The 109,604-nt window shown below is 59.1% G+C and carries 97 protein-coding genes and 1 pseudogene; 54 read left to right on the top strand and 44 right to left on the bottom strand.

Going from position 1 to position 109,604, the window contains the following annotated elements:
- Positions 1 to 103: 103 nt before the first annotated feature.
- A pseudogene (locus ACVWXF_RS02210) lies at positions 104 to 559 on the bottom strand (SAM-dependent methyltransferase); the annotation flags it as partial.
- 132 nt (positions 560 to 691) lie between these two features.
- Entirely contained in the window at positions 692 to 1,360 is a 669-nt protein-coding gene (locus ACVWXF_RS02205; protein ID WP_457473512.1) for a DUF3386 domain-containing protein, read from the bottom strand.
- 421 nt (positions 1,361 to 1,781) lie between these two features.
- On the opposite strand from ACVWXF_RS02205, the gene ACVWXF_RS02200 reads away from it, so the two are divergent.
- The 3 genes from ACVWXF_RS02200 (at position 1,782) to ACVWXF_RS02190 (ending at position 7,443) form a co-directional block, all read left to right on the top strand.
- Entirely contained in the window at positions 1,782 to 2,762 is a 981-nt protein-coding gene (locus ACVWXF_RS02200) for an integron integrase (RefSeq protein WP_414343089.1), read from the top strand.
- 241 nt (positions 2,763 to 3,003) lie between these two features.
- Entirely contained in the window at positions 3,004 to 6,966 is a 3,963-nt protein-coding gene (locus tag ACVWXF_RS02195) for a magnesium chelatase subunit H (RefSeq protein ID WP_457473511.1), read from the top strand.
- Positions 6,967 to 7,068: 102 nt separating this feature from the next.
- Entirely contained in the window at positions 7,069 to 7,443 is a 375-nt protein-coding gene (locus ACVWXF_RS02190; RefSeq protein WP_414330567.1) for a DUF6883 domain-containing protein, read from the top strand.
- Positions 7,444 to 7,712: 269 nt separating this feature from the next.
- Here the strand turns inward: ACVWXF_RS02190 and ACVWXF_RS02185 are convergent, their stop codons facing one another.
- The 3 genes from ACVWXF_RS02185 to cphA all read right to left on the bottom strand — a co-directional run bounded on the left by ACVWXF_RS02185 (position 7,713) and on the right by cphA (position 11,923).
- Positions 7,713 to 8,579: a prepilin peptidase gene (locus ACVWXF_RS02185; protein WP_457473515.1), complete on the bottom strand. Its 867-nt coding sequence runs from the start codon at positions 8,577 to 8,579 to the stop codon at positions 7,713 to 7,715.
- 124 nt (positions 8,580 to 8,703) lie between these two features.
- Complete coding sequence (locus ACVWXF_RS02180) at positions 8,704 to 8,904, bottom strand: hypothetical protein (RefSeq protein WP_011432545.1); 201 nt, start codon at positions 8,902 to 8,904, stop codon at positions 8,704 to 8,706.
- A 322-nt stretch (positions 8,905 to 9,226) separates the two neighbouring features.
- Positions 9,227 to 11,923 (bottom strand): cyanophycin synthetase, encoded by a 2,697-nt coding sequence (gene cphA / locus ACVWXF_RS02175; protein WP_011432546.1) that lies wholly within the window; start codon positions 11,921 to 11,923, stop codon positions 9,227 to 9,229.
- A 271-nt stretch (positions 11,924 to 12,194) separates the two neighbouring features.
- Between cphA and ACVWXF_RS02170 the strand changes: the two genes are divergently transcribed.
- Both ACVWXF_RS02170 and ACVWXF_RS02165 read left to right on the top strand, forming a co-directional pair.
- On the top strand, positions 12,195 to 14,471 hold the full coding sequence (locus ACVWXF_RS02170) for a ComEC/Rec2 family competence protein (protein WP_457473510.1): 2,277 nt from the start codon (positions 12,195 to 12,197) through the stop codon (positions 14,469 to 14,471).
- A 203-nt stretch (positions 14,472 to 14,674) separates the two neighbouring features.
- On the top strand, positions 14,675 to 15,868 hold the full coding sequence (locus ACVWXF_RS02165) for an RNA-guided endonuclease InsQ/TnpB family protein (protein ID WP_457473509.1): 1,194 nt from the start codon (positions 14,675 to 14,677) through the stop codon (positions 15,866 to 15,868).
- Between the two features lie 81 nt (positions 15,869 to 15,949).
- On the opposite strand, the gene ACVWXF_RS02160 is transcribed toward ACVWXF_RS02165, so the two are convergent.
- Positions 15,950 to 16,225, bottom strand: coding sequence for a hypothetical protein (locus tag ACVWXF_RS02160; RefSeq protein ID WP_238376900.1), 276 nt, complete (start codon positions 16,223 to 16,225; stop codon positions 15,950 to 15,952).
- A 236-nt stretch (positions 16,226 to 16,461) separates the two neighbouring features.
- On the opposite strand from ACVWXF_RS02160, the gene ACVWXF_RS02155 reads away from it, so the two are divergent.
- From ACVWXF_RS02155 to ACVWXF_RS02145, 3 genes are all read left to right on the top strand, one after another.
- Entirely contained in the window at positions 16,462 to 17,265 is an 804-nt protein-coding gene (locus ACVWXF_RS02155; RefSeq protein ID WP_457473508.1) for a prohibitin family protein, read from the top strand.
- Between the two features lie 113 nt (positions 17,266 to 17,378).
- Complete coding sequence (locus tag ACVWXF_RS02150; protein ID WP_457473507.1) at positions 17,379 to 18,284, top strand: prohibitin family protein; 906 nt, start codon at positions 17,379 to 17,381, stop codon at positions 18,282 to 18,284.
- Positions 18,285 to 18,478: 194 nt separating this feature from the next.
- Positions 18,479 to 19,504 (top strand): HD-GYP domain-containing protein, encoded by a 1,026-nt coding sequence (locus tag ACVWXF_RS02145; RefSeq protein WP_457473506.1) that lies wholly within the window; start codon positions 18,479 to 18,481, stop codon positions 19,502 to 19,504.
- Here ACVWXF_RS02145 and ACVWXF_RS02140 read toward each other — a convergent pair.
- Entirely contained in the window at positions 19,482 to 20,186 is a 705-nt protein-coding gene (locus ACVWXF_RS02140; RefSeq protein ID WP_457473505.1) for a ComF family protein, read from the bottom strand. The genes ACVWXF_RS02145 and ACVWXF_RS02140 overlap by 23 nt on opposite strands.
- Before the next feature lie 203 nt (positions 20,187 to 20,389).
- On the opposite strand from ACVWXF_RS02140, the gene rpsL reads away from it, so the two are divergent.
- The 6 genes from rpsL (at position 20,390) to dapB (ending at position 26,315) form a co-directional block, all read left to right on the top strand.
- The gene (rpsL, locus tag ACVWXF_RS02135; RefSeq protein WP_011432553.1) at positions 20,390 to 20,797 is read left to right on the top strand and encodes a 30S ribosomal protein S12; all 408 of its coding nucleotides are present in this window, start codon (positions 20,390 to 20,392) and stop codon (positions 20,795 to 20,797) included.
- Positions 20,798 to 20,880: 83 nt separating this feature from the next.
- On the top strand, positions 20,881 to 21,351 hold the full coding sequence (gene rpsG / locus ACVWXF_RS02130; RefSeq protein ID WP_011432554.1) for a 30S ribosomal protein S7: 471 nt from the start codon (positions 20,881 to 20,883) through the stop codon (positions 21,349 to 21,351).
- Positions 21,352 to 21,504: 153 nt separating this feature from the next.
- Entirely contained in the window at positions 21,505 to 23,628 is a 2,124-nt protein-coding gene (gene fusA, locus ACVWXF_RS02125; protein WP_011432555.1) for an elongation factor G, read from the top strand.
- 31 nt (positions 23,629 to 23,659) lie between these two features.
- Complete coding sequence (tuf, locus tag ACVWXF_RS02120; RefSeq protein WP_414343112.1) at positions 23,660 to 24,889, top strand: elongation factor Tu; 1,230 nt, start codon at positions 23,660 to 23,662, stop codon at positions 24,887 to 24,889.
- Positions 24,890 to 25,015: 126 nt separating this feature from the next.
- Positions 25,016 to 25,333, top strand: a complete 318-nt coding sequence (rpsJ, locus tag ACVWXF_RS02115) for a 30S ribosomal protein S10 (RefSeq protein ID WP_011432557.1) — start codon at positions 25,016 to 25,018, stop codon at positions 25,331 to 25,333.
- Positions 25,334 to 25,454: 121 nt separating this feature from the next.
- A complete protein-coding gene (dapB, locus tag ACVWXF_RS02110; RefSeq protein WP_457473514.1) occupies positions 25,455 to 26,315 on the top strand; it encodes a 4-hydroxy-tetrahydrodipicolinate reductase in 861 nt (286 codons plus the stop codon).
- Here dapB and ACVWXF_RS02105 read toward each other — a convergent pair.
- The 9 genes from ACVWXF_RS02105 to ACVWXF_RS02065 all read right to left on the bottom strand — a co-directional run bounded on the left by ACVWXF_RS02105 (position 26,312) and on the right by ACVWXF_RS02065 (position 36,591).
- Positions 26,312 to 27,229, bottom strand: a complete 918-nt coding sequence (locus tag ACVWXF_RS02105; protein ID WP_457473504.1) for a methylenetetrahydrofolate reductase — start codon at positions 27,227 to 27,229, stop codon at positions 26,312 to 26,314. The genes dapB and ACVWXF_RS02105 overlap by 4 nt on opposite strands.
- A gap of 77 nt (positions 27,230 to 27,306) precedes the next feature.
- Complete coding sequence (locus tag ACVWXF_RS02100) at positions 27,307 to 28,896, bottom strand: hypothetical protein (RefSeq protein ID WP_457473503.1); 1,590 nt, start codon at positions 28,894 to 28,896, stop codon at positions 27,307 to 27,309.
- A 224-nt stretch (positions 28,897 to 29,120) separates the two neighbouring features.
- Positions 29,121 to 30,011: an LmeA family phospholipid-binding protein gene (locus ACVWXF_RS02095; protein WP_457473502.1), complete on the bottom strand. Its 891-nt coding sequence runs from the start codon at positions 30,009 to 30,011 to the stop codon at positions 29,121 to 29,123.
- 83 nt (positions 30,012 to 30,094) lie between these two features.
- Positions 30,095 to 31,543 (bottom strand): NAD(P)/FAD-dependent oxidoreductase, encoded by a 1,449-nt coding sequence (locus ACVWXF_RS02090; protein ID WP_457473501.1) that lies wholly within the window; start codon positions 31,541 to 31,543, stop codon positions 30,095 to 30,097.
- Positions 31,530 to 32,111, bottom strand: a complete 582-nt coding sequence (locus ACVWXF_RS02085) for a nucleotidyltransferase family protein (RefSeq protein ID WP_414421994.1) — start codon at positions 32,109 to 32,111, stop codon at positions 31,530 to 31,532. Before ACVWXF_RS02085 ends, ACVWXF_RS02090 begins: the two co-directional genes overlap by 14 nt.
- Positions 32,112 to 32,133: 22 nt before the next feature.
- The gene (gene tatC / locus ACVWXF_RS02080; protein ID WP_457405699.1) at positions 32,134 to 32,916 is read right to left on the bottom strand and encodes a twin-arginine translocase subunit TatC; all 783 of its coding nucleotides are present in this window, start codon (positions 32,914 to 32,916) and stop codon (positions 32,134 to 32,136) included.
- Between the two features lie 157 nt (positions 32,917 to 33,073).
- The gene (locus ACVWXF_RS02075; RefSeq protein WP_414521744.1) at positions 33,074 to 34,279 is read right to left on the bottom strand and encodes an amino acid ABC transporter permease; all 1,206 of its coding nucleotides are present in this window, start codon (positions 34,277 to 34,279) and stop codon (positions 33,074 to 33,076) included.
- Positions 34,280 to 34,282: 3 nt separating this feature from the next.
- A complete protein-coding gene (locus tag ACVWXF_RS02070) occupies positions 34,283 to 35,455 on the bottom strand; it encodes an amino acid ABC transporter permease (RefSeq protein WP_457473500.1) in 1,173 nt (390 codons plus the stop codon).
- Between the two features lie 98 nt (positions 35,456 to 35,553).
- Positions 35,554 to 36,591 carry an amino acid ABC transporter substrate-binding protein gene (locus ACVWXF_RS02065; protein ID WP_011430144.1) on the bottom strand — a complete coding sequence of 346 codons (1,038 nt, stop codon included), beginning with the start codon at positions 36,589 to 36,591 and terminating at the stop codon, positions 35,554 to 35,556.
- A 263-nt stretch (positions 36,592 to 36,854) separates the two neighbouring features.
- On the opposite strand from ACVWXF_RS02065, the gene ACVWXF_RS02060 reads away from it, so the two are divergent.
- Positions 36,855 to 37,643: an amino acid ABC transporter ATP-binding protein gene (locus ACVWXF_RS02060; protein ID WP_011432567.1), complete on the top strand. Its 789-nt coding sequence runs from the start codon at positions 36,855 to 36,857 to the stop codon at positions 37,641 to 37,643.
- Positions 37,644 to 37,651: 8 nt separating this feature from the next.
- On the opposite strand, the gene ACVWXF_RS02055 is transcribed toward ACVWXF_RS02060, so the two are convergent.
- Positions 37,652 to 38,494 carry a class I SAM-dependent methyltransferase gene (locus ACVWXF_RS02055; protein WP_457473499.1) on the bottom strand — a complete coding sequence of 281 codons (843 nt, stop codon included), beginning with the start codon at positions 38,492 to 38,494 and terminating at the stop codon, positions 37,652 to 37,654.
- A 28-nt stretch (positions 38,495 to 38,522) separates the two neighbouring features.
- Between ACVWXF_RS02055 and ACVWXF_RS02050 the strand changes: the two genes are divergently transcribed.
- The 12 genes from ACVWXF_RS02050 (at position 38,523) to ACVWXF_RS01995 (ending at position 48,519) form a co-directional block, all read left to right on the top strand.
- On the top strand, positions 38,523 to 38,738 hold the full coding sequence (locus tag ACVWXF_RS02050) for a hypothetical protein (RefSeq protein WP_414405379.1): 216 nt from the start codon (positions 38,523 to 38,525) through the stop codon (positions 38,736 to 38,738).
- Positions 38,739 to 38,850: 112 nt separating this feature from the next.
- Complete coding sequence (locus ACVWXF_RS02045) at positions 38,851 to 40,266, top strand: ABC transporter substrate-binding protein (protein WP_457473498.1); 1,416 nt, start codon at positions 38,851 to 38,853, stop codon at positions 40,264 to 40,266.
- Between the two features lie 61 nt (positions 40,267 to 40,327).
- The gene (gene trpA, locus ACVWXF_RS02040; RefSeq protein ID WP_414427560.1) at positions 40,328 to 41,143 is read left to right on the top strand and encodes a tryptophan synthase subunit alpha; all 816 of its coding nucleotides are present in this window, start codon (positions 40,328 to 40,330) and stop codon (positions 41,141 to 41,143) included.
- Positions 41,144 to 41,538: 395 nt separating this feature from the next.
- Complete coding sequence (locus ACVWXF_RS02035; RefSeq protein ID WP_011432573.1) at positions 41,539 to 42,057, top strand: phycocyanin subunit beta; 519 nt, start codon at positions 41,539 to 41,541, stop codon at positions 42,055 to 42,057.
- Between the two features lie 149 nt (positions 42,058 to 42,206).
- A complete protein-coding gene (locus tag ACVWXF_RS02030; RefSeq protein ID WP_011432574.1) occupies positions 42,207 to 42,695 on the top strand; it encodes a globin family protein in 489 nt (162 codons plus the stop codon).
- Between the two features lie 315 nt (positions 42,696 to 43,010).
- On the top strand, positions 43,011 to 43,280 hold the full coding sequence (locus tag ACVWXF_RS02025) for a phycobilisome linker polypeptide (protein ID WP_011432575.1): 270 nt from the start codon (positions 43,011 to 43,013) through the stop codon (positions 43,278 to 43,280).
- Between the two features lie 49 nt (positions 43,281 to 43,329).
- Positions 43,330 to 44,124 (top strand): HEAT repeat domain-containing protein, encoded by a 795-nt coding sequence (locus ACVWXF_RS02020; protein WP_071818148.1) that lies wholly within the window; start codon positions 43,330 to 43,332, stop codon positions 44,122 to 44,124.
- A gap of 64 nt (positions 44,125 to 44,188) precedes the next feature.
- On the top strand, positions 44,189 to 44,830 hold the full coding sequence (locus tag ACVWXF_RS02015; RefSeq protein WP_457473497.1) for a HEAT repeat domain-containing protein: 642 nt from the start codon (positions 44,189 to 44,191) through the stop codon (positions 44,828 to 44,830).
- Between the two features lie 57 nt (positions 44,831 to 44,887).
- The gene (locus ACVWXF_RS02010; RefSeq protein WP_414349917.1) at positions 44,888 to 45,613 is read left to right on the top strand and encodes a phycobilisome rod-core linker polypeptide; all 726 of its coding nucleotides are present in this window, start codon (positions 44,888 to 44,890) and stop codon (positions 45,611 to 45,613) included.
- 142 nt (positions 45,614 to 45,755) lie between these two features.
- A complete protein-coding gene (locus tag ACVWXF_RS02005; protein WP_414329408.1) occupies positions 45,756 to 46,067 on the top strand; it encodes a DUF6825 family protein in 312 nt (103 codons plus the stop codon).
- Complete coding sequence (locus ACVWXF_RS02000) at positions 46,064 to 47,800, top strand: ABC1 kinase family protein (RefSeq protein WP_457473496.1); 1,737 nt, start codon at positions 46,064 to 46,066, stop codon at positions 47,798 to 47,800. Before ACVWXF_RS02005 ends, ACVWXF_RS02000 begins: the two co-directional genes overlap by 4 nt.
- Positions 47,800 to 48,519, top strand: coding sequence for a PP2C family protein-serine/threonine phosphatase (locus ACVWXF_RS01995; protein WP_457467277.1), 720 nt, complete (start codon positions 47,800 to 47,802; stop codon positions 48,517 to 48,519). The genes ACVWXF_RS02000 and ACVWXF_RS01995 overlap by 1 nt, the downstream gene beginning before the upstream one ends.
- 11 nt (positions 48,520 to 48,530) lie before the next feature.
- Here ACVWXF_RS01995 and ACVWXF_RS01990 read toward each other — a convergent pair whose 3' ends face one another.
- Positions 48,531 to 49,448 (bottom strand): histone deacetylase family protein, encoded by a 918-nt coding sequence (locus tag ACVWXF_RS01990; protein WP_457473495.1) that lies wholly within the window; start codon positions 49,446 to 49,448, stop codon positions 48,531 to 48,533.
- A 131-nt stretch (positions 49,449 to 49,579) separates the two neighbouring features.
- Here ACVWXF_RS01990 and ACVWXF_RS01985 point away from each other — a divergent pair, with 131 nt between their 5' ends.
- Positions 49,580 to 51,466: a serine/threonine-protein kinase gene (locus ACVWXF_RS01985; protein ID WP_457473494.1), complete on the top strand. Its 1,887-nt coding sequence runs from the start codon at positions 49,580 to 49,582 to the stop codon at positions 51,464 to 51,466.
- Between the two features lie 3 nt (positions 51,467 to 51,469).
- The gene (locus tag ACVWXF_RS01980) at positions 51,470 to 53,824 is read left to right on the top strand and encodes a transglycosylase domain-containing protein (RefSeq protein ID WP_457443261.1); all 2,355 of its coding nucleotides are present in this window, start codon (positions 51,470 to 51,472) and stop codon (positions 53,822 to 53,824) included.
- 147 nt (positions 53,825 to 53,971) lie between these two features.
- Here ACVWXF_RS01980 and ACVWXF_RS01975 read toward each other — a convergent pair whose 3' ends face one another.
- The 3 genes from ACVWXF_RS01975 to ACVWXF_RS01965 form a co-directional block, all read right to left on the bottom strand.
- The gene (locus ACVWXF_RS01975; RefSeq protein WP_414343163.1) at positions 53,972 to 54,340 is read right to left on the bottom strand and encodes a YccF domain-containing protein; all 369 of its coding nucleotides are present in this window, start codon (positions 54,338 to 54,340) and stop codon (positions 53,972 to 53,974) included.
- Between the two features lie 131 nt (positions 54,341 to 54,471).
- A complete protein-coding gene (locus ACVWXF_RS01970) occupies positions 54,472 to 55,752 on the bottom strand; it encodes an MDR family MFS transporter (RefSeq protein ID WP_011432585.1) in 1,281 nt (426 codons plus the stop codon).
- A 43-nt stretch (positions 55,753 to 55,795) separates the two neighbouring features.
- The gene (locus tag ACVWXF_RS01965; RefSeq protein WP_414331694.1) at positions 55,796 to 56,014 is read right to left on the bottom strand and encodes a hypothetical protein; all 219 of its coding nucleotides are present in this window, start codon (positions 56,012 to 56,014) and stop codon (positions 55,796 to 55,798) included.
- Between the two features lie 769 nt (positions 56,015 to 56,783).
- On the opposite strand from ACVWXF_RS01965, the gene ACVWXF_RS01960 reads away from it, so the two are divergent.
- On the top strand, positions 56,784 to 57,017 hold the full coding sequence (locus tag ACVWXF_RS01960; RefSeq protein WP_457405781.1) for a zinc ribbon domain-containing protein: 234 nt from the start codon (positions 56,784 to 56,786) through the stop codon (positions 57,015 to 57,017).
- A 166-nt stretch (positions 57,018 to 57,183) separates the two neighbouring features.
- Here ACVWXF_RS01960 and ACVWXF_RS01955 read toward each other — a convergent pair whose 3' ends face one another.
- Entirely contained in the window at positions 57,184 to 57,702 is a 519-nt protein-coding gene (locus tag ACVWXF_RS01955) for an HNH endonuclease (protein ID WP_414350223.1), read from the bottom strand.
- Between the two features lie 167 nt (positions 57,703 to 57,869).
- Between ACVWXF_RS01955 and ACVWXF_RS01950 the strand changes: the two genes are divergently transcribed.
- The 5 genes from ACVWXF_RS01950 to ACVWXF_RS01930 all read left to right on the top strand — a co-directional run bounded on the left by ACVWXF_RS01950 (position 57,870) and on the right by ACVWXF_RS01930 (position 63,777).
- Positions 57,870 to 60,077: a glycoside hydrolase gene (locus ACVWXF_RS01950; RefSeq protein WP_457473493.1), complete on the top strand. Its 2,208-nt coding sequence runs from the start codon at positions 57,870 to 57,872 to the stop codon at positions 60,075 to 60,077.
- Between the two features lie 27 nt (positions 60,078 to 60,104).
- On the top strand, positions 60,105 to 61,055 hold the full coding sequence (gene pip / locus ACVWXF_RS01945; protein ID WP_414329348.1) for a prolyl aminopeptidase: 951 nt from the start codon (positions 60,105 to 60,107) through the stop codon (positions 61,053 to 61,055).
- A gap of 240 nt (positions 61,056 to 61,295) precedes the next feature.
- Positions 61,296 to 61,835 carry a PDZ domain-containing protein gene (locus tag ACVWXF_RS01940; RefSeq protein WP_238376905.1) on the top strand — a complete coding sequence of 180 codons (540 nt, stop codon included), beginning with the start codon at positions 61,296 to 61,298 and terminating at the stop codon, positions 61,833 to 61,835.
- Between the two features lie 35 nt (positions 61,836 to 61,870).
- Positions 61,871 to 62,176 (top strand): hypothetical protein, encoded by a 306-nt coding sequence (locus ACVWXF_RS01935; protein ID WP_457473492.1) that lies wholly within the window; start codon positions 61,871 to 61,873, stop codon positions 62,174 to 62,176.
- A 5-nt stretch (positions 62,177 to 62,181) separates the two neighbouring features.
- Positions 62,182 to 63,777 (top strand): hydantoinase B/oxoprolinase family protein, encoded by a 1,596-nt coding sequence (locus ACVWXF_RS01930; protein WP_457473491.1) that lies wholly within the window; start codon positions 62,182 to 62,184, stop codon positions 63,775 to 63,777.
- Here the strand turns inward: ACVWXF_RS01930 and ACVWXF_RS01925 are convergent.
- Complete coding sequence (locus tag ACVWXF_RS01925) at positions 63,714 to 64,106, bottom strand: thioredoxin family protein (protein ID WP_414350227.1); 393 nt, start codon at positions 64,104 to 64,106, stop codon at positions 63,714 to 63,716. The genes ACVWXF_RS01930 and ACVWXF_RS01925 overlap by 64 nt on opposite strands.
- Before the next feature lie 34 nt (positions 64,107 to 64,140).
- A complete protein-coding gene (locus ACVWXF_RS01920; protein ID WP_457473490.1) occupies positions 64,141 to 64,881 on the bottom strand; it encodes an NnrU family protein in 741 nt (246 codons plus the stop codon).
- A gap of 68 nt (positions 64,882 to 64,949) precedes the next feature.
- Here ACVWXF_RS01920 and psb27 point away from each other — a divergent pair, with 68 nt between their 5' ends.
- Together psb27 and ACVWXF_RS01910 are read left to right on the top strand one after the other, a co-directional pair.
- Positions 64,950 to 65,351: a photosystem II protein Psb27 gene (gene psb27, locus ACVWXF_RS01915; RefSeq protein WP_414419072.1), complete on the top strand. Its 402-nt coding sequence runs from the start codon at positions 64,950 to 64,952 to the stop codon at positions 65,349 to 65,351.
- 184 nt (positions 65,352 to 65,535) lie between these two features.
- A complete protein-coding gene (locus ACVWXF_RS01910; protein WP_457443243.1) occupies positions 65,536 to 66,039 on the top strand; it encodes a YHS domain-containing (seleno)protein in 504 nt (167 codons plus the stop codon).
- 24 nt (positions 66,040 to 66,063) lie between these two features.
- Here the strand turns inward: ACVWXF_RS01910 and ACVWXF_RS01905 are convergent, their stop codons facing one another.
- The 3 genes from ACVWXF_RS01905 to ACVWXF_RS01895 all read right to left on the bottom strand — a co-directional run bounded on the left by ACVWXF_RS01905 (position 66,064) and on the right by ACVWXF_RS01895 (position 68,745).
- A complete protein-coding gene (locus tag ACVWXF_RS01905; RefSeq protein WP_414419073.1) occupies positions 66,064 to 66,834 on the bottom strand; it encodes a sensor histidine kinase in 771 nt (256 codons plus the stop codon).
- Between the two features lie 156 nt (positions 66,835 to 66,990).
- Positions 66,991 to 67,857, bottom strand: coding sequence for a peptide chain release factor N(5)-glutamine methyltransferase (gene prmC, locus ACVWXF_RS01900; RefSeq protein ID WP_457473489.1), 867 nt, complete (start codon positions 67,855 to 67,857; stop codon positions 66,991 to 66,993).
- A 33-nt stretch (positions 67,858 to 67,890) separates the two neighbouring features.
- Complete coding sequence (locus ACVWXF_RS01895) at positions 67,891 to 68,745, bottom strand: Tic22 family protein (protein ID WP_414329355.1); 855 nt, start codon at positions 68,743 to 68,745, stop codon at positions 67,891 to 67,893.
- A gap of 735 nt (positions 68,746 to 69,480) precedes the next feature.
- Between ACVWXF_RS01895 and ACVWXF_RS01890 the strand changes: the two genes are divergently transcribed.
- The 4 genes from ACVWXF_RS01890 to ACVWXF_RS01875 all read left to right on the top strand — a co-directional run bounded on the left by ACVWXF_RS01890 (position 69,481) and on the right by ACVWXF_RS01875 (position 73,955).
- On the top strand, positions 69,481 to 69,714 hold the full coding sequence (locus tag ACVWXF_RS01890; RefSeq protein ID WP_414343466.1) for a hypothetical protein: 234 nt from the start codon (positions 69,481 to 69,483) through the stop codon (positions 69,712 to 69,714).
- A 382-nt stretch (positions 69,715 to 70,096) separates the two neighbouring features.
- Positions 70,097 to 72,610, top strand: coding sequence for a DUF3656 domain-containing U32 family peptidase (locus ACVWXF_RS01885; protein WP_457473488.1), 2,514 nt, complete (start codon positions 70,097 to 70,099; stop codon positions 72,608 to 72,610).
- Between the two features lie 164 nt (positions 72,611 to 72,774).
- Complete coding sequence (gene ilvN, locus ACVWXF_RS01880; protein ID WP_011432604.1) at positions 72,775 to 73,299, top strand: acetolactate synthase small subunit; 525 nt, start codon at positions 72,775 to 72,777, stop codon at positions 73,297 to 73,299.
- 74 nt (positions 73,300 to 73,373) lie between these two features.
- Positions 73,374 to 73,955 (top strand): hypothetical protein, encoded by a 582-nt coding sequence (locus ACVWXF_RS01875; protein ID WP_457473487.1) that lies wholly within the window; start codon positions 73,374 to 73,376, stop codon positions 73,953 to 73,955.
- A 25-nt stretch (positions 73,956 to 73,980) separates the two neighbouring features.
- On the opposite strand, the gene ACVWXF_RS01870 is transcribed toward ACVWXF_RS01875, so the two are convergent.
- Entirely contained in the window at positions 73,981 to 74,727 is a 747-nt protein-coding gene (locus tag ACVWXF_RS01870) for a DUF3120 domain-containing protein (protein ID WP_414329009.1), read from the bottom strand.
- A gap of 181 nt (positions 74,728 to 74,908) precedes the next feature.
- Between ACVWXF_RS01870 and ACVWXF_RS01865 the strand changes: the two genes are divergently transcribed.
- Entirely contained in the window at positions 74,909 to 75,952 is a 1,044-nt protein-coding gene (locus ACVWXF_RS01865) for a glucokinase (protein ID WP_414344654.1), read from the top strand.
- 13 nt (positions 75,953 to 75,965) lie between these two features.
- On the opposite strand, the gene ACVWXF_RS01860 is transcribed toward ACVWXF_RS01865, so the two are convergent.
- Entirely contained in the window at positions 75,966 to 76,121 is a 156-nt protein-coding gene (locus ACVWXF_RS01860) for a hypothetical protein (protein ID WP_457473486.1), read from the bottom strand.
- 97 nt (positions 76,122 to 76,218) lie between these two features.
- Here ACVWXF_RS01860 and ACVWXF_RS01855 point away from each other — a divergent pair, with 97 nt between their 5' ends.
- Both ACVWXF_RS01855 and ACVWXF_RS01850 read left to right on the top strand, forming a co-directional pair.
- On the top strand, positions 76,219 to 77,205 hold the full coding sequence (locus ACVWXF_RS01855) for a methyltransferase domain-containing protein (protein WP_041436329.1): 987 nt from the start codon (positions 76,219 to 76,221) through the stop codon (positions 77,203 to 77,205).
- Positions 77,206 to 77,218: 13 nt separating this feature from the next.
- Positions 77,219 to 78,463: an FAD-dependent hydroxylase gene (locus ACVWXF_RS01850; RefSeq protein ID WP_457473485.1), complete on the top strand. Its 1,245-nt coding sequence runs from the start codon at positions 77,219 to 77,221 to the stop codon at positions 78,461 to 78,463.
- On the opposite strand, the gene ACVWXF_RS01845 is transcribed toward ACVWXF_RS01850, so the two are convergent.
- The gene (locus ACVWXF_RS01845) at positions 78,433 to 80,160 is read right to left on the bottom strand and encodes a helicase HerA domain-containing protein (RefSeq protein WP_457473484.1); all 1,728 of its coding nucleotides are present in this window, start codon (positions 80,158 to 80,160) and stop codon (positions 78,433 to 78,435) included. The genes ACVWXF_RS01850 and ACVWXF_RS01845 overlap by 31 nt on opposite strands.
- Before the next feature lie 109 nt (positions 80,161 to 80,269).
- Here ACVWXF_RS01845 and ACVWXF_RS01840 point away from each other — a divergent pair, with 109 nt between their 5' ends.
- Positions 80,270 to 81,463, top strand: coding sequence for an RNA-guided endonuclease InsQ/TnpB family protein (locus ACVWXF_RS01840; RefSeq protein ID WP_457473483.1), 1,194 nt, complete (start codon positions 80,270 to 80,272; stop codon positions 81,461 to 81,463).
- 1 nt (position 81,464) lies between these two features.
- On the opposite strand, the gene ACVWXF_RS01835 is transcribed toward ACVWXF_RS01840, so the two are convergent.
- Positions 81,465 to 82,268, bottom strand: a complete 804-nt coding sequence (locus ACVWXF_RS01835; protein ID WP_457473482.1) for an Ig-like domain-containing protein — start codon at positions 82,266 to 82,268, stop codon at positions 81,465 to 81,467.
- Between the two features lie 256 nt (positions 82,269 to 82,524).
- Positions 82,525 to 82,893, bottom strand: a complete 369-nt coding sequence (locus tag ACVWXF_RS01830; RefSeq protein WP_011432615.1) for an AbrB family transcriptional regulator — start codon at positions 82,891 to 82,893, stop codon at positions 82,525 to 82,527.
- 327 nt (positions 82,894 to 83,220) lie between these two features.
- Here ACVWXF_RS01830 and coaBC point away from each other — a divergent pair, with 327 nt between their 5' ends.
- Positions 83,221 to 84,459: a bifunctional phosphopantothenoylcysteine decarboxylase/phosphopantothenate--cysteine ligase CoaBC gene (coaBC, locus tag ACVWXF_RS01825; protein ID WP_457473513.1), complete on the top strand. Its 1,239-nt coding sequence runs from the start codon at positions 83,221 to 83,223 to the stop codon at positions 84,457 to 84,459.
- A gap of 89 nt (positions 84,460 to 84,548) precedes the next feature.
- On the opposite strand, the gene sppA is transcribed toward coaBC, so the two are convergent.
- The 5 genes from sppA to ACVWXF_RS01800 form a co-directional block, all read right to left on the bottom strand.
- Positions 84,549 to 85,355 (bottom strand): signal peptide peptidase SppA, encoded by an 807-nt coding sequence (gene sppA, locus ACVWXF_RS01820; protein WP_457473481.1) that lies wholly within the window; start codon positions 85,353 to 85,355, stop codon positions 84,549 to 84,551.
- Positions 85,356 to 85,429: 74 nt separating this feature from the next.
- Positions 85,430 to 86,134, bottom strand: coding sequence for a 3-oxoacyl-ACP reductase FabG (fabG, locus tag ACVWXF_RS01815; RefSeq protein WP_457402202.1), 705 nt, complete (start codon positions 86,132 to 86,134; stop codon positions 85,430 to 85,432).
- Positions 86,135 to 86,239: 105 nt separating this feature from the next.
- Positions 86,240 to 87,088, bottom strand: a complete 849-nt coding sequence (rsmA, locus tag ACVWXF_RS01810) for a 16S rRNA (adenine(1518)-N(6)/adenine(1519)-N(6))-dimethyltransferase RsmA (RefSeq protein ID WP_457473480.1) — start codon at positions 87,086 to 87,088, stop codon at positions 86,240 to 86,242.
- Positions 87,089 to 87,163: 75 nt separating this feature from the next.
- Entirely contained in the window at positions 87,164 to 88,909 is a 1,746-nt protein-coding gene (locus ACVWXF_RS01805) for a sensor histidine kinase (RefSeq protein ID WP_457385474.1), read from the bottom strand.
- A gap of 44 nt (positions 88,910 to 88,953) precedes the next feature.
- Positions 88,954 to 90,087: a PIN domain-containing protein gene (locus tag ACVWXF_RS01800; RefSeq protein WP_457387685.1), complete on the bottom strand. Its 1,134-nt coding sequence runs from the start codon at positions 90,085 to 90,087 to the stop codon at positions 88,954 to 88,956.
- Positions 90,088 to 90,600: 513 nt separating this feature from the next.
- On the opposite strand from ACVWXF_RS01800, the gene ACVWXF_RS01795 reads away from it, so the two are divergent.
- The 5 genes from ACVWXF_RS01795 (at position 90,601) to ACVWXF_RS01775 (ending at position 95,227) form a co-directional block, all read left to right on the top strand.
- The gene (locus ACVWXF_RS01795; RefSeq protein ID WP_011432622.1) at positions 90,601 to 90,843 is read left to right on the top strand and encodes a NifU family protein; all 243 of its coding nucleotides are present in this window, start codon (positions 90,601 to 90,603) and stop codon (positions 90,841 to 90,843) included.
- Between the two features lie 132 nt (positions 90,844 to 90,975).
- The gene (gene rseP, locus ACVWXF_RS01790; protein WP_011432623.1) at positions 90,976 to 92,073 is read left to right on the top strand and encodes an RIP metalloprotease RseP; all 1,098 of its coding nucleotides are present in this window, start codon (positions 90,976 to 90,978) and stop codon (positions 92,071 to 92,073) included.
- 6 nt (positions 92,074 to 92,079) lie between these two features.
- Entirely contained in the window at positions 92,080 to 92,784 is a 705-nt protein-coding gene (gene nth, locus ACVWXF_RS01785) for an endonuclease III (RefSeq protein ID WP_457473479.1), read from the top strand.
- A gap of 102 nt (positions 92,785 to 92,886) precedes the next feature.
- On the top strand, positions 92,887 to 93,870 hold the full coding sequence (gene rapZ / locus ACVWXF_RS01780; RefSeq protein ID WP_457473478.1) for an RNase adapter RapZ: 984 nt from the start codon (positions 92,887 to 92,889) through the stop codon (positions 93,868 to 93,870).
- Positions 93,863 to 95,227, top strand: coding sequence for a gluconeogenesis factor YvcK family protein (locus ACVWXF_RS01775; protein WP_414356608.1), 1,365 nt, complete (start codon positions 93,863 to 93,865; stop codon positions 95,225 to 95,227). Before rapZ ends, ACVWXF_RS01775 begins: the two co-directional genes overlap by 8 nt.
- Positions 95,228 to 95,251: 24 nt before the next feature.
- Here ACVWXF_RS01775 and ACVWXF_RS01770 read toward each other — a convergent pair whose 3' ends face one another.
- Positions 95,252 to 96,838: an ArnT family glycosyltransferase gene (locus ACVWXF_RS01770; protein WP_457473477.1), complete on the bottom strand. Its 1,587-nt coding sequence runs from the start codon at positions 96,836 to 96,838 to the stop codon at positions 95,252 to 95,254.
- Positions 96,839 to 96,913: 75 nt separating this feature from the next.
- Entirely contained in the window at positions 96,914 to 97,768 is an 855-nt protein-coding gene (locus tag ACVWXF_RS01765; RefSeq protein WP_457473476.1) for a hypothetical protein, read from the bottom strand.
- A 300-nt stretch (positions 97,769 to 98,068) separates the two neighbouring features.
- On the opposite strand from ACVWXF_RS01765, the gene ACVWXF_RS01760 reads away from it, so the two are divergent.
- On the top strand, positions 98,069 to 99,937 hold the full coding sequence (locus tag ACVWXF_RS01760; protein WP_457473475.1) for a peptidoglycan D,D-transpeptidase FtsI family protein: 1,869 nt from the start codon (positions 98,069 to 98,071) through the stop codon (positions 99,935 to 99,937).
- 111 nt (positions 99,938 to 100,048) lie between these two features.
- Here the strand turns inward: ACVWXF_RS01760 and ACVWXF_RS01755 are convergent, their stop codons facing one another.
- From ACVWXF_RS01755 to ACVWXF_RS01740, 4 genes are all read right to left on the bottom strand, one after another.
- A complete protein-coding gene (locus tag ACVWXF_RS01755; protein WP_011432630.1) occupies positions 100,049 to 101,272 on the bottom strand; it encodes a glycosyltransferase in 1,224 nt (407 codons plus the stop codon).
- A 196-nt stretch (positions 101,273 to 101,468) separates the two neighbouring features.
- Complete coding sequence (locus tag ACVWXF_RS01750) at positions 101,469 to 103,961, bottom strand: HD family phosphohydrolase (protein WP_457473474.1); 2,493 nt, start codon at positions 103,959 to 103,961, stop codon at positions 101,469 to 101,471.
- Positions 103,962 to 104,027: 66 nt separating this feature from the next.
- Positions 104,028 to 104,423, bottom strand: coding sequence for a plastocyanin/azurin family copper-binding protein (locus ACVWXF_RS01745; RefSeq protein ID WP_457387746.1), 396 nt, complete (start codon positions 104,421 to 104,423; stop codon positions 104,028 to 104,030).
- A 235-nt stretch (positions 104,424 to 104,658) separates the two neighbouring features.
- Positions 104,659 to 105,351, bottom strand: coding sequence for a 4'-phosphopantetheinyl transferase family protein (locus ACVWXF_RS01740; protein ID WP_457473473.1), 693 nt, complete (start codon positions 105,349 to 105,351; stop codon positions 104,659 to 104,661).
- Positions 105,352 to 105,376: 25 nt separating this feature from the next.
- Here ACVWXF_RS01740 and ACVWXF_RS01735 point away from each other — a divergent pair, with 25 nt between their 5' ends.
- Together ACVWXF_RS01735 and htpG are read left to right on the top strand one after the other, a co-directional pair.
- Complete coding sequence (locus tag ACVWXF_RS01735; protein ID WP_457473472.1) at positions 105,377 to 106,846, top strand: LCP family protein; 1,470 nt, start codon at positions 105,377 to 105,379, stop codon at positions 106,844 to 106,846.
- 107 nt (positions 106,847 to 106,953) lie between these two features.
- Positions 106,954 to 108,813 carry a molecular chaperone HtpG gene (htpG, locus tag ACVWXF_RS01730; protein ID WP_414383163.1) on the top strand — a complete coding sequence of 620 codons (1,860 nt, stop codon included), beginning with the start codon at positions 106,954 to 106,956 and terminating at the stop codon, positions 108,811 to 108,813.
- On the opposite strand, the gene ribH is transcribed toward htpG, so the two are convergent.
- On the bottom strand, positions 108,807 to 109,391 hold the full coding sequence (gene ribH / locus ACVWXF_RS01725) for a 6,7-dimethyl-8-ribityllumazine synthase (RefSeq protein ID WP_414330323.1): 585 nt from the start codon (positions 109,389 to 109,391) through the stop codon (positions 108,807 to 108,809). The two genes, htpG and ribH, sit on opposite strands and share 7 nt — an antisense overlap.
- Positions 109,392 to 109,604: the final 213 nt, after the last annotated feature.

Below are 109,604 nucleotides of genomic sequence, written 5' to 3'. Positions count from 1 at the left end.
TACAACTCTTTGCCGCAAATCCAAAGAATGAGTCGGCATTCCTTTCTCTCCTTCCTCTTGAATACCTGTACCCTATTTTAAATTAAAAGGCTGTAGCACCTTCAACTCGTAGTTCGTGACTGAGAAACCGACCTCCTGGCTTGAGGCGATCGTAAACTCCTCTGAGAACTTTGGCTTTGCCTGCGTCCGCTTGCATGGTCAAAATGGCTTCCGCCAAAACATAGTCAAACTGCTCCGAGATTTGTTCTAGGTGAAAAATGTCGCCTTGAATAATTTGCACCTGTTGGATCAACCCAGCCGCAGCAACATTGGCTTGAGCACGGGAAACGCTGTCGGGATTTTTCTCTATGCCAGTAACACGCACTCCATATTGTTTTGCTAATCTAATGGCAGTATCGCCAAAACTGGCGGCAAGCTCCAAAACTGTTTCTCCTGGTTGAAAATTGACAAACCTTAAGAGCTGATCCGTAGCCCCAAAACCTCCAGGTCGCAATGCTTTTTTACCTGCGGCAGCCAGCACTTGGTGACCAGGTGCATTTTTCAAATCCAACTTAGACATGGGTACCTCCAAAAACAATCACTACAATCAGCGATTTCAAATAGGCTATAAGCATCTCATTACTTTCAGTAGCCAAAGCTCTGACAGGTTGAGACGCTCATAGCCAAAACACAAAAGGATAACATCAGTGCCCTAGGTGTCTAAAAGTTGTAGTTTGGAAAATCGGAAGAGATTAGGGGATGAACTTTTTTCGCCACCTTGCTCTTCCCAGATTCTCCGCTCTACGAGAAGCCAATAGCGGCCTACCTTTTGATAGCGATCTTCATAGGTCAGTTTCGCTCCAAGCTTTTCCCCACTCTCTAAACTGTGGTACTCGGCAGTGTAGTGCGTGGGTAGGTAGCCTTCGCCTGTGTCATCAAACTCTTGCACCAAAATTCTCACTGCGCGATTGGTAAAGTGACGATGCACCATTTGAATGTGCTTGTCTTTGACCCAGTAGCGATCAGTTGCAGATGGACCCGCAACGAGAACTTCAACAACATCAGGCGCTGGTGCTTCCCCATAGTCAAAGGTGTGCCCACCGTGTTCTTCATCGAAAGAATGGCGAACACGATGCACCATGATTTCCCAAATCTGCTCTCGTACTTTTTGCCGGATTGCTTCATCCTCAATACCCGTCACATCAATTTTCATGTGTCGGTCGATGCTCACAACGCCTGAGAAGGATACATTACCTTCATCTTCCTTGGGAAAGTAGGTAAGCTCGGCTCTATAGCCAGGAAAATCCTTGTCCCAGGTATAGCGATTCTCAAAGGCTTCCTTAAACGTATCTTGGGCTGAAGCTTGTTGTGGGGTTGTCATAGTCTCCTCCTTTAATGAGAATTATTGTCAATTACATCTTAAAGAAGTTTGATAGCTGACCCTTGAATTTTAGGGTTTTCTTAATATCTATGGGCAGATATTCGCACGTAATACCAGCCCATTGCTCTGTTGCATGGGTTCTGAACAATTACCCTTTCTGAGATAGGTAACACTCGATTGAAATTCTTTGACTTAAGTCAGAACAAATTCTCAGAAACTCTTAGCCTTGAATGCTGACAGATACTTTGAGGCTACTGTATTCACTTAGGACTTGCAACATAACATGTGTTTCTGCCGCTAGATGACTGATAATCACCTAAGAAGCAGACTTTTCCATCGCCTAGTGTAATGCTACCCTAATTTGTCTGTATAGTCAACATTTTGAGCGATAATTACCTCCAAAGGGTTTTTATCTGGCTGAATGAGCATTAACACACCCATACCTAGACCCAGAAAGCTCCTGGAGCAAGTCAGTGATGCCCTCCGGGTCAAACACTACTCCTACCAAACCGAGAAATCTTATCTTCTCTGGATCCGTCGCTTTATCTTGTTTCACAACAAGCGACACCCCAAGGAGATGGGCGGCGAAGAAATCAACGCCTTTCTCACTCACCTGGCGGTGGAGGGTAAGGTTGCCGCTTCCACCCAAAACCAGGCTCTCAGTGCGCTGTTGTTCCTTTACCGAGAAGTGCTGCATCTGGAGCTAGACCTTGACCTAGACGCCGTGCGAGCCAAACGGTCACGCTATTTGCCTACGGTCTTAACCCCTGAGGAGGTCAAAGCCATCATTGTGCATCTATCCGGGATCCATCGCTTGGTGGTGCAGGTGCTGTATGGCAGTGGCTTGCGATTGGCGGAAGCCCAGCAGCTCCGGGTCAAAGATGTGGATTTTAACCAACGGCAACTGGTGATTCGCAATAGTAAAGGGATGGAGAGCCGGTTAACGATGCTGCCAGAAACCTTAGTGGAACCTTTGCAAGAACACTTGCTCTGGGCAAAGCGACAACATCAGCAGGATTTGGAACAAGGATACGGCTCAGTCTATCTGCCATTTGCTTTGGAGCGCAAGTATCCCAATGCGGAGCGGGAGTGGAGCTGGCAATATGTCTTTCCGGCAGAAAGGTTATCTCAGGATCCTCGCACTGGCATCACCCGCCGCCATCATTTGCATGAGTCTGGATTACAACGGGCGATTAAACAAGCTGTCCAAAAAACCGGGATCCCCAAGCGGGTCAGTTGCCACACCTTCCGCCATAGTTTTGCCACTCATCTCCTGCAAAACGGCTACGACATCCGCACCGTCCAAGAATTGTTGGGCCACAAAGATGTCAAAACCACCATGATTTACACCCATGTGCTGAATAAAGGCGGGCGCGGGGTGAGAAGTCCATTGGATCCTTAGAAGGGGACGCTCTCTGGGGAAGGGATCCTCTTCCCCTTTACAGTACCTCAGCGATCATTGCGAATTATTACGACCCTGCCGCCATGCTCCCAGCAGGGATCCGTTTCTCTGGTAGAACGGGAAACAGACAATAGGGGATCCTGCCTATCGCGTCAGCGGGACGGAGTCCTTTCGCGTTAGCAGGACAGAATCCTTTCCCCGGTTTACCCAATTTTTGCATTGCACGACGGAGAGCGACCGCATGTTTACTCTGGTTAAGCCCATCACCCGCCACGTTACCCCTGCCGAGGTGGGGGATCGCCGCTTGATGAAGGTGGTGTATGTGGTGTTGGAGCCGCAATATCAGAGTGCCCTGACGGCGGCTGCGCAGCGCATCAATGCCCACAACTCCAAGCTGGCGGTGGAGCTGGCCGGCTACCTGGTGGAGGAGCTGCGGGATCCCGCGGGCTATGAGGCTTTTCGGCGGGATCTGGAAACGGCCAATGTCTTTATCGGATCCCTGATTTTTATCGAAGACATTGCCCAGAAGGTGGTGCAGGCGGTGCAGCCCCTGCGGGAGCGGCTGGATGCGGTGGTGGTCTTCCCTTCCATGCCGGAAGTGATGCGCCTGAACAAGATGGGATCCTTTTCCATGGCGCAGCTGGGACAGTCCAAGAGCGCCATTGCCCAGTTCATGCGCAAGCGCCAGCAGGGATCCAACTTCCAGGAGGGGATGTTGAAGCTGCTGCAGACCCTGCCCAAGGTGCTGAAGTATCTGCCCTTCGACAAGGCGCAGGATGCCCGCAACTTCATGCTCAGCTTCCAGTACTGGCTGGGGGGATCCCGCGAGAACCTGGAGAACTTTTTGCTGATGCTGGCGGATCGCTACCTGCCGGGGATGCGGGGGCAGCTCTCCTTTGCCGAGCCGGTCACCTACTTGGAGATGGGCATCTGGCACCCCTTGGCGCCGCAGATGTTTGCCAGTCTGGCGGAGTATTTGGATTGGTACAACGCCCGCGAGGATCTGCCGCAGGACGTGAAGGATCCCTTGGCTCCCTGCGTGGGGTTGGTGTTGCAGCGCACCCACCTGGTGACGGGGGATGATGCCCACTACGTGGCCATGGTGCAAGAGCTGGAGTCGCGCGGGGCGCGGGTGGTGCCGGTGTTTGCCGGGGGTCTAGATTTCTCCAAGCCAGTGAACGAGTTTTTCTGGAACGCGCAGAAGACAGCGCCCATTGTGGATGTGGTCGTGTCGCTAACCGGGTTTGCCCTGGTGGGAGGGCCGGCGCGGCAGGATCACCCCAAGGCGGTGGAAGCGCTGCAACGGCTGAATCGCCCCTACATGGTGGCGCTGCCCTTGGTGTTTCAATCGACGGAGGAATGGGCTGCCAGCGACCTGGGGCTGCACCCGGTGCAGGTGGCTCTGCAGATTGCCATTCCCGAGCTGGACGGGGCCATTGATCCCATCATCCTCTCAGGGCGGGACGCGGCCACCGGCAAAGCTCACGCAATGCAGGATCGGATCGAGCTGATCGCGGCGCGGGCCATTAAATGGGCCAATTTGCGGCGCAAGCCCAAGCTGGAGAAGAAGATCGCCATCACCGTCTTCAGCTTCCCACCGGACAAAGGCAATGTGGGGACAGCAGCCTACTTGGATGTATTTGCCTCTATTCACCGGGTGATGCAGGCCCTGGCCCACAACGGCTATGACCTCGGCCCCGAGCTGCCCAAAACCCCGCAGGAGCTGATGGAGTCCATCCTGCACGATCCCCAGGCCCAGTACGCCAGCCCGGAGCTGAATGTGGCCGCCAAACTGTCGGTGCGGGAGTACGAGGCGCTGACACCCTACGTGAAAGCCATCGAGCAATACTGGGGGCCAGCGCCGGGGCACCTGAATACCGATGGGCAAAATCTGTTGATCTACGGCAAGCACTTTGGCAATGTGTTCATCGGGGTGCAGCCCACCTTCGGCTATGAAGGGGATCCCATGCGGCTGCTTTTTTCCAGGTCAGCCAGCCCCCACCACGGCTTTGCCGCCTACTACACCTACCTGGAGAAAGTTTGGGGGGCGGATGCGGTGTTGCACTTTGGCACCCATGGATCCCTGGAGTTTATGCCGGGCAAGCAGATCGGCATGTCGGGCGAGTGCTATCCGGATAATCTAATTGGATCCATGCCCAACCTGTACTACTACGCCGCCAACAACCCCAGTGAGGCCACTATTGCCAAGCGGCGGGGCTACGCCTGCACCATCAGCTACCTGACGCCGCCGGCAGAAAACGCCGGCCTCTACAAGGGGCTGCAAGAGCTGCGGGAGATGATCGGCTCCTACCAAACCCTGCGGGAGGGGGCGCGGGGCATCGCCATCGTCAACGCCATCTGCGACAAGGCGCGGCTGGTGAACCTGGACAAGGATGTGGAGCTGCCCCAGGGGGACGCCGCCCAATTGAGCTTGGAAGAGCGGGACAGGGTGGTGGGCAAGCTCTACGCCCAGCTGATGGAGATCGAGTCGCGGCTGTTGCCCTGTGGTCTGCACGTCATTGGAGCGCCCCCCACGGCAGAGGAGGCGATTGCCACCTTGGTGAGCATTGCCAGCATCGACCGCCCGGAAGAAGGGATCCTGGGTCTGCCCCGCATTCTCGCCCAAAGCCTGGGCCGGGACATCGACGAGATCTACCGCAACCGGGATCGGGGACACCTGGCGGATACGGAGCTGCTGGATCGCATCAACAAGGCCTGCCAGAAGGCGGTGGCGGCGCTGGTGCAGGAGCAGACCGACGCCCAGGGCCGGGTCGCGCGGGTGGCCAAGCTCAACTTTTTCAACATGGGCCGGCAAGCCCCCTGGTTGGCAGTCCTAAAAGAAGCGGGCTACCCCCAGGTGGATCCGGATCTTTTGAAGCCCTTGTTTGAATTTCTGGAGGAGTGCCTCAAGCAAATTACGGCAGATTATGAGCTGGGATCCCTGCTGCGGGCCTTGGAAGGGGAGTACATTTTGCCGGGGCCAGGAGGGGATCCCATCCGCAACCCCAATGTGTTGCCGACAGGGCGCAACATCCACGCTTTGGATCCCCAGTCCATCCCCACGGCAGCCGCCATCCAGTCGGCGGAGATGGTGGTGGAACGGCTGCTGGCTCGCGAGATGAGCAGTAACGGTGGCCGGTACCCGGAAACCATCTCGGTGGTGCTCTGGGGCACCGACAACATCAAGACCTATGGGGAATCCCTGGCGCAGGTGCTGTGTTTGCTGGGGGTGCGACCCAAGCCCGATGCCCTGGGGCGGGTGAACAAGGTGGAGCTGATCCCCTTGGAGGAGCTGGGCCGTCCCCGAATCGATGTGGTGGTGAACTGCTCTGGGGTATTCCGGGATCTGTTTGTCAACCAGATGGATCTGATCGACCGGGCGGTAAAGCTGGCGGCCACGGCCAACGAGCCCCTGGAGCTGAACTTCGTGCGCAAGCACGCCCTGCAGCAGGCAGAAGAGCTGGGGCTGACGTTGGAGCAGGCGGCAACGCGGGTCTTTTCCAACGCTTCCGGATCCTACTCCGCCAACATCAACCTGGCGGTGGAAAACAGCTCTTGGGAAGATGAAAGCAAGCTGCGGGAGATGTACCTATCCCGCAAGTCCTTTGCCTTCGGCTCCAACCTGCCCAACCAGCAGATGCGACAGCTCTTCGAGGCCAGCCTGAAAACGGTGGATGTGACCTTCCAGAACCTGGACTCCTCGGAGATCAGCCTGACCGATGTCAGCCACTACTTCGACGCGGATCCCACCAAGCTGGTGCAGAGCCTGCGCCCGGATGGCAAAGCCCCCTCTGCCTACATGGCGGATACCACCACGCCCAACGCCCAGATCCGCACCCTGAGCGAAACCATCCGTCTGGACGCCCGCACCAAGCTCCTCAATCCCAAGTGGTATGAGGGGATGCTCAAGCACGGCTACGAAGGGGTACGGGAGATCGCCAAGCGGCTGGTCAACACCTCCGGCTGGTCAGCTACGGCAGGCGCGGTGGACAACTGGATCTACGAGGAAACCAACGAGACTTTCATCAAGGACGAGGCGATGCGGCAGCGCTTGATGAACCTCAATCCCCACTCCTTCCGGCGCATTGTCGGATCCCTGCTAGAGGTGCATGGGCGTGGCTATTGGCAGACTTCCCAGGCCAATATCGAGCGCCTGCAGGAGCTGTATCAGGAGATCGAGGACAGAATCGAAGGGGTGGAGTAATTAATATGGTTGTTTCAGGTTGGCGTGAGACGTCTGGGCTACTGTTCGCGCCAGCGGGACGGAGTCCTTAGACCTTACGTGAAGTCGGCAAAAGCTGCAACCATGGCCGGATCCTTGCCCAGGGCTTCTGAAGCAGCAGTGGATCCTGCCAAGTTCGTTGATTACTCTATGAATCCAGCTAATCCTGGAAATCAAGGCAAGTGGATTGCCTTTGCAGAGCTTGGCTATGATGTCAGTACACCAGAGGGAAGAAGGGTGGGATTTGCTCACATTCTGCAACAGGTTACTGCTGCTCTGCCTTGCGCCTTAGCCGGGGATCCGTTTCCAACACCCTATGGAAGCCGCTATCGAGTCAAGATTGAAATTTTGGGCCTCAATCAGAAAAAAGGCACTTTAGTGACCGTGTGGCAGGTTGATAAGGAAAGTTTAATCCCTCGTTTGGTCACCAATTGGCTAGAGGTACACAATGATGAGTAAAACCACTTCTAGAATCAAGCCATACAGTAGAGTCAAAACTGTGGCAGATGTCAAGGAGTATTTCAGCGAGACCACTATTCCTGCTGGAACTCAGGGATCCATTGTGGAATGTTACTCAGATCCCACTGAAGGCTATGCGGTTGATTTAGCGGTTCCGGATTTGAGCTTGGTAGGAGGTTTTCGATATTTTAATCTCATTCTTTTTCCCGAACAGTTTGAAGTCATAGATCCCGAAACATGAAGTATCCAATGTTGAATGGACGTTCCCTCTACCCCACCAATCCGGCCCAGCGTAGGTAGCCCTCCACCAGTTGGGATCCGGCCAGAGCCGCTACCCCTCCACCCAAGGCCAGGTAGGGGCCAAAGGGGATGGGCTTTCCCAGGCGGGCCCGCCCCTTGGTCATGGCCAGCAAGCTAGCCAGCAGGCCAAACCCGGAACCCAAAAGAAGGGCCACCACCACCCCCTGCCAGCCCAACCACATGCCGATCAGGGCCAACAGCTTGCCATCTCCCCCGCCCATAGCCTCCCGCCCCAAGACCCAACGGGCCAAGAGGCCAATGCCCTCCAGCAGCCAGAGGCCCAGCACAGCTCCTGCAATCCCTTCCACCAGTGACAGGCCTGTAGCGGCCAGGGATCCGGATCCCTCCAGCCACGGCAGAGCCAGGCGGGCCAAAAACCCTGCCACCAGCCCTGAACGGGTCAGCTCCTCCGGCAGCAAAAAGGTATCCAGATCGATGAGTGCCAGGGCCAACAGCCAGCTCAACAAAACGCAGGTGAGGATCCCTTGGGCAGAAAACCCCAAAGCGCCGATGCTGAGGGCAAACAGGCCCATTGTCAACGCCTCAACGGCAGGGTAGCGCCAGCTAATCTGCGCTCCACAATGGCGGCAGCGACCGCGCAGCAACAACCAGCCTAGGATGGGAATGTTCTCCGTGGGGCCCAGCGGCGTCTTGCAGCTTGGACAATGGGATCCGGGATGGAGCAGAGAAAGGCCCTGCGGCAGGCGATAGACCACCACGTTCAAGAAGCTGCCCACACAGGCCCCCAGCATCAGTACCAGCACCCAGGCCAACAGGCGCAGCTCCCAGATTCTGTTGGCGTCGGCGCTGCTCAGCCACATCATGCTCAGCCACATCATGTGAGCGTTGTGCAGTAGGGGAGAACCTCGAGCATGGCAGCCATTCCCATCGCGTCGGCAGGACGGAGTCCCTAAAGGCAGAAAAAGGAAGGATCTGCTCTGTCAGCGCCGACCTCGTGCCTCACCGCAGCGGCTCCAACTGCTGCAGCGGAATAAAAGTTTCCTGGGGCAAGAGAATGGGAAACTCGGAAAAGATCAGATCCCCTCGCAGGGTACGGCGGTGAATAACTACCCCCCGCGGAGGTTGCTCCAGCACTTCCGGTCGATACTGCAGATGAAATTGATAAATCTGGCGAGCCGCTTGAAGCAGAGCGCTGTCCATGAGCTGTTTTCCTTGCCAAATTCACAACTACCCTAACGACATTCCCATCGCGTCGGCGGGACGGAGTCTTTAGACCTTTTGGGATCCCCAAAGTTCTGTCTGCCATCCCTCAGACTTTTTTAGAACGGTTAAGGCTTCTGAAAAGCCGAGGATCCCCTGAGCCGAACACCTGCTGCTTCCCAAAAGACAAGTCACCCGCCCCCGCCAGCCTAAACTTAGGATATCGCCGCCGAGGACTTATGGGTCACCTCCGCCCACTCAATTCTCGATGTCTGTCCAGGAATGGAGGCCATAGAGCACTCTGGAGTTGTCGGCAGCCAGCCTAAGACAGTTTGACGTCAGGGCTGGGGGAGATCAAATCTGGGCCAATGCTGTAGGAGGAGCCACGGTAACTGGGTTTGGGATTGAGCTTGTCTTGAAAGCGGGTGATGATCTGGATGGTGCGCTGCACATCTGCCGGAAAGATCACCACCAGGTCTCCGGGTTCGGCTTTCTCCAGAGCGGTTTCGATGGCAGTAGCCTCATCCAAGATTTCCTGCAGACGATCCCCTGCCTTTTCCTGTTCCCAACCCTGCCGGATCAGGGCGGCCACCTCGCCTGGTTCCCGTCCTCGCCGGTCATCATCTTCTTTGACGATGGCTCGGTCGAACATGCGCGCTGCCAGGACTCCCAACTCTCGTAGGTCGCTGTTGCGCCGATCCCCAGGCCCGCCGATAACCCCAATTTTTCGTTGGCAATCCCAGCGCTCCAGGGTACTTTGAATGGCTTCGTAACCTGCTGGGTTGTGGGCATAGTCCACCAACACCTGGTAGCCCCCTACATCAAACAAGTTGAGGCGACCAGGGGTTTGGGCCACAGAACTGGTGAAGGTGCCCAGTGCCATGCGGATGTCGTCGATGGAAACCCCGTGCAGGAAGGCTGCCAAAGTAGCGGCCAGCACATTTTGGATCATGAAGCTGGCCTTGCCAGAGAGGGTGAGGGGAATTTTGGTTACATCTTCTATGCGCAGTTTCCAGCCCCGTTTCAAAATTGAGATGTGGCCCTCTTCATAGACAGCTGCTATGCCCCCGGAAGCAATGTGCTTTTGAATGAGGGGATTTTCCGGGTTCATGCTGAAATAGGCCACTGTCGCCTTGACATTGGCGGCCATGGCGGCCACCAGACCATCATCGGCATTCAAGACAGCGTAGCCCCGCTCGTGTACCGCTTCCACCAAGACGGATTTGACGCGGGCCATGTCTTCTAGGGTTTCGATATCCCCCAACCCCAGGTGATCTGAGGTTACGTTGAGCACCACGCCAATATCGCATTCCGGAAACCCCAGCCCCTCTCGCAAAATGCCGCCTCGCGCCGTTTCCAGCACCGCCACTTCTACGGTGGGATCCCTGAGCACCAGGCGGGCGCTGTGGGGGCCGGTCATGTCTCCCTTGGCAATTTGATGGTTTTGGATGTAAACGCCGTCGGTGGTGGTGAAGCCGACCCGCTTGCCGATGCCTTTGAGGATATGGGCGATCAGGCGGGTGGTGGTGGTTTTGCCGTTGGTGCCGGTGACGGCCAGGATGGGGATGCGGGTGTGGCTGCCGGGGGGAAAGAGCATGTCGATGATGGGCTCAGCCACATTGCGCGGGATCCCTTCGCTGGGGGCCAGGTGCATGCGCAAACCCGGAGAAGCGTTCACCTCGACAATGCCGCCACCGGTTTCGTTGACGGGCTGGGCAATGTCCGGGCAGATGAGGTCGATGCCCGCCACATCCAGGCCGATGATCTGGGCTGCCCGTTCGGCAATGAAGGCGTTGTAGGGATGGATGATATCGGTGCAATCGACGGCGATGCCTCCGGTGCTCAGGTTGGCGGTGGATTTGAGGGTGCAATGTTCTCCTTTGGGCAGCACCGTATCCAGGGTGTAGCCTTTGCTTTCGAGGATACGCAGGGTCATGTCATCAACGCTAATTTGGGTCAGCACGTTTTCGTGGCCAAACCCCCGCCGCGGATCCCTGTTGACTTCGTCGATCAGCTCTTGAATGGTGGAGCGGCCATCTCCCACCACATAGGCTGGGATCCGCTTGGCCACAGCCACCAGCTTGTTGTTGATCACCAGCAGTCGGTAGTCATCCCCCACCAGGTGCTTTTCCACCAACACCACATCGGAGTATTGGCTGGCGGCATCGTAGGCGATCTCGGCGGCTTCCAGGCTGGTGATGTTGACGGTGATGCCCTTGCCGTGGTTGGCGTTAAGGGGCTTGATCACCACCGGAAAGCCCCCGACATCCTCGATGGTGGCTGCCAACTCGCTGCGGCGACGCACCGTATAGCCCTTGGGCACCGGGATCCCCATGTCCTGCAGCAGTTCTTTGGTGGCCCGCTTGTCGGCGGCCAGGTCGGCGGCAATGATGCTGGTTTTTTCAGTGGTGGTGGCTTCGATGCGCTTTTGGTAGACGCCGTACCCCAGTTGCACCAGGGATCCCTTGTTGAGGCGCAGATAGGGGATCCCGCGCAGGGCGGCCTCGTCCAGCAAAGCTTGGGTGCTGGGGCCGAAGCGGACGTTCTCTCGGATCTCTCGCAACTCTTGAATGTCCAGTTCTAGGTCGCGGCGGTAGTCTTCTCCATCCACCAAAGCCTGACAGAGGTAGACTGCAGCTTTGGCCGCAAAGCGCCCGGCCTCTGCCTCTTGATACTCGAACACGACGTTGTAGGTGCCGGGGGTGGAGGTTTCGCGGGTGCGGCCAAAATCCACTTTCATGCCGGCCAGAGTCTGCAGTTCCAAGGCCACATGCTCCACCACATGGCCCATGAGGGTGCCCTCTTCCACCCGTTGCAAGAATCCCCCATAGCAGCCGCGGGAGCACTGGTGTTCCCACAGTCCCGGCAACAGGGCCTCCAACCTTTCTTTGAAACCCGGGATGGTGTTGGTGGGTCGCTCCTGCAAGTCTTCCAGATCAAGCCGCATTTGAATCAGCTTATGACGACGGATGCTCCAGTAGTTGGGGCCACTGAGAACGCGGATGGATCGGATGCGCATAGGGTCTAGGGGAAACAGCGGGGAAGGGGACAGATAACTTAGGGTCGTTTTAGGGTCGTTTTCAGGATGCCGGCGCAGGAAACTGCCAAGGACTACATCCCGCTGGCGCGACCAGCCCTAATCTACACTCCCTTTGCCAAGGTCGAGAAAGAGTATCCTTTAATACAATTCTTTCGGTACAATTCTTTCGGCAGGCGAGCAAGGTTAAGACAACGCAATGGATCCCGCTTGACCGCATCGGTACAGTGGGGGGCAGACGGGTCTGCGGCACATGGAAAGAACCTATCTGCTGGGGTTGGGCTGGATCTTGGGCCTGCTGGTGCGGGCTTGGCCCCAGGCTGCCGGGTGGGGCTGGGGGATCCTGCTGGGATTGGGGCTGGCGGGATCCCTGCTGTGTCGGCGGCGACTGCGTTTGGCCCGCACTTGGCTGGCGATGGGGCTGGTGGGGTGTCTGGCTTGGGGTTACCTGGGTTGGCGGCAGCCTTTTCCCGGCCCGACGGATATCAGTCTGTTGGCCCCCCAGCAGCAGATGAACTTGGTGGGCACCGTCCTCTCGGAACCTCGTCCCACCCGCAGCGAACGGCTGCAATTTTGGCTGAGAGCAGAGCAGGTGCTCAACGCCGACTCCACGACCCGCCAGGTCAGCGGCAAGCTCTACGTCACCACCGGCCCTGAGGCCCTCCAGAACAAGGATCTCCACCCCAACCAACGGGTGCGCCTGACGGGATCCCTGTACCTTCCCAGTCCGGCCTTGAACCCGGGCAGCTTTGATTTTCAAGCCTACCTGCAGCGCCAGGGGGCTTTTGCCGGCTTCAGCGCCCGTGAGGTGATCCTGCAGCCGGGGGGAAGAGGTTGGGGGGGCTGGGTGTTGCGGCGGCGGGTGCGGGAAGCGTTCATCGCCGGGCTAGGAGAGCGGCAGGGAAATCTGTTGGCTTCCTTGGTGCTGGGATCCCGGGCCGCCCAATTGGATTTCGACTTGCAGGATGCCTTACGGGAAATCGGCATGGCCCATGCGCTGGCCGCCTCTGGGTTTCATGTGTCGCTGTTGGTGGGGGTGGTGTTTGTCCTAACACGGCGGCTGGCGGTGCGCCTGCAGCAGGGGATCATCCTGGCGGTGCTGGGGCTTTATATCGCCCTCACGGGGTTCAGCCCTTCGGTGTTGCGGGCAGCACTGATGGGGGCAGCAGCCATGGTGGTGCTGACGGAGCCGCGCCTGGAAGGAAAGGTGAAGCTCAATCCCCTGGGGACGCTACTGGTGGCGGCAGTTTTGCTCTTAATCTACGAGCCGCTGTGGATTACAGACCTGGAGTTTCAGCTCAGCTTCGCCGCCACCCTGGGCCTGCTGGTGGGGACAGCTCCCATCGTTTCCCGCTTGGACTTTTTGCCTCCGGCTGTGGCCACCGCCTTGGCCGTTCCGCTGGCAGCCCAGATCTGGACTTTGCCGCTGCAGGTGGCCATCTTTGGCCGCATCCCCACGTATTCACTGCTGGCCAACCCCCTGCTGATGATCCTGTTGCTGCCGCTGCTGGTGGCGGGGTTCGGGGTGGCCTTTGTGGCTTTACTCTCTCCAGGGCTGGGATCCCTGCTGGCCCGGCCCTTGACGTTTTTGATCATGCCTTTAATCAACTGGGTGAACTGGATGGCCAGCTGGCCTCTGAGTTCCTACTACACAGGCCGGGTCTCCCTGCTCCAGTGCCTGCTCCTCTACGGGGCGCTGGTGGCCCTAACCTTTTGGCCACGGTGGCGACAGGCTTTCCGCTGGCAGGGCACAGCCCTGATCATGGCCGCCATCCTCCTGGGTCCAAGGATGTGGCCGGGGCCGCCGGTCCAAATTACCGCCCTGGCCAGTGGACGAATTCCCATCCTGGCCATTCAAGCGGAAGGGCGCCACCTCTTGCTCAACAGCGGGGATCCCCGTTTGGCAGAACGCACGGTGTTGCCCTTTTTGCGGCAGCGGGGCCTGCGCCGTCTGGACGGGGCGGTGGCCATGACCTCCGCCGGCTCTGCCAATGGCGGCTGGGAGATCCTGCTGTCGGCTTTCTCCAAAGGAGTACGTCCCGCCAACGCGATTGGGCAATTCTGGGATGGGGGAGGGGCCAATGCGGCTTCCGAAAGTTACCTGCGCTCCCTCAGTGCTGTGCAAGCTGCCGGGATCCCCTATCGAGTGTTGCAGCCTGCCGACCGGATCCCGGTGTCGCAGCGGTTGAGCCTACAGGCCATCCACACCAACCCCCTGGTGTTGACTTTAGAAACAGAGGGATCCCATTGGCTGCTGCTGGGCTCTGCCGGCACCCATGTGCAAGCCGAGCTAACCGGATCCCCGCTGATGCCGGCCCAGATCGACTGGCTGTGGTGGGACGGGGGATCCCTGATTTTGGATCTCCTGGAGCGCTTTCAGGTGCAGGCGGGCATCAGCTCTGGCTCTGTCGGCGAGACGGTGGTCACCTGGTTCCGGCAGAAACAACGACCCCTCTACGTAGCCGATCGGTCTGGAGCGGTAAGCTGGTCGCGGCGGGGAGTGCAAACCTTGAGGTCACAATTGGATTGAGCAGCGCTGTAGTCTGGGGTACAAACTCAGTAGAATTCGAGCAAAAAAGCTTGCAGCTTCCCAAACAAAGTGGGAGAGAGGCTAGCAGGGCAAGGCGGCGGGGGATGTCTTAGACATGTTCAGCTAGAAATCGCAGGAGCCCCGCACTGTACCCGTAGGGTCACTGCCGGAAGGAATGCGCTTTGATGAAGTACAATGAACTTATGAGCCAAGTCCTGACCATATCCTGTAAGCTCAAGGTGTTCCCGTCACAAGCCGCCAAATTGGACGCGACGATGGAGGCTTTTGGCCAAGCCTTGAACTGGGTCAACCAGAACACGCCGGAGAAGATCGTCAACGCGGTCAAGCTGCAATCCCTTTGCTACTACGAGATTCGAGCCCGGTTTGGCTTGTCCAGTAACTTGGCTCAACAGGTGTGCAGACGGGTAGCGGGTTCCCGCAAAGTGGCTAAGCAGAAAAAGCGTCCCGTCAAGGAGTTTAAGAGCGGCTTTGTTACCTACGACGCTCGCATCTTTTCGTTCCGTCAAAAAGACTGGACGGTGTCGCTGGCCACGGTGGAAGGGAGAGAACGCTTTGAACTGGCCATTGGCAACTACCAGCGTGGGATGCTGGCTGGTTCCAACCCAAAAGCTGCCACGCTGATCAAGCGCAAAGATGGCTCCTACTACATCCAGATTTGCGTAGAGGAAAAAACACCCAAACAACAAGATACCGACAAGGTGATCGGGGTGGACTTGGGAAGGACAGATATTGCCCATACGTCAGAGGGGGACAACTGGAATGGACAGCAGTTGAACAGAGTCCGAGACCACTACTCCCGGTTGAGGGCGGTACTCCAACGCAAAGCCAGTAAGGGCACACGCAGTTCGCGGCGCAGATGCAGAGAACTGTTGCAACGGCTGTCTGGCAAGGAGAGGCGCTTTCAGGCGTGGGTCAATCATCGCATCTCCAAAGCTATTGTCTCTAGGGCAAAAGCTACCAACAGCGCTATCGCTCTGGAAGACCTGACAGGGATCCGGGAAAGAGTCAATCAACAGCCGCGCAACAAGGCCGAACGGCGCAGAACCAACAGTTGGGCGTTCTACCAACTACGTCAGTTTCTGGAATACAAGGCGAGGGTTGCAGGGGTTCCTCTGATTCTTGTGCCGCCCGCCCACACGTCGCAGACCTGCCACCGGTGTTTGCACATCCATCCCGACCCTGCGCAATCCTATCGCAGTGGGAAGAAGTTTAAGTGTGGGCACTGTGGATGGGAAGGAGATGCGGACTTGAATGGTGCAAACGTAATTGCGCTCTTGGGGGCTGCCGTAAACCAGCCTGGAGGTCCGGGCTTGTTTTGTTCTCTGGTAGAGCAGAGCAGGCCCAGGGCTACTGAAAGCCCGCTCCGTACCGCTTAGCGGTCGGAGCCGGGTAGTTTACAGTAGCTACAGAGGAATAGCTACAGAAGCCGATCCCGCATTCGTCCACAGAGGGTACCCCTACACCTGCAGCGGTTCCCTGGGACAAGCGGGCAGTTGCCAGCACATCTCCAGCCAGCTTTTTAGCTCCTCAGGTTGGCCCATGAGGCTCATTTCCACCAGCAGAATGGCGGCTCGGTCGGCGGCTCCTTTGGATCCCAGACGAATCAAGGCAGACAGGCTTTCTTCCCGCCAGCAGACGGATACCCCCTGCCGGATCAAGGCCCGGGCGGCAACGGGGATGCACGAGAGTGGCACTTGGATGTCCCGCCGCTCGTAATCGGGAATGGACAGCATGAACGGCAACCCAAATCTTCATTATGTCTTAATCTTCTTCCCTTTTCGCCTGTCCGTCACGGGTCTTTGCAAAGTATGAAGTAATCTTTTGTAAACTTTGTAGAGAACTCGACATCGTTGCGAATAGTGGGAGATAAAGACAGGGATCCCTGTAGAAGGCTTAAAAGATAGCGGCGATTTCTCAGCCTCATTTCCCCACAGCTGCGAGAATAGCTGCATGCGCAGGAGATGGGGAGATGCGAGCAGAAGGTTGGGAAAGGCGAGTTGGTCGCTGGTTGCCCAAGGCCACCCTTGCCGGAGCCGTATTGATCCTAGTGGCGATGGGCAGGCCGCTGCGACTGGTGGGCAATGGAGAAAATATGGTGGTGTTCACCTGGAGAGGGGGGGTAAGGCCGGTGGCTTTGCAGCCTGGTCTCCATTGGGTGCCGCCTTTTGTCTCGCGCACGGTTACCTTCGATGTAAAAACGCAGGCCCTCACCTGGAAGGACAACGACCCGACTGCCTACGCGCCGCGGCTGGTGGCCCTTTCTCAGGATGGGCAGCAGATTGCGGCTGAGGCGACGCTGCAGTTTCGCATTGTGGACGCCCCCAAGGTCTATACGCAACTGGGGGAAAATTACCTGGATCGCATCGCCCCCATCGTCCGGTCGGTCATCCTGAACGAGACCAGCGGCTTTTCTGCCCAGGCTCTGTATTCTACCGAGCGTCCGCTGCTCCAGGGCCAAATCCGCGAACGGGTGGCTCTTCTGCTGAAGGAATACGGCATCGAGGTTTTGGATTTTCTGCTGCGGGATGTGGATTTCGATCCTGATTTCGTAGCGGCCATTGAGGCAAAAACCATTGCTGAAAATCAACTGGCGCAAAAGCAATTTGAGATCGAGCAGGCCCGCCAAGATGCCCGCGCTATCATTTCTCAAGCGGAGGCGGAAGCCGGTCAATTGCGAGCCAAAGCACAGGCCCTCACTCAAAATCCGCAGTATCTAGAGGTGGTGAAAGCTGCGGTACTGGGATCCCGCCTGGAAACTTTGATCACCAAATAACTCAACAGGAAATCAATCCTTTTAGCCTGTCCCCAATTTCCTCAGCTCTTCTCACCGACCCTAAAACGGGAGCAGCCGCCATGTATCCAACAGGAGAAGCACCCCAAAGCAGAGTGGGTTGGTTAACCGCGGGAGGGATCGCCGTCTTGGCGGCCCTGGGAGTGCTCCGCGCCTGCCTGTACGTCACTTTGCCCGGACATGCCACTGTAGTGTTCAATACCTTTTCCGGGCTGCAAAAGGGGCGGGTAGAATTGCCGGGGGTCATCTTCCGGATCCCAGGGATCGAAACGCCGATCACCTACACCGTGCTCACCCGCGTTTGGGAGTTTACCAACGACCCTGCCTCGGCCAATGCCATCAGCAACGCCATCACCGTGAACACCGCCGATGGGCAAGCCTTTGCCATCGATGTGGCCATTGCCCTCAAGCCCAACCTCGCCACTTTGGACGAGCTGCACGCCAACATCGGCGAGAACTATCTTTCCACGGTGGTGGTGCCGGTGGTGCGCTCCAAAATCCGGGATATCTCCGCCTCTTTCGATTCGGAAGACTTTTACCGGAAAAGCCAGCGGGCTGCCATCGAACAACGAGCGCTGGACTTGATTCGCCAAGAGATGCCTACTGTCAACCGCGATGGCCAAACCCTGCCTCTGGTGCAGGTGGAGGGCCTGTTTCTGGGCAACCCCGATTTCCCACAAGCCTTAAGAGACTCGATTGAACGCAAACAGGTGGCCTCGATTACAGCACAGACGGCGGCAGTACGGGCGCAGATCCAGGAAAAAGAGACGGAGCGACTGTTAATCCTGGCGGCGGCCAACCAGCGGGCCATTGAGCTGAAAGGACAAGCGGCAGCGCAGAACGCGCAACTGGCGGATCTGCTGTTCTACGAGAAGCTGCAAGAGCGCATCCAAAACCCGACGGGCTCGCTGCCCCCTTTGCGCATCATCCGCGTCGAGGGAGATGCCACCGTGTTTCTCAATGTGGATCCCCATCAGGCAGCCTTACAAAGAGCGCAGTAGGTTCAGCAAAGTTGCGGAGTACAGACTTAAAAGTCTGAGTATAAAGTGTGTCCAGATGTGAAGGCGAAGGGATGTCATTCGAGTTCGTTGACATCCTACCGCCAGGGGTCTGGGCTGGGATCCCTCGTAGAGTTGCGCCGAATCCAACTCAGGGGGAAAGCTCGTACTCGATGCAAGACTAGATTTTGGCCGCCATGAACTCCCGCCTGACTCACACCCCCTTTCCCCGTCTAAACCCGAAGCTGGCGGAGGCGGATCATGTTTTGGTGGTGGACGATCAGGCCAGCAGCCGCCTCTACATCGGTGAGCTGTTGCGGTCGGCCCACTTCCGCGTGAGCGAGGCCACCAACGGCGAAGAGGCTTTGGAGGCTGTGGAGCGGCTTCGGCCAGACTTGGTGCTGTTGGATGTGCTGATGCCGAACATGAGCGGGTTCGATGTCTGCCGGCAACTGAAGGCCAATGAGCTGACCCGCCTGATCCCCGTTGTGCTGATCACTGCCCTGACCGACCGCTCCAATCGCCTGATGGGGATGCAGGTGGGGGCCGACGACATTTTGACCAAGCCCTTCGATCACGTGGAGCTGCTGGCGCGGGTACGCTCATCCATCCACCAAAAGCGCTTGAACGAAGATCTGGATCACGCCGCCAAGGTGTTGTTTGCCATTGCCCGCGCCGTGGAAAGTCGGGATCCCATCACGGGTGACCATTGCGAACGCTTGGTGGCCATGGGGGAACAGTTTGGCCGTTACTTGGGGCTGTCTCGTCAACAGATCAAGGCCCTGCGCTGGGGCGGCTACCTGCACGACATCGGCAAAGTCGGGATCCCGGATGCGATTTTGTGCAAGCAGGGCAAGCATACCCCGGAAGAATGGGAGATCATGAAATCCCACGTCTTGATTGGCGAAGACATTTGTCGGGGCTTGCGCACCATGCAGGATGTGCTGCCGATCATCCGCCACCACCACGAGCGTTGGGATGGCAGCGGCTACCCGGATGGGCTGGCAGGCGAAGAGATTCCCCTGTTGGCCCGCGTCTTTCAGGTGATCGACATTTTCGACGCTCTGACCTCTCCTCGCCCCTACAAACCCGCCCTGACCGCCGAACAGGCCCTGGAAGTGCTGCGGGAGGAAACCCGCAAGGGCTGGCGGGATCCGAACTTGGTGCGTGAGTTTTGTGACTTTATGTTTGTTACGGCCTTTAATTTGCTGGAGGCGGGATAGGGGCTAGGGTTCCGGGCCAGGCTGGACAGGCAGCTTTTGGGGTTTGGGCGACGACAACTACTCCGGCCACCGGGATCCCGGCAGCGGCCAATACCTGCTGGGCGGCTTGCACAGTAGAGCCGGTGGTGTAGATGTCATCCACCAGCAACACCGGTGTGGCCGGAACTTGTTTCAGGGCAAAGGCCCCGGCCAAGTTGTGCTGTCGTTGCAGCGGGTTGAGCTCATATTGAGCCGCTGTGGCCCGCACCCGCACCAGAGCCTCAGGCCAATGTCTCAGACCTGTCCGCTGGCAAAAGGCTTGGCTGATCAAGGCGGCTTGGTTGTAGCCCCGTTGCCGCAGGCGCTCCGCATGAAGCGGGATGGGCACCACCGTATAGTCCAAGCCATAGGCCCTACGGGAGCCTGAAGACGGCTGTCGGCTTTCCACCCAGCGGGATCCCAGCCATTCTCCCAAAATCGAGCCAATGCGCCGTTGTCCTTCGTACTTCAGGCAATAGATGGCCCTGCGCAGCGCCCCCCGGTGGATCCCCCAGGCGTAAAGTGGCCAAGGCGAGGTGGTGACTGGCCAAGTGGCAAGGCGCTCCGCCTGCAACCGCCTTTGACAGTCTTGACAGAACACGGCCTTGGCAGGGCGCCGGCAAAGCGGACATGGAGGCACAATCCACCAATCTAACCAGCCCATCGTCTGCTAGGGATCCTTTCTGGTGTGCAGAGTCTCCTAAAAAGCTGAGGCAAGGGGGGAACGAGGCCGAAATTCAGACTCGGCCAGGCTAACAGCCCAGCAGTCCATCCCCAAGTTGACGCTGGGATCCCGCCTTGCTAGGATTCAATATCGCCGGATAATTCAACCGGATAATTTTAAGCCGTGACCTTCTCTGCCAGCCCATGCCCACCATTCAGCAACTGATCCGCGAGGAGCGCAGTGTTGCCGCTCGCAAAACCAAGTCCCCTGCTCTGAAGGCTTGTCCACAGCGGCGGGGGGTTTGCACCCGAGTGTACACGACAACGCCCAAAAAGCCCAACTCGGCCCTGAGAAAAGTGGCTCGCGTTCGCCTCACTTCCGGCTTTGAGGTCACCGCTTACATTCCCGGCATCGGCCACAACCTACAAGAGCACTCTGTGGTCATGATTCGCGGTGGGCGGGTTAAGGATTTGCCCGGCGTGCGTTACCACATTATCCGGGGCACCCTCGACGCTGCAGGGGTCAAAGACCGCAAACAAGGCCGCTCCAAATACGGGGCGAAACGGCCCAAGCCGGGCCAAGCTCCAGCCGCCGCTGGCAAGAAAAAATAGCTTTGCCCTCACCCTCAACCCTCCATATCCCACTCGTCATCTTTCTTTCTGCCATCCCCATCTGAACAAGCAACCCAGCTCCTATGTCTCGCCGCAACCGTGCCCCTCGTCGTGATGTGCCCCCGGATCCCAAGTATGGGAGCCGTCTGGTTACCATGCTGATCCGCAAGTTGATGATGAGGGGTAAGGCATCCCTGGCTGCCAGGATCCTCTATGAAGCTCTGGACATTGTGCGGGAGCGCACTGGCCAAGACCCACTGCCCTTGCTGGAAAATGCTGTTCGCAACGCCACCCCACTGGTGGAGGTGAAAGCCCGCCGGGTGGGCGGAGCCACTTATCAGGTGCCTGTGGAGGTGAGAGGAGAGCGGGGCACTTCCCTAGCGCTGCGCTGGTTGGTGACCTTTTCGCGCACTCGTCCAGGTCGCACCATGGCCGCCAAGTTGGCCAATGAGCTGATCGATGCAGCCAACGAAACCGGCAGCGCCATTCGGCGGCGAGAAGAGGTGCATCGCATGGCCGAGGCCAACAAGGCCTTTGCCCACTACCGCTACTGAACTAGCCTGGCGGAGCAGTGGAGACTTTTGGGATCCCTGTTCTGCCCAGCCCGAGTTCCAGCGAGGTGGAGAAAAATCGGCAAAAAAGATTAGAATTGTAAAGGATTTTTTAGTTTGCCCAAGTCGCAGGGCGACGAGGATTGGGAGGTTGACGTGGCACGCACAGTTCCCCTAGAACGAGTCCGAAACATCGGCATCGCGGCTCACATCGATGCTGGCAAGACCACGACCACAGAGCGGATTCTCTTCTACTCCGGTCTGGTGCACAAAATTGGCGAAGTTCACGACGGAACTGCGGTCACCGATTGGATGGCCCAGGAGCGGGAGCGGGGCATCACCATCACCGCTGCGGCCATCACCACCCGTTGGACTAAGCGGGATCCCGCAAATCCTTCCCAGCCCCTCTCCGGCGCACCGGAGTACACCATCAACATCATCGATACTCCTGGGCACGTCGATTTCACCATTGAAGTTGAGCGCTCCATGCGGGTGCTGGATGGGGTGATCGCCGTCTTTGACTCGGTGGGCGGCGTGCAGCCTCAGTCTGAGACCGTCTGGCGGCAAGCCAATCGTTACAATGTGCCCCGCATTGCCTTCGTCAACAAAATGGATCGCATGGGGGCCAATTTCCTCAAGGTTTACAACCAGATCCGGGAGCGCCTCAAGGCCAATGCTGTGCCCATCCAACTGCCCATCGGTGCCGAAGACGGGTTTTGCGGCATTGTTGACTTGGTGCGGATGCAAGCCCGCATTTATATGGATGAGATCGGCAAAGACATTCGTCCGGCCCCCATCCCTGAGGAGATGAAAGATCTCGTGGCAGAGTATCGGGCCAAGCTGGTGGAAGCAGTGGCCGAGACGGACGAAGCTCTGATGGAAAAGTACTTCGCCGAAGAAGATCTGAGCGAAGCCGACTTGATGGCGGGTCTGCGCAAAGGCACGATCAGCGGCCAAATTGTGCCCATGCTGTGTGGCTCTGCCTTCAAGAACAAGGGAGTCCAGATGCTGCTGGATGCAGTGGTGGATTACCTGCCCTCGCCTGTGGATATTCCGGCCATCAAGGGGGTGCTGCCAGATGGCTCAGAAGTGTCCCGCCGTGCCAGCGACGATGAGCCCTTCTCCGCCCTGGCCTTCAAGTTGATGAGTGATAAGTACGGGGATCTCACCTTTATTCGCGTCTACTCGGGGGTGTTGACCAAAGGTACTTATGTGCTCAACTCCACCAAGAACAAGAAGGAGCGAATTTCGCGGTTGGTGGTGCTGAAGGCCGATGAACGCTTGGACGTGGATGAGCTGCGGGCAGGAGATCTGGGAGCTGTGGTGGGCCTCAAGGACACCACTACTGGGGACACCCTCTGCGACGAAAATGCGCCGGTGATCCTGGAGTCACTGTTCATCCCAGAGCCGGTGATCTCAGTAGCGGTAGAACCCAAAACCAAAGCCGATATCGATAAGCTCTCCAAGGCCCTGCAGGCCCTGGCCAAGGAGGATCCCACCTTCCGCGTGTCTGTGGATCCCGAGACCAATCAAACCATTATCTCTGGGATGGGCGAGCTGCACCTGGAGATCTTGGTGGATCGGATGCTGCGGGAGTTCAACGTAGAAGCCAATGTTGGCAACCCACAGGTGGCCTACCGCGAAACCATTCGCAAGCCGGTCAGCCGCGTGGAAGGCAAGTTTGTTCGCCAGAGCGGTGGCCGTGGCCAGTACGGCCATGTGGTGATCGACCTAGAGCCGGCGGAGCCGGGTACAGGGTTTGAGTTTGTTTCCAAAATTGTGGGTGGCGTTGTGCCCAAAGAATACATTGGGCCAGCCGAGCAAGGGATCCGAGAAGCCTGCGAATCCGGTGTGCTGGCGGGCTATCCCCTGATTGACATCCGCGCCACCCTGGTGGATGGCTCCTACCACGAGGTGGACTCCAGCGAAATGGCCTTCAAGATCGCCGGTTCGATGGCTCTGAAGGAGGCCGCTCGCAGGGCAAGCCCTACCCTGCTGGAGCCGATGATGAAGGTCGAGGTGGAAGTCCCTGAAGCCTTTGTGGGAGATGTCATCGGGGACATCAACGCCCGCCGCGGCCAGATGGAGGGGATGAATACAGAAGGCGGCATTACCAAAGTCAATGCCAAAGTTCCCTTGGCGGAGATGTTTGGCTATGCCACCGACATTCGCTCCAAAACCCAGGGTCGAGGCACCTTCACGATGGAGTTCAGCCACTACGAGGAAGTTCCTCGCAGTATCGCCGAAGCCATCATTGCCAAAAATAAAGGAAATGAGTAGCTGACTGAAACCAAAAAGGAAGTGACGATTCATGGCACGCGCTAAGTTTGAACGCACCAAACCCCATGTCAACGTTGGCACCATCGGCCATGTTGACCACGGCAAGACCACCCTGACGGCTGCCATCACCACCACCTTGGCCGCTTTGGGCCAGGCCACAGCCAAGCGGTACGATGAAATCGACGCAGCGCCAGAGGAAAAAGCTCGCGGCATTACCATCAACACCGCCCACGTCGAGTATCAGACTGCCAACCGTCACTACGCCCACGTGGATTGTCCCGGCCACGCCGACTACGTGAAGAACATGATCACAGGCGCGGCTCAGATGGATGGGGCCATCTTGGTGGTGTCTGCAGCTGATGGTCCCATGCCCCAAACACGGGAGCACATCCTGTTGGCCCGTCAGGTAGGGGTGCCCAGCTTGGTGGTCTTTCTGAACAAGGCAGACATGGTGGACGATCCAGAGCTGCTGGAGTTGGTGGAGCTGGAAGTGCGGGAGCTTCTCTCCAAATACGACTTCCCCGGCGACGACGTTCCCATCATCAGAGGATCGGCGCTGAAAGCCCTAGAAAGAATGACCGCCAACCCCAAAACCCAGCGGGGCGAAGATCCTTGGGTGGACAAAATTTATGAGCTGATGGATGCGGTGGACTCCTACATTCCCACGCCTGAGCGGGATGTGGACAAGCCCTTCCTGATGGCTGTGGAGGATGTCTTCTCGATTACTGGTCGGGGCACGGTGGCCACGGGCCGGATCGAGCGGGGTCGCATCAAGGTGGGCGAAACGGTGGAACTGGTGGGCCTGCGAGAAACTCGCTCTACCACCGTTACCGGCCTGGAGATGTTCCAGAAAACCCTCGACGAAGGGATCGCCGGCGACAACGTTGGTGTGCTGTTGCGGGGCATTCAGAAGAACGAAGTGGAGCGCGGCATGGTGCTGGCCAAGCCCAAGACCATTACTCCTCACACCAGCTTCGAGTCTGAGGTGTATGTCCTCAAGAAAGAAGAAGGAGGTCGCCACACGCCGTTCTTCGCCGGCTATCGTCCCCAATTCTACGTGCGCACCACCGATGTAACCGGCACCATCTCTTCCTTCACGGCTGATGACGGATCCCAGCCGGAGATGGTGATGCCTGGTGACCGCGTTAAGATGACGGTGGAGCTGATCCAGCCCATCGCCATTGAGCAGGGGATGCGCTTTGCCATTCGCGAGGGTGGCCGTACCGTCGGAGCGGGTGTTGTCTCCAAGATCCTGAAGTAAGAGCTGCTTTTTCTCGGCAGGGATTGAGTGCTGGCGGCCCCAGACCAACTCAGTTGCGATAGTGGCGCGGAGCACTTTCCCTGCCAGCTTTTTTGAGTCCCCCTTTTTCTGGATTGCTCTCCGGCCATGCCTACCTTGACTCAACAGAAAATTCGTATCCGCCTGAAGGCTTACGATCATCGGCTGCTGGATACTTCCTGCGACAAAATCGTGGATACGGCTCGTCGTACCGACGCCGTGCCGGTTGGCCCGATTCCTTTGCCTACTCGGCGCCGCATCTACTGTGTGCTGCGTTCCCCCCACATCGACAAGGACTCGCGGGAACATTTTGAAACCCGCACCCACCGGCGCATTATCGACATCTATTCCCCCTCTTCCAAAACCATCGATGCTCTCATGAAGCTGGATCTGCCGGCAGGAGTAGATATTGAGGTGAAGCTGTGATGGATCTGCAGGGATCCCTCTCCTTCCCAGTTGTTGCGTAGAGCTTGGATGAGGGTGGCAGCGGGTGACGACATCGGTTGATCCAGTTGACCACGATAGCAGTGGGGAGGACTTTCAGGAGTTGACAGCTCCAGAAGCGGCTACATCCCCCATTCCGGTTTTGGTGGTGGGGGCCTTGGGCAAAATGGGGCGAGAGGTGGTGCGAGCCGTTGCCCAGACGCCCGACATGAGGTTGGTGGGGGCGGTGGCCCGCTCGCAATTGGGCTTGGACATTGGCGAGGTGCTGGGCCTGGGATCCCTGGGGGTGGAGATTACCGATGACTTGTCGGGGCAGTTGCTGAGGTTGTCGCAGCGGAGCAACCGCGGCGTGATGGTGGATTTTACCCATCCTCGGTCGGCCTTTGAACATGTTCGCTCGGCCATTGCCTTTGGCGTACGCCCGGTGGTGGGGACGACGGGCCTGACGCCGGAGCAGGTGGAGCGGCTGCGGGATCTGGCGGACAAGTCGGGTGTGGGCTGTTTAATCGCGCCCAATTTTGCCATCGGCATGATTTTGCTGCAGCAGATGGCCCTGCAGGCGGCGCAGTATTTTGACCACGTTGAGATCATCGAGCTGCACCACAACCGCAAAGCGGATGCCCCCAGCGGCACGGCTCTACAGACGGCACAACGGCTGGGACAATTGGGCAAAACCTTTAATCCGCCCGTTCGCGACAGCGGGACGGAGTCCTCAGTGGAAGAAAAAGAGCTGATCCCCGGTGCGCGGGGAGGGCTCTCTGGCCCCAACATTCCCATTCACAGCGTTCGTCTGCCGGGGTTGATCGCCCACCAGGAGGTCATTTTTGGTGGGATGGGGCAAACCCTCACGTTGAGACACGACACCACGGATCGGATAGCTTTTATGCCGGGGGTGATCCTGGGGATCCGCAAGGTGCTGCAGCTCAAAGGTTTGGTCTACGGGCTGGAGCAGGTCTTGAGCTAGTGGGTCAGGGGAGGGATCCCGGCCTCATCCAGAATGCGGGGGATGAGGTGCTCGGCTTTGACGGCCATCAGATGCACCCCATGGCAGATCTGGCGGGCCTGACGCACCTGTTCGGCGGCAATGCGGATCCCTTCTTCGAGGGGGTGGGCGGCGTTGGCCAGCCGCCGGATGATCCCGTCTGGGATCTGCACCCCTGGCAGGTTGCGGTTGATAAACTCGGCATTTTTGGCCGATTTGAGCAAAAAGATGCCGGCCAAAATGGGCTTGCCGGCGGGACGGCCCAACTTATCCATGAAGCGCTCCAGTTGCTCAAAGTCGGTAACCATCTGGCTTTGGAAAAATTGGGCCCCGTTTTCCAGCTTGCGGTGGAAGCGCCGCTCCAGGCCGGAAAAGCTGCCCGATTGGGGTTCTACCGCTGCCCCTGCCAACAGATGCGTGCCCCCATCCGGGAGAGGTTTGCCATTGCAATCTAGGCCGTTGTTCAGCCGTTGGATAAGCTGCAGCAGGCGCACCGATTCCAGATCGAACACGGCGCGGGCATCGGGGCAATCGCCGATGTGGATGGGATCCCCGGTGAGGGCCAACACATTGCGCAGGCCGAGAGCTGAGGCCCCCAACAGATCCCCTTGCAGGGCCAGACGGTTGCGATCCCGACAGGCCAACTGCAGGATCGGTTCAACACCCGCCTGATGCAACAGCACCGAGGCCGCCAACGGGCTCATGCGGGCCATGGCTCGGTTGGAGTCCGTGATGTTGATGGCATGCACCCGCCCCTTGAGCTGCTGGGCCAAAGACAGCAGGGTGCTGGTGTCGGATCCCTTGGGGGGGGTGATCTCGGCGGTGAGCAGAAATTCCCCCCGCTGGATGGCCTGGGCGAAGCGGGACAGGGGAGGTGATGAGGGGATCAGGGCCACAATTCCTGAAGGAAAGGTAAAACGGCTGGCTTATTATCGACTTTTCCAGGAGGTTTTTCCAGACAGGTCGTCCTTTCTCAGAGCTTGGGCGAGGGAAGGGGGCTGGGCGGGGGCTGCACCCGCATTTCCCCCAGCCATATCTTGGGATCCCCCTGTTGCAGATGCTGCCGCCAATCTTGTGCGGCTGCAGGAGGGATCCCGTCCGGGCTTAAAGTCCAGCTCCAGCCGATCACCTGAGGCCAGCGCTGCGCCTCCAGACCTTCCAGCAGCGGTTGAGAGGCTTCCGAGCCCAGGGCTGGCCCGCGGATCACCACAGGCACTTCCGGGTTGAGGGCCTCAAGGCGGCGGTACAGCGGTTCAAAAGCGGCGGGATCCCCTGCTAGGCTCAGCCAGTCCATCCCAGGGAAGTTAGCCCAGGCGGACACGGCCTCTGCATCTTCTCCGTCCAGCTCCACCACCCAGAGCAAATTGGCCGGGGACTCCGTCCCGCTAACGCGAACAGAGCGCAGGGTTTGCATCAGGTGTTGGTAAGCCCGTTGTTGCAGCGAGGACTCCGTCCCACCAAGGGGCTCCCCACCGCTACCGCGAGCGCGTTCGGGATCCCCGTCGCCAACGACGACGGCCAGGATGATGGGGGTGGCAAAGCGCTGGATCCCGCGGGCCCAAGAGCGCAAGGTCTCATCGTGATCCCCATTGGCCAAGGCGGAAAGTTGGGCCGGATCCAGCCGCAGGCGCAGGTAGGGGACTGAGCCGCTTTCCCGCAGGCGACTGGCCAACTGCTGCGGAAAGTCCTGGCGGGGATCCCAGAGGTGATCCACGGCTGCCCAGGCGGGGGGTTGACCAATGGCCTGGCGGTAGGACAAGAGCTGATCCCAAGTGGGAATGCCCGGCCAAGCAGCCCCGTGATATAGCCGGCCCGGAGGCGGCGGCAGCGGCCTACCCCGTTGAAAGGGGGCAGAGTCAGGTGGGATTGGCGAGGTGAGAACAACCTCCAGCCGCAGCGGCGGCAAGACCTCACCGGCAGGGGGATGCGGCAGGGAGAAAGGGAGGATCCAACTGCGCTCCTGGAACTGGCCTCGGATGATCTGCTGAGGGTGAAAGTCCTGGGGAGGTGGCAGCGGTTCCAGCGGGTCTTCCCCCCAGAAAGCCCGTTGGATTACCAAGCGCACCCCTGCGCCGGGGTGGATCAGAGGCGTGGTGGTATCCAGGTGAAAGCTACCCCTGAGGCGGGTGGACGTCTCATTGGGCTCAACCCGGAAGGAGAAGGTGAGCTGGTCAGATCGGTAGGTGCCTGGAGCGGGGGAAGCAGTGGGGGGCGGGGATCCCGGCAGGCTTTCGCAGTCGGTGCAGGGAAAAATGGCCTGCGGATGGAGAGAGACAGAAGCCTCGCGGGCGGATTGCAATTGCTGGGGGCTGATGACAAAGCTGGCCCAAAGATGCTTCAGACGGGGCTCCCGACCGGGCGAGATATCGGAGAAGGTTCGGCCCTCAGGAGTGGCCGTGCGGGTGCCGGCAGCCGTGCCGTCCAGAGGCACCGTGGAAACTGGGTCGCCAGCACAGCCCCCCAAAAAAACGACCGACAAGATCAGGGGCAGCGCCCAGCCGCAAGTGCTCCGCACCGCTACCGCGACCCAGGGGTCGAGTTTGCAGTTGGATGGCTGGATCATGATCTCACCTCAATACACCACTCCTGCCCGGCTACCGAAGGGAGTCGATGCCGCTCTCGTCTTGTGGACGGTGCGGTTCCCGACGGGGCACCAACGCAAACGGCCAGCAAGATCCCTTTCCCTCCGGTTGCTAGAGGGATCCTCGCCCAGAGGCACACCCTTTGAGATTGATCCCGATCACACCCGTTGCTGAACGGGAAAGGTCTCCGTCCTGCCCAGGCGAACTATCCCTGCGGCACAGTTGCGACTTCTGGGTAAATGGTCAGGATCCCTTCGTAGAGGATTTGGCCGGGCTGCACCTCCAAGCGGTCGATGCGCACGCCGGGATCCAACTGAATGGGGAAATCGGCCAGGCCGGGGATGGGGATCTCTTGGCCTTCGCTCACCCAGAGGGGATTGACCAGCCGCAACCGGTTGGGACCTTGGGCTTCTAGGCCGGTCAGCACCGTCACCGGCGCTTCCACCCCTTCGGGAGTGGTTAAGTTGGCCTGGATGCGCAGCCGACCCTGTTCCAGCGTGACCTGAGGCTGGCGGATAAGAAAAGGCACCACTTGGCCCCCAACAGGCAACTGCACCTGGGCCTGAGCCAGTTGGGCTTGGATGAGGGGAGCCTGGAGGGTGCGGTTCAGGTCTTCCTCGGTAAGGCGCAAGCTCACCTGCACCGGCACAGGGGCCAATAGCCGCAGTGGGCTCCGTCCTTGGATGGCTTCGCCCACATTGAGGCGAATATCCTGGCCCTGCAGCCGCAGATGACTGATCTGAAAGCCTTGATAGCTGAGGTTGTCTCCCGACACCTGGGCTTGAGGGATCTGCCCATTCAAAATCTGGGCGTCAGAGCCGACAATTTGCACTTGCAGGTTATCGACCCTCTGCACCTCAGAACGGATCCAAGCCGCCACCAAAGGGCTGAGGAGGGATCCGGCAATTTGGGCAAATCCGGGCCAAGGCCAAAACATGGTGGGTAGGCTGAGCAGCAGAGCAAACCCTAGCCGCTGCCCCGCTTGCGAGAGCCGTTGGCGGCGACAGGCTGCCGATTGGGCTTCGAGAGGAGACGGATCTGGAGCAGGCCGATGGCAAGACGTGAGCAGCACTGGATACCTCAGGAGCAACGACAAGCGATGGTTTCCACCCGAACTACGACCAGACTAGGGCAGGACTTCTCCGCCGAACAGAGGGATCCCCCGCACACTTGGAGAGGCTATCCATCCGTCAACTGCCACCAAAGATACCCCAGCCGCAGGTAGTGAAGCCGTAGCCAGGGCAAAGGGAAAGAGCGGGGCGGCTGGCGAAACAGAGCGCTCATCTGAGAAGGGATCCCGGCGATCTCCTGGGCCAGCATTTTGCCCGCCCACACCGCCGTGGCTACACCGCTGCCGTGATAGGCCAAGCCGTACCACAGGCTGGGATCCGCCGGCGAAGGGCCAATATGGGGGTGAAACTGCCGAGAAAGGCAGACCAGTCCATTCCAGGCGTACTCGATCTCCACCCCTTCCCAAGCAGGGAAAAGACGATAGAGCTGTCGAGTCATCCAAGTGCGCAACTGCCGTCGCTCCGTCGGGGTATCGCGGGTGCCGCCCCGCCCCCCAAACAGCAAACGCCCATCCGGCAGCAGACGGTAATAGAACAGCAGCCGCCGCATGTCGTAGAGCGGCGTCGGATTCCACCACCCTTGCGCTTTCTGCTCCTGAGGCGTTAGAGGTCGGGTGACCAGGATGTTGGACAGTGCCGGCAACAGGGATCCCGCCAGTTGGGGATACAGGGCCTCTGGGGTGTAGCCATTGGTGGCGATGACCAAGTGCCGAGCGCGCACCGTTCCTCCCGGCGTGTGGCAGCAGTGGTGGGATCCCACCTTTTCCCAGGCCGTGACCGGACTGCCGCTGTACAGTTTTGCCCCCCACCGGTGGGCTGCTTGGGCCAGCCCTTGGGTGAGCTTGAGGGGGTTGAGGCCAAACCCCACCCCGATGTGCAAAGCGCCGTGGTTCTCTTGGCTGTTGAAGCCGCGTTCCCGCAGCTCTTTGGGGTTGAGGAGCTGGGCCGGGTAGCCCGCCACCTGAGTACAGATCTGGTACTCGGCCTCTAACTCCGACCATGCCTGTGGACGATGGGCCACTGCATAGCAGCCCTGTCCCTGAGCCTCTAGGGAGAAGCCCTCGCTGGCCGCCAGCTCCTGAACGGTTTCCACTGCCTGCCATTGATCCCGGTAGTAGCGCTCTGTCTCTGCCAGGCCCACCCGCCGCACCATCTGGGTGTGGGTAAGGTGGCTCGACCCCACCCCGCAAAAGCCACCGTTGCGTCCCGAGGCCCCCCAACCCAGGGATCCCGCCTCCAGCAGACAAGCATGGATGCCGTGGTCGCGGGCCAGGTGCAAGGCCGTCGATAGCCCCGTCAATCCTCCCCCCACAATGACCACCTCCGCGCCCACCTGCGCTTGCAAAGGTGCCGGATGCCGCCAACCGGGATCTGCTATCGTGCTGTCCCAGTAGCTGCCGACCGGGCAGGCAGGATCGTAGGTGCTGGCAGGATAAAGGCCCTTTCTCATACGAGCAATGGGAAGAACATCTTGCTGGGCAACGCCGAAGTGCTCGGTACCGCTGAGGCGACCGGTCGCAGGACAAGTGCTGAAGGGGATCCCCTCACTCCTGGGCAACGCTGTCGCAACCGGCAGCAGCGGCCTCCATATCGGCAGGGGTATTGCAGTCCAGGAAGATCTCAGGAGTGTAGAGCTCCACCTCCTGTACCCGCCTGCCCAGATCCTGCAACAACCGGCGCAGGCCCAGGGTTTCTTCTCGGAGATCCAACAGCTTTTCCCGCAAGCGCCTGTCGATCAGGGTAGGGTGCCCCCGTCGCCCTCGATGCACCGGCACAGTAACCCAAGCGCGATGGCGCAGATGGTACTCCAGCAAGCTGTGGTAGATCCACGCCGGGCGGGGCTGATCCACCGCCGAAATGGCCAGCACCTGAAAATCGGCAGGGATCCCTTCCACCCCTACCCGAATGGAGTGGGTCTTGCCCAGCTCAGGAGCCGGATTGACCAGCACCTCTGCCCCTGCCAAGTGGGGTTGGGCTGCCGCCAAATGCTGGGATCCCAGCACCACCCAGGGTTGAAACCCCGCCTGTCGCCACTGGAAAATCTGATAAGACAACAGGGTTTGCCCATCTTTCCAGGGCAGAAAGGCTTTCGGCTCTCCCATCCTTGTGGAAAACCCAGCCGCCAAGATCAGCGCATGCAGCTTCGGCTCATTTGCCAAGGAGCTTCACCAGCAGAATGCCAAACAAATATAGAAACGTCACAGCCCCGGCCAAAAGGCTCTGGGTGAGGGGATCCGTCGAAGGGGTGAGAATGGCCCCCGCCACCACCGCGCCCAGAACCACGTAGCGCCAGCCCTTGAACATCTGCTCGGCAGTCACCAGACCCAATCCTCCCAGCAGCGCCTGCAAAATCGGCACCTGAAAGGCCAGGCCGGTGCTGAACAGCAGCAGCAGCACAAACTCAAAGTAGCGGTCGATGGACCAAGCCTGATCCACCACCCCTTCGCCGTAGCGGATGAAAAAGTTAAGCGCCGCCGGAATGAGGAGATAGTAGGCAAAGACCAAGCCGGCCACAAAGAGAAGGCTCGATCCCAGCACCACCGGCCCCAGCAGCTTGCGCTCCTTCACGCTCAGCCCCGGCAAGACGAAGCGGGCAATTTGGTAGAGCAAAAAGGGCGTGGCCAGCAATAACCCCGAGTAGGCCGCCACCTTCACAGAAACGAAAAAATACTCCCCCGGCGCCAGTTGCAAAAAGGTAACCCCCTGCGCGGGCACCTCCAGCAGGGCAACAATGCGATTCACCACGGCAAAGCAGGCGATGATGCAGATCGCCACCGCGATCACGCTGGCCAACAGGCGGCTGCGCAGCTCTTCCAAGTGCTCCATCAAGGTCATTTCGACCTCGTAGGGAAACTCCGGATCCCGCACCCGACCAGGCTCAGGGGCCGCCGCGGCTTGCTCCGGGGACTCGGTCTCAGAGGCAAGGGTCATGGGCCAAGGTGTAACGAAACGTTCCCCGCTATCTTAGCGCTGCCCCCTCTCCAGGGAAAAGCACTTGTCGAGCCGTATAGGGGGATGTAGCCCTGGCCTGTTAAGGGGATCTTGGGGCCTGAGCAGAGGGGACGGGGAAGGGGAGTGGCTGCAATTTCTAGCGCTTGCCCAAGCCCAGCGCCTTTTCCACCTGCTGGGCGGCATAGGCCATGGCAAAACAGCAGATGAAGTAGATTAGGCCGATAAAAAACAGCACTTCCCGCTGGGTGCCTAGCCAGTTGGGGTTAGTGAACACCACCCGCCCCGCCTGCAGCAGGTCGATGAGGCCGACAATGAACACCAGCGACGTGTCTTTGAAGAGAGTGAGGAACTCGTTCACCAGCGCCGGAACGGCTGCCCGCAGTGCCTGGGGCAAAATCACCAAAGCGGTCACTTGAAAGGGGTTCAAGCCGAGTGCCCGTGCCGCTTCTAGCTGGCCCAGAGGGATCGACTGCAGGCCGCCCCGCACGTCCTCGGCCACGTACACGGCTGTAAACAAGATGAAGGCCACCTCCGCCCTGATGATCAGGTTGACGCTGATCCCCCCCAGAAAGAAGGGCACCAACAGCCAGGCGGCAAACAGAATGGTGGTCAGAGGCACCCCCCGCACCAGCTCGATCACCAGCGTGCAGAAGATCCGGATTACCGGCAACGCCCGATTGGCCCGGCCCAACGCCAGCAACACCCCGATGGGAAAGCCGATGATCATGGCGGCTGCCGCCAAGATCAAGGTCAGCAGCAGTCCAGACAGTTGCTCAGCCCGCACTGCCGGCCAATTGGGGCCCAGGTTGCCCAGCAGCAGCTCCAGACAGAGGGGCAAGATCAAGGCCCAAACCCAGATGGAAGCCAGCCGCCAGGATTCCCGTCCGCGACTGAGGGCAATAGCGGCAAAAGTCGCTCCAGAGCAAACCGCCAGCCACCCCTGCGACTGGGTTCCCAAAGGCAGGAACGCGGCCAAGCCCATAGCAGCTCCCAAGAGAATGAGGTAGTGCAGCAGCACACCGCCCCAAGCCCCCCCCGCTACCCCCAAGGTGGCCAGCACAATTCCCAACACCGCCCACACCCGCCACAGTTGGCTGCTGGGGTAGGTGCCGCTGGCAAAGATTTTCAGGTTGGCCGGGATCACCTCCCAGCGGGCTTGGGTGAACGCCCAGTTCCAGAACAGGGAAATTGCCCAAGCCAATACCAAGGCGGAGACCAAGGTGAGCAAGGTGCTCAACCAGGAGTCAAACAGGTTGCGGCGCACCCAAGCCAGAGGACTTTGTTTCTCCCTGGGGGGGAGTACCTTTTCTTCTACAAGGGGGGAGGAGAGACTGCTGGGCATGGGTTAGCGCTCCACCAATTTGACGCGGGCATTGAGCCAGTTCATGCCGTAGGAAACCACCAGGTTAAAGGTCAGGTAGGTGGCCATGAGGATGGCGAACATCTCCACCGAGCGTCCCGACTGATTGATGATGGTGCTGCTGATGTTGAACAGATCGGAGAAGCCAACGGCAATGGCCAAGCTGGAGTTTTTGATCAGGGTGAGATACTGAGTGTTCAACGAGGGGATCATGATCCGCAGGGCCTGCGGCACAATCACCAAGCGAAAGGTTTGCAGCTCCGACAGGCCGATGGCCCGGGCCGCCTCCCACTGCCCCCGCGGTACGGCCAAAAAGGATCCCCGCACCACTTCGGCAATGTAGCAGCCGGTGTAGGTCACCAAGCCCAGCATCATGGCGGTAAACTCCGCCGAAAGCTGGATCCCACCCCGGAAGTTAAAGCGCTCCAGTACCGGGACATCCAGCCGCACCGGCGGCTCTGGGAAGAGCACCCAGCAGGCCACCGCCAGCAGCGCCACCCCCGCAGCCACCCACAGGTTCCGCTGCAGGGATCCCAGCTCGGGGCGACGGGCCAGGAGCAGCTTGCGGATCCCCCACCCAGCCGCGATTACAATGGCCAGCGCGGGAACCAGCCAGCCGCTGGGATCCAACCCGGGCAGCTTCACTCCCCGCTGGTTGATAAAGACAAGCCCGCCGATGGAGAGACTGTTGCGCACCCCCGGCAGGGTGAGGATCACCCCCTGGTACCAGAAGATCACGATCAGCAGCACCGGGACATTGCGAAAGATCTCGGTAACAACGGTGGCCAGCTGGCGGGCCAGCCAGTTGCTGGAGAGGCGAGCCATCCCCAAGACAAAGCCCATCGCCGTCGCCAACACAATGCTGACTGCCGACAGCCAGAGGGTGTTCACCGCTCCCACCGCCAGAGCCTTCAGGTAGCTCTCGGAGGGGTCGTAGGGGATCAGCCCCTCGGTGATCCCAAAGTTGGCGGAGTTGCCCAGAAAGCGAAAGCCCAAACTGATGCCCAGGCGGCGCAGGCTGGCGAGGAGATTTTGGGCGAGGATCCCGAACACCAGCAGCACGGCCACGACAAAGGCCACCTGCAGCAAGAGCTTCAGGATACGCTCATCCCGCCACCAGGGGGGGCGAAGGTGGGACTGGTCGGACAGAGAAGTCATGCGGGGCAAGCAAAAATTCAGAGCACAGCAGAGAATAGGGGATCCCTGGCCGGTACTGACCAACCGGGATCCCTAGGCCCGGATTCCGAATCAGCCGATCAGCGGAAAGGCGGCGCGTACTGGATCCCACCTTTGGTGTAGGGCTGGTTCAAGCCCCGCGGCACGCCCAAGGGGGTCAGGTGGCGGTTGAAGATCTCGCCGTAGTTGCCCACCGCCTTGATGACATTGACCACCCAATCCGGCTTCAGGCCCAGCAGCTCTCCCAGGTTGCCTTCCTGGCCCAAGAAGCGGCGAATGTCGGGATCCTCCGACTTGAGGAACTCGTCCACATTGGCGCTGGTGATCCCCTTTTCTTCTGCATAGAAGAGGGCGTAGACCGTCCAGTTCATAATGTCGGAAAAACTCTCATCTCCGTGGGGAACCAGCGGCCCCAAGGGCTCTTTGGAGATCACCTCCGGCAAGATCACGTGGTCGTCGGGAGAAGCCAAGCTGGCCCGGCGGGAGATGAGGGCGCTTTGGTCGCTGGTGATGGCATCGCAACGGCCCTCTTCGTAGGCGTTGAAAGAGGAATCATCGCCGTCGAAGGTTACTGGCGTAAAGGCAATGCCACGGGCGCGGAAGGTATCCGCCAAGTTCAGCTCGGTGGTGGTGCCGGCAATCACACAGATGGTGGCCCCGTTCAGGTCTTCCAGCTTTTCCACCCCCAGCGACTTCCGCACCATAAATCCTTGGCCGTCGTAGTAGGTGGTGGGGCCGAAGGTCACCGCCCACTCGCGATCCCGGGTGAGGGTCCAGGTGGTGTTGCGGCTAATCATATCGACCTCGCCCGACTGAATCGCAGACTGGCGATTGGCCGCCGTCAGGTAGACGTATCGAACCTTGTCCGGATCTCCAAAGAGAGCGGCAGCTACTGCCCGGCAGATGTCGATATCAAAACCCACATACTTGCCTTGGTCATCCAGGTTGCCGAATCCGGGCAGTTGGTTGTTTACCCCACAGATCAACTCGCCCCGAGCCTTGATGCGGTCGGTGAGCGGCCCCAGCTGCGCCCAAGCGGGAAGGGACTGCAGGCCCATAGACAACGCCAGTGCCCCGGCCAAGGGAGCCAATCCGTTCAAATGCTTTATCCAGTTCATAAAATTACCCCATGTCAATCCTCAAGATCTTCGTCGTCAACAGTCGTTCATACACGGCACTTCAACCGAGATACCGTGCCATTGGGTTACACTCCTGCCACACCCCACACCCCATAGAATGGTTTGCCATAGGCGCCTACGATTTTCTCAAAGCCTTACATGTCAGGGCGTAGGGAAATGTTGCAGAGGCTACGGTTGTGGCTCGGCCAGTTCTGCCATGGTACCCATGCCTGCTTTGGTGAAACTTAGGGAGTCACCCACCCATGCAAGGATCCCCGCACATAAGGTCTTCACTCTCTCCGCAAAGTGCAGCCAGCGCTGACATTATCCAATGCGAAGATGTTCACAAATGGTACGGCGATTTCCACGTCCTCAAGGGCATTACCACCCGCATCCGCCGCGGAGAGGTGGTGGTGGTCTGTGGGCCTTCAGGTTCGGGCAAGTCAACGTTTATTCGCACGTTGAACCGCTTAGAAGAACACCAGAGAGGGCGCATTGTGGTAGATGGCATTGAGCTAACCAGCGACCTGCGCAACATCGATGCCATTCGCCGCGAGGTGGGCATGGTTTTTCAACAGTTCAACCTGTTTCCCCATCTCACGGTTTTGCAAAATGTAACCCTTGGCCCAATCCACGTGAAAAAGATGAAAAAAAGTGAGGCGATAGAGCGGGCTATGGAACTGCTAAGCCGCGTGGGGATCGCCGAGCAAGCAGAAAAATACCCGGGGCAACTTTCGGGGGGGCAGCAGCAGCGGGTGGCGATTGCCCGCGCCTTGGCCATGAATCCGGCGGTGATGCTCTTCGATGAGCCCACCTCGGCCTTGGATCCAGAGATGATCAAGGAGGTGCTGGACGTGATGCGGGAGTTGGCCCGCTCGGGGATGACCATGGTGTGTGTAACCCACGAGATGGGCTTTGCCCGCGAGGTGGCGGATCGGATTATCTTCTTCGACCGCGGCAAGATCGTGGAGGAAAACACCCCCCAAGAGTTTTTCAGCAATCCGAAAGAAGAGCGCTCCCGCCTGTTTTTATCCCAGATCCTTTCCCACTAGCGAGTCCTTCAGAAGGGGGTGAGGCGTGCCAGAAAAGCCCCCTCCGGCTCTTGATAGACAATCTGCCCCTGCCAGCCGTTGGCGTGGGCACACTGCAGCAGGGTTTCCGGATCTACAAATAGCCAGGGAAAGGGATCCCCCCGCTGGCCGTTGTACTCGGCTACAAAGTTCACTACCTTGGCTTTTGCCTCGCTCCCTTCCTGCCAATCTTCTGAGCCACCTGCTTCGAGGTGGGCAGGCTCGGTCAGCTTGCCAGAGGGGCTTTCCCAGTTTTCTGATTCTCTTTCTGCCGGCAGATCCTCCAGATCCGCAGGGTTGCCGGCATCGCTCAAATCGGTGGAATCCAGGAGCAACTGGCCAGTGGGCTGAACCCAGTGGCGAGCCAGGCGCAAAAAACGCTCCAAGCCCGACAGGGATCCCGCCAAGCCGACGCCATTCATCAGCAACAGCAGCGTATCGAAGGGATCCTCCGGCCCCGGCCAGTGGAAAAGATCGGCGGCAATGCGGCAACGCACCCCCCGCTCTGCCATGATCTGCAACGCCACCGGGGAGCGATCCAAGGCAGCCACGGCCAATCCTTCCTCCTGCAGCAGCAGGCTGTGGCGGCCCGTACCGGCGCCGATGTCTAGCACCCGACCGCGGCATAGATCCAAAGCCATGGCCTCCACCTCCGGCAGCTCCTGGGTGAAGAACACCTCTGGGGAGACCACCTGGGGCTCTTCCGCCAACGGGATCCCCTCCAGGCCGTAGGCATGCAAGAGCAGGGATCCCTTGGCCTGTCCCCGATGCCAGTCCCACAGCGCTTGCTCCAAGGGATCCTGAAGTGGGTAATTCTCGACAGCCTTTATCATGGAAGGGGAAAGCTAAACCATTGACCCGATGGCCATCGTCGCCTTTCTTTACGGTGCCGCTATCGTCCTTTTGCTGATTGCAGCAGTGGTTTGGGCAACATCTCGGCAGTTCAATGTGGAGACCGAGACGCAGATCGGCACCTCGCCAGAAGAGCCCTCCGAGACCTCATCCGTTCCCATTTCCATTGTGGAGCAGCTAGAGCGTCAATACCGCAACAGCCCTTCCTACCGTCCCCACCCTTAAGTTATTCTTCGAGAAGCCTCTGAAAATCCTTGAAAAGACGGGTTTTTGAGGATCCCTGAGGGCGCGAGCAGTGTCTTTGCTGGCCGAAGGTCGGCGTTTTCTTCCCTGAATCATGGTTGTCAAGTCTCCGCCACCCATTGTCTACATCGTCCTGGGTCTATTGCTCCTCTGGGGCGGTCATCGTGCTTGGCGGGCGGGCTATGTTCGCTGGCCGGAAGGCATTTCTCTACCGCCAGTATCGCTGCCAGGGTTGGGGGGTGGAGCACAAGATCTGCTCCTGACCAGCGGCGAGCGCACCTTGTTTGCCGATAGCAGTCCCGCTGCCGTTGCCGCTGCAGAGCTGTTGCGCCAAGGTAACCTCAGCGCAGCCATCCCGGTGTTGGAGATGGGGCTGCAAAGCAACCGCAACGACCCGGAAGCTCGCATTTTCTTGAACAATGCCCGTGCCCAGCAGCAGGGCAGTCCCTTGAGCCTGGCGGTGGTGGTGCCCATCTCCAGCAACCCCAACCGCGCCAAAGAGACCCTGCGCGGGGTGGCGCAAGCTCAGGAGGAGCTTTTCCAACAGGGGGGAATCGGAGGACGGCTGCTGCGGGTAGTGATTGCCGACGATGGCGACAACCCTGAGCGAGCAACGGCGGTGGCCAAGGCTCTGGTGAGCCAGCCCGAGATCTTGGGCGTGATCGGCCATAACACCAGCGACGCCACCCTGGCTGCAGCCGAGGTTTATCAGCCTGCCGGCTTGGCCATGATCTCCTCCACCTCCACCAGCACTCGCATCAGCATGCTGGGGGATGCCATTTTTCGCACCGTGCCCTCGGATCAAGTGGCCGGCACACAACTGGCCCGTTATGCTCTCAACACGTTGCGGCTGCAAAGGGTGGCCATCTTCTACAACCCCAACAGCGCCTACAGCTCCAGCTTGCGCGATGCCTTTGCCTCCACCCTGACCAGCGAAGGGGGCATCGTGCTGGCGGAGTTCGACTTATCGGCGTCGGACTTCAACCCCCAGGCCAGCCTGCAAAGGGCCGTCGGCCAAGGAGCCCAGGTAGCTTTTTTAGCTCCCACGGCTTCCGTATCCGAAAAAGCGCTGGCCGTAGCCCGCGAGAACGCTGTAGCTGGTAAGCCCCTTGCTCTTCTGGGCGGCGATGTGCTCTTCAGCCTCACCACATTGCAAGAAGGGGGAGCAGCGGTAGAGGGCTTGGTGGTGGCGGTACCCTGGCATCCCCAGGTGCCGCGCAACCGCGAGTTTGCCCAGAAGGCAGCCCAGCTCTGGGGAGGGCAGGTGAGCTGGCGTACTGCTCTGGCTTATGATGCCACCCGGGTTTTCTTGCAAGCTTTCAGCCAAGGAGCCACCAGCCGCAACGCTGTGCTGGCCCGTTTGCAGGATCCCAACTTCCTCCTCCAGGACGGGGCTTCGGGAGAAGTGCGCTTCTTGCCCTCCGGCGACCGCAATGCTCCCCATGTGCTGGTGCGGGTTGAGCCCGGCAACCGCTCCGGTACCGGCTACGATTTTGTGCCTCTCCCCTAGGGATCCCGGCAGACGCTACAGTGGGGGATGCTCTCAATCTCCTCAGAATCGAATGGATCCCATGCCCACTCGGATCACAGCCTGCTTTCAAGCGCTGCGCAGCCGCGGCGAAAAAGCCCTCATCCCCTACCTCACCGCTGGGGATCCCAACTTGGAAACCACCTTTGAGGCTTTGCAGGTTCTGGATCAGAGCGGCGCCGATCTTATCGAGCTGGGGGTACCCTACTCGGATCCCTTGGCGGATGGGCCGGTGATCCAAGCGGCAGCCACCCGCGCCCTCAGCCGGGGAGTCACTTTGGGCGCCATTCTACAAGGCTTGCGCCGCCTCTCTCTGCAGGCCCCCCTGATCCTGTTCACCTACTACAACCCCATCCACCAGCTCGGCATCCCCAACTTTCTGCATCAACTGCGGCAGGCCGGCTGTGCCGGCTTGGTCGTCCCCGATCTGCCTCTGGAAGAGGCGGGATCCCTGCGACAAGCAGCCCAGGCCGAAGAGATCGACCTCATCCTGCTGGTGGCCCCCACCAGCCCCCCGGAGCGCATGCGCCGCATTGCCCAGCAGTCCAGTGGCTTTGTCTACTTGGTCAGCACCACCGGCGTTACCGGCGAACGGGCCACCCTGGAAAAGCGGATCCCGGCTTTGCTGCAGCAACTGCGCCAACAAACCCCCCTGCCGATTGGGGTGGGCTTCGGCATCTCCACTCCCGACCAGGCCCGCCAGATCGCTCTCTGGGGAGCAGATGCGGCGATTGTGGGCAGCGCATTTGTGCAACGGCTGGCCAAAGCCCCCACGCCTGAAGAAGGACTGCAACAAATAGCCCACTTTTGTCGAGCCCTCAAAGCGGCCCTGCAAGAGGTGACCACTCCAGAGTGTTAACTTCTGTTCAGGAAGGTGCCCACTCAGACTGCTTCCATCTCAAAACAAATGTTTACATTTTGTGAGCCAGCCCGCAGACCCATTTCCCCCCTGCTGCGCCTCATAGTCCAGGGATCCCAGCCTAGGCAGACATTTTGGGGTTGGTAGGTTTGCAAATCTTCACAAAACACTCATCCATCCCGCGATATAAAATTAGGCTGGATGCTCGGCTGTCTGAAAGTCGCAGAGGTTCTTGACCTATCTAAAAATTTAGGGGTTCGGTGGGGGGTCTGCTGCCACGGAATCCTTGATTTTTGGGGGTCAAAGAGGATCCCGCAAAAAAGCTTGGGATTCGGCTTTTGGGAGGTTCAGCCAGTCGCTCACCACTTTTTGGAAAGACCAGAAGGAGATCCATCATGCAAGATGCTTTTACCCGGGTGATCGCTCAGGCAGATGCACGCGGTGCCTTTTTAAGTGACCAAGACTTTGACCGTTTGGCAGCTTTGGTGGCAGAGGGCAACAAGCGCCTAGATGCTGTCAACCGCATGACCAGCAATGCCGCCCAAATCGTAACCAATGCAGCTCGCTCTTTGTTTGCTCAAGAGCCAGATCTGATCGCTCCCGGTGGCAATGCCTACACCAACCGCCGCATGGCTGCCTGCCTACGGGACATGGAGATCATCCTGCGCTACATCACCTATGCCACCTTGGCCGGGGATAGCTCTGTGCTGGAAGATCGCTGCCTGAACGGCCTGCGGGAAACCTACATTGCTCTGGGGGTGCCCACCACTTCTGTGGCCAACGGCATTGCTGCCATGAAGAAAGAAGCCCTGGCCAAGATCATGGATCCGAAGGGCATCACTCCTGGGGACTGCTCGGCGCTGCAAAGCGAAGTGGCCAGCTACTTCGATAAGGCGGCTGCCGCCATCGTTTGAGCTTTGGGTCGAAGCCAGCTTGGTCGTTCCTTTCAGAATTGAGATCCGTTAGATCCCTCATTCATTTCTGATAGGCGGGTGGAGATCCAGTCCGCCTTTCCTACAGAACGTCCATTAACAACACAATCGATGAATTTAGGAGCTGCAAGGTGAAAACTGTCATCACTGAAGCGATTGCTGCCGCTGACAATCAAGGGCGTTTTCTGAATGCCAGCGAGCTGCAGGCCGTGAATGGTCGTTACCAGCGTGCTGCTGCTTCTCTGGAAGCGGCCCGTGTCCTAACCAACAACCAGCAAACCCTGGTGCGGGAAGCGGTGCAGGAAGTGTTCAAGAGGTTCCCTTACTTGACCCAGCCGGGTGAAATGGGCCACGGCGATGTGTTTCAGGCCAAGTGTGCCCGCGACATCGGCTACTACCTCCGCTTCATTACCTATTCTCTGGTTGCAGGTGGCACCGGCCCCCTCGATGAATACCTGGTGGCCGGACTGCGGGAAGTGAACCGCTCCTTTAACCTCTCTCCCAGCTGGTACATCGTGGCTCTGCAGTACATGAAGAGCCGCGCTCTGGGCATGCTGAGCGGTCAAGCGGCCAACGAAGCTGCCATCTACTTCGATTACGCCATCAACGCCCTCAGCTAAGGGATCCCAGGGCAAAGATCCCCGCTTGTTGGGAGTGGACGATCTCTTTCTTTGTCTTCCAATTGTGTGTCTCTCCAGAGCAGGCGACGGCTCCAAAGAGGTCTATTCCACCTGTTTCCAGGTTGGTTTGGCGCCTTGGCTTCTCTTAAGCCGGTTGGGTTGGTCGCCTGCTCTCCAGTCTGGGGTAGTTAGCCTTTGGATTGTAGGCATTGCCCAACGGCAGCGTGCTGGTTCGCGAGAATAGCCGGTACGGCTTGTTCGCTGGTCAGTTTGCCTGTCTTCCAAACGAAGTCTCATAGATACCTGGGGAAAGCGATGTTTGGTCAAAGCACCACCAGCCCTGAAGCCCTGACAGAAGCCGGCAGCCGGGTTTACCGAGTTGAGTACACCGGTCTGCTCAACCCGCCCGATGCTCTGGCCACCTCTGCCAAAGTTCGCCGCAGCACCCTGAGCACCACCGTTCCCTACAGTCGGTTGTCTGCCGAGATGCAGCGCATTCTGCGGATGGGTGGCAAAATCGTGCAGGTCACTGCCTTGTCGGGAGCCAATGCCTCTCCCGCTCAGGGCAACGGCGCTGCTGAGTGAGGGAGGCCCGACGGCCGACTGAAGTTACCGGCAAGGTTGCCCAGGTGTCATGAACAGCTCTGCAACGGTTCGTATGGCATCCAACACGGCGGTGCTGCCGCAGCAGCTCACTTGGGAGCAGGCGATAGCCCGGCTGCAGGGGGATGACTTGCAAGATCGGTACTATGCTGCCTGGTACCTGGGCACAGTTCGGGATCCAAGGGGGGTAGAGCCGCTGCTTTTGGCGTTGCAGGATGAGCGGGATCGCACCGCCTTGGGGGGCTATCCTCTGCGCCGCAATGCTGCTAAGGCCCTGGGGCAAATCGGGGATGCGCGGGCCGTGCCCGGTTTGATCGAGGCGCTCACTTGTACCGACTTTCATGTGCGGGAAGAGGCTGCCTATGCCTTGGCTCAATTGGGGGACAAGCGAGCGGTGGATCCCTTGCTGGCACTGTTGCAGTCCCGCGAGCAGGAGCAGCCCTGGGAAGCCCTTATCGAGGCCTTGGGTCAGCTTCAGGCCACCGAGGCTGAGGCAGCGATCCGGCCCTTTTTGAACCATCCCTCTGAGCGGGTGCGTTCGGCAGCGGCTTGGGTGCTCTATCGCTTTACGCAAGCCGAGGAGCTGACCCAAATCCTGGTGGCGCTACTGGCCCACTCCAACTCCAGCCTACGACAGGCCGCTTTGTTCGACCTGGCCGAATCGGGATGGGTGGCGGGGGCGCCGCTGTTGGCAACAGCCGACGTAGCGCTCAACCTGCGCATCAATGCTCTGAAGCGGCTGTTCGATGTGGCGCTTCAGTTGGGGTGGGTGCCGCTGGCTCAGGTGACGGCGGTGATCCTGCCGCAACTGGAGAAGCTCTTCTAGGATCCTGGGGCGCTCAGTGCCTTTGATCAGCGGTTTCAAGTGTACCTTTGACTATTCGTTGCCTATGTCCTCCGCCTCGGCTGCTCAAGCGTTTCCCATTGCTGTGGCTCAACTGGCAGCAGAATTGGAGCAGGCCACGTCGCCTGAGGAATTGTTGCGGGTGGTGAGGGCGCTGGGCGCTTTGGGCCAAGTGGAAGGGATCCCCATCTTAATTCGCGCCTTTGGGTTTAATCGCCCTGCAGTTGGGGAGGCTGCTCTGGAGGAGGTGCTGCGCTTTGGGGAAGCCGCGGTGCAGCCCTTGCTGAGCCATATTGACGGTTTTGACTATGGGGCGCGGGCCTATTCGGTGCGGGCTCTGGCCCGTATTGGCCATGGGGATGCCTACCCCTTTTTGGCAGAAGCCATTGTGGCGGACTTTGCCCCCAGTGTACGGCGGGCGGCGACCCGCGGGCTGGGACGGGTGGCTGCCAAGCGGCCCTTGCCCGATCAAGAGCGAGCCTTGCACCTGTTGCGGCAATGCCTTGCCGATGCCGATTGGGGAGTCCGCTATGCCGCCGTCGGATCCCTGACGGACTTGGCTCGCCAGGGTGAACAATCTCTGCGCCCCTCAGTCGAGGCTGCGCTCCAGATGGCCTTGGAAGATGCGGATCCTCTGATCCCTCTCCGCGTCCAGATGAGCCGGCAGGAGTTGGCTGCCGAGCCTTAGCTTCTCTGCTCTAGTGTGTCTTTCTCGGTTTTTCTCGTTTTTTCAGGAGCACCACCTATGTCCCTTCCGTTGCTTGCCGATCGCCCCACCACCCAAAATGAGCGGGTGCCTCGCTACTTTGTAGCCAGCGACGAAACCCCGCCGGTCTACCGTCCTGACGACCCGACAGGAATTGACAACATCATTCGCGCCGCCTATCGCCAGATCTTCAGCGAGCATCTGATGCTGGAGAGTTATCGGCAAAAAGCTCTGGAGTCCCAATTGCGCAACGGGGCAATCTCGGTCAAAGAGTTTGTGCGCGGCCTGGGCAAGTCGGAGGTGTACCGGGATCTGGTCATGGTTCCCAACGACAACTACCGCTTCATCGAGGTCACCTTCCAGCGCTTTTTGGGTCGGCCCACCTACAGCCAACAGGAGCGCATCAAGTACTCCATCATCGTTGCCACCAAGGGACTAGATGGCTTCATCGACGCTGTGGTGGATAGCGAAGAGTACAATGCCGCCTTTGGGGACGATGTGGTGCCTTACCAACGCCGTCGCCTGTCGGAAAAGCCCGCCAACCTGGTAACCCCCCGCTATGGAGCTCGTTGGCGCGATGTCTCCGGCGTGAAGCGCTCGACGCGGGAAGTGGTGCGCACCTATCGTCTCACCCGTCCTCCCAAACCCGGGGATCCAGAAAACTTCCTCAACATGGCCCGCATGCTCAATCCCAAGCCGGCAGCGCGGCAAAACATCAGCGTCTTCGATCTGAAGATCCCGGACATGACCACCAGCCGCCGCTAGGACTGGGCAAGCTTCCGGGGGCAACCCTTTGCGGGCTCTGCCGGGCCGATCGATCCGAGGCTGTTCGGATGGGTCGGCCTGCCGCTGTGCCTGGGGCAAGATTCGTTATAATCCTGGTGATGCTTCTTAACACTTGGGTCGCATGAAGAATCCGGTTGTGCGGGCTTTTTTTGTCGGCAAGGCTGTGGCGGATGTCCTACGGGAGCGTTTGGAAAGCGCCCTCACCGATATTGCCGGAGAAGTGGGCAAGGTGTGGGCCGAGCTGCAGGAGGGCTGGCAAACCTTTGCCCAGGATGTCATGACCCGAGCTGAGGCAGAAGCATCCGTGGCCGCCCAGGAAAGGGTGCCGCCTCCTTTCCAGACAGAAGATCTGCAGGCAACTCTGGACGACTTGCGGGCAGAAGTGGCGCAGTTGCGCTCCGAGTTGCAGAAATATCGGAGTCGAAACGCTTGAACGCGAGCCTTTTGGGATCCCGGACTTCTTTGGGATCACAACCCGTCAAGCCCTATACCGCCTACCGCTGGGCCCGGGAGAACTATACTCGCCAGGGCCGCATGCTGGACATTTGGCGATTTGTGCTCACCTGGCTGTTTTACCTTTGGCTGGATCAGCAGGCTTGGAGCTATGGGGGACAACCCACGCCCGAGCGAAAGGCCAAGCGCCGCCGGGCCAGAGCCATTTGGATCCGCGAAACGCTGCTTAACTTAGGCCCTACTTTTATTAAAGTGGGGCAGTTTTTCTCCACCCGCGCCGATCTCTTCCCCTCGGAATATGTCGAGGAGCTCTCCAAGCTGCAGGATCGGGTGCCTGCTTTCAGCTACGAACAGGTGGCGGCAATTGTGCAGCAGGAGCTGGGCAGGCCGATAACCCAAATCTACAGCTACTTTGATCCCACCCCTTTGGCCGCTGCCAGCTTGGGGCAGGTGCATCGCGCCAAGCTGAAAACCGGGGAAGAGGTGGTGGTGAAGGTGCAGCGTCCGGGGCTGACCCGGCTGTTCACCATCGATTTGGAGATCTGCCGTGGGATTGCCGAGTTCTTTCAGTATCGCACCTCTTGGGGCGGGCCGGGCCGCGACTGGATCGGCATCTATGAAGAGTGTCGGCGCACCCTCTGGGAAGAGGTGAATTACCTCAATGAGGGCCGCAATGCCGATACCTTCCGCCGCAACTTTCGGGATATGCCGCAAATTGCCGTCCCCAAAGTGTATTGGCGTTACACCTCTCCTCGCCTGTTGACATTGGAATACCTGCCGGGGATCAAAATCAGCGATTACGAAGCCCTGAGCGCGGCGGGGCTGGATCGCAAGGTTTTGGCTCGTCTGGGGGCAGAGGCTTATCTGCGGCAACTGCTCAAGGATGGTTTTTTTCACGCCGATCCCCACCCCGGCAACATTGCCGTGAAGCCCGATGGCACGCTGATCTTCTACGACTTCGGCATGATGGGCCGCCTGCCCTCCGATGTGAAAGAAAAGCTGATGGGCACGCTGGCAGGTGTGGTCTCCAAAAATGCCGATCGGGTGGTGGCCTCGCTGGTGGAACTGGGGGTGCTGGTGCCCACCGCCGATCTGGCTCCGGTGCGCCGCTCGGTGCAGTACATGCTGGATCACTTTATGGACAAACCCTTTTCCGGCAACTCGGGAGAAATCTCGGTGGCGGCCATTAGCGAAGACCTTTACGAGCTGGCCTACGATCAGCCGTTTCGTTTTCCGGCTACCTTTACTTTTGTGATGCGGGCCCTGACCACGCTGGAGGGATTGGGGAAAGGGTTGGATCCGGAGTTCGACTTTATGGAGGTGGCCAAACCCTTTGCGGAAGAGCTGATGAGTTTGAACGGAAGCGAGACCGAGACCCTCTTGGCCCAGGTTGGCCGTCAAGCGGCTGAGTTCACCAGCAGCAGTCTCAGTTTGCCCCGCCGGATCGAATTGACCTTGAGCAAGTTGGAACAAGGGGAGCTGCGCCTGCGGGTGCGATCCAGCGAGACGGAGCGCTTGCTGCGCAAGCTGAACAACACCGGGCTGGGAGTCATTTACGGGGTGTTGTTTGGGGCCTTTTTTTTGAGCGCAACTCAGCTCTTTTTGGCCGGACATGCTACCTTAACGGTTATCACTTTGGTTTTGGCTGCCCTCGCTGCTCTTGCTTTACTCAGAGTACTCTTAAGGTTGAATCGGTCAGAGCGATTGATGTGATGCGACGATATGCCTGCGCTACGGATCCCGGCAAGATCCGCAGCAGCAATCAGGATGCCTACTACTGCGATCCAGAGGGGCGCTATTTTATTGTTGCCGATGGTATGGGAGGACATGCTGCTGGGGCTACAGCCAGCCTGTTGGCCGTCGAGACCATCCGAGAATATCTGGATCGAGGCTGGAAAAACGTGCCGGCACCCCGGTTGCTCAGCGAAGCCGTAGAAGCAGCCAACAGTGCCATCCTCAAGGATCAGCGGGAAAATCCAGAGCGGGCAGACATGGGCACTACGGTGGTGGTGGCCATGGTGGATCCCAAGGGCAACTGCTGGAGTGCTCACATTGGCGATTCTCGCCTCTATCGCCTACGGGGATCCGAAATGCAGCGAATGACCGAGGATCACACCTTGGTGGCCCGCTCCATTCGACTGGGGGAGCTGACCTATGAGCAGGCCCGGATTCACCCTTGGCGACATATTCTCGAGCGCTGCCTGGGCCGACCCGATGCGGGTCCACCTTCTGTGCAGCCGATTACAGTTTACCCAGGGGATCGCCTGTTGTTGTGTAGCGACGGCCTGACGGAGGAGTTAGACGACGAAGTGATCATCGAGTACTGCCTGCAGGTGGAAGATTTGGAGCAGCTTCCTCTAAAACTCATCGAAGCGGCCAAAGAGCGGGGCGGGCGAGACAACATCACGGTGGTGATTGCCGAATACGCCTAGTTTGCCCCCGGCTAGAGACGGTATTGGCGGTACACTTCGCTGGCCGCTCGGTGCAGCAGGGAGTGGCGATACACGAGGCGGTTGAGGTCTTTGCCGTAGCCGCCGCCGATGACGCAGGCGACAGGATAGCCCTGCTTTAGACAAGTGTTCAGCACTTGCATGTCCCGCCGAAACAGGCCCTGGTCGCTAAGGGCCAGCTTGCCCAGGAGATCTTCTTCGTGGGGATCCACACCGGCATCGTAGAGCACCAGGTCAGGGCGCACCTGAGCCAACAGATCGGGCAAGTGGTCGGCCAAGGTCTGGAGATAGGCTTCATCTTCCATGCCTACCGGCAGGGCCACGTCCAGGTCGCTCTGCTGCTTGGTGGCGGGGAAATTGGCCTCGCAGTGCATGGAAAAGGTGAACACCCGCGGCTCGGAGCGGAAGATCCAAGCAGTGCCGTCTCCCTGGTGGACATCCAAATCCACGATCAAGAGCCTTTGCACCAGCCCTTGCTGCAGCAAGACTTGGGCGGCAATGGCCAGGTCGTTGAAGATACAAAAGCCGGAGCCGTAGGCGGGGAAGGCATGGTGGGTGCCGCCGGCGGTGTTGCAGGCCAGGCCGTGGCGCAGGGCCAATTGGGCGGTCAAGACGGTACCCCCCACCGCTCGACAGGTGCGCTGTACCAGCTCTGGGCTCCAGGGCAGGCCGATACGCCGCTGCAATTTGGCTTCCAGGGATCCCTCACAGTAGGCCCTGACGTACTCAGGGGTATGTACCGACTCAATCCAGGCGAGAGGGGGCAGCTCAGGGTGGTGCACTTGCTGGGGGCGGATCACCCCTTCCCGCAGCAGCAGCTCTTGCAAGAGGCGAAATTTCGGCATGGGAAAGCGGTGGTCCGGCGACAGGGGGGCACTGTAGTCGGGGTGGTAAACAATTGGCAAAGACATCAAGGGCAACTGGATTGACGGCGGCGAGCATGGCCTATGACGGCTCCAGTGCTTATGGTAGAGGTAGCCCGCTCCTGCCGGATCCCTTCGAGACTCTTGCAAACCTGTTCTCCGTACCGCCGCGATTCCCTATGTTTACTGCGCCGGATCCCTTTTTGGGTCGCCTCTTGGCTCAGCGTTATCGACTTGTACATCTGCTGGGACAGGGGGGCATGGGGCGAGTCTATTTGGCTCAAGATTTGCTCTTTGGTGGGGTGGAAGTGGCCGTCAAGCTGCTTTCCCAGCCGGCAATGGATCGGCGCACCCGCCTGCGCTTTGAACGGGAAGCGAAAGCCTGCGCGGCTTTGGGCCAAAAAAGCCTGCACATTGTCAAAGTCAATGACTATGGTATTACCCCCGATGAGGTGCCCTTCTATGTGATGGAATACCTGAACGGCAAGACCCTCAAGGATATTCTGGCCGCGGGGGCTTTGCCTTTGGAGCGCTTTTTCCGGCTGGCCCGCCAAATTGGCCTGGGGTTAAAGGCGGCCCACGAGGGGATCCTCATGGAAGGGCAAAGGGTACAGGTGATCCACCGCGATTTGAAGCCGGCCAATGTGATCGTGGTGGCCGATGACAGTTTTGGGGAACTGGCGAAGCTGGTGGATTTCGGCATTGCCAAGCTGCTCAACAGCCATGAATCTTTGAGCTTTACCCATGCCTACCTGGGAACGCTGGCCTATTCTTCCCCGGAACAGCTGGAAGGGTTGCCGCTGGACGTCCGTTCCGACATCTACAGCTTCGGGATCATGCTGTACCAGATGGTGTCTGGCCAGATGCCCCTCAAGCCCACCACCGAATCTTTCCCGGGCTGGTACCAGGCCCACCACAAGCACCGGCCCATCCCTCTAGAAGACTGGGGACTGAAGTTTCCGCTGCCCGCCGGTTTGTCTGACTTGATCCTCGGTTGCCTGGCCAAAGATCCTGCCGCCCGCCCGCAGTCGGTGGCCAATGTGTTGGCGGAGCTGGAGCACATTCAAGCCAGAGCACAGGGATCTATTGCCCCTCAGGTCCCAGTCGCCTCGTCGGAAGAGGCTGCCTCTGGCCCACTTTCTGGAGGTCTCCCTGCCGCTGCGCCGTCCTTGGTTACAGCCGGTACTCTGCGGCTCAGGCCCTTGACGGCGGCCACGGAGGTCGAGAACGGGGGATCCCTGCTTTGGGTGCGCTTGATTCCCTTTCTGATGGGCGGGCTGCTGGGCTGGGTTTTGGTGAGTTGGCAATGGGGACAGTTGCTGCAGCGCCCCTCGGCCCCCCGTGTTTCCGGGTCAGGATCTCGTCCGGCAGTGGAAGATCCCATTGCCCCAGAGAATGTCCATCCTATGCCTGGGGAGCTTGTCCCTGAGCCCCTTGTTTTGGCTTCAGAGCAGAACGGACGGCGGGATCCCGCGCCGGAGCTGGAACCCTACACCCGGAGCGGGCCGGTGTTTCGCGCCTTTCCCCTGGAGACTTCCCGCGAGACGGTACGAGCCAGCCTGGGATCCCCCAACCAGCAGGGGCAGGGCGCTTGGCCCAATACCGTGTACGACCTGTACCGCTTTGGCGGGGTGGACTTGGGCCTCACCTACGACGAATCCAGCCTGGCCCTGCGGCAAACCGAAGCCACCGTCACCGATGGCGTACCCACCCCTCAAGTGGAAGGACTCTTGGAGGATATGCTGCAAGCCCCCTTGCCTGCTCAACTGCAGCGAGAACTGCAGGCTGTGCGCGAGGGACGTTCCGGGCGAGTGCAATTCCGCGTTGGCCCCTGGGCCGGCAGGATCGAACGCAACGCCCAAGGCCATCTTTACATGGCCCTCTGGGATCCCACGCTGCCCAGCGGTGCTCCACCACCTTCCCCCTCCTTTCCTACCCTACCCCCGGCTGCCCCTGTTGCCCGGCCTCCCAAGGCCCGTAACCTCAATTCAGCAGCAGGCGGCCCTCGTCCCGGCCAGACCATGCAGGAGCTGCTGCGCCGTGCGCGCGAATTGCGGGGGGACTGAGCCATGTCTGCTTCTGAAGACAAAAAGCCGCTGTTGGGCACCGTCGCTCGCTTCTTCAAAACCCTGGCCAGGCCCTTCCCTATCGGGCCTACAGCTCTCCTCAAACCCCCCGAACCTCCTCCCCCCAAGCGCCCGGTGCGCCTGCGGATTACCTGCCCGGGAGAGCCCCCCCAGGTGGTTGCCCTGAAGGGATCCGACATTCTCGGTCGCAGCCAGACGGTGGCCACCATTCGCATCCCTGCCCCCGCGGTGAGCCATCTCCACGCCCACATCCGTCCCCGCCCGGATTGGCGCCTGCCCGGTCTGGGTTGGCGGATCCCGTTGCCCCCTATTCTCTACTGGCTGGGGTGGAATGCCGGTCGCTACCAGCTAGAAGATCAAGACTCGACCAACGGCGTTTTCCGCCTCAAACCCTTCGGTGGTGTCGAGCGGGTGCGCCGGGTGATCTTGCGGCATGGCCAGCAACTGAGCCTTGGCCCGCCTCGGGATCCGGAGAGCGTGGCCATAGAGGTGCTGGATCCACCCCCACCACAGGTGTATGGGGTGCGTGGCTGCCTCATCCTGATGGTGGTCTTGGGGCTGGGGGCAAGGATTTGGATCGGCCATGAGTGGAGCAAGTTCTCAGTGGAGCCACCCCTCTCCGCAGATCGCAACCCCCTGATCGTCCTGGCCGGGGATCAGCAGACGGAGCTGCGCCGCCATCAGGGGGACACCTACCGGGAGCTGCCCAACCTAGAAGCTTTTGGCCCAATTCTGCCCAAGGTGGTGGTCGCCGCTGAAGATCACCGCTTTTACTCCCACTTTGGGGTGGATCTGCTGGGCATTGCCCGCGCCTTTTGGGTGAACCTGCGCTCGGGGGAAGTGCAGCAGGGGGGCAGCTCCATCAGCCAACAACTGGCCCGCACCGTGCTGCGGGACTACACCGGCTCCGGCAACACCTTCGGGCGCAAGCTGCGGGAGGCCGTCGCCGCCCTGAAGCTGGAACAGCGCTACAGCAAAGACGAAATCCTCGCTCTCTACCTCAACAATGTTTACCTGGGCAACGGCATCTACGGCTTTGAAACTGCTGCCCAGTTCTATTTCGGGATCCCAAGCCGCCAGCTCAGCCTTTCCGAAGCTGCGACTCTGGCGGCCATTTTGCCCGCGCCCAATGCCTTTAACCCTGTCGCCAACTATGATGCCGCCGTTCGGGGCCGAGATCGGGTGTTGGATCGCCTGAGCGAGCTGAAAGTCTTCCCCGAAGAGGAGATTCGGCGGGCCCGGCGCAGTCGCCTCACCCTCAACCCCAATTTGCGCTCCCAAACCTCGACAGTTGCTCCCTACTTTTACAGTGCCGTCTTCCAGGAGCTGCGGCAGCTCTTGGGCCAAGACCTCTCGGCAGAGGGCAACTTCATCATCGAAACCACGGTGCATTTGCCCTACCAGCGTTTGGCAGAGCAAGTCCTGGCCCAAACGGTGCGCGAGTCGGGATCCCGCTTGGGCTTCAGCCAAGGCGCTTTGGTCAGTCTCGACAGCCGCAACGGTGAAGTGCTGGCTTTGGTGGGCGGGATCGACTACAACGCCAGCCCCTTCAACCGGGCTACCCAAGCTCAAAGGCAGCCGGGCTCCACCTTCAAAGTGTTCACCTATGCGGCTGCCCTCACCCAGGGGATCCCTCTCTCCCAAGTGTTGTCTTGCGAGCCCCTCACCTGGGGCAACCTCACCTTTCGGGGCTGTCGCTCGGGATCGGCCCCTATGGATTTGGCCCGCGGCCTGATCCTCTCCGAAAACGTGATTGCCCTGCGGTTGGCCCAACAAGTAGGTCTAGAGCAAGTGGTGGCGACGGCCCGGCAAATGGGCATCCAATCGCCGTTGCAACCCTATCCTTCTATGGTGATTGGCACCATGGAGGTGAACTTGCTGGAGTTGACAGCAGCCTTCACTCCTTTTGCCAATCGTGGCCTTTGGTCAAGGCCCCACACCATCCGCCGCATCTTGGATAGCAGCGATTGCGCCAACCCCAACGACTTTCGCACCTGCCGTGAGATTTACCCTGGTCGGGAGGATCCCCGTTCTCAGCGACTTGTCCTGCCAGAAACCGTCGCCCAACAGATGACAACCGTACTGCAAGGGGTGATCAGCTCCGGCACCGGCACTGCTGCCCGGCTCGGCATTGGAGAAGCCGGTAAAACCGGCACCACCACCGCCAACAAGGATCTGCTCTTTATCGGCTACACGCCCAACCCTCCCCTGGTGACCGGCGTTTGGTTGGGCAATGATGACTCCAGCCCAACACGAGGAAGCAGCAGCATAGCTGCTCAAACTTGGGGAAATTACACGAGGCAAGTCATTACCAATAGTTTGACGATGGTTCAATAGAGCAACTCCGAGAGCAGCCTTGGCAATTGGCAACCCCAAATCCTGACAACCCGACAGAAAACTCTCCTGCATCCCAAGTGAGAAATGCCTAATAACCAGTTTGGCCGTACCCCTCAATAAACCCACAATCTAGGTTCACCCACTTTCTCAGCGCAGATCTCGGCCAAAGGGCAACAACGACAAAATAATTAACTTCATGTGTTGTTTGGCAAAGGGGATCCCAACAATGGTGATTGCCAGAATCACAGCCCAGAAGAGATGGTTAAGCACCAACGGCCAGCCAAACAGCAATAGCCAGATGACGTTAAAGATCAGCAGCAGCGGGCTGTTGGCATCGGGATACTCCACCACTTCCTTTCCGAAGGGGGCAAGCACTGCAAACCCCAGTTTGATGCTCTGCCAGCCAAAGGGAATGCCGATGATTGTCAGGCAAAGGCTCAGTCCTCCTAAGATGTAGCCCAAACCTGTCAGCAAACCCCCGAAGATTAGCCAGATGATGTTGCCAATCAAGCTCATGATTCAGATCCTCCACCGTTGAGACCAAATTGCAGGGTACAAGAGCAGAACTAGCCTTCCTGTTCGACATCCATACTCTAACCAGCTGTTGGCCAAGACTGGGATCCCAAAATCTGCTTCTTTCCTGGGCTCTAGCGTTCTGCGTCACCGAGGGGAGCGGGCTCCATCACCGGAGGCACTGCGGCCCTATTCACCTTGCAGGGCAGAATGCGGTTCAGAAAGCGGAGGATCCCCCAAACCCAACTGACGGTGATCACCCAAAAGATCCACAACCCGCTTGCCCACGGTTGCGGCAAGTCCAAGGCCATCCCCCCAATCATTGGGCCAAGAGCAAACCCCGCCGCCCAGCAGAGGGAGTTGACCGACAGATACACCCCCCGCAAGTGATCCGGCGCCAAATCCGCCACCAAAGCAGAGGCAGAGGGGTTGTAGCTCACCAACGCCAAAGAGAGCACCGCCAGCGCCAAGACTGCCACCGCCGGGGCCGGAGCCCCCAATTCCGCCGCCAGACCGCTAAGCCAAACCAAAAGAAATCCCACCCCCCACATCAGGGCGGATCCCTGCAACCCTTGGATGCGCGTCCGGCGATTCAACCAACGGGCCACCGGCATCTGCAGCAGAGCGATCAAGGCCCCATGCAAGGCAAACAAAATGCCGATTTGCACCTCTGGGATCCCTACCCCATTGCGGAAGTAAAGGGGCATGCTGCTGCTGAGCTGGGCCACATAGGTGGTGAACAGGATATTCGACAGGCCAAACACCAAAAGGGAGCGATCTCTAAGGGCGGTTTTCCAACCTGCCAACACAGGCTCTGCTGCCGGACAAGTCGCCCGAGTTTCCCGGATAAAAAACCAAAGTACTGCCAGAAAGATTAGAAAAGTGACACCGTCGATTACAAACAAGAGCCGATAGGCCCCCGTCAGAGCCACCAGCGTGCTGGCCATAGCCACCCCAAGGCTGAGGCCCAGGTTATCCCCCAAACGGTTGAGAGCGTAGGCTTCGTTGCGCTGCTCACGAGTGGTTAGATCTGCTACAATCGCTTCCGCAGGCGGCCAGTACAACCCCTGCCCCAAGCCTGCAGCCATATTGGCCAGGGCAAAACTCCAGAAGTCATAGGAGAGCGCAAACCCAAACGACCCCAAGGTGGAAATAGCCAGAGAGAGGATCAAAGTGGAACGGCGCCCCCAAGCTCCATCGGCCATCGAGCCGCCCAGGATGCGGCCAAACACCCCGGCAAAAGCCATAATGCCTAGCCCCAGGCCCACTTGGGTGGCGGTCAGCCCCACCTGATTCACAAAAAAGAGACTGGCATAAAACAAGGTAAAGCCGGTTCCAGTTTGGGAAAGCAGCCGACCGATAAAGATCAGCCAAACCTGAAAACTGAGCTTCGGCCACCAAGAAGGGATCCACATGTTGAGTGCAGCAGGATGTTGAGTGCAGCAGGGGAGGGCCTACCTAGCCTACGGGATCCCGATCCTTGAGGCCAGGGCAAGGAGCCTGCTCTGACAAGTAAACTGAAAATTTGTGCAGCCAGGCTTGATGTTCGTTGCCAGAAGGCTCTTCACCCAGCGAGCCAGCAGACAGGGCAACCCATTTCCCCAACTCCAAATATTCGCTCAACAGCCGCGCCAACTTATAAACTCGATAATCGAGCTGCACTAAGCTACTTTTCATCTGCCCCAAAACACCCAGTCCTCTTCTGAGCCAACTTACAACCTTCAACCTTTCCCAAAACCTGCTGATCGCGTCAGCGGGACGGAGTCCTTGCAGGAAGCCAACCCCCATCTTGCTTGCTGCAGCCGAGGCGCAAGTTCCCTTTGCCCACAACAGAGCACCTGTAGCTCAGCCGCAAACCTGGACAAAGCTAGAAGAAGCTGTGCCTTACAGTTCTAGTACCAACAATTTTAACTAACGGGGGTGCGGGGGCAATAGGTCCCATGCTCTAGCCGCAGGGTGAGCACTGGGATACATGGATCCCCGCCATACCCCTGAGCGAAATCTGTAGTAAAGCCTACTTATGCTGGCGGTAACCTACAAGTACTGGGCTTATCCAGATGCCTCCTAACAAACCAGCTCACGGGCGGACGACGGGGATTGACCTGGTTTTGGAGCAATTCCTGACGACTTCAGAGGGCGCTTTTGGGAACGGCCCAAGGGCTTCAAAGCCCTGCAAGGCCAGCTGAGAAGGCTGCAACCCAGGGGGGCGAGAAAACAGCAGGGGTCTTGCCACTGGAAGAGAGCACCACTGCAGGTTGCCAGGATGCAGCAGGGCATTGCCAATGGTTGCCAAGAGTTTCATTTCCAGAGGGCCCATTGGCGTTGAGACCGAGGGCAGACCCTCTCTATCTTTTCTTTGTGGAAGATCTTTGTGGAAGACCTCAAGGCCAAGGGCTGGGCAAGGGGGATGTTGCCCAAGGATTGCGTCGAGGCTGCCTAGGGATAGATTCTCTGCCTTCTGGAGTGGGTTTGCTGGAAGGGTGGGGTGGACTTTGCCAAGGTTGACCCCAAAGGAAGCGGCCAAATCGGTTGCAAGTGCTGGGGGATGGTTAGCAACAGCTGGGCTGTCGGGGGGCCTCAGTGCCCTGAATGCCGGTACCGGGTGCATCGGGACTCAGCCTCAGCCTTGGGAACTGTGCTGGGTGGATTAGAGGTTGTTTTGCGAGCTGGCAGTGCCTAGGGGGGAGGCTGGGGAAGGGGAACCGCCTGTCCAGTTGTTCTGTCGGGGGTTGTAGACCCAGACAAGTGGCGTGGGGCAGGAATGCCCGACCGCGAGGTAAGGACTCCGTCCTGCTGACGGGAAGGGTGGTCCGCGCTCTGTCCATAGGATGAGCGCCGGGAGGATGTCACTCTTGCCGACTTTGGTGTTCGCGCCAGAACTGCTCCGCAAAAGCCACCGTCGGGTGGAGAGGGGCACGGGGTTTGCTGCGCAGGGGCATGTTGGCTTCTTCAGGGGTGCGGTTGCCCTTGCGTTGATTGCAGCGTTCGCAAGCCGTCACCACATTGTCCCAACTGTGGGATCCCCCTTTGGAGAGGGGCACGACATGATCCAAGGTCAGATTGTGGGTGCTGCCACAATACTGGCAGGTGTGGTGATCCCGCCGCAAAACCTCCCGCCGATTCACAGGGGGCACGCGCCAAGCGCGCTCTTTGCCCTTGATGGTCAGGCGAATATGTTCGGGCACTTCAATGACCTGGCTGGGGGAGCGCACCTTCCACACCGGCACATTCATCATCGAGAGCGGTTCGGCTTTGCCTGTTAGCAGCAGCACGATTGCCCGCTTGATATTGACCCGGCTGATGGGCAAATAGTTTTGGGAAAAGACAACGATCGACTGTTCCAGAAGGTGGGTAGCGGCAGTCATGGCTCAGCTCTTCCTTTTGCCGCCATTCTCCTGAGGAATCTGCCGAATGGCAAGCTTTTCCCCACCGCCATCGACACCGGCAGAGCTCAGACATTCAAGAGTTTCTTACGATCGCCAGCCAGACAGATGGGCTAGTATCCGGGTGATGGTTGGATCCCGTACCGCCCATGACTTACCCGCTGCACGTCGCCCTGGTTTGGCACCAACACCAACCCCTCTACAAAAGTCCGGTGGCGGGTAAATATCGCATGCCTTGGGTGCGCCTACACGGGATCAAAGATTACCTGGACTTGGTGTTGCTGCTGGAGCGCTATCCCCGCTTGCACCAAACGATTAACCTGGTGCCCTCCCTGATTGTGCAAATCGAAGAGTACGTAGCCGGCTCGGCTTTTGATCCTTACCTGGAACTGACCCTATCCCCTGTCGAAAAGCTCAGCCCCGATCAACTGCGCTTTGTGGTCGAGCGCTTCTTCGACAGCCACTACCCCACCATGATCGAGCCCTATCCCCGCTATCGGCAGCTCTACAACCAACGGGAATCTCAGGGGGTGAACTGGTGTCTGCAGTACTGGACTCCGCAGGACTTCAGCGATCTGCTGGCCTGGCACAACCTGTCTTGGTTTGATCCTCTCTTTCAGGAGGATCCTGAGATCGAGGGCTGGATCAAAATGGGATCCGGTTTTACCCTGGCGGATCGGCAGCGGATCTACGCCAAGCAACAACAGATCCTCGGCGCTATCCTGCCCCAGCACGCCAAACTGCAGAGCAACGGCCAACTGGAGCTGACCACCAGCCCCTATACCCACCCCATCTTGCCCCTGTTGGTGAGCGAGCGCTCGGCACGGGTGGCCCGCCCAGGGTTGCCTTTGCCTCGCTACCCCTTTCACTGGGAGCAGGATGTCCACACCCAACTGGAGCGGGCTAAGCAGATCTATCGGGAGCGCTTTGGCCGCGAGCCGCGGGGCCTGTGGCCTTCGGAGCAATCGGTGAGCCCTGCCATTGTGCCGATTGTGCAAGAACAGGGCTTTGATTGGATCATCTCCGACGAAGGGGTTTTGGGGTGGAGCCTGGGCCAGCCTTTTCATCGCGATGGGCAGGGCCACATTCTGGAGCCGGAGAAGCTCTACCGCCCCTACCGCCTGGAAACCGAGCGGGGGGATTTGGCCATCGTCTTTCGGGATCACCGCCTTTCGGATTTGATCGGCTTCAGCTACAGCGCCATGCCCGCCGATGCTGCCGCCAAAGATCTCATCGGCCATCTGGAGAGCATCCGCAACCGCCTGCCTCAGGAGCAGCCCTGGCTGGTGACCATCGCTCTGGATGGGGAAAACTGCTGGGAGTACTACCCCCAAGATGGCCGGCCCTTCTTGGAAAACCTCTATACCCGCCTCAGCCAGCACCCGGCGCTGCGCTTGGTGACGGTCTCCGAGTTTCTGGATCAGTTTCCTCCCACCGAGTTTTTGCCGGCAGAGCAGCTGCACAGTGGCTCCTGGATCGAGGCGGACTTCACCACCTGGATTGGGGATCCCGTCAAAAACCGCGCTTGGGAGCTCTTGGCTCAGGCCCGCCAGGTGATTCAGGATCATCCCCGCGCCAATCCCCAAGCCTGGGAAGCCCTCTGGGCCGCCGAGGGATCCGATTGGTTCTGGTGGTTTGGGGCAGGCCACTCCTCCGCCCATGATGCCGTTTTCGACCAGTTGTTTCGGGAGCACCTGCAGGCGCTCTACACTGCTTTGGGAGAGGCGGTGCCGACCGTGCTGCAATTTCCCCTGGAGGATCATGACGGCCTAGGGGATCGCCTGCCGCAGGGGTTCATCCACCCGGCCATCAACGGTCGTCCGGCAGAACGGGAGTGGAGCCAAGCCGGGCGGGTGGAGATTGGAGCGGCCCGAGGCACCATGCACCGCAACAGCATTGTTCGTCGCCTCTGGTACGGGTTCGATCACTTCAACCTCTATCTGCGGCTGGATTTTAACTCGGTGGTGCAGCGGCCCAGGCAATTGCTGGTGCTGTGGTTCTATCCCAACCGCGTCACCGTCAACAGCCCCATTCCCCTGCAGGGATTGCCGGCAGAAGCCCCTCTCAACTACCACTACCGCCACCTGTTGCGGTTGTCACTGCCGCCTCCCGGCACCGGCCAGCATCCGGCGGAGGTGCAAGCTCAGCTCTTGCAAGCAGGGGAGTACCACACCTGGCACGCCATCGGCCATCAAGTGAAGGCGGTGGTGGATGCCTGTTTGGAGGTGGCCATCCCCTGGAGCAATTTGGGCGCCCAGCCGGGTCAGGAGCTGCAATTTGTCATCCTGGCTGCCGATGGCGAGACCTTTCAGGAAGGGATCCCGCCCAAGGCCACCATTGCCCTGCGCAGACCCTGAGAGTGATGACCAGCAGAGCTTCAAGTTATGTCGCGCGATCTCTATCCCCCCATCGAGCCCTACGATCAAGGCTTTCTGGCGGTTTCCTCCCTCCACACCCTGTACTACGAGCAGTGCGGCAACCCGGCAGGCAAGCCGGTGGTGTTTTTGCACGGGGGGCCTGGAGGCGGGATCGATCCCATCTACCGGCAGTATTTCGATCCCAGCCGCTGGCGGGTGGTGCTGTTCGATCAGCGGGGCTGCGGGAAAAGTCGCCCCTATGCCGAGCTGCGGGAGAACACCACCTGGGATCTGGTGGCGGATATCGAGAAGTTGCGCCAGCATCTGGGCATTGATCGCTGGTTTGTGTTCGGGGGCAGCTGGGGCAGTGCCCTTGCCCTGGCCTATGGGCAAACCCACCCCCAATCCTGCCTAGGGTTTGTCTTGCGGGGCATTTTTCTCTTGCGCCCTTTTGAGCTCCGCTGGTTTTACCAGTCGGGGGCCGGCTACTTTTTCCCCGACGCTTGGGAACATTACCTGGAGCCGATCCCTCCCGAAGAGCGGGATGACCTGCTGGCAGCCTACCACCGCCGCCTAAACGACCCAGATCCCCAGGTACGGCTGAGGGCAGCTCGCGCCTGGTCCGTCTGGGAGGCCAGCACCAGCAAGTTGATCCCCAGCCCAGAGCTCATCGAGCGCTTTGGTCGAGGAGAGTTTGCCGAGGCCTTTGCCCGCATTGAGTGCCATTACTTTGTCCACGGCGGTTTTTTGGATCCGGAGGATCAGCTCCTCAGGGGGGTGGGACGGCTGCGGCATCTGCCGGCGGTGATCGTCCAGGGGCGCTACGACGTGGTGTGCCCGCCCATCTCTGCTTGGGAGCTGCATCAGGCTTGGCCAGAAGCAGAGTTTCGGATGATCCCCGATGCTGGCCATTCCATCACCGAGCCCGGAATCCGCACCGCCCTCCTGGAAGCCACCGATCGCTTTGCCGGTTTGTGAGCCCCGCCGAGCCAACCCAGTGCTGCCAGGGATCCCAAGACCTTGAAGAATTGCTACAGGAAGGCCGGCAAAACCTTGGGATCCAGCCCAGAAGCACGGCCAAGCCTATCGACAGTTGGCGATTTTGGGTTTATCACTGAGGGAGGGGCGGTGCAAGCTGCCCACACCTGGCTGGTGCATCCACCCAAGTGCTTCGCGGATTCAAGCTCATTTCTACTTCACCGTTTCCAGGGTCGAACCATGCAGAAACCAACCCATCTGTTCAAGCTTGCCCTAGCCCTGCCCATCTCCTTCTTGCTGGCAGATGCAGTTGTGGCCTACCCCTGCGACTCGGTTGGGGGTGAAGCTTACAACCACCACGGCTCCACGGTTCAGGTCAGCAGCGACGCCAACAGCTTCGGGGTTCAGTGGTCGCCTGCCTCCTATGCTGTCGGCAACGGCTTCATTGGAGTTGCCATTGAAACGGTGAACGGCGAGCAAGCCCAGAGCGCCATCAGCCGTCGTCTGTTCGGCCCCGCACTTCGAGTTCAGGGGGTGCAGGTGGTCGGCTTGCTCCAGGATGGTCCTGCTCAACGAGCCGGTCTGGCCCAGGGCGATATTTTGATTGGAGTGGATGGGCAGCGGGTCACCTCCGTGCAACATGTGCAGCAGATCATCCAAAATACCCCGGTAGGCCAATCGGTGCCGATTACCTTCCGCCGTGGTGAGCAGGTGCTGTCAACGGTGGTTGTGGTGGGGGATGGCCGGGTGTTGCGCCCCTTGATGCTGCAGCAGCAGTGAGCCTTGTCGGGATCCCTACCCGGAGACCTCCGTAAATGCCGATGGGAGTTTCAGGATGGGCCGTCTGGGCAGTTTGCGGCCTCAACGGCTTGCTGTTTTTGGCCCTGGTTGCTCTCATTCCTGTCATTTTGAAGCTGCGCTCGGCTCTTGGGGTCACAGAGCAGGCCATGGCCGATTGGCGAGAAGCAGCTCAACAGGCCTTGGCTCCCACTCCCGCTGAGTTGCTGCATCTGCGGGATCGTCTGCGCGAGAATCGCCATACCCTTGCCCGCTGGCAGCGTCGTTTGCAGTTCTGGCAAGGGATCCGCAGGGTGGCCGTTTGGCTGGGGCGTAGGCTTTGAGGGATATGGATAGCAACTATCCTGTCTCCAATCCCATCCGGTTGCAGGTCATGGCCAACGCTCTGGCGGGGATTGCCGAAGAGATGGGAGCCCGCCTCATCCGCGGTTCTTATTCGGCCAACATCAAGGAGCGGCGGGATTGCTCCACAGCTCTGTTTGACTCGCAAGGGGCTTGCATTGCCCAGGCAGCTCACATCCCGGTGCATTTGGGCGCCCTTTCGCAGGCGGTGCGAGCGGTGGTGGCAGCCAACCCGCGACCCGGAGATGTGTTTCTCCTCAACGATCCCTACCAGGGGGGATCCCATCTGCCGGACGTTACGGTGGTCGCGGCCATTCCCGGCTGGAGGGATCCCGACCGGATTTGCGCCTATGCTGTGAACCGTGCTCATCACGCTGATATTGGAGGGATGCGCCCTGGCTCCATGCCCGCCGACTCCACAGAACTTTGGCAAGAGGGGCTGGTGATCCCGCCGGTACGGCTGGCTGGGCTCTCTCTAGAAGGAGAGTTGTACTGGCAGGAGGATCTGCTGCGCCTAATCCTGGCCAATGTGCGCAATGCCGATCAGCGGCGGGGGGATCTGCAGGCCCAGGTGGGGGCCAGCGCAGTGGGGATGAGCCGGTTTCGGGAGTTGCTGGCCCGCTTTGGAGAAGAGGAAGCTTGGCAGTTGATCGCAGGGGTCATCGAGTACAGCCGCCGGCGGATGCGGGCGCAAATTCAGGCTCTGCCCGATGGGATCTACACGGCTGAGGATTGGTTGGAGGGCTACGGGGATCCGCCCGCGCCCCTTGAGATTCGGGTGCAGGTGGAAGTAGAGGGCGAGAAGCTGCGGGTGGACTTCACCGGCACTGCTCCGGCCATGGCGGGAAACCTGAACGCGCCCCTGGCCGTCACCCGCTCGGCGGTGTTGTTTGCCCTGCGCTGTCTGTTGGATCCCACGGCCCCCAGCAATGTCGGCTTGGAGGATCCCATCGAGATCGTGGCGCCGCCCGGCTGCTTGGTGAATGCCCAGTTTCCGGCAGCAGTGGTGGCGGGCAATGTGGAAACCTCGCAGCGCATTGCCGATGTGGTGTTCAAAGCTCTGGCTCCCGTGGCCGGATTGCGGAGCATCGCTCAGGGGCAGGGCACCATGAACAACTGTGTGCTGGGCAACCGCCACTTCACCTACTACGAAACCCTGGGAGGTGGTCAGGGGGCCAGCCGGCAACGACCGGGTTTGGACGGAGTGCATGTGGGCATGAGCAATACCCTCAACACCCCCATCGAGGCTCTGGAGCTGGAGTATCCCCTGCGGGTACTGCGCTACGAGCTACGCCAGGATTCCGGCGGCCATGGCCAACAGCGGGGCGGCTGGGGGCTAATCCGCTCCATCCAGACTTTGCAGGATTGCACCCTCTCCCTGCTCACCGAGCGGCGCCACTATGCCCCCCAAGGAGAACAGGGAGGCGGGCCAGGCCAAGTGGGGATCAACCTCCTCAACGGGGATCCCTTGCCTGGCAAAATCAGCCGCTCCCTAAAAGCCGGCGACGTGATCACCCTCTACACGCCGGGCGGCGGGGCTTGGGGCTCAAACAAGGATGAGCAGGCTCCCGAACCCAGGTAGCGCAGGTGGTCAAGAAACAACTGCTCGCAGCGGCGAAGCACCTCATCGCGGCTGGCGAAGTGCTCCAGCCTTTGCACTTCTTGACCTTTCTCAAACAAAATTAGGGTTGGCAAAGAGCGCACCCGATAGCGGCGCGGCAGCCAAAAATTGTCGTCTACATTCACCCGCAGTACTTTGACCGCCCCTCCCCACTCGGCTACGAGACGGTCGGTAATCGGCTGAATGAAGCGACACAGGCCACACCAAGGGGCGCCGAAATCCACCAAAACCAACCCATCACTTGTCAAAAGTTCTTGATTAAAAGCATCTAAAGCAACTTGCAAGGCCATCACTCCCAAACTAAAGAAGTTCTTTGGGATCATGCTACCAGGCAACTCGGCTGGCTGCAGAAACCATTTGGGGATGGAAAGCATAAAGAATCAATACAAAGCTGAATACCCCCAGATAGGCCCAGCGAAAAAACTCTTGGGGGCGCAGTTGCTGTCGCTTCTGCAGAATGGCCAAGCCGGGGATCACGGAGGTGCGCGCCTTGAGATCGCGGAAGGCCTGCCCGTATTTCCGCTCCAGGCGGTGATCCCCGTGCCAAACCGCAAACAGGTGGTAGGCAATGAGCCCAAGCGAGGTCACCGCCATAAAGCTGGAGCCAATCCACAGGGAATGGGCCACACACCAGATCACCTGGCCCACCATTTGGGGATGACGGGTGATGCGGATGATCCCGGTCTCAAACAGGTGGATCTCCGGCTTGCGAATGGCGGCGATCTCCAGCAAGTTGAAGGTGGCCGGATACAAAAAGAAAAAAGAGAGGGCAGACAAAAGAGCAACGGTGGTGCGAATGCCTGGGACGGCTTGGAGATCCCAGAGAATCACCCCGTCGTAGCGGTGGTTGAAAAAATAGATCAGCAACAGCGGTGCCAAACTGAGGCTCACCAGAGCAAAGAAGATGCGGTACAGACGGGATCCCAGCCAGCTTTCCCCCCAGGGCCGCAAGTAGGCTAATCCGCTGTGAGCACAGGCAAACCCCAAGATCAGGGCTAACATTGTCCAATGGGATCCGTACTGGCCCAGCTTCTGCAGAAAGTCGCTGAAGGGCGTGAACAGCATCTTTTGGGTGACTCCTCTTCCGGTGTTGCTGTGGCTTATGCTTAAAAGTAAGTTACATTAGGTTCCCCATGCTCAAAACTTTTTTTCGGCGTCTTGTCAGCCTGCTCCTGTCTGTAGCCCTTTTGCTGGGCTCAGCGAGCTCAGTTGCTCAGGCTGCCCGTCTCACCGGCAAGTATTACGAAGACAGCATGACCCTGATCCAAACCCTACGCACCGTCCTTTCAGAAGGGGATCCCCTGATGAACCCGGAAGAGGCGCGAGCGGAAGCCATGCAAGCCATCCAGGAGTTTTCTGGGCGCTACCACGGCCATCGCTACGATAAGCTGCAGTCTTTTACCACTTTGCGCACGGTGTTTAACACGCTGGCCTCCCAGTACCGCACTTCCAGTCGACCTCTCAACCCCGAAAAGGTGGAGCGGGTGCTAATGCAACTGGATCGGGCCGAATTGGCCCTGCGCCGAGAAGGTTGAGCTTTTTTAGATCTCCGAGATCCAAATCACAGGCAAATCTCCTCGCTGTGGCCAAACTGTTCCCAGTCCCCGGAAGCCAGCATCTCCTCAGATGTCTTTTGTCAGATGTCTTTTGGAACCTGAAGGGGAAGAGTAAGGCTTTCTTGCTCATTTCGATTTTCGATTGAGGACTTGGGAGGTTGTGATGGTCAAAAATCGTTGGGCTTTGATCCCGCTGCTGCTGATGGTTGGGGCTGTTGCTTCTCACCCAGCTTGGCTCCTGTCTCTCCCAGCCCAAGGACAGGTCGTTGGGGCTGTCGAGGAGGGATCCCCAGGCCCTTTTTTTGCGACGGACGGCCTGGCCCTGCGGGGCTATGACCCGGTGGCCTATTTCATCGACGGCAAGCCGGTCAAGGGATCCCCAGAGTATGAATGGGAGTGGGGAGGGGTGACCTGGAGGTTTGCCAGCGCCGAGAATCGGGAGCGGTTTCGCAACGACCCAGAGCGCTTTGCCCCCCAGTACGGCGGGTTTTGTGCCTGGGCCGTGGCCCACAACTACCTTTACCCGGTGGATCCCTTTGCCTGGAAAATCGTCGATGACAAGCTGTACCTGAACGCCAACCAGCGGGTACAGCGTAACTGGGAGCGCGACATCCCCGGCTTGATCAAGAGGGCAGATGCCAACTGGCCAGCTTTGAGAAGCCGATAGGCCCAAGTCCCTCTGGCCTGGGGTTCAATGGGCGAGGCGCAGGGTCACCTTGATGCCAACTCGGTAGGGGCCGCTTTCGCAGAGTTCCAGCTGGCCGCCCATTTCTCTCAGGAGCCGCTCGCTTACCCGCCAGACGGCACAGCCCTCTGTTTGAATGGGCACATGGCATCGCCCCTCAAGGTTCCACCCCAGGCACAGTCGCCCCTCTTCTTCTGCGGTGGGATAGGGGTGCAAAGCCATCGAACCGTAGCGTAGGGTGCGGATGCCCCAGCGACACACTCCCAGCAGCGCCTGCACCAAGCCGTGGGGATCCGCCCAAACGGTGAGGCTGTCGGGGAGAAGGGGCACCTCAAAGGCCGAGGTGGGTTGTAGGGCCGGCCATTCGTAGCGAATGCCCTGATCCTGGGCCTGTAGGCGAGTTAGGCTGTACACATCCTGCAGGAGGGGGCGTAGTCGGGTCGGTTCCGGTCGCAGAGGTTGGATGGGCAGGTCATGGCGAGCCAGGCGGGTGTATTCCTCAAGCAGCTTGATCAGGCGCTCTACCGCCTCTTTGGCACTTTGAAGGTATTCCCGCTCCTCTTCTGGGGAATCACACAGATCTGACAGCACCAACTGCAGGGATCCCATCTGGCTGCTGAGGGGATTGCGCAGCTCATGGCCGATGCTGACAAGCAACTCTTGTTGAAAGGCCCGCATCACCTCAGAGCGTTCAAAAGCAAATTGCCAATCCACAGCCTCTTGCTTGTCGGCAGAGGCAGCCTGCTGGGGGAGTGGATCGGGTTTGGCTGCAGGCAAGGGTTTCCTCAAGAGGTGCTCCGAAGGAAAGACGGGGGATCCCGTCGAGGTTCAGATCCTTGGGTTTGGATCTTTGAGTTTTGGACAGCGAGGACTACGTCCCGCTGAGGCAATCGGGCTGCGGCAATACCCTGTCTTATGGGATCCTACCCTTTTCTATCCGACGAAGTGGGCGCTGACCACCCGTTCAACCCCGGCCAGATCTCGGTGAACTTGGATCTGCCGATAGCAGCCTCTAGCTTGCAACTGCTCCGCCACCCAAGGGGCTTGGCCTCGCATCACTTCCACCGCCCAAAAGGAGTTCGGGGCCAAGTAATCCGGTGCTGCTTGAATCAACAGCCGCAAGTGGGCTAGGCCATCTTCTCCGCCATCCAGAGCCTGTCGTGGCTCGTGCAGTCGCACCTCCGGCATGAGCGAGGCCAGCTCAGCAGAGGGAATGTAGGGAGGGTTGGAAACCAGGCCGCGCAGCTGCCCCCGCCAGGGATCCAAGGGCACAAACCAGGATCCCAGCAGCAACTTCACCCGCTCCTGCAGATGGTGGGCTGCCACATTGTCTGCTGCAATAGCCAAGGCCTCTGGGCTAGAATCCACGGCCAGAAGCCGCAACTGGGGGTGCTGATGGGCCAACGCAATGGCAATCGCCCCGCTGCCTGTACCCAGGTCGGCAAAACAGGATCCCGGCGGCAGAGGATTGGCCTGTAGCCAAAGGGAAGCCTGCTCCACCAGCAGCTCGGTCTCCGGGCGTGGTATCAGCACCGCCGGCGTCACCCGCAAGCTCAAGCCCGCCCACTCAACTTTGCCCAACAGGTACTGTAGGGGGATGCGCTCTTCCACCCTTTGCCGCCAAAGGGCCTGCACCTCCTCCAGGGGATTCCCCTCCCCAGCCGGAGCGCGACCCATCAACCGCTCCAATGGCCCCCACCCCAGCCGTTCCCTGAGCAAAATCTCCACTTCCTCGGCAGGGATCCCAGCCGCTTTTGCCGCCCTCAGGGCTTGGGCACGCCACTCTGTTAACCGCTTCACCAGAGCAGACGGGGATCCCATCAGGGGCTTAGGTTAACGCTGAGGCTGGGGACTTGCAGAAGGATTGGCCGGTCGGGCCAGGGATTGGATATACTCCAGCGCCGAGCGAGAGGGGATAAAGGCAATTTTTTGCACATCGGCCTGCGCGTCGGGGGCCAGCATACGCTCTACCACAATGGCCAGCGAGGTCACTTCAATCTGGGTTTTCCCAACCACATCCGGGTTCTGCGCCGCCGCCCGATCCAAAGCCCTCCGCAAATCGTTGCGGTCGAAGAAGAAGGGCACCACCTCATGGCCATCCTGCTCGATGGTCAGCAGCCCCTCTCCGGAGCGGCCATAGAACAGAGGCACACCAATCGCTTCTGCAGGCACATCTTGACCGGTTTCCTTCAGCACCTGCTTGGCTGCTTCCACATCAGAAGCCCGAGGCACCACCTCAAAATACAGGTCACTATTCTTGGCGCGCTCCTCTTCCGATTTTTCGTAGGCATACCCCAGCGAGAGAGGCACCACCCGGGCTTGACTGGCTATCTCGGGGTTGCTGGCTTTCACCTGCTCCAACACTTGCTGGGCCTGGGCCTGATCCAGCCAGAAGGAAACCACTTGGATGGTGCGGCCATCCCGCTCCACATTGGCGACAACGGGGGTGCCGTTCTGAGACACGATGGCAAAAACAGGCACCAGATTCAGCCGTTCCGCCACCTCTTGCCGGCTCATGGGGCCTGCCGCAGCCTGAGCCAGTAGAGCACTCTCCTGAGCCCAAACGGGAGTCACAGCCAAGCCCCCCCAAGCTGTTCCGATCAGGATCCCGGCTACGCCGCCCACCTGAGCTGCACAGCGGCAGAGGGAGCGCACAGGCGATACTACATTACAACGCGTCATTCTCATCTCAACTCCCGGCATCGCGCCTTGTTCTGGTTGCTATGAGGTCAGCTTCCTAAGTACTAACCAACAGCCTGGGGCAAATCAAAAGCTGCCTAGATTAAACCCGCTCAACAGGGCTTAGGCTAGCGATGCGGCACACTCTCAGCCTTAGGATCCCGGTTGGCCATCGCTGACAACACCCCGGCACACCTATCTTGAAGAGCGCTCTTGGGCCACCCTAGAAGCCAAGGCTAGAACATCTGCTCGACCTCTGTCGAGGGGCAAAGCCCCTATTTTGGGTGGGGATCCCGCATCACCCAATACTATATACGGAGTCGCATACAACTGATCCACGCTAGATGCAGATCCCTCCGAGGGTTGTGTACCCAGCTCTCCCATAAAACGCTGCCTATTCCAGCCTTGTTCGGCGGTGTCCTGATGTAGCCGCGCAAACGTGGCAGCTGCTGTTAACTTTTGTTAAGGTAGGGGTGCGAACCCACAGCTGTAGGGAGCATGACTCTAGTCAATAATAAGCTCAACTATACTGAAAACAATGTATAATATGTTCAGTACGGATTACTACCAGTTGATCTTTCTGTTTACTTTCGAGTCTGCCAACATGGTAGCCAAAGCAAAGCAGAAAATTGGTAGTAAGACGACACGGAAACTGCGCTTTGGGTATTCTACTCAAAGCTTTGCGGGATACCGCCATTCTGTTTGGAAACAAACAGAATGCTATCGCTGCATAGTTGAACAGTGATGTTCAGCAGTGTTCAGCGTAAATGTATCAGCATTGAGTCATGGCTTAAGATCTTCACCGCTGAATTCAACCAATTTGAGACCATCAACGCTACTCAGGCCTGGTCTTTGTTTTTCACCATCAGCGCTTCCGATCGGCTGCTGGGTGACAACCCGGCTGTTGGCCGCTACCTAACGTTGGCTTTGTTCAGCGCCGTCCTCACCGGGATCCTGAATGTGCTGGTGGCTTCTTAGCTTATGGGGGTGTGGGGGTAGCTAAGCCCCGTACTGTACGTAGGGTCAGTGCCGGGATACAGATACCCCCACATGGTGTATGATGGGAGCAGTTGCACAAAACGGCTTTTGCCGGAATCTGGTGCGACTACGCGGTGGGACATCCCGTGTCTGCTCGCTGAGGGTTCTTGCGAAAGCTCCCCGATGAAGCGAGAAGCCCACCCTGTACCCGTAGGGTCAGCGATGGGAGTATGTCACCTAGACCCTTTGCGGACGGAACGAGTTTTTTGTTAAGAGGCCGCCGGCAGAGGCAGCTTGACCTGAGACAAGGGGATCCTGCTCTCAGGTTTTTTGATTTTGAATGGGAAAGGATCCCTTGTTCTCTTTGTGGGGCTGTCTTCCGATGAAAGCTGCTGGGATAGATTTCGCGGAAACGGATCACTTTGAGGCGCCGCCTCTGACCACCAAGTTGCCCCTGCTGCTGGCCCCGGCGGGGGATTGGGAGTGTGCCAAGGCGGCAGTGGAAAACGGAGCCGATGCCATTTACTTTGGGCTGGAGCGCTTCAACGCCCGGATGCGCGCCCGCAACTTTACGGAAGCGGATTTGCCGGAACTGATAGCCTGGCTGCACCGGCGGGGGGTACGGGGCTATGTTACTTTGAATACTCTGGTTTTTCCAAGGGAGCTGACGGAAGCCGAGGGATACATCCGCTCGATGATCGCGGCGGGGGTGGATGCGGTGATTGTGCAGGATATTGGCATCGCCCGCCTGATCCGGCATCTTTCCCCCGATTTCCCCATCCATGCTTCCACGCAAATGACCATCACCAGTGGAGTGGGAGCGGAGTTTGCCGCTGAGCTGGGCTGTGAGGTGGTGGTGCTGGCGCGGGAATGTTCCCTCCAGGAAATCGCCCAGATCCAGGCCTATCTGCAAGAGAAGGGATCCTCCCTATCTCTGGAGGTCTTCGTGCATGGGGCGTTGTGTGTGGCCTACTCGGGGCAATGTCTGACCAGCGAGGCGCTGGGGGGGCGTTCGGCCAACCGAGGCGAATGTGCTCAAGCCTGCCGCATGCCCTATGAGCTGGTGGTAGACGGGATCCGCCGCGACTTGGGGGAGAAGCGGTATCTGCTCAGCCCTCAAGATTTGGCCGGGCTGGAGGTGCTACCGGAGCTGGTGAAGCTGGGGATCCGCTGTCTGAAAATTGAGGGCCGGCTGAAATCCCCAGAATATGTAGCCAATGTAACGCGGGTGTATCGGCAGGCCTTGGATGCGCTGGGGGTGGGACAGCCGTGGCAGCCCTCGCAACAGGAACGCTACGAGCTGGAGATGAGCTTTTCTCGTGGGCTCTACACAGGCTGGCTGCGGGGCATCAACAACCAGGAGCTGGTGCACGCGCGGTTTGGCAAGAAACGGGGGGTTTACCTGGGGCAAGTGGTGGGGATCCAACAGGATCAGGTGGGGATCCGGCTGGAGGCACCCCTCAAAGCCGGGGATGGCGTGGTGTTTGACCAGGGGCAGCCGGAGTTGCCGGAGCAGGGGGGGCGAGTTTACCGGGTGCAAGAGAAGCAGGGGCTGGCCTGGCTCAGCTTCGGAGAGGGGGTCATTGATCTCAAACGTCTGCGGGTGGGGGATCGCCTCTGGAAGACCAGCGACCCGGAACTGGAAAAGCGCCTGCGCCAAAGCTACGCCGGGGATCACCCCCGCTTTCAGCGGCCTGTCCACATGGAGGTTCACGGCCAAGTGGGATCCCCGCTGACGCTGATCCTGCGGGATGAGCAAGGCCATACGGTGCAGGTGGATTCGCCGCTGCCCCTGGAAGCTGCCCACCGCCAACCCCTCACCACCGAAAAACTGCGACAGCAACTGGGCCGTTTGGGCTCCACTCCCTTCAAGTTGGGATCCCTGCACAATGCCTTGCAGGGGGAGGTAATGCTGCCGGTGAGCCTGCTCAACCAGATGCGCCGACAAGCGGTGGAACGCCTACAAGCTCTGCGAGCTCAGCCCCCGCGCTGGCAACTCAATCCCGAAGCTCGCTGGCAAGATCTGGTGCCTTCTCAGGAGGAGCCCGCAAGGGGATCCCCGCAGTTGGTGGTGTTGGTGCGGGATCCGGCGCAACTGCCGGCGGCGATAGCCAGCGGTATTAGGCAGATCTATCTGGAGTTTGAGGATCCCCGCCGCTATCGGGAGGTGATCCGCACAACCAAAGCCGCCCATCCCGAGGTGGAACTGTGGGTCGCTCCGCCCCGCATCACCAAGCCAGGAGAAACCTGGATCCTAAAGCAAGTGTTGGCCGCTGGGGCCGATGGCTACTTGGTGAGAAATTACGACCATCTCCGTTTCTTTGCCGGTCAGCGCTGCATTGGGGATTTTTCGTTAAATGTGGCCAATCCCATCACGGCCCACTATCTCAAAACCCGTTACAACCTGGAGCGCCTGACGGCTTCCTATGACCTCAACCACGAGCAACTGGGATCCCTGCTGCAAGCCGGCCCCGCCCATAGGTATGAGGTTACCCTTCATCAACATATGCCCCTGTTCCACATGGAGCACTGCGTCTTTTGCGCCTTTTTATCCAGCGGAACGGATTACACCAATTGTGGTCGCCCATGTGAAAAACACGAGGTGAAGCTGAGGGACAGAGCCAATGTCGAGCACATTTTGAAGGCCGATGCCGGCTGTCGGAATACCCTCTACAACGGCAAGGCCCAAACGGGGGCAGAATATGTGCCGAAATTATTGGCCTTGGGCCTGCGCTATCTGCGCATCGAATTTTTGCATGAATCCCCCGCCGAGATCCAACAAACCCTGCACCGCTATCAGCAACTCCTACAAGGTCAACTCAGCGGATCCCAACTGTGGCAGGAGCTGAAGCTACACAGCCAATTGGGGGTTACGCGCGGGTCTTTGGAGAGTTAACGGCTGCGCTGTCTTTCTCTAGGGCGCCGGCTCTGCAGCTGTGCTCCGACCGGAGCAATGCGAAAAACATTCCGGCAAAGTTGGCGTAAAATTTCCTCAGGGTATTGTTATTCCCAGGTGCTTCCCCAACCTCTTCTCAGCTTTTTCTCTATCCTCTGGTTGCCGTGAAACACACCCTCAGCGCCCTCGTGCAGGATCAGCCTGGCGTTTTAACCCGCATTGCGGGGATGTTTGCCCGTCGCGGCTTTAACATCGACAGCCTCACCGTTGGCCCCACCGAACGACCGGGGATCTCTCGCATCACCATGGTGGTGCAGGGCGATGAACACGATGTGGAGCAGATGACGAAGCAGCTCTACAAGCTCATCGACGTGCTGAAAGTTACCGATATCACCCATGTTCCCTGCGTGGAACGGGAGCTGATGCTGGTCAAGGTCAATGCCAGCCCCGATACCCGCTCCGCCATTATGGATGTGGCCCAAATGTTTCGCGCCCGGATTGTGGATGTGGCGGAGGAGTCTTTGACTCTCGAGGTAACCGGGGATCCCGGCAAAATGGTGGCCATCATCAAGATGTTGACCAGCTTTGGCATCCGTGAGATCGCCCGTACCGGCCTGGTGGCTCTCACCCGCGAGTCCGGCGTGAATACGGAATACCTGAAGCAACACCCCACCTTAGTTACCGTCTGATGGCCTCAGGGGAAGCGATGCCAAAACTGGGGTGGAGTTGTAGGGGATCGGTTCTGCGGGGCACGATTAGCCTTGTGGCTATTGTGCTGGTGGGGCTGCTGGTCGGCTGTGGCCCCAGGCCGCCAAAACCGATTGTGCAGCAGGCCCTCGCCTATCAGATCGCTCATTTGTCCGGGCCGGTGGGATCCTTGGTGGGCAGTGACCGGTTGTCGGCACATCTGGAATTGCAGGATGTGAAAATCCGCCAGGATCGCCGTGAACCCTTGCTGTTGGCCTCAGGAGAAACCCTGGAAGGCCATCACCTCAGCGGTACCTACACCCTAATCGTGCATCCGCCGGGATCCCGCCGCCCCTATCGCCGCAAAGGGGATCCCTTCCAGCTCACCCTGGCCCACCAAAAGGCACAAACTGTTGCTACACAACGCTCGCCCGACCGCGTCAAAACCGTGCCCGAACGGTGGCTGCTGGCCTACAGCTCACCGGATTCCAAGACTTGGGAGGTCATCGACTTTCTGCCTCAGCCCGCACCGGCACCGGAGTTGCCTCCTGCCGGGCCAGAACCTACACTGCCGGCAACTGCACCTGCTGCCGCCGACGTTGGCAGGACGGAGTCCGATGGAGCTCCCAGCCCTACCAATACTTCTACTCCCACCTGAAGCAGAGTTATGGGGATGTCCCAGCTCACCGCAGCAGAGCTGCCCCCCAGCCAAATAGCCCATCCACCAACAGGGTATTCAGCACTGCTCCCGCAAATGCCCAATGGTGCAAGCGGCGGGATCCCTGGACTCTCCACAATCCAACACCCAGCAACAGAAGGCCCAAGCCGATGCCCCAACCCAGGCCCCAGGGGGTAGCCATTTTGTCGAGGGCCGCCCTAAAAGGGACAACCGCCTGCTCCAACCGGTCAAACTGCATCGCCTGCCGCCACTCAGGCAGCAGCCCCACCGAGTGAATGTAGAGATCTGTAACCGCCGTACCCCACAGGGAGCCGAGATAAAACCAGGTACCGATGCGGGCAAACCGTCGCCGTGTCCCCCACCAGACAATCGGGATCCCCAAGGCTTCCATGGGCATGTGCCAAAGAGGCTCAAAGCGCAGCCATCCCCAATACAGGGATCCTGCCAGCCAAGTCAGGGTAAAGCCGTACAGCAAATCTCCCCACAGGCGGGTACGGGGCTGGGAGTAGAGATGCAAGCTAAGGCCCAGCCAGCCCAAAGACATCACCAAGCTGACCCAAGGGGCATACCGCACCAGGGGCGCTTGCACAAAAACGGGCAGACTCACGAGCAGAGCTGCCACTCCCCCAATGGCATGGTGGGATCGAAAACGCCTTTGAGCCGAGAGAGGGCGGGGATCCAGCCCGGCCAAACGCTCAGAGGACAGCAGAGGCTCATCTTGGAGAGGGGGTAAAAAAGGTGTAGAAGACAAAATGCAATATTAAAAACCTTTACATCAGTTAACATACCACTTTCTTCACCCTTCTCTCTTCTCGGCAGCGGATGTTCGTTTGCAGGAGGGAAGAAGCCCTGGGATTCCTTGGGAGCTGAAATTGGCATTCCCTCTCCAGAGATGTCAGGGTGGGAAGGAGGTGCTGGCCGGAGGAAACTGTATGGACTTGTTGTTGGCAGGAGACATCGGGGGCACCAAAACCAGCCTCAGCCTTGTCAATGCCGAGGATCCCGAGCACAGCCTTTACCACTGCCGCTATGCCAGCCAAGATTACGCCAACCTCGCCCCAATGGTGGGAGAGTTTCTGGCCCAGGCTCGGCGGGAGCTGGGGCGAGATCCACAGCCTGCTGCCGCCTGTTTTGCAGTGGCCGGCCCCGTCATGGAAACAAGGGGCTCAGGGTCTGAGGGACAGACTGCCAAAGTGACCAACTTGCCCTGGGATCTGCAGTCGAGCCAATTGGCCGCAGAGCTGGGGATCCCGCGCGTAGCCTTGATCAACGACTTCAGCGCTGTGGGGTATGGCGTGCTTGCCCTCGGCGACCAGGATCTGGACACCTTGCAAGTGGGTGAGCGTCAACCGCGGGCTCCGATTGGCGTGATGGGAGCAGGCACGGGTTTGGGGCAGGCTTACCTTACCTGGGGAGAAGGGGGTTACCAAGTTCATGCCAGCGAGGGCGGTCACGTGGACTTTTCCCCGCGCACCCCTCTGGAGTGGGAGCTCTTGAGGTATTTGCAAAAACGGCACGGACGTGTCTCCACCGAGCGGGTGGTCTCGGGGCAGGGGATCGTTGCCATTTATCAATTTTTGCGGGATAGCCAGTGGGGCTCAGGAGAAGAACAGCTGCTGGCCCAAATTGAGGCTTGGGAAAAGGGAGCTAAGCATATTGACCCGGCAGCCCAAATTGCCAATGCTGCCATGGAAGCACGGGATCCTCTGGCGGTGGAGTGTCTGCGGCTTTTCATCAGCCTGTACGGGGCTGCAGTCGGGAACTTTGCCCTACACCTATTGCCGCGCGGGGGCCTGTTCATCGCTGGGGGGATCGCGCCCAAGCTCTTGCGCCTACTGCATCAAGGGGAGTTTTTGTCCTCGTTTTTGGATAAGGGGCGGATGCGTCCTCTTCTGGAGCAACTGTCGGTGCAGGTGGTGGTGAATGCGCAGGTGGGGCTGAGGGGAGCTGCTCGCTACGCCGCCAACCTTTGGTAGGGAGCGGCCGCTGCTACTGAGGTTGCCGCCCCGGCCCAGCAGGCGATCGCAGCAATCCCAATGGGTGCTGGAAAATCTCGCCCAGCTGCCCTTTGCCGGGATCCCAGACTCCATCTTGAGCCAGCAGATGGGGCAAGATGGGATTGCGCCTTTGCTTGGCTGGCCCCATACCGGAAAGCACTCCGCCTGGGGCTGCGCTATCCAACCGACAATGATTGCCACCACGCAGAGGGACTTCATATCATAGAAAATTCATGGTTGATCCGATGAATCCAATCTTTTGGGCTTTGGGCATAGCTGTGCTGCTGGCCGTGGGCTTGGCAGCCTATCTGTTGACTGCTCGCAAATACGAGTCTCCCGCCTCTGTGGCCAAGTCTTACGACGAGTGGACTCGGGATGGGATCCTAGAGTTTTACTGGGGCGAACACATTCACCTAGGCCACTACGGCTCTCCTCCCCAACGAAAAAATTTTCTGCAGGCCAAGCACGACTTTGTCCACGAGATGGTGCGCTGGGGGGGGTTGGATCGACTGCCTGCAGGGACAACCGTGTTGGATGTGGGCTGCGGCATTGGTGGGAGCTGCCGCATCTTGGCCCGTGACTACGGCTTTGTTGTAACCGGTATCACCATCAGCCCTCAGCAGGTGAAGCGGGCCCAGGAGCTCACCCCCCCTGATCTGCCTGTCCAGTTTCAGGTGGCAGATGCCCTCGACCTGCCCTTCCCCGATGCCAGCTTCGATGTGGTGTGGTCCATTGAGGCAGGGCCTCACATGCCGGACAAGGCCCGCTATGCCCAAGAGATGCTGCGGGTGTTGAAGCCAGGGGGAATCCTGGTGGTGGCGGACTGGAACCAGCGGGACGACCGGCAAAAGCCCCTGAACTTTTGGGAGCGGCTGGTGATGCGGCAACTGTTGGATCAATGGTCACACCCTTCCTTCTCCAGCATCGAAGGCTTTGCCGAGCAGTTGGAGGCTACTGGCCTGGTGGCGGGACGGGTAGAAACCGCCGACTGGACTCAGGAGACCCTTCCCTCTTGGCTGGATTCCATCTGGCAGGGCATTGTCCGTCCCGAAGGGTTGCTGAAGTTTGGCTTGGTGGGCCTGATTAAGTCGCTACGGGAGGTGCCCACTTTCTTGCTCATGCGCCTGGCCTTCGGCACCGGCCTCTGCCGCTTTGGCATGTTCCGGGCCGTGCGAGCCGCCACGTCGGCAGACTCCACCCGCACAGAAGTGGTTGCCCACAGCAGCCAATAGGAGAATAAGAGAGATGACAACTCTTGCTCCCACTCCGGATACTTTAGCAGCCCTCTACGACGTGATTATCGTCGGCGGAGGCATCGCGGGCTTAACCCTAGCTTGTGCCCTGCGGGGATCCGGCCTGCGGTTGGCCCTCATTGAGGCCCAGTCGGCTGAGGCAGTCAAACAGCGCCCCCTGGCCTATGCCCTTTCGCCGCTGTCAATCCGCATCTTCCGGGCCGTCGGGGTGTGGGAGGCGCTGGCTCCCCACATTACGCCCTTTGCTCAGGTGATTTTAACCGACGCCAACGCTCCCCAGCGGGTGACGTTTAGGCCGGAGGATGTGGGGGAAGCGGCAGTTTTCTACTGTGGCGAGCATGCCTGGCTGCAGCAGGCGCTCCAGGAGCAGGTGGCTGCCGATCCCAAAATTAGCTGCTACTACGAAGCCAAGGTGGAGAGTGTAACCTATGGGAAGGCTGCAGCCGAGGTAGAGCTGGAAACGGCCCAGGGGCGTCGCCAACTGCGGGCCTCCCTGGTGGTCGCCGCCGACGGCCTGCGCTCCCAGGTGCGGCAGTGGGCAGGGATCCCTAGCGACGGCTGGGACTATTGGCAGTCCTGCATCACCGCCTTGGTGGCCCCTTCCCAAGACCACCAAAACATTGCCTACGAGCGCTTCTGGCCTGCCGGCCCCTTCGCCATCTTGCCCCTGCCCGGCAACCGCTGTCAGGTGGTCTGGATCATGCCCCACGAGCAGGCCAAAGCCACCCTGGCCCTTCCTCAGGCCGACTTCTTGGCCGAGATGCAGCGCTACTACGGCGGTCAGAGCGGCCAGCTCACTTTGCTGAACCGGCCCCAGGTTTTCCCGGCTCGCCTACGGCAAAGCCGCCGCTACTATCAGCATCGTCTTGCCTTGGTGGGAGATGCCGCCCACCACTGCCATCCGGTGGCTGGCCAAGGGCTCAACCTCGGCATCCGCGACGCCGCTGCCCTGGCCCAGGTGCTCCTAGACGCCTGGAGACGGCATGAGGATCTGGGAGATGTCAAAGTCCTGCGCCGCTACGGTCGCCGTCGCCGCTGGGAAAACTGGGTGGTGCTGCTCTTCACGGATCTGCTCGCCCGCACTTTCTCCAACTCCTACTGGCCCGTAGTGGTTATGCGGCGGTGGATCCTGAGAGGGATGATGGCCTTCCCCCCCCTGCGGTGCTTGCTGCTGTGCTTGATGACGGGACTTTGGGGGAGCTCTCCCTACAGTCCCAGCTCCTCCTTGGCCTTCTGAGCGGCCAGGAGCACCTCCGCATCTTCGGCCTGCGACCAGTCGGGGTCGGCGATCTCGGCGTAGAACCTTTGGTCGTAGGAGCGGGTTTGCACCACCACCGGCATAGGCACAGCGTGGCCGAGAAGGAGGGCCTGTTGCTTGGAATCCAGCTTGGCCAACACCGTTCTCAAGTTCTGGCTGCCCGCCACCCCTGTGAACACCGCCTCGATATCTTGGTCGTCGTTGAGGAGTGCCGTAATGCGAGTGCCCAACTGCGACATCACCTCGCTGTCGATGCTGGAAGGGCGCTGATCCACCACCAGCAGCGTGACAAAGTACTTGCGCATCTCGCGGGCAATGGTGCCGAAGATGGTCTGCTTGGCCGCCCGCGGATTCAAAAAGCGATGGGCCTCCTCGATGGTGATGCACAGTTGACGGGGCCGGTCGAGGGGATTTTTGGATTGCAAGTACCGCTCCGTCTGATGTACGTAGGCCTGGTGAATGCGGCGGGTGATGACGTTGGCAGCCAACATGTAGGAAAGCAAGTTGGACTGGGATCCAAACTCGATAACCACGTGAATGCCGCGGCTGAGGGCATCCAAAATCTGGCCGATGTAGTTGTGGGGCAGGGTGCTGCGGATGTACTTGAGGTTGTCAAGGCGGGTGAGCTTGCGCTGCAGGGCCATCATCGAGGCTTTGTTGCCCATTTTCTGTTCGCAAAACTCTTGAATCTCGGTGTTGGAAAGGCTCAAGAGGCGGCTGATCCAGTCGCGGCCAAACTCGTTGCGCAGGATAATGGCGTTTTCCAGGCTGGCTTCCGATAGGTTCAGCTCCTCTGCCAACAGGGCCAGATCCTCCACCTCGATCTGGTTGTAGGCGATGAAGAGCTCCTGCGCATCCCGCACCCCTCGCCGCCGGGTGGAATCGGGATCCAGGGTATAGATTTGTACCTGACCGGGAAAGAGCTGCCGCAAGCCTTTCACAGTAGTGGCGTGCTTGTCTTCGCTGGCCGCCTCCCAGCCGTACTCGGAGTGCATGTCAAAGATCAGGTTCACCGCCGCCCGTTTGCGGATGATACCGGCCAGGATCAGGCGGGCTAGAAAGGACTTGCCGGTGCCCGATTTGCCGAAAATGCCGTTGCTGCGCTCCACCCAGCGATCCAAGTCCAAACAGATGGGCACAGCCATGTCGAGGGGCTGGCCGATAGCAAAGTTGCGCCGCTCCGGGTCGTCTTCCCAGCCGAAGACGGTGCGAAAGTCCAGTTCCCGTGCCTCATACACCTGTGAAAAATGGGCGGGCACTGTTTTCACGGGCAGCAGCTCCATGGCGCCAGCGGAAGGGGGTTCTTGGCCGAGGGGAGCTGCCAACGCTTCTGGCCGTTCGGGATTGACCAGGGGATGCAGCCTTTCCCCTTCCGTTTGCCGCGGCACCAACATCAGCATCGGGGTGAGGGCAATAATGCCATAGGTACCGGTACCGGCCAGCACCTCCTGCAGCAAGGTCTCTTCCGGGCGGGGGGGATTGACCAGAATTTGGGGGTTGCTGGTTTCTAGGGTAACGTCAGTAAGCAGGCCAAAGAAGCGGTTGCGCTGCCCCTGGATCACCACGAATTTGCCCACCCGCAAGTCTTCTACCGAGACAGCGGGATTGAGGCGAGCTTCCAGCCCTCGACTCAGGGATCCCTGAATCACGGTGGCCAAAGGTTGAGGAGGGGTCATGGCAGTGGGGGTTGGGTTCCAGATGCCTTATTCAGCTAGAAATCGCAGGAGCCCCGCACTGTACCCGTAGGGTCAGTGTCGGGAGGAATGCGGAAGTTATGATAGAACCATGACCCAAGTCCTGACCGTCTCCTGCAAGCTCAAGGTGTCCCAGTCGCAAGCCGCAAAGTTGGATGCGACAATGGATGCCTTTGTGCAGGCGTTGAACTGGGTCAACCAAAACACACCAGAAAAAGTAGTCAACGCAGTCAAACTCCAGTCCCTTTGCTATTACCAGATTCGCGCTCGGTTTGGCTTGTCCAGTAACTTGGCTCAACAGGTGTGCAGACGGGTAGCGGGTTCCCGCAAAGTGGCTAAGCAGAAAAAGCGTCCCGTCAAGGAGTTTAAGAGCGGCTTTGTTACCTACGACGCCCGTATCTTTTCGTTTCGCGAGAAAGACTGGACGGTGTCGCTGACCACGGTGGAGGGTCGGGAGCGCTTTGAGCTGGCGATTGGCCGCTACCAGAGAGAACAGTTGGCAGGCTCCAATCCCAAATCTGCCACTCTGGTCAAGCGTAAAGACGGCTCCTACTCCATTCAAATCTGTGTGGAAGCGGAGCCATCCCCACCGCAACGCACGGGCAGAGTGCTGGGGGTGGATTTGGGAAGGACGGATATTGCTCATACATCGGAAGGAGATAACTGGAATGGACAGCAGTTGAACAAAGTCCGCGACCACTACTCCCGGTTGAGGGCGGTACTCCAACGCAAAGCCAGTAAGGGCACCCGCAGTTCGCGGCGCAGATGCCGTCAACTGCTGCAACGGCTGTCTGGCAAGGAGAGACGCTTTCAAGCGTGGGTTAATCATCGCATCTCCAAAGCTATTGTCTCCAGGGCAAAAGCTACCAACAGTGCTATCGCTCTGGAAGACCTGACAGGGATCCGGGAAAGGGTTAATCAACAGCCACGGAGCAAGACAGAGCGTAGACGGGCCAACAACTGGGCGTTTTATCAACTCCGTCAATTTTTGGAGTACAAGGCTCTGCGTGCGGGGGTTGCTTTGATTCTGGTGCCGCCTGCCTACACGTCGCAGACCTGCCACCGGTGTTTGCACATTCATCCCGACCCTGCGCAATCCTACCGCAGTGGAAAGAAGTTTAAGTGTGGACACTGTGGATGGGAAGGGGATGCGGATTTGAATGGTGCGAATGTGATTGCGCTTTTGGGGGCTGCTGTAAACCAGCCTAGAGGTTCGTGGTTGGCTTGCCAACTGCAGGGCTACCGAAAGCCCGCCCTGTGCTGCGAAGCAGTCAGGGTCGGGTAGTTTACTTGCCCATCTGTAAGCGGGCGCTGGTGCGGGGGGCGCCATCCTGCACAATCCAGGTGCGGACGATCTCCACTTCCTCCGGCGTCCAAAAGCCCAGACGGGACAGGGGCAGCCCGCGAGCTTGAATGTAAGCAATCTCAGGGGATCCGCCGCGAGCTTGGGGGCGGTTGGGGTTGATGGCGTTGAGGATGTAGGCGTGGCGGCTCGTCCACCGGGGATTGATCAACTCGCTATTGGGATCCCCTGGCCTGACATAGGCCATCGTGGCCTCATAACTGTCCAGCAACTGGGTGCGCTGCCGTCCTGCCGGCTGATGGCAACCCACACAACTGGCTTCTAGCAGCGGTTTGACATCCCGTTCGTAGGTAAATTGCGGTTCGGTGCGAAAACTCAGCTGAATGGCCTGCTCGAGGGGCAGCCCCTCTTGGGGAGAAAGCGTGAGGGTGTAACGGGTGCTAAAGCGCAAGGGATCCCGAGGCTTAAGCAACAACTCGTCTCCCTGCACATCAAAAATAACCGCTGCCGGCGGATCCAACTGAACCGCCAGACGTTGTAGATTGGGATCCAGTGGCCGATTGAATTGCAGCCGAATGACTCCATCCACAAAAACATCCTGCTGTTCGGGAGTAGGCTGGGAAGACACCCACTCCAAAAATGCCTGACTTTGAGAAGCATTCGACTGAGGCCAAACTTGCCGATGAGACTCGATGACAAAGAACGCTGCTGCCAACAACAACAGCCCCGCCCAAGTTCGCCACCGCCGCCAATGGCGAAAGACATTTTGTACGGTCGGAGTGTTCATTGCCGCAGACCCAATTTAACTGTTGTCAGAATAGCGAACTTACCCACACTTCAGCCATTGATGAGGTACAAACTGCCAGGGATCCCCAGCGGATCATGAGGATCCCTTGCTCTGAAAAGTAGAGAAACAATGAGCACCGGAGCGAAGGGAAGAGGTCGCTGCTCCCAAGCCCCTAGAGGCCGAAAGGAATACCAAAGGCTTTACCCAAGCTGAGATGAACTCACCAGCAGGGAAAAGCATCCAGGGAGACAGCAAATCAGTTGACCCGCTCCAGCTTGATGTTGTGGTGGCCCAGCTTGATCTCAAACTCATCTCCGGGCTTGAGGCCCATCTTCTTGGTGTAGGCAGCTCCGATCAGGAGATTGCCATTCTTATGAACCGAAACCCGGAAGGTAGGAGCGCGGCCACGGGATCCATTTTCGTCACTAGCGCCGAGATCCACGCCAACGGCCTTCAACAGGGCGTTGTTAAACTGCATTAGATTCACTCGCTCCTGACCATTCTTGGTGTAGGTGACATAACCACAGGCGCGAGCTTTTTCCTTGCGATCCGCATTTCCCATTGAAGTTACCTTGTCGAGGAGCTCTTGGCCAGTGAGTGGTTTTGGTTTACTGGTTGTAGCCATATCGAGATGGTTTTAGGGACAACTGTTAGTGTAGCCAGAAACAAACAGCGATTGCAATAGAGTTTGATCCAACTCTTCTTAATTAGAGGGAATGAGTGCGCGACTGCAATGGGATCTGAGGGCTGGTTGCGCAAAACAGCAGTGGGGAATTCCCTCTGAAGGCCAGAACCTATGGGGGAGACTTTGGCTGAAATGGGGAATGATAGGCTCTCAGGCCCTATTCTCGACAGGGTCAAAAGTATCTTTGGGCGAGGGATCCCCGCTTTGCCGCCGGAATTGAGCAAAAGCAGGGAAACTGGAAACAAGGCTGTTTGCGTGTCACTCAATATGGATCCCTTTTGGTCGGGGCGGCGTCTCCTCATTGGGGTGAGCGGGGGGATTGCTGCTTACAAAACGGCAGCTTTGGTGTCTGCTCTGGTGCAGCAGGGAGCAGAGCTCAAGGTGGTTTTGACAAAAGCTGCGGAACATTTTATTTCTCCTTTGACTTTTGCCACCTTGTCCCGCCAGCCGGCTTTTACGGATGCCGCCTTTTGGCAAGCAACACGAGGACGACCGCTGCACATCGAGTTGGGGGAATGGGCGGAGGCTCTCCTCATTGCACCCTTGTCGGCCAACACCTTGGGCAAGTTGGCTCATGGGCTGGCGGATAACTTGCTCACCAATGTGGTTTTGGCTTCCCGGTGTCCGGTGGCGGTGGCACCGGCTATGAATACGCAGATGTGGAAGGCAGAGAAGGTGGCCGAGAATTGGCAGCGGCTACACCAGGATCCCCGTTTTTGGGCCTTGCCGACGGCCAGTGGCCGCCTGGCCTGTGATGCGGTGGGGGAAGGGCGCATGTTGGAGCCGGAGGCGCTGCAGGAGTATGTGCGGGCTTTGCTCTGGACAGGGGGGAAAAAAGATTGGCAGGGCAAGCGGGTGTTGGTGACGGCGGGGGGTACACGGGAGCCCATCGACGCGGTGCGTTTTATCGGCAATCCGGCCAGTGGTCGGATGGGCGTGGCATTGGCGGTGGCGGCGGCCTGCCGAGGAGCGACGGTGACGCTGGTCCATGGGCCGTTGGGGATCCCCTTTGATCCAGCGCCCTTCGCCATTCGGGCCATTCCGGTGGAGACGGCAGCCCAACTGGAGGCGGCTTTGCAGGCGGAATTTCCCCAGGCGGATCTCTTGTGGATGGCTGCTGCTGTGGGGGATGTGCGCCCCTCTCAGGTTTACGCGGGGAAGCTGCCCAAAGCCGATCTACCCCAGATGTTGCCGTTGGAGCCGATCCCTGACCTGCTGGCAGCCCTGGCCCGCAACAAACGCCCTGGCCAGCGCCTCATCGGCTTTGCCGCCCAAAGTGGGGATCCCTTGCCACCGGCCAGAGAGAAGCTCCGCCAGAAGGGCCTGGATGCTATTGTGGCCAACCCCATCGACCAACCGGATAGCGGCTTTGGCAGCAGCCACAACCAAGGCTATTGGATCCCCCAGCAGGGAAGTCCAGAGCGGATCCCATTGGCAACCAAGCCAACCCTGGCCCACCGGCTGCTGGATCTGGCCCGGCAATTGGAGTTGGGCTACTTTAGTTAAACTCCCTCTCCCTCTGGAAGAGGGGCCGGGGGTGGGGGCTGTGCGGTACAGAACGCTAAACTTCCCGGAATAGCTGTTCGCGAACTGCCTCAAGAACCTGTGTAAAGCCACAGGGGCAAGCCCGAGGTGCTCACTTCAAACTGCAGACGGGCCAAGGCTTCTGCTGCCGGCAAAAACCGAGACCAACCTCTGCGCCGGGGGAGCAGGTCGTAGAACTTCGCATCCGTCGGCAAACCGGCCAGCTCTGCCGCCCAAAGGCGGGCATCTTCCTCTGTGCCCAAGCGATCCACCACACCCAAGTGAAGGGCCTGCTCTCCGCTGAAAATGCGGCCATCGGCAAAAGTTTTGACCACATTCAAACTCAACTTGCGGGCAGCAGCAACCGTCTGCACAAACTGGCCGTAGGTGATGTCGATCAACTCTTGCAGGATGTTTCGCTCTTCCGGGGTTAGCTCGCGATCAAACGAGAGAATATCTTTGTAGGGGCCAGACTTAATCACCTTAAATGAAATCCCCACCTTATCCAGGAGGCGTTCGATATTATTGCCTCGAATGATCACGCCAATGCTACCGGTGATCGTTCCTGGGTTGGCGACAATTTTTTCGGCTCCCATGGCAATATAAACCCCCCCAGAGGCGGCAATGTTGCCAAAGCTGGCGACAATACGGGTGCCCTTTTTCTCCCGCAAACGCAAGAGGGCATTGTAGATTTCTTGGGAGTCGGCCACCGTCCCACCTGGACTATCGATGCGCAGCACCACGGCAGGGATATGGTTTTCTTCCACCTCTTTCAGGGCCTTGAGAACCCGCTCGCGAGTTTTACCATCAATGGCCCCTGCCACCTCAATGCGACCGATTTGCCGGCGCAAACCACCCAAGAATAATCGCTTCAGCATGGAAAAGAACTGGATAGGGATAAGTGCATATTCTGTATCATGAATGGCGGCTCATGGCTTGGTCAACCAGTTGCCTAGACGTTGCCATACACCGGGATCACCGCCCCTCGCAGATCCCGCGCTGCTTCTGAGACCAAAAAGGCGATCACCTGCCCGATGGACTCTGGCTTGACCCACAGCTCGGCTTGCTCGGATCCCATGGCAGCTCGGTTGGCCGGCGTGTCGATGATGCTGGGCAGGATGACGTTGGCTGTGATGTCTGTGCCTTGGGTTTCGGCGGCAATGGTACGGGTCAGGGCCACCACCCCTGCTTTGGAAGCGCAGTAGGCAGCCAATTGCGGGCCCGGCTCCACCGCTCCGCGGGATCCCACCGTTACAATCCGCCCATAGCCCTGTTGCCACATTCTGCGCAGGCTGTGCTTGCAGGTCAGAAAAGTGGTGGTGAGGTTGAGGTCGAAGTCGCGATACCAGTCCGCCAAGCTGTACTCGTGGGTGGGGCCCATGGCAAAGCCCCCCACCAGGTGGATCAGCCCATCTACGCGGGGTAGGTCGGCAATGACGCGGGCAACCGCCGCCTCATCTGTTAAATCCACTTGCACAAAGCGAACCCGATCCAGAGCATTGGCCGGCAGGCGCTCCCGCAAAATGGTGAGATCTTTTTCTTGTCGATAGGTCAAGGTCAGCTCTGCTCCGCTGGCCAGCACCACGGGAACCACCCCCAAACCCAGCCCGCCTGTGCCACCGGTCAAGAGGATTTGCTTGCCTTGGTTGCTTTGCATGGATGCACCTGCATTGGCGAAGGGGATCCAAAACAAATTGGGAGGGGAGTGCAAAAAAACTCAGAGGATTTTGAGATCCATCCAACTGAGCTTCCCTCTCTTACCCTACCCTGGTTCCTGCTCCTCTTGAGGAACAACAGCCCTTTTGGGCGCTTTCTCCAGCAACAGATCGCTCAAGGCCAGCCAGTGGGGCAGATCCAGCTCTTCGGCGCGGGCATCGGGGTTGAGGCGGAGCTGAGCCAAAGCTGCTGCGACCACCTCTCGCTCCACCAAGCTTCCCAGGGCATTGACGAGCTTCTTGCGACGGGTGGAGAACCCCTGTCGAAGGAGGTGGTTAAACCAGCAGGGATCCCGGACGGGGGTGGGGGCGGGGCGGGGGGTGAGGCGAATCACAGCAGATTCCACCTTGGGGGCGGGCTTGAAAGCGGTGGGGGGCACCCTGCAGATCAGCTCGCAATCGGCCAAATACTGCGTCCGCAAGCTCAGAGCACCATAGGCTTTGCTGCCGGGGCCGGCCTGCAAGCGCTCGGCCAGCTCTTTTTGCACCAGAAGGACAATGCGCTCGAACTGCAGAACCGGCTGGGCTGGGGATCCGAGCACCTTTTCCAGGATGGGGCCGGTCAGGTTGTAGGGGATATTGGCCACCAGCAGGCGAGGCTGAGGAGGCAGCGGCAGGCGGAGAAAATCTCCCTCCAGCAGGTGAAAACGGGGTTGGCCGGCGAACCGTTTTTGCAGCAGTCGGCACAGATCCCGGTCGATCTCCACCGCCACCACCTGGGCGCCCTGGGCCAGCAATCGCCGCGTCAGTTGGCCGGTGCCGGGGCCGATCTCCAGCACCCAAGTGGGATCCGCCCCTCTCTCCAGATCATTCAACTGGGCAGCCCGCACAATCGCCTCGTGAACAGCGGGATCCTTGAGCCAATGCTGACCAAACCGTTTACGAGGATAGGGCATGGGGGAATGTTCGCGCAGTGCTGCGCCGCAACCGAGAGGTACCCAGAGCGGTTGAAGGAGAAATGGCCGGGTGGGTCATCGCTGGACTGAGTTGGGAACAGAAATCAAGGTGGGATCCGCATCCTCAGGTCTATCTCGGGCGGGTTGAGCAGGGAGCGCCTCTGGGTTCGGATCCCCGCTCAGGAGCGGCTTGCGGTAGAGGGGCACCGTAAAGGTGACGGTGGATCCCAGCCCTTCGCCCAGGCTGTAGAAATTGATTTCCCCTCCCATCGCCTCCACCAGGCGTTGGCTGATGGCCAGGCCCAAGCCCGTCCCCCCATATTGGCGGGTGGTGGAACCATCCACCTGTGTGAAGGCCTGAAACAGTTTTTGCTGCTTTTCCAGCGACACGCCGATCCCCGTGTCGATGACGCGGATGCGGGCCAAACCCGGGTTGCCGGGCAGGATATCCGCTCGCACGGTTACCGAGCCCTTGGGGGTAAACTTGATGGCATTCCCCACCAAATTGAGCATGACCTGCAACAGGCGTTGGTAATCGCCCAAGAGCAAAATCTGATCCGAGGTGTTGGGCAGGTGGAAGCTCAGTTGTAGGCCCTTTTGGCTGGCCTGCAAGCTGGTCTTGGCCTCCACATCCTTAAACAAGGCTCGCAGGTCGCAGGGCTGGAACTCCAACTGCATTTTGCCCGCCTCGATCTTGGCAATATCCAGCACATCGTTGATCAGGGCCAACAGGTGCAGGGCAGAGCGATAGGCCTCCTGCAAGAAGTCCAGCTCCTCTTCGCGGTTTTCGGCCATCCCGTCCAGCACCAGCTTGATAAAGCCGATGATCCCGTTGAGAGGGGTGCGCAGCTCGTGGGAGGTGTTAGCCAAGAATTGGCTTTTGAGCTGGTTGGCCGATTCCGCTTGGGCACGGGCCTGCTCCAGCTCCTTATTTTTCTGACGCAGAGTTTGGTTGGCTAACTGCAAGCGGGTTGCCAGTTGGCGACTTTGATCCAGCAAAATGGCGTGGGCAATGGCCGCGCCCAGGTAGGTGGCAATGCTCTGGAGTACCTGAATGTGGCTTGGCTGCCAAACAGGAACCCTATTCGGATCCAGCATTTCCAGCCAGAGCAGGCTGTTGGCGTAGCCCTGGTAAGACATGGCAATGGCCAGATGTCGCCCCGCCTCCACCGGTTCTTCCTGTCTGAGGGCCTGCAACAAATGGGGGTAATCTGCCAGCTTCAGGGTCTGGTGGAGCAGGGAGGGATCCCCAGGATGGCGGCGGTACTCGGCATTGACCGTGAGGGAGTCTTGCCCCACCTCGTAGAGGGCCATCAGGCAGCGATCTACCTCAAACAGTTGCCCCAACTGCTCCACGGTCTGCTGGCACAGTTGCCGGATATCCAGGGAATGCCGGATGTTGCGCACCAACTGCGTCGTGATCCCCTGTACCGGGTCGGCCAGGACAGGATGGGGCTGGCTGTTGGGGCTGCTGGTTCCTCCGGCCAACGCAAAAGGCGTAGCCCCCAGCAACTTGCCCACCACCGAAATCGCCACCACCTCCCCTTCCATGTCCCGTACAGGGTTGAGCGAAAGATGGAGATGCAACTTGTAGCGGGGCGAGAGCACCTGACATTCGTAGGAGAGGGGATCCCCGCTTGCAAAGACCTGGTTGAGCTTGGCTTCGTACTCTCCAGCGTTGGCCACCTCCCAGATTTGCTGTCCGCTCACGATGTGCTGAGGGTGGATGCCATATTTCTCGGCATCTTCCCAGTAAAAACTCCAGAAGCGCCTCTGGCGATCCTGCGTGTAGAACATCGGAGTGGGTCGGAGGGCGCCCATTTGGGATGAAGCCATCATTGCGCTAGGGGAACGTAGGCCAAAACTCAGGTTTTTCCAGAGGAAGCCGGGCTGGCCGGATCAGAGGCCGGGCGAGTTAGTGGGGCAGAGTCCTTGTTGAGGCGGGCGAAGATCATGCGGCCTGCTGAGGTTTGAATGGCGCTGGTCACAACCACAGAGCGGGTTTTGCCCACAGAGCGCTGCCCTTCTTCCACCACCACCATGGTGCCGTCTTCCAAGTAGCCTACCCCTTGACCTGGCTCTTTTCCTTCGCGGGTGATCTTGATATCAAAGCTGTCGCCGGCAACATAGATGGGCCGCAGCGCCTCGGCCAACTCATTCACATTCAGCACCTTGACCCCCTGCAGAGCCGCCACCTTCTTCAGGTTGTAATCGGTGGTAAGCAGCGTTCCCCCCACGGTTTGGGTGAGGCGCACCAGCTTTTCATCGACAGTGGTCAGATCTGGATAGTTGGCTTCGTGAATAACGAAACGATCGGGGTAGGCCTCTCGCAAAGACTGCAGGGTATCCAAGCCTTTGCGGCCCCGCTCTCGTTTTTGGGCATCGGCTTTGTCGGCGATGGTTTGCAATTCCGTCAGCACAAAGCGAGGAACCACCAGGGTTCCTTCCAAAAAACCTGTCTCGATTAACTGAGCCACTCGGCCATCGATGATGGAGCTGGTGTCCAAAACCTTGGCCGTGGCAGCCACCACATTGCCCTCCGCCCAGAGGGCTGCTTGTAAAGCATAGTTGGGGTTAAACAGCCGCAGCAGCGAGGGGCCGTGGGTATCGGCCAGGCTGACCCCCAGGTAAGCAAAGGCCAAGCTGAAAAAGACCGAAGCCAGTGGCTCGAGGAACCTGTTGAGTTGGGGAGGCAAGGGCAGCAAGTACACAGGAGCCATGGCTAGATTGGCGATCACCAAGCCGATCACCAACCCCACCGAGCGGCTGATCAACACGTCCGGCGGCAAGGAGCGCACATTGGCCTCGAAGCGACGGTAGCTCCAGCGCACCAGGGATCCCAGAGCCAGTCCTGCCAGCACGCCAAAGCCGCTGGTGACGACACGGGCTCCTTCCACATTGGCCCCCTGAATGGCAGCAGGAGGGAGCAAATCCAGGCCATAAAACCCGAGGCCAGCTCCCGCCAACATGAAGATCGCGATCAGTAAAGCGTCTAGCATAAGAAAAAAGACGGCCCTGCTGAGTGGGTGATGCTGCTGGGAATAGGCAAATCTGCTTCCTACTCATTCTAGTCGTCTGGTGTTGGAGGGATCCGGACAACCAAGCCAGCCCTCCCCCAGAAGGATTCAGACTATGCTGAAATCATAGCGATCCCTTGCCAGCTTGAGGGATCTGTGGAGCATGCCTCTAACCCCCAAAACCCTGAACTTTGCTGAATTTACTGAGCTTTAGGCGGTTTGGCAAAAGTCATTGAGAGGGATATAGTAGACCAAGTTTCCCCCTGATCCTTGAGTCCACCGCAACGGTTGCTGGGAAGTGAAGGGGGAAAGCGCTCGGGGGGTATTCCTCAGGGCTTTGCGGGATACCGCCTTCCTGCTTGGACTCCGTCCCGCTGACGCGAACAGAGATAGGCAGGATGCGATCGCTTCTTTCCTGAACCATGTTCAGGAGAGTTCAGCGTGAATGTATCAGAAACCGCTACAATCCAAATCTCAACGAGGCTAAAAGCAACCATGGCACAAGCACTGGAACTCAATACCGAGAACGTCGAGAAAGTCCTGAACGAGCTGCGTCCTTACTTGATGGCCGATGGGGGCAATGTGGAATTGGTGGAAATCGATGGCCCGGTGGTCAAGCTGCGCTTGCAGGGGGCCTGTGGAGCCTGCCCCAGCTCGACCATGACTCTAAAGATGGGCATTGAGCGCAAGTTGCGGGAGAGCATCCCCGATATTTTGGAGGTGGAGCAGGTATTCTGAGGGGCCCTGTAGGTTTTTGTGAGATTCCTTTAGGGTTCTTTATCATGTGTTGGATTATGTGCCTTGATAAATAGCCTCGGGTGGCTCTCTGCTCCCCACTTCTTTCTTCTGTGCCTTCTTCAGAGCTAGCGCATGTCTGTTCTCCTCTCCATCGCCATTCTCGCCCTGCTGATCCTGGTGCATGAGGCAGGGCACTTTGCGGCAGCCAAACTCCAAGGGATCCATGTCAACCGCTTCTCGCTGGGGTTTGGGCCGGTGTTGTGGCGATACCAGGGCAAGGAGACAGAGTACGCCATTCGCGCCCTGCCGCTGGGGGGCTACGTGGGCTTTCCTGACGAGGATGAACATTCTCCCTACCCCCCCGACGACCCGGATCTGCTGAAAAACCGCCCCGTGCTGGATCGCCTGGTGGTGATGAGTGCAGGGGTGATGGCCAACCTGATCTTCGCCTATCTGGTGCTGGTGTTGATGTTTGCCTGGGTGGGGATCCCCTCGGTAACGCGCCTCCATCCCGGCATTCTCATCCCTCAGGTGATGCCCGATAGCCCGGCGGAGCGGGCCGGCCTGAAGGCAGGGGATGTGGTGTTGCAGGCAGCCGATCGCGATTACAGGGGGATTGCCGACGAGACAGCGGCCTTGGCAGCTCTGAACGATTTTCAGGTGCTGATCCGCAGCAGCGAGAACCGGCCCATTCCCCTGGAGGTGCAGCGTGGGGAAGGGGATCCCCTGCAATTGACGGTGATCCCAGAGGTGCGGGGAGAGACGGTGGCCATTGGAGTGACCTTGGCCCCCCACCAGGAGGTGACCTTGCGTCCCCCTCAGAGTGTGGCTGAGATCCTCACGGAGGCGGGAAATGCCTACCAGCGGGTGGTGATGCTCAATCTGAACGGCTTGCGGCAGTTGCTGCAGAATTTCCAAAGCACGGCTGCTCAGGTCTCCGGCCCGGTGGGGATCGTCAAGATTGGGGCGGATCTGGCCCGCGATGACGCCGCCAGCCTGTTTAATTTCACCGCTTTGATTAGCATTAACCTGGCCTTTCTCAACCTGTTGCCCCTGCCCGCCTTGGACGGGGGACACATTGCCTTTTTGATCCTGGAGGCGATTCGCGGCAAACGGCTGCCCAAGCATCTGGAGGAGCGGGTGATGCAGACGGGCTTGGTGTTGTTACTGGGATTGGGGGTGGTGCTGATCTTCAAAGACACCCTCGCCATTGTCACCGGGTCAGGCTAGGGGAAGATGGCCAGCAAACGGGCCCTGCGCCAGCGAGCTTTGGAGATCCTGCTTCGGCTGAAGCGCCACTACCCCAACTCCACCTGTGCCCTCCACTACCGGACGCCGCTGCAGCTCTTGGTGGCAACCATCCTCTCCGCTCAGTGTACGGATGAGCGGGTGAATCAGGTAACGCCGGAGCTGTTTCGTCGCTTCCCGGATGCCCAGGCCCTGGCGACAGCGCCGCGAGAGGAGATTGAGGCTCTCATCCATTCCACCGGCTTCTATCGCAACAAGGCCAAACACATTCAGGAAGCCTGCCGCAAGATCCTGAGCGATTTCGGTGGTCAAGTGCCCCGCACCATGCCGGAGCTGCTTACCCTACCCGGTGTGGCCCGCAAGACGGCCAATGTGGTGCTGGCTCATGCTTTTGGCATCCATGCCGGGGTTACCGTCGATACCCATGTCAAGCGCCTCAGCCGCCGCCTCGGCCTCACTGAGCACGAGGATCCCGTGCGCATCGAAAAGGATCTGATGCAGTTGTTGCCGCAGGCGGATTGGGAGAACTGGTCTATCCGTCTGATCGACCACGGGCGGGCCATCTGCACTGCCCGCAGGCCTCTGTGCCAGCAATGTTTTTTGGCGGATCTCTGCCCCAGCGCTCCTCTTCTGGGATCGGCTGCACCGTCCGAGAAAACGGATAAAAAAGCTACAAAAGCCTCGCCGGCCTGAGATGATGGTTTCTAGGCGCCCCGCGTGGCTGAGCCCCCCATTCTTCCGGCGCTTGTTTTGGCCGCCCCTCGCCCTAGAATAAGCTCCATGCAGGATAAACCCATGTCAGTCGTGCCCCCCGTTCTGGTCATTGCCGGCCTGACGGGATCCGGGAAAACCTTGGCCATCCAGCAGTTGGAACAACTGGGGTACACCGGCCTAGAAGGGATCCCGCCTGCCCAGGTGATCCCCTTGGTTGAGGCGATGCGGACCCATCACGCTGCTTTGGCCATCAGCTTGAATCTCCACGCCCAGGAGTACCGGGATCAAGTTCCCACCCTGGCTGCTTGGGTGCAATCGCAAGGGATCCCTTTCCTATTCTTGGAGGCCCGCTCCCCAGTGTTGCTCAACCGTCTCAGCGCCCACCGCCGTCCCCATCCCTACGGGGAAGCTGCCGGTTTGTGGGAGGCCATTGAGCAAGAGCGGCTGGCTCTGGCCCCGGTGCGGGAACGCTGCACCCACTGGTTGGATACCTCCGACCTCAATGCCCAGCAACTGCGGCAGCAATTGCAAGCTTTGGTGCAAGGGATCCCCCAGCCCCTCAACCTAAGGCTGGTCAGCTTCGGTTTCAAATACGGCGTTCCCCCCGATGCCAACTTGCTGTTCGATGTGCGTTTTTTGCCCAACCCCTTCTTTCAGCCCCATCTGCGTCGCCTCACTGGGCAGGATCCCCTGCTGCAGGAGTTCTTGTTTGCGGATCCCATCACACAATCCACCTACCAGCACATCTTGTCCCTTATCAAAGCGTTTTGGCCCCACTACCGCGCAGAGCGTCGCCCCCACCTGACTTTGGCTATCGGCTGTACCGGCGGTCAGCACCGCTCGGTGGCCCTGGTGGAGCGCCTGGCCCAGGATTTGCAGCCTTGGACTGTCCCTGCCGGCAACCACGTTCTTCCCGACCTGAATGTTCAGGTTCAGCATCGCCATCTGCTCGACTCTCAGCGGGAGCTGGAAGCCCGCTTTGGCCCGGCGCCCGGCGAAGCCGGCGTTGCCCAGCAACAGGTTAGGATCCCTTTGGCCGGCGTTCCTGCACCTTCCCATGGCTAAGCCCCTGCCCAGCAACAAGTCCCCTGTTTGGGGCATTCGTCGCCGCAAGGCTGCTTGGTCGGGAAGTGGCTGGAAATGGCTCTTTCCCGGTTTGGCTGTCAAACGCTGGCTGAGCCTGGCGGTTGGGGGCGTGCTGCTGATGGTGCTGGGCATTGCCATCTGGACGGAGTTGACCCCCATCTTTCGCCTGAAGCGGCTGATCGACATCACCCTGCGCCTGATCACCACTTGGATCCCGAACAACATCAGTGGCCCCCTGGTGACCGGGATCGGGCTGGTGATGGTGGTGCTGGGGTTTCGCAGCGCCATGCGCTCCATCGAGGATGTGCTGATCCCCGAGGGAGATGAGGCGCTGGTGGATAAGCTCTTGTCGCGGCGGCGTCTCAGCCGTGGTCCCCGCATTGTGGTGCTGGGGGGCGGTACCGGCCTCTCCAATCTGCTGCGGGGTCTGAAGCGCTACAGCTCCAACATCACAGCCATTGTCACGGTGGCCGATGACGGGGGATCCTCAGGGCGTCTGCGGCGGGAGATCGGCGTTTTGCCCCCCGGCGATATCCGCAACTGCCTCACTGCTCTGGCCAACGAAGAAAAGCTGCTCACCGAGCTGTTTCAATATCGCTTCCAGTCGGGGGAAGGGCTGAGCGGCCACAGCTTCGGCAATTTGTTCATCACTGCCCTCACCGCGGTAACCGGCGGCGACTTGATTCGGGCCATCACTGCCACCTCGCAAGTCTTGGCCATTCAGGGGCGGGTGCTGCCGGCCACCCTGGCGGATGTTACCCTCTGGGCGGAGCTGAGCGATGGCCGCCGCGTGGTGGGAGAGTCCAACATTGCCAAAGCCGGAGGACGCATTTGCCGAATCGGCTGTGACCCCCCCAACCCTCCCGCCCTACCGGAAGTCATCGAGGCTATTGAGGCGGCAGAGTTTGTGGTGCTGGGGCCGGGTAGCCTCTACACCAGCATCATCCCTAACCTGTTGGTACCGGAAATTGTGGAAGCTCTGGCCAAAAATATGGCCCCCCACATCTACGTCTGCAACATCATGACCGAGCCGGGGGAAACCGACGGCTATACCGTTGGGGATCACGTCATGGCTCTGGATCGGGTGGCAGGAGTGCGCCTATTTGACGGCGTGCTGGTGCAGCGGGAGCCACCCTCCCCACGTGCTTTGGAGCATTACCGCCGCAGCGGTTCTGAGTTTGTGGTGTTGGATCCCGACAAACTGGCTTACCTGGGCTGCCGCGCCGTTTTGGCTAACGTCATGCAAGAGGATCCAGAGACCGGCTTGGTGCGCCACAACCCCGAACGCTTGGCTGCAATGCTGATGCGCTGGTTCGACAGACATCGCCCCCTCTAGCTTTGCCCAGGATGTCCTCTGCTGTTATTGCAGGCGGGAATAAGGGCGGGGATAGGGCTTGCGCATCTGTCGAGCCAGGTACACCTGAAAGGTTTGCGCCACCGCCCCTGCCCGCACCAGGGGAACCTCGGCCACAGGCTCGATTTGGGCAAAGTAGTCGCCATAGGTGGCCGGGATCCCTGCCCTCGGCTGGAACAGCTTGGAAGTGATGAGCAGCCCATCCTGCCCCAGCCAATCCTGCGGCTGCGACCAAAAGGCAAAGCCCCGCAAATCCGCATCCAGGCAGGTCAGAGGCTTGTCCGTCAGCGGAGCCAGGGCCATGGCGATCTGACCGCCCAAAAAATAGACATTGGTAAAAACGAACTCTGCCTCCTCAAGCGCTTGAGCCAGGTGGGGATCCGTCCGAAAGCGCTGCCGCAACTGCTCAATTTCAATGAGCTGAGTAGAGGGATCCTGCTCCACGGGCCACAGGCCCAGCCCGCCAGGAGCCTGCAGCAGGCCATAGCGCACATGGGCCAGCCCCACCCCCACCACCAAGCTGACCATCACCGCCGTCCCCACTAAGGTTCGCTTCGCTCCCGGCCACCGTTCCCAGAAGGATCCCAGCAGCAGCGTCAGCACCCAAAACCCCGGCATGGGCCAGGTGGGCAAGATGGGCCGGTAGCCTCCCATCAAGGTAAAGGCCAACACCAGCGGTAATCCACAGGCCAGGATCAAAAGGTGCTTGAGCTCTTCATCCGTCAGCCGCATCCCGCGGAGAATCTGCAGGGCCACCCGACCCGTCCCTGCCAAACTCGCCCACCACAAAGGGATCCCCAAGCTGGGGAACAGGTAAAAGATTTCAGAAAGGATCGTCAGCCCCAGCGCTTGCAGTTGATACCCTGCCTCCGGCACCGCCCGCCCCGCCTGAAAGCGAAAGGAGACCCAATCCTGCTGGGCGTTCCAGAGCAGCACCGGGCTAAAGGCCAGCACAAAACCCAGCACCGCCAGCACCGTCCAGCCCGACCTCAAGGCACAGCGATGAACTGGGCTGAGCAGACAAAAGAGTACCAGGCCGAACCCCAAAGCCAAGCCGTGGTACTTCCCCAAGCAGGCCAGCCCCACCAAGAGACCTATGAGCGCTAGCCTAGGCCCTGGCCGATAGCGAGCCGCCCCATAGACTCCCAATTTCCCCTGCCCCAAAGGCACCGGGAAAAACTCCTGGCTGGCCACCCATAGGGTTGCTGCCGTAAAAAAGACCAGCGGACTATCCGGCAGGGTCAGCACCCCAAACCCAATCCAAAGGATGGGTGCGATGCTGATGGCCGCCAAGCTGATCAGTCCCGCCCGAACAGAGAAAAGGCGCGCTTCGGTGTAGTAGAGGAATAGGGAAGAGCCACAATACAGCAGCAGGGATCCCAGTCGAATAGAAAAAGCCGACACCTGGCCGGTCAAGGCAGGCCCCAAGCCCGTTGTCCAGGCCACCAGCGGCGGATGGTCAAAATAGCTCCAATCCAGATGGCGGGTGTAGAGATAGTAGTAGGCTTCGTCAAAGCCAGGCGGCAAAAGGGCAGCCACCAGGCCCCGCATGAACAAGCCCAACCCCAGGATTAGCCAAACCGCTCTAGGCAATGGAGGGGATCCCTATGGGCAGATGGACAGATCTAACTTACCTTGAATACCTCTCGGGGCTACGTCCCTCTAGCACTATGACTTTGTTTCCCGCAAAAAAATGACCGGACACCCCAAAAATTGACCCAGCTTCTCGGCCTCTGCCCGCGCCTCTGGTTCCTTATCAGTGTAGCAGACTGACAGCAAAGGTTTCCGCGATTGCAATTTCACTTCTACCGAAAAGAATTCAACAAAATTCCTTTTGGCCTGAACCAAAATCTGCTGTACATCTCCAAAGGAATAAGTTTTCCGCCCTAGCGACCCAAAAGGAGTAAGGTGCTCCTCTTGGATTTGGTACCTAGAGCGGTCAAACGTTAGACGGCGACACCAAAAAGACACCTTCAGCATGAGAGCTCCTACCCAAAGAAGTAGAGCCAGAAATAGCCCTGGAAGGAGAGAATACAAGATCGCAAACACTAACTCCAGTAAGTGAAATCTATCGATATCTATCAAGAGCCGACTCTCTGTACTGTTCACAAAAGAATCAACGCGCCTTGCCAATTCCTGAGCTTCACTTTCACCAAAGGCCAACCAGGCTGGGGTTTCCCCTGTAGGCTTTTCCAGCGTGACATAGTAGCGCTCAGTCCTTTCTCCGTCGTCATCCTCCACAATTTCAGTTTTGACTGCAGCTCCTCTTACATCTATGTGAAGTGTAGTTTGGCTCGGCAAAGGTAGAAACGGCTGGAAAGACACTTCACAATTAACCGTAGACTGGTCAACTCGAAAACAAGTGAAACGGCGCTCACCCTGGGAAGACCAGATCGAAGATAAAGCCATAAAAAGGATGAACGCAAAGAAACAGATAAAAACAAAAGTAGCAAGAGACCCAAGGAAACCTACAGAAGACTCTTGGTACACGCGCTTGTTGGGGCTCTCCTCCACGCATTTCATAGACTTAACTCCAAGAAAGCCGGATTTGCTCAGTTATAACTTGCTAGTCTGTTGGTCGTCTGTTTCCGAGAATACGAAGCGTTTAAAAAATTATGAAAAGCAGTAAGTCCTCCGGTTTTCGCTGTGCTGTATTCAACTTCCCCTCTCTCCAACTAGGAGCGGAAATTGAGTGGCTGACTGCACGAGGCGCCGGGAAGAAGCTGTGGGGTGGCATAACAGTGGGATGAGCGCCAAACTAGCGGTGGTGCTTATGTGAGGATTGCAATGGAAGGCAGACCTAGGGCTAGGGTAGGGCGGCCTGTGCCGAAATCTCTGGAGACAAGGCAAAATGGCCGGCAACTTGCTCAACGGCGCCGACGCAGAGGTTCTTGGATCCCTTCACCGCGAAGCTCTAGGCAGTGGGGAACAGCGCTGGGATGGCTCTTGGGGGAGCGGATCCCGACGGCCCGCCAGCTTGACTTTCGCGCCGGCATGACCGGACTGGCTTTGATCATCGCCGTATTTGTAACAGGAGCACGTCTGGTTTATTTGCAACATCAACAGGCACCCCTATTGCAGCAGCGAGCCGAAGCCCAGCAGCGAGCCCAGCTAAGACCTTTCATTCCTCGTCGCTCAATTGTGGATCGTCATTCTATTGCCAAGCAGCAGGCAGAATTGCTGGCCGTAGATCGCCCCGTCTATACTCTCTGGGCCCATCCCCGTCTCTTCGGCAAACGCACCCCGGAGGAAATGGCCACCGCTCTTGCTCCCCTGTTGCGGCGTCCAGTAGAGCAACTGGCGCAGCGGCTGTCGGTTAATCATGCGGTGCGGGTGGAGCGCTGGGTATCCCAGGAGGTGGCGGATCAAATTCAGGCCCTGCATCTGGATGGCCTGGAGCTGGTGAGCGAGCGGCAACGCATTTACCCCCAAAAAGAGATGGCCGCCGAGGTGGTGGGCTATGTGGATCTGGATCATCAGGGCCAAGCGGGAGTGGAATATTCCCGGCAAGAGCTGCTGGAGCGTACTGTTCAGCCTGTTACCATTCCTCGCGATGGCTACGGACGACTGTTGGCTGCCGAGGTGCCGGAAGGGCTGCTGCAATCTGGCGAGACGGTGCTGCAACTTACCCTAGATATGCGCCTGCAAAGAGCTGCCCGCGCTGCCCTGAAAGCCCAACTGCAACGGTTTCGAGCGCTGCGGGGTACGGTGATCATCTTGCAGCCCCACACGGGGGAGATTTTGGCTCTGGTGAGCGAGCCCACCTATGACCCCAACCGCTACTTTGAGTATGACCCCGGTCTTTTTCGCAACTGGGCCGTAACGGATTTGTATGAGCCGGGATCCACCTTCAAGCCCATCAACATTGCCATTGGGTTGGATGCTGGAGCCTTCAGGGCAGATGAGCGGGTCTATGACGAGGGTCGGATTCTCATCGGTCAATGGCCCATTCAAAATTACGACTACCACCAGCGAGGGGCCCATGGCTGGATGAGCGTCACGGATATCCTGCGGCAATCCAGCAATGTGGGTATGGTACATCTAATGCGCAAGCTGGATCCCCGCCAGTACTACAATGCCTTGGTGCGGCTGGGGTTCAACGAGCGCAGTGGCGTGGATTTGCCCTTTGAGCCGGCCAGCCGTTTGAAACCGCTGCGACAGTTTGTTACGGTGCCGGTGGAGCGGGCCACTGTCGCTTTCGGCCAGGGGCTGGCCCTCACTCCTCTACAGTTGGCTGCCATGCATTGCATCATTGCCAACGGCGGACTGAAAGTGCAGCCCCATGTGGTGCGAGGCTTGGTGGAAAAGGATACGGATACTCTGGTTTGGGGATCCCCGCAGCCGCAGCCGGTGCGGGTACTATCCGAGCAAGCCACGCTGGCAGTGCGTATCCAAATGCGGGATGTGGTGGACTTTGGCACGGGGCAATCGGCCAAGATCGAGGGGTATGAGATCGCTGGCAAAACCGGCACTGCCCAGAAAGCCGGGCCACGGGGGGGCTATTTGCCCGGCAAGCGCATCACCAGTTTTGTGGGCTATTTCCCGGCCATTCGCCCCAATTACGTGATCTTGGCGGTGATCGACGAGCCCCAGGGGGAAGATGCCTTCGGCTCGACGACGGCTGCTCCCGTTGTTCGCTCGGTGATCCAGGAGATCATCGCCCTAGAGGGGATCCGCCCTAACTCTACTTAGCGCAGCCATAGGAACAAGGGGCGAAGGCGGATGCCAAAGGGGGCCCAGACAGTGAGGAAATGAGCGAAATGCCCGTACCTCCGGATTGGCTCTTCCTGGAAAAAGCCATACTCAAGACTGGCCACCCACAGAGTCCGACTTAACCTCTGCACTCCTCCAGCTCAGCTTGGAGTTGAGGTAGAAGTTCCAGAATACAACAATACCGATGGCAATTAAGTTGGCCAACAAATAATGAATGCCCAAGCGCTCGCTCAGCAAGGTCACCAGTGAAGTGTTGAGAACCAAGCCAATTAAGCAGATAACGTTAAACTTCGCCAACCGCTTCAGGCGATTCCAGGGCCCCGGCTGCAAGCGGGTCACATGGCGAAAAGTCCACAGGTCGTTCCAGAGGAAGTTATTGAGAATGGCCACCTCCGAAGCAACCAGCTTACTGGTTATGAGATCCCATCCTAAGTTGGTGGGATCGTGCAAAACATAGAGCAAAGCCATGTCCACCAAGGTGCCCGACAGGCCAACCGTGCTGAAGCGCAAAAAGGATCCCACCTGCCCTAGCGAAAAGCGCAGCACCATCAGGTGGTGAAGATATTGGAGACAAGTTTGCAGTTGGATTTTGCTCTCCCCGTTTTGGCGCTCCTGAAAGATGTAGCCGACTTCAGCAATGGTTTTCACCCGGCCCCGCGCCAGCACCTCGATCAGCAGCTTGTAACCCTTGGGGTTGAGCGGGATCCCGGCAATGGCTTGGCGTCTGACCAGAAACAGTCCGCTCAACGGATCGGAAACACGGCTGAAAACTCCCGGCAGCAGAACCAGCCCAATCCATTGGGCCCCGCGGGAGACAATGCGCCGGCCCAGGCTCCAGTGGCTCACCCCTCCCGATGGTGCATAGCGGCTGCCCACCACCAAATCTGCCCCTTTCTGGATGAGCGGCCACAATTTGAGGACAATCTCCGGCGGATGCTGCAAATCCCCATCCATAACCCCCAGCACCTCGCCGCGGGCAGCTTGCCATCCCCGCAGCACGGCAGTGGCCAGGCCTCGTTCGTGGTGGCGACAAATGACTTGCAGTTGAGGGAATTCTTTTTGCAATCCTTGGGCCACTTTGGCAGTGTAATCGGGGCTATTGTCATCCACCACAATCAACTCATAGCTTCCAGGCAGAATCGTGTCTAGGTGGGCACACAACTGCCGGATCAGGCTGCAGATACTGGAGGCTTCGTTGTAGGTGGGAATGACCAGCGACAGTTGGACAGGGCTGGACTGAGACAGAGGTGGAATCTGAAAAGGAGCTGCAGAAGCTTTGGGATCGGCAGAGGAAGTAGGAGCTTCATGAAGCATTCAGCAGGCCATCCAAAAACAATAAACAAAAATCCTCCGCCTAGGGCTGCAAATCCTAGGACTGCCTTGGTTCATACTGGGTCCACAGAACGATCCCCTATCGTACTGATCGATGAGCCGCAGGGCTAGACCTTTCTCCACCTACTTAGCTTCTGAGGACTCCGTCTCACTGACGCGAACGGGAGAGGTCACCTGGCTAAGGGGATCCCGTGGAGTGGCTCATCGACACCGGGATCCGGGCCTGAGCAGAGGCAGTCTCAGGCAGCGAGGGGGCAGGGGTGAAACTGGGGTAGGGGATGCGCTCGTGGTTGGATTCCCGCCAGACCTCCACGAAAGCGTCTGCCACCACCTCCAAATCCTCCAGCGTCAGCCCACTATCAACCAACTGGCCATCTTGCCAACGGGCCTGGGCTATTTTGCGGACAACAGCTTTTGCCCGCTCGACCACATCGGGGCCGAAGCCATCGCTCAGAGTCATGCTGCGCAGGGCGGCTTCACAGGCATCGGCCATCATCACCACCCCCGTCTCCTTGCTCTGGGGGATCGGGCCATCGTAGCGGAACGGCTCTTCGGGTACGGGCTGACCCCCGGCTTTCATCTGGGCTTGATGGTAAAAGTAGGCAATCAGAATTGTGCCCTGGTGCTCAGGGATAAACGCCTGGACGGCGGTAGGCAGGTTGTATTGCTTGGCCAGGCGCAGGCCATCGCTGACGTGGGCCTTGATGATCTGAGCACTGCGATAGGGATCGTCCAGTTGGGTGTGGGGGTTGAGGCTGCCCATCTGGTTCTCGATGAAGTAGCGGGCCTGCAGCATCTTGCCGATGTCGTGGTAAAGAGTGCCGGTGCGCACCAGCTCCACGTTGAGGTTCAGCTTCTGGGCAGCCCGTTCTGCCAAAGTGGCCACAAGCAGAGTGTGCTGGAAGGTGCCGGGGGCCTCTGCAGCCAGCCGCCGCAACAGGGTGCGATTGGGATTGCTCAACTCGATCAGACGAATGGGGGTGGCTAAGTCAAATAGGCGCTCCAGGTAGGGGCTGGCTCCCAGGGCAACAATGCTCCATCCCAAGCTGGTTCCCCCTGCCAAAGCCATGGCCAACAGGTCGATGCCACCGGTGGTGGCCAAGCTAACCGCCCCGTAGGCCAGCATCTGCACCGCTGCCGCTCCTCCTCCCAACAAGGCCAGCTCTTCGCGGGAACGGGAACGCCCGGCCAGGGCAGAGGCCACCACGCTGCCGGAGAGCAAGGGTACAAGGGTGAGCAGGTTGACAGGGGAGACCAAGGGCAAAAACAGCGCCTGGCCTACCACCACCACCAAGCCCAGCCCTGCCCCGTAAAAACTGCCCAGCAACAGCCCCACTGCCGGCAGGGAGCTGAACTCCAGCTTGAACAAGGCCGCCAAAAGGGGAGCGGTCAGGGAAACTATGAGGATCAACACCCGATCCCGGCGGCGCAATCCCGGCCTCAAGCGTTGTTGCAGAGGCACAAAGACAGCCAGGCCCATGCCCATCACTCCGGCCACCCCCACCAAGCCCCAGACGTTGATCCCGCGCTGGGTGAGCCCAAAGTGGTCCAAGATGAGAAAAATTTCGGGAGTGATGACCTGATCTGCTCGCACGATCACCTGGTTCTCGGCAACCGAGATCAGAACCGGCTCGACTTTTTCCAGCTCGGCGCGGATGCGCTGCTCGGTGCGCTGGGGATCCACCTCCACATTGGGAATGAGCACCTGCTGCAGCCACTGATAGACCAGCCCTTGCAACTCCTGTCGTTGGGCAGCATTGCCCGGAAACATCAAATCGTCCAGTTGGGCTTGGATCCCTTCGGCGCGAACTTCGCGGGGCAGGCCATCCACGATCCCTATCTTCTGCAGACGCTCCAAGACCCGCCGACTCAAGGTTTGCAAATGCTGCCAATCCGCATCTGCCAAGTTGAGAACTGTGGCCGGAACAGGGGGGGTGAGCTGCTCCAGAGCCGGCAAAGCTGCCCGATAGCGCTGCTGCGCCGCTTCCACCTGGGCAATTAGCTGAGTATAGGGATCCGTCGCCGCCATCTGGGTGGCCGATCCGTCCAACCAGACCCGCTGCCAAACCTCGACAAGCTCTTGCTTGGCCCGCTGCTCCGGAGGAAGCTGCTCCGGTCGCCCAGAAGAGGGCTCTTCTGAAGGAGATGGGGTGGCTCCGCGGATGGCCTCTTGTCGGACGCGAGCCTGGAAGGGTTCCCACTCCTCTGGGGAAAGCTGGCGCAGATAGATCTGCGTTGGCAGAGACAGCAACTGGACAGAAACATAGGGCAGAGAACCTGCCTCTTGGCGGATGGCCTCCACCTCAGCCAGGAGAGCCTCCAGATTTTGCCGCATGCTGTCGTTGGCGGTGCTGTTGATTTTGAGGGCCTGAACCACCCGCCGTCGCGCCTCAGCTTGTCGGGCCTGGGTAGCCTCCACGTCTTCAATCTCCGCCGCAGCAGGGGCGAGAAACGTCTGCGGGGAGCGGCTGCCGACGGTCAGTTGTGGTTCGTTGTAGTAGCGGATCCCGTGGACAGCAGTGAGGGAGAGAAGCGCGAGGGCATAGCCGGCAATCCGCTCCGAAAGGGGGGGCCTGCTCTTTCGAGGGGAAGCTGCCTGGCGTCGCCGAGTCCAGTGTTCCGCGTTCGCGTCGGCAGCGCGAAGGGCTTTGGGCGTGAGCGGGTTTTTCATGGATTGGCCTGGCAGCGTCTTTCTCTTTTCTATCCCCTTTTGGCCGGGTAGCCCAGGAAGAGGATCTCAATCGCCGATGGTAATCTGCCCCACCATACCTGCTTCTGCATGGCCGGGAATGGTGCAAACCAAAGCGTAGACCCCAGATTTCAGGGGAATAAATTGCCACTCCACCGAAGCGCCTGGCTTCAGTTCCAATTCTCGGATCTGGCCCTTAATTTCCACGCCGGCCACGTCCAACTTACGGGTCCAAACGGCATCGGCAAAATCTTTGGCGCTGAAATAATGTTTCAATTGGCTGGGGTTGCTCAGGCGAAGACGGTAGAGGCTGCCGTTGCGAAAAGACAGTTCCTTGGGCGCAAACACCAACTGATTGTCGGCAGTGCCCAACTCAACCACCTTCTCCTGCGGCGTTTGTCTGGAGAGATCCCGCGCCCATACCGGATGCGGGATCCCAATCATGAGGGCCGATAGCCAGATTCCCAGCACCAGGAAATGACAGAACCTGTTTAACATTGCAACAACGAGGAGAGAGGAAAGAGCAAAGAGAAAAGAGCAACGAGGAGAGAGAAAAGAGCAAAGAGAAGAGATTTCTCCTTCTCACTTCTCACTCCTCCCTTCTCACTCCTCTGCGAGTAGCCTGGAAACTCAAGATAGCATCTCTAGGCGGAGAGGTTTTGATTCCCTTCTGCCCTGTCTAGCCATCCACATCCTCGTAGAGCCGCACGGCTGGGGCTTCCTCTCCGTCTTTCCTTATTTCAAGCGCTACCGCAGCGGCGTAGCCACCGGCAACCTGAAGCGGTAAGGTCACCCAGCGGGAGTCCTCGCCCAAAGCTGCAGAGCCGGCCAGACCCCTGCCTGTTCCCTTCAGGAGCGCCTCCTTTTGTGTCCACATTTGAAAGAAAAGGGCATCCCGCTCTGGAGCTGGACACCTGGCCAAACGGCCCTGCTCAGCAGCCGAAAAATAGCGTTGGGCGATGCGCTGCCAGCGGAGCACAGGTCGAACCCATTCCAGATCCACTCCAATGCGGTATTGCCATCTCAGGCCGATCAGGACGCGCTCGTGGGAGTGGCTGAGGTTAAACTGCAGCGGCAGGGGTGGATCCCGCCAGTAGGGTTTGCCGGTAGAACTGTGGTCGAGGGGGATCCCCTGGGGCGGAATGCCGCTGTAGCGGCTGAGCAAGCTCCGCAACCCAAGACGACCGGCCAGAAAGCGGCGCCGATCTGCCGGCAGTTGTAAACGCTCTGCCCGCCGACATTCTTCAGGGGAAAGAAGGCCGAGCTGGGGGAGCAACTTCTCCAACGGGGGGACTGTCTGCAGCCAAAGATGCACCTCTGACTTTCCCGACAACGGCTGCAGGGATCCCACTGTGAAGTTGGGTCTAGACAACTCTAAGGAATAAGGATGGGATAACATGGCCTTGAATTGGTGGAGTTGGCAACACCACCCAGACAGTACACCCTTTCCTGTACGCGCTCGCGAGACCTGGTCTGACCTGATGCCCTCCTTCCACTATCCCCCCCGTCCTGACCGTGTCCGCGCAGCTCGTCAGCAGGCTATTCGTCAGGGGATCCTCTGGCTGTTGTTGGGGTTCACGGCTGTGTTGGCGGGTTCTGCCGGTGCCCTCCTGGCCGTGATGTTGCCCCGTCAGGTGATCCCAACTTCCCTCACTCCTGCAGAACAAGAAGCCTTCCGTCCTGATGCCTTACGGGCTGCGGCTCTGGATCGCTCGTTGCATATCCTCATTCTCGGCACGGACAACCCGGATCCCACCCTGCCCTTGCCCACAGAGCGAGATCGCTTCCACACCCGCAGCGACACCATTCTCTTGGCCCGCTTTGATCCCCAGGCGCGGCGGATTACCGTTTTGTCCATCCCCCGCGATACTCGTGTGCGCTTGCCCGGCTTTGGCGTGACCAAGATCAATGCTGCCAACTTGGCAGGGGGCCCGGCGCTGACGGCTCAGGTGGTCAGCCACTTGATGGGTGGGATCCCGATTGACCGCTACATTCGCCTCAATACCGACGCTCTGGAAGAGCTGATCGACGCGGTGGGCGGCCTGGAAATCTACGTGCCGGAACCGATGCAGTACGCAGATCACACCCAGCAGTTGTTCATCCACCTGGAGCCCGGCTGGCAACGCCTCAATGGAGAACAAGCCCACCACTTTGCCCGCTTCCGCCGCGATCACCTGGGATTGGGGGATATCGGTCGGGTGCAACGGCAACAGGAATTGCTGCGGGCCCTGAGCCGGGAACTGCTCTCCCCTGCTGTCTGGCCGCGGATCCCAAAGATTTTGCAGGTTATCCGCACCAACCTCGATACCAACCTCACCTGGGAAGAGGTTCTGAGCTTGGCCAAGTTTGTCCTCACCTCTGGGGGCGATCGCATCGACCTGGTGCTGCTGCCGGGCCGCTTCAGTCAGCCGGGAGAATTCTCCACCAGCTACTGGCTGCCGGATCCAGCCGGGATCCGACGGGTGGCCGTCTCCCACTTTGGCCTGGAGGCAGAGGTAGCCCGCATTCCTCCACACCGCCTGCGCATAGCCGTGCAAAACGCAACCGGAGAGCCGGGGATGGCCCGCCGTATGGTGCAGGAATTGGTGAGGCAAGGATACGTCCATGCTTTTGCTGTGGAAGACAGCACCCAGGTGCTGCAGCAAACGGAGATCCTCGCCCAGAGCGGGGATCGCGAAGGAGCCAAACAGATCCGCGCCGCCATTGGCCTGGGAGAAGTGCGGGTAGAATCTACTGGCGTTCTCAACTCCGACGTCACCATTCGGATCGGCCAGGATTGGGCCCAACAACTTGCTTTGGATGAAGCGCTCCGCACCACTGATGGGAACGGCCAAGCCCAAGCTCCGCCCGGAGCAGCTCAGCTCTAGAGAGCCGGTTCGGTTGCGAGTGCGGATTTCCGAAAAGGGGCCTGCTTGTCGGGGGCTTCTCAACCTCTGTAGATTAGCACTGAGCTTGTTTGAGTGCTGAGCCACCTATGACCGTGCTGGAACAGGGATCCATCACCATCCACACCGAGAACATCTTTCCCATCATCAAGCAGTCTCTCTACTCGGATCGAGAGATCTTCTTGCGGGAGCTGATCTCCAATGCTGCTGATGCCATCACCAAGCTGAAGATGGCCAGCCTTGCCGGCGAAGTGGCGGATCTCCCAGAGCCGGAGATTACGATTGCCCTCAACAAGGAGGCCAAGACCTTAGCGGTGGCCGATAACGGCATTGGCATGACTGCCGAGGAAGTGAAAAAATACATCAACCAGGTGGCTTTTTCCAGCGCTGAAGAGTTCATTCAAAAGTACAAGGGCAAAGACGCAGAGCAAGCAATCATTGGCCACTTTGGTCTAGGATTCTACTCCTCTTTTATGGTGTCGCAGCGGGTGGAGATCGACACCCTCTCCTATCGGCCCGGCAGCACGCCGGTGAAGTGGGCTTGTGACGGCACCACTACTTTTACCCTCTCCGATTCCGAGCGCTCCAGCATCGGCACCACCGTTACCCTTTACATCACCCCCGAAAACGAAGAATACCTGGAGCCAAGCCGCATTCGGGAATTGGTTCGTAAATACTGCGATTTCATCCCCGTTCCCATCAAGTTAAACGGGGAAGTGATCAACAAGCAAAAGCCCCTGTGGAGAACCTCACCTTCCGAACTTAAAGATGAGGATTACCTAGAGTTTTATCGCTACCTCTATCCCTTTCAAGAGGATCCCCATTTCTGGGTGCACATCAACACCGACTATCCCTTCATCGTGCAAGGGATCCTCTATTTCCCCAAGTTGCGCCCGGATATTGATCCCACCAAGGGTCAAGTCAAGCTGTTTTGCAATCAAGTCTTTGTCCAAGATAACTGTGAGGAAGTTATCCCCAAGTTCCTCCTACCTCTGCGGGGGGCCATCGACAGCCCGGATATTCCTCTCAACGTCTCCCGCAGCTTCTTGCAAAATGACCGCACCGTAAGGCGCATTGGGGATCACGTTGCCAAAAAGGTGGCGGATCGTCTCAATGAACTATACAGGGAAGATTACGAAAAATACGTCAAGGTCTGGCCCGACATCAGCCTCTTTATGAAGTTTGGGGCGATGAACAACGACAAGTTCTTTGCCCAGATTAAGGATATTCTCATTTTCCGAGTGGCCGGATCCCCTGCTGACAAACCCGAATATGTGACCCTGAAAGCGTACCTGGAGCGCACCCGCGACAAGCAAAACAAGCGAGTTTACTACGCCACCGATGAGGCTGCCCAGAGTGCCTACATCGATCTCCACCGCTCTCAAGGACTGGAAGTGATCATGCTGGATAGCTGGATCGACAGCCACTTCAGCAGCTTTTTGGAGCGGGAATACAAAGAAGAAGGGATCCAATTTAAGCGGGTGGACTCTGAGCTGGATGAAACGCTGGTGGATAAAGACAAAGCCGCCGAAATTGTGGATCCGGTCACGCAAAAAACCCGCAGCCAAAAGTTGGTCGATCTCTTCCGACAAGCCCTGGGCAAAGACAAGTTGCAGATCAAAGCAGAAGCTCTTAAATCAGAGTCGGTTCCGGCCATGATCTTGCTGCCGGAGACGCTGCGGCGCCTACAGGAGCTCAACGCCGTCATCCAGCAGAAGCCGCTGGAGTTTCTGGAAGAGCACACGCTGGTTCTGAACACGGCCCATCCCCTTATCCAAAACCTGCAGTCTCTTGCCGATCAGGGTCGGGATCCCGACTTGGTTCACCTCATCTGCAATCACATCTACGATTTGGCTTTGATTACCCAGAAAAGCTTTGACCCGGCAGCCGTGCGGGCCTTTGTGCAGCGTTCCAACGAAGTGCTGACTCGCCTCACCCGCCCTCAATAGGCAGCGCTGTCCAGGGTAGACTGCAGGGCTTCCGCTCCACCGGGCAGAGACGGACGGGATCCGGCCCCGTTGCCGCTGTGGCCGTAGCTGCCTTGGAGCACGGGGGCAACTTGGCGCATCAGAGTAGCCATCTCCAGGGCACTCATGGCGTATTCCCAACCTTTGTTGCTCTTGACCCCGGCCCGCTCCAGAGCCTGCTGCAGGGTATCGGCGGTGATGATCCCGAAAATAACCGGCACTCCGGTACGAAATCCTGCCGCCGCAATGCCCTTGGAGACCTCCGCTGCCACATAGTCGAAGTGGGGAGTTTGCCCGCGAATCACTGCCCCCAGGCAGATGATGGCGTCATAACGGCGAGATTGGGCCAGTTGGTGGGCCAGCAAAGGCACCTCAAAACTGCCCGGCACCCAGTAGTAGTCCACTTGCTTGCTCTCCGGGCCGACATCCACACCATGCCGCTTCAGCGCGTCCTGGCACCCTTCTAACAATTTGCCGGTGATTAGGTCGTTAAACCGACCGATGACGATGGCCAGACGCAGATCCTCCGTCTGAACAAAATTGCCCTCGTAAACTGCCATCTACGCTGCTCCAGATCTACCCAAGAGAAGAACAAGCGGGCCGACACGGCAAAACCACGCTTTCCCATCCTAATTCACTGAGGGAGCCACGGCGCAGACGCCCCGGCCTTCATGCCCAGAGGTACAGCCTGTTAAGGGCTCAAGGGGTACAATAGCAGCACTTAGCAAACCAACTTCGGAAGGAGGATGGATTGATCAGTAGTAAAGAAGTCT

It is taken from the genome of Thermostichus sp. MS-CIW-40, assembly GCF_054058315.1.
Note: the sequence above shows the minus strand (reverse complement) of the source record. Positions and strands in the feature narration are given on the sequence as shown.

Excerpts from the sequence above, each read along its gene's own strand:
- ACVWXF_RS02205 (WP_457473512.1), bottom strand. The coding sequence starts at position 1,360 with ATGACAACCCCACAACAAGCTTCAGCCCAAGATACGTTTAAGGAAGCC.
- ACVWXF_RS02200 (WP_414343089.1), top strand. The coding sequence starts at position 1,782 with ATGAGCATTAACACACCCATACCTAGACCCAGAAAGCTCCTGGAGCAA.
- ACVWXF_RS02195 (WP_457473511.1), top strand. The coding sequence starts at position 3,004 with ATGTTTACTCTGGTTAAGCCCATCACCCGCCACGTTACCCCTGCCGAG.
- ACVWXF_RS02190 (WP_414330567.1), top strand. The coding sequence starts at position 7,069 with ATGGCCGGATCCTTGCCCAGGGCTTCTGAAGCAGCAGTGGATCCTGCC.
- ACVWXF_RS02185 (WP_457473515.1), bottom strand. The coding sequence starts at position 8,579 with ATGTGGCTGAGCATGATGTGGCTGAGCAGCGCCGACGCCAACAGAATC.
- ACVWXF_RS02180 (WP_011432545.1), bottom strand. The coding sequence starts at position 8,904 with ATGGACAGCGCTCTGCTTCAAGCGGCTCGCCAGATTTATCAATTTCAT.
- cphA (WP_011432546.1), bottom strand. The coding sequence starts at position 11,923 with ATGCGCATCCGATCCATCCGCGTTCTCAGTGGCCCCAACTACTGGAGC.
- ACVWXF_RS02170 (WP_457473510.1), top strand. The coding sequence starts at position 12,195 with ATGGAAAGAACCTATCTGCTGGGGTTGGGCTGGATCTTGGGCCTGCTG.
- ACVWXF_RS02165 (WP_457473509.1), top strand. The coding sequence starts at position 14,675 with ATGAGCCAAGTCCTGACCATATCCTGTAAGCTCAAGGTGTTCCCGTCA.
- ACVWXF_RS02160 (WP_238376900.1), bottom strand. The coding sequence starts at position 16,225 with ATGCTGTCCATTCCCGATTACGAGCGGCGGGACATCCAAGTGCCACTC.
- ACVWXF_RS02155 (WP_457473508.1), top strand. The coding sequence starts at position 16,462 with ATGCGAGCAGAAGGTTGGGAAAGGCGAGTTGGTCGCTGGTTGCCCAAG.
- ACVWXF_RS02145 (WP_457473506.1), top strand. The coding sequence starts at position 18,479 with ATGAACTCCCGCCTGACTCACACCCCCTTTCCCCGTCTAAACCCGAAG.
- ACVWXF_RS02140 (WP_457473505.1), bottom strand. The coding sequence starts at position 20,186 with ATGGGCTGGTTAGATTGGTGGATTGTGCCTCCATGTCCGCTTTGCCGG.
- rpsL (WP_011432553.1), top strand. The coding sequence starts at position 20,390 with ATGCCCACCATTCAGCAACTGATCCGCGAGGAGCGCAGTGTTGCCGCT.
- rpsG (WP_011432554.1), top strand. The coding sequence starts at position 20,881 with ATGTCTCGCCGCAACCGTGCCCCTCGTCGTGATGTGCCCCCGGATCCC.
- tuf (WP_414343112.1), top strand. The coding sequence starts at position 23,660 with ATGGCACGCGCTAAGTTTGAACGCACCAAACCCCATGTCAACGTTGGC.
- rpsJ (WP_011432557.1), top strand. The coding sequence starts at position 25,016 with ATGCCTACCTTGACTCAACAGAAAATTCGTATCCGCCTGAAGGCTTAC.
- ACVWXF_RS02100 (WP_457473503.1), bottom strand. The coding sequence starts at position 28,896 with ATGATCCAGCCATCCAACTGCAAACTCGACCCCTGGGTCGCGGTAGCG.
- tatC (WP_457405699.1), bottom strand. The coding sequence starts at position 32,916 with ATGACCCTTGCCTCTGAGACCGAGTCCCCGGAGCAAGCCGCGGCGGCC.
- ACVWXF_RS02075 (WP_414521744.1), bottom strand. The coding sequence starts at position 34,279 with ATGCCCAGCAGTCTCTCCTCCCCCCTTGTAGAAGAAAAGGTACTCCCC.
- ACVWXF_RS02070 (WP_457473500.1), bottom strand. The coding sequence starts at position 35,455 with ATGACTTCTCTGTCCGACCAGTCCCACCTTCGCCCCCCCTGGTGGCGG.
- ACVWXF_RS02065 (WP_011430144.1), bottom strand. The coding sequence starts at position 36,591 with ATGAACTGGATAAAGCATTTGAACGGATTGGCTCCCTTGGCCGGGGCA.
- ACVWXF_RS02060 (WP_011432567.1), top strand. The coding sequence starts at position 36,855 with ATGCAAGGATCCCCGCACATAAGGTCTTCACTCTCTCCGCAAAGTGCA.
- ACVWXF_RS02055 (WP_457473499.1), bottom strand. The coding sequence starts at position 38,494 with ATGATAAAGGCTGTCGAGAATTACCCACTTCAGGATCCCTTGGAGCAA.
- ACVWXF_RS02050 (WP_414405379.1), top strand. The coding sequence starts at position 38,523 with ATGGCCATCGTCGCCTTTCTTTACGGTGCCGCTATCGTCCTTTTGCTG.
- ACVWXF_RS02045 (WP_457473498.1), top strand. The coding sequence starts at position 38,851 with ATGGTTGTCAAGTCTCCGCCACCCATTGTCTACATCGTCCTGGGTCTA.
- trpA (WP_414427560.1), top strand. The coding sequence starts at position 40,328 with ATGCCCACTCGGATCACAGCCTGCTTTCAAGCGCTGCGCAGCCGCGGC.
- ACVWXF_RS02035 (WP_011432573.1), top strand. The coding sequence starts at position 41,539 with ATGCAAGATGCTTTTACCCGGGTGATCGCTCAGGCAGATGCACGCGGT.
- ACVWXF_RS02025 (WP_011432575.1), top strand. The coding sequence starts at position 43,011 with ATGTTTGGTCAAAGCACCACCAGCCCTGAAGCCCTGACAGAAGCCGGC.
- ACVWXF_RS02020 (WP_071818148.1), top strand. The coding sequence starts at position 43,330 with ATGAACAGCTCTGCAACGGTTCGTATGGCATCCAACACGGCGGTGCTG.
- ACVWXF_RS02015 (WP_457473497.1), top strand. The coding sequence starts at position 44,189 with ATGTCCTCCGCCTCGGCTGCTCAAGCGTTTCCCATTGCTGTGGCTCAA.
- ACVWXF_RS02010 (WP_414349917.1), top strand. The coding sequence starts at position 44,888 with ATGTCCCTTCCGTTGCTTGCCGATCGCCCCACCACCCAAAATGAGCGG.
- ACVWXF_RS02005 (WP_414329408.1), top strand. The coding sequence starts at position 45,756 with ATGAAGAATCCGGTTGTGCGGGCTTTTTTTGTCGGCAAGGCTGTGGCG.
- ACVWXF_RS01995 (WP_457467277.1), top strand. The coding sequence starts at position 47,800 with ATGCGACGATATGCCTGCGCTACGGATCCCGGCAAGATCCGCAGCAGC.
- ACVWXF_RS01990 (WP_457473495.1), bottom strand. The coding sequence starts at position 49,448 with ATGTCTTTGCCAATTGTTTACCACCCCGACTACAGTGCCCCCCTGTCG.
- ACVWXF_RS01985 (WP_457473494.1), top strand. The coding sequence starts at position 49,580 with ATGTTTACTGCGCCGGATCCCTTTTTGGGTCGCCTCTTGGCTCAGCGT.
- ACVWXF_RS01980 (WP_457443261.1), top strand. The coding sequence starts at position 51,470 with ATGTCTGCTTCTGAAGACAAAAAGCCGCTGTTGGGCACCGTCGCTCGC.
- ACVWXF_RS01975 (WP_414343163.1), bottom strand. The coding sequence starts at position 54,340 with ATGAGCTTGATTGGCAACATCATCTGGCTAATCTTCGGGGGTTTGCTG.
- ACVWXF_RS01970 (WP_011432585.1), bottom strand. The coding sequence starts at position 55,752 with ATGTGGATCCCTTCTTGGTGGCCGAAGCTCAGTTTTCAGGTTTGGCTG.
- ACVWXF_RS01965 (WP_414331694.1), bottom strand. The coding sequence starts at position 56,014 with ATGAAAAGTAGCTTAGTGCAGCTCGATTATCGAGTTTATAAGTTGGCG.
- ACVWXF_RS01955 (WP_414350223.1), bottom strand. The coding sequence starts at position 57,702 with ATGACTGCCGCTACCCACCTTCTGGAACAGTCGATCGTTGTCTTTTCC.
- ACVWXF_RS01950 (WP_457473493.1), top strand. The coding sequence starts at position 57,870 with ATGACTTACCCGCTGCACGTCGCCCTGGTTTGGCACCAACACCAACCC.
- pip (WP_414329348.1), top strand. The coding sequence starts at position 60,105 with ATGTCGCGCGATCTCTATCCCCCCATCGAGCCCTACGATCAAGGCTTT.
- ACVWXF_RS01940 (WP_238376905.1), top strand. The coding sequence starts at position 61,296 with ATGCAGAAACCAACCCATCTGTTCAAGCTTGCCCTAGCCCTGCCCATC.
- ACVWXF_RS01935 (WP_457473492.1), top strand. The coding sequence starts at position 61,871 with ATGCCGATGGGAGTTTCAGGATGGGCCGTCTGGGCAGTTTGCGGCCTC.
- ACVWXF_RS01930 (WP_457473491.1), top strand. The coding sequence starts at position 62,182 with ATGGATAGCAACTATCCTGTCTCCAATCCCATCCGGTTGCAGGTCATG.
- ACVWXF_RS01925 (WP_414350227.1), bottom strand. The coding sequence starts at position 64,106 with ATGGCCTTGCAAGTTGCTTTAGATGCTTTTAATCAAGAACTTTTGACA.
- ACVWXF_RS01920 (WP_457473490.1), bottom strand. The coding sequence starts at position 64,881 with ATGCTGTTCACGCCCTTCAGCGACTTTCTGCAGAAGCTGGGCCAGTAC.
- psb27 (WP_414419072.1), top strand. The coding sequence starts at position 64,950 with ATGCTCAAAACTTTTTTTCGGCGTCTTGTCAGCCTGCTCCTGTCTGTA.
- ACVWXF_RS01910 (WP_457443243.1), top strand. The coding sequence starts at position 65,536 with ATGGTCAAAAATCGTTGGGCTTTGATCCCGCTGCTGCTGATGGTTGGG.
- ACVWXF_RS01895 (WP_414329355.1), bottom strand. The coding sequence starts at position 68,745 with ATGAGAATGACGCGTTGTAATGTAGTATCGCCTGTGCGCTCCCTCTGC.
- ACVWXF_RS01890 (WP_414343466.1), top strand. The coding sequence starts at position 69,481 with ATGTTCAGCAGTGTTCAGCGTAAATGTATCAGCATTGAGTCATGGCTT.
- ACVWXF_RS01885 (WP_457473488.1), top strand. The coding sequence starts at position 70,097 with ATGAAAGCTGCTGGGATAGATTTCGCGGAAACGGATCACTTTGAGGCG.
- ACVWXF_RS01865 (WP_414344654.1), top strand. The coding sequence starts at position 74,909 with ATGGACTTGTTGTTGGCAGGAGACATCGGGGGCACCAAAACCAGCCTC.
- ACVWXF_RS01860 (WP_457473486.1), bottom strand. The coding sequence starts at position 76,121 with ATGGGGCCAGCCAAGCAAAGGCGCAATCCCATCTTGCCCCATCTGCTG.
- ACVWXF_RS01855 (WP_041436329.1), top strand. The coding sequence starts at position 76,219 with ATGAATCCAATCTTTTGGGCTTTGGGCATAGCTGTGCTGCTGGCCGTG.
- ACVWXF_RS01850 (WP_457473485.1), top strand. The coding sequence starts at position 77,219 with ATGACAACTCTTGCTCCCACTCCGGATACTTTAGCAGCCCTCTACGAC.
- ACVWXF_RS01845 (WP_457473484.1), bottom strand. The coding sequence starts at position 80,160 with ATGACCCCTCCTCAACCTTTGGCCACCGTGATTCAGGGATCCCTGAGT.
- ACVWXF_RS01840 (WP_457473483.1), top strand. The coding sequence starts at position 80,270 with ATGACCCAAGTCCTGACCGTCTCCTGCAAGCTCAAGGTGTCCCAGTCG.
- ACVWXF_RS01835 (WP_457473482.1), bottom strand. The coding sequence starts at position 82,268 with ATGAACACTCCGACCGTACAAAATGTCTTTCGCCATTGGCGGCGGTGG.
- ACVWXF_RS01830 (WP_011432615.1), bottom strand. The coding sequence starts at position 82,893 with ATGGCTACAACCAGTAAACCAAAACCACTCACTGGCCAAGAGCTCCTC.
- coaBC (WP_457473513.1), top strand. The coding sequence starts at position 83,221 with ATGGATCCCTTTTGGTCGGGGCGGCGTCTCCTCATTGGGGTGAGCGGG.
- sppA (WP_457473481.1), bottom strand. The coding sequence starts at position 85,355 with ATGCTGAAGCGATTATTCTTGGGTGGTTTGCGCCGGCAAATCGGTCGC.
- fabG (WP_457402202.1), bottom strand. The coding sequence starts at position 86,134 with ATGCAAAGCAACCAAGGCAAGCAAATCCTCTTGACCGGTGGCACAGGC.
- rsmA (WP_457473480.1), bottom strand. The coding sequence starts at position 87,088 with ATGCCCTATCCTCGTAAACGGTTTGGTCAGCATTGGCTCAAGGATCCC.
- ACVWXF_RS01805 (WP_457385474.1), bottom strand. The coding sequence starts at position 88,909 with ATGGGCGCCCTCCGACCCACTCCGATGTTCTACACGCAGGATCGCCAG.
- ACVWXF_RS01800 (WP_457387685.1), bottom strand. The coding sequence starts at position 90,087 with ATGCTAGACGCTTTACTGATCGCGATCTTCATGTTGGCGGGAGCTGGC.
- ACVWXF_RS01795 (WP_011432622.1), top strand. The coding sequence starts at position 90,601 with ATGGCACAAGCACTGGAACTCAATACCGAGAACGTCGAGAAAGTCCTG.
- rseP (WP_011432623.1), top strand. The coding sequence starts at position 90,976 with ATGTCTGTTCTCCTCTCCATCGCCATTCTCGCCCTGCTGATCCTGGTG.
- nth (WP_457473479.1), top strand. The coding sequence starts at position 92,080 with ATGGCCAGCAAACGGGCCCTGCGCCAGCGAGCTTTGGAGATCCTGCTT.
- rapZ (WP_457473478.1), top strand. The coding sequence starts at position 92,887 with ATGTCAGTCGTGCCCCCCGTTCTGGTCATTGCCGGCCTGACGGGATCC.
- ACVWXF_RS01775 (WP_414356608.1), top strand. The coding sequence starts at position 93,863 with ATGGCTAAGCCCCTGCCCAGCAACAAGTCCCCTGTTTGGGGCATTCGT.
- ACVWXF_RS01765 (WP_457473476.1), bottom strand. The coding sequence starts at position 97,768 with ATGAAATGCGTGGAGGAGAGCCCCAACAAGCGCGTGTACCAAGAGTCT.
- ACVWXF_RS01755 (WP_011432630.1), bottom strand. The coding sequence starts at position 101,272 with ATGCTTCATGAAGCTCCTACTTCCTCTGCCGATCCCAAAGCTTCTGCA.
- ACVWXF_RS01750 (WP_457473474.1), bottom strand. The coding sequence starts at position 103,961 with ATGAAAAACCCGCTCACGCCCAAAGCCCTTCGCGCTGCCGACGCGAAC.
- ACVWXF_RS01745 (WP_457387746.1), bottom strand. The coding sequence starts at position 104,423 with ATGATTGGGATCCCGCATCCGGTATGGGCGCGGGATCTCTCCAGACAA.
- ACVWXF_RS01735 (WP_457473472.1), top strand. The coding sequence starts at position 105,377 with ATGGCCTTGAATTGGTGGAGTTGGCAACACCACCCAGACAGTACACCC.
- htpG (WP_414383163.1), top strand. The coding sequence starts at position 106,954 with ATGACCGTGCTGGAACAGGGATCCATCACCATCCACACCGAGAACATC.
- ribH (WP_414330323.1), bottom strand. The coding sequence starts at position 109,391 with ATGGCAGTTTACGAGGGCAATTTTGTTCAGACGGAGGATCTGCGTCTG.